This is a genomic window from Pacificibacter marinus (assembly GCF_018860505.1).
Taxonomy (GTDB): domain Bacteria; phylum Pseudomonadota; class Alphaproteobacteria; order Rhodobacterales; family Rhodobacteraceae; genus Celeribacter; species Celeribacter marinus_B.
In genome coordinates this window covers 1-88,589 of sequence record NZ_JAHKPU010000034.1, presented here as the reverse complement: position 1 = coordinate 88,589, position 88,589 = coordinate 1, and the positions used below count along the sequence as shown (strand labels likewise).

Genomic DNA, 88,589 nt, shown 5'->3' with positions numbered 1-88,589 from the left:
GGTCAAAACAACCCAGTCAACTGTTACTGCGCCGTCTTCGTCTGCTTGGAAGTTTTTGTAGAGTTTGAAAAATTTCATGTCGTTACCCTCCGGGGTATATCTGATGTCCACGTTCTAAGCGGTGTTAGCTGCGGTGTTTCCCGTACCGCGTCGTCTGCCTTGTCGCTTTCGATGTGACTATATGGCCCCCGAACTGGGGCAAGAGTGGGGCAGGAATAGTACGTTTTTGGTACAGTTAATTTTTGATCACTCAAAAGATGTAAGCGATTGAAATATAACAATTTAAAAATTAACCTTTTTGCAGTTTATCGTTTGTAGGGGGAATGCGTCGTTAACCAAACCGGTTATTGGTGCCAATTTTGCGCTAATTACTGGCCGAAACCCCTTATTTTTGCGAAGCTGACAAAAATGAGAAAAAGCAGGTTGGGCATATTCATGAGTGGAATCACTATTTGGGCCAAGATTAGGGCCAGGGTGCCACGTACAGGTGTTTCGAAACTTTGCCTTTGTGCAGGTCTCATATCGGGGGTCGCCAGCGCAGCACCGCTTGCGGTCTTGGCGCAAAGCAGTCCGACCGGTCCAACTGGCCCCACCGTTATAGGCCCCAAAACCGGAAGTTCTGTTAAAAAGGTTACTCCTTCGCTGACGCCAGCCCCTTGGCCAAAAGTGACACCGCGTCGCCTCACGCCACCCAAATCGGGCACGACCAATCGTATCACCGTTCAAATCCGGCCCTCATCACCCAGCGCGCCGCAAGGCCCTAGCGGCCCAACTGGCCCGCAGCCCGCTGGCACTGTCATGCCTTTGGCCGATGTGCCAAAAGCGCCTGCCGATCTGCAAGACTGGTATTGGACTGTTGTGCCCCATGATGTGGCAGGCGCGGGCCCTGAACGTTTTGCGCTGGCTTTGGCTGGGCTCGACAATGATCGTGCGGCAACCCTGTCTACCCCCAGTTTCCAACAGGTCACCGATCTGGCCAATAAATATGGAACAGATTTGCTGATCCATTCTATTGGTACAGATGTCAGCCCGGCTTTGGCCTTGGCGGTGATTTCAGTGGAATCTGCGGGCAAAACGAATGCGGTGAGCGGAGCAGGTGCGCAGGGCTTGATGCAATTGATCCCCGCCACAGCCGCGCGCTTTGGCGTCACTGATCCCATGGATCCCGCGCAAAACATTCGCGGTGGGATCACCTATCTGGATTGGTTAATTAAAGAGTTCAAAGGCGATGTGGTCTTGGCGCTGGCGGGTTACAATGCAGGCGAAAACGCTGTCAAAGACAATCGCGGCGTACCGCCCTTTGCTGAGACCCGCGCCTATGTGCCCAAAGTCCTCGCAGCATGGCAAGTGGCCCGCAGGCTCTGCGTCACCCAGCCCGAACTCTATTCTGATGGCTGCGTCTTTGCCACCAACGCGCTGCGCTCGTCGAATTAGGGGCGCACCGACTAACAAAGTTAGAACAGCCCCCTATGCAGGCGCAAAACATCAAAAAGGGACGCTCCATTTGGGCGTCCCTTTTGTGTGACATATATTTATGTGACATTTACATGTGCCGCAAAACGCGAGCTGTTAACCTTAACGGCGCAACGCTTTGGCGCGCTCCCTCAGATAGACATCTTTTTAAAGATAAACTCAGGGATATGGCAGATGATCAGCATGATGTAGCGCCAGAAGAACGGCGTGTAGATCACATTCTTTTTCTTGGTGACGGCTTTCATAATATCCGAGGCCACCTTTTCTGGGGCCGCAACCAAGAACATGCCTTCGACATCCCATGTCATCGCCGTGTCCACAAACCCCGGTTTCACAGTGACCACATGACCGCCTGCGCGGGTTAAACGGTTGCGCAGACCTGACAAATAGGTGGCAAAACCCGCTTTGGCCGATCCGTAAACATAATTGCCGATACGCCCTCGATCCCCCGCAACAGATCCGACACCCACGACCGTGCCATTGCCACGGCTTTCCAATTCTGGGGCCAGCATTTGCAAAAACGTGGCTGGGCCAGTGAAATTGTCTTGCACCGTGCCGTTGATCAGATCGGGCTCGGCATCAATCGTATTTTGCGTGGGCATAGAGCCGACAAACACAGCACAATTGATCACGCCGTCTTCTGCCGTTGCGCGGTCAATAATCGGGGCAAAGCTGGATGTGTCGCGCGCATCAAAAGCGCAAGGCTCTGCCGTTTTTGCGCCGCGTGCCAAGCAATCTTGCGCTGTGCTGATCAGATCATCCATGTCGCGTCCGCAGACCAACACGGTTGCGCCGCGTGCAGACACATCGCGTGCAAAAGCCCGCGCCATTGACGAGGTTGCGCCCAAAATGATCCATGTCTGGTTTTGTGAGGCTTTGCTCATGCGCTCTCTCCTTGGCTCATTTTGGATTGATCTTGAGAAGGCTGATCTGCCTCAGCAGGCGCACCGCGCAGCTGCAATCGGCGCACCAAATCGGTTTCCATTGCGCGCTCAGGGTCGGCTTTTGCCACCTCTTGCTGCCATGCCTCTTGCTCTGGGTACATGCCCGCGATCTGTTTGGCTTGGGCCAAGCCGTCTTTGGCAAAGTAAATCCGCCCGCCTGCCTCGCGCGCCAGATCGGTCAATTCACGCACCAAATATTCGGCGCTGCCGCGATTGGGAAAATCCACCGCCAAAGTGTAGCCTTCCATCGGAAATGACATATAGCCCGCGCGTCCCGCGCCCATCTTTTTCAACACTGCCAAAGGTGAAGCCAAACCTGACGCCGCAATCCGTTCCAGCATGATGCGCAAACAATTGGTGGCCTCAAGCGGTACAACGCATTGAAATTGGTTAAAGCCGTTTTTGCCATACAAGCGATTCCAATTGTGGATCGCATCCAGCGGGAAAAACGGGTCGGTAATCGGTTTGACGCTTGTGCGCCCAGAGGCGGGCACGCGGCGAAAATACATCTCGTTGAACAGACGCACGATTGGCGCGGACAAAGCCCAGCGGGGCGCGTTGAATGGCACCGATTTGCTTTTGCCGCTGCCAGGGTTCACGCCCGATGTGATTTCGCTTTCTTCCAAAACGCCACGGCCTAAATTGGCACCCTTGGCTGTGGCGTCGATCCAACCGACAGTGTAATCGGCAGAACTGTCATCAAAGGCCACGAAAAATTCGTCCAAATTGTCGATGCGTCGCTCGGTCAAAACCATCAGGTCGCCTTTGCAGGGGGCCATTTGCATCTTGGCCGAAGCAATTACGCCGGTTTGTCCCAATCCGCCGACAGTGGCTTGGAAGATACCAGTATTTTTCGGTGTGATCACGCGGGTCTTGTCGCCTTGGATCAGCGTGATTTCGGTCACATGCTGACCAAATGAGCCAACGACATGGTGGTTTTTGCCATGCACATCATTGGCGATACAGCCGCCGATGGTGGCAAAGCCTGTGCCGGGCATCACCGGTGGAATCCACCCCCTAGCGGCAAACATACGCCCCAGATCTCCGATCGGCAAACCCGCTTCTACATGCACCACGCCAGAGGTCTCATCAAAGGACAGCACCCGATCCAAACGCGTCATGTCCAAAGACGGCGCGTCAGATGTCAGGGCCGCGTCGCCGTAAGATCTGCGCATGCCAAAGGCGGGCACGGCAGATTTCTCCAACAAGCGTTTCAACTGCGATGCGCGTTCAGGGCGGGCCACGTCACCTGAGGCACGATGCGCGCGCCCCCAGCCTGTGGTGTCTAAAGTTTTCCAGCTCATGTTTGAATTCTCTTTGATATGCGTTCCGCGATGGGAAAAATGATCAGACCGATGACAATGGCGAACCAAAGTGTGGTCAAGCGAATGATGGCCGTGGCAGGCAGGGACAGCGCCAAAGGCACGCCCTCAAGGCTCAGCAGCGCGATCATCGCAGCTTCTGCGCCACCCACGCCACCCGGCGCGCCCGTTAGTCCGCCTGCCAAGGTTGAAAACAGGAATATCGCGATGGCGGTTGACGCAGTGACATCTGCGCCCATCCATGCCAGCAATAGGTAAAAAGCCAGCCCTTCGGCCAGCCAGCCCGCAAAGGCCAACACTGATCCTTGGAACAAGGTGCCGCCTTGCGAGAAAGGCGCAAGCGCGCTTGCCGCACGGCGGAGTTTCGCAAACAGGCGCGGGGCTTTGCCCGTGGTTCGATACCCCAAGCTTGCGCACCATGCCAAAAGCGCAGGGCGAGTGACAATAAAGGCGGCCAACAGCGCCAAAAGCGTGACAGGCACGCCACCTGCAATTTTTGACGTTGATAACAAAAGTGCACCCGCCAAAAGCACGGCCATCGCCGCCAAATCTGAGGCGCGATCGACCAAAACCAAAGGCGCAGTGCGTTCAAAAGCCCAACCTGTTTCGCGCCGTATCCAGCGCATTCGTACCAATTCGCCCACACGCCCTGGTGTGACCGTCATGGCAAAACCACCCAGAAAATGACGCATGTTGGTGGTGAGAGACAGGTCGAGCCCAAGACGTTTGGCAAACAGATGCCAACGCAATCCGCGCAGACCATAATTCATCAGCGACAGCGCCAGCAGGGCGCAGACCTGCCATAGAGTGAGTTTTTGGATTTGATGCAGTGTCTCAGACCAACCCGTCGCAGCCGCAGCGCCCAAAAGGCCGATGATGAGTAAGGCCAAAAGCCCCAGCAACACCACGCGATCGCGCAAGGCTTTGGACCCACCTGCGGTAGGTCTTATGGTCGAGGAAATGGTTTGCTCTTGCTGCATGTGATCAATTTTGCCTGTATTTCGTGCCGTTCTAGCGACAGATTGGGGCAAGAATATGATGCTGTTGCCTATATGGCGACAATAGAGAGGGGTTTGGTTAAATAAAAGGCCCCCCAAACTGGAGGCCTTTGTCAGTTCTATGGTGTTCAGTCCTACGGTGCTGGGCGCGGATCAGTCGACAATCGTCGCCAAAGTCGCCGCGCGCAGATCGGCCTCGGTCACGCCCTCGGCGGTCTCAACGATTTTCAATCCGCCCTCAACCACATCCAAAACGCCCAAGTTGGTGATCACGCGATCCACAACCGATTTGCCGGTCAAGGGCAGGGTGCATTCTTTCAAAAGTTTGCTGTCGCCGTGTTTGTTTGTGTGATCCATGACCACAACAACACGACCCACGCCCGCGACCAAATCCATAGCGCCGCCCATGCCTTTGACCAGTTTCCCGGGGATCATCCAGTTGGCCAGATCGCCTTTTTCATCCACTTCCATCGCGCCCAAAATCGCCATAGCGATCTTGCCGCCACGGATCATGCCGAACGAAAAAGCGGAATCGAAATAGGCGGTGTTTGGCAGCTCGGTGATGGTCTGCTTGCCCGCGTTGATCAGGTCGGCATCCTCGGTGCCCTCCACAGGGAAAGGCCCCATGCCCAACATGCCGTTTTCAGATTGCAGGGTGACTTCGACGCCATCAGGAATGAAATTTGGCACCAAAGTCGGGATGCCGATCCCGAGATTCACATAGGTCCCGTCTTCCAGTTCAAGCGCTGCACGCGCTGCCATTTGATTGCGATCCCACCCCTTTGGGGCTTGTGTGTCTGTGGCCATGATGTGCTCTCCCTAAATCCGCAACGCTGCGGTGTGATCTGGTGCTGGCGGCTTGCGCGCGCTGGCGATTATGACTGTGGTGCTGATGCGGGTTCCAGTGGGGCGAGGCCCAATTGGCTTTGTGCATAAGCTGCGAAAATCTCTTGCCCGTAGGCGGCATTAGTGTGTCTGTTGTCGACCTTGTCGCCGACATCTGTGACCGACGACTTGGGGCGTGCAAAGATGTCTTTGGTCGCGAAAATACCCTGACGCGTGTGGTTCGGTTGCGCGATAAACCGATAGCCAAAATCGGCCAAACTTGTCCCCATGGCGTGCTCATAGATCTGCGACCAATCGGCTGCTGTGTGACGTTTGTTCAGCCGCGACATGGTGCTCTCGAATCCCGGTCCGCGTTTTGCGCCACGCGCCAAAGGATAGGGGGCGGGCATAAACGTGATGCGTGGGTCGTCGTCAAACACATCGTGACGCGCCTCGACAAAATCATAGACCGCAGTGCCGATCAAGGCCCGCGCTGCACTCAGCGACATCACAGGGCGCAGGCTGCGTTCCTCATATTCCAAGATGTCGTAATCGGCCATCAAACGGGTGACTGCGCCCATAGCAAAGCGTTCACCCACGTGAAAAATTTGCGCGTAAGGGGCAAGATCAATCATCAAATTGCCGTTCCATTGCTGGCTCATTTTACAGCCGTAAGTATCGCTGGGCGTTGGGCCAAAAGTGCTGCCGATCATCAGTGATCTGGAATGCACGGCGCCGGGCAGGGAAAAATAATCGACTTCAAGGTCGGGGTAAGCGCGTTTGATCCAATCTGAGGCCATGCGCACGCTGGCCGAATGAGACGTGCCCAGAACCAAAACCTTCATGTCAGGCTCCTGTTCATGGCGTCCAAAAGTACCTCTTCGCATTGCACAGCGTTGTCGCCATCATCGGTCATGCCGCCAGTCAGGCTGGATGAAGTTCGGGGCTGGGGGGCGTTGACCTCTTCGCCGTGGGCTTGGAAAAACATGTTCATCGCCGCTTTGACGCCAGCGTTAGTCACGCTGCGCTGGTTGGCCTCGAAAAAGCGCCCGCGCGTGGCCGCATTGGTGATGACCTCAAAGGACGGGAAATAATCGACCGTATCATGGGTACGGGCAAATTCGCCCGCAGCTGCGCGTAGAACCGATTTGGAATAGGTCGTGGCGGGCAAGACATGCGTGCCCGATGCCGTTGCCGTCAATGGTACGGGCGAGACAGTGAGCAACAGCTTGAAATGCGGGTTCCGGCTTTTGCCAAAATCGTTCAAAGCACGTAAATCGGCCATAACAGCGCGATGCCCATCGTTGCGATAACTGATTTCTTGCGGTTGATCTGGCGCGGCGATCACGCCTGGGGCCGTTGGATAAACCGTGCCCGAGGCCTCATGACACCATGTTTCGGTCAGCCCAAGAGTGAAAACCAACAGCTCAGTCGATTCAAAAGTCTTGCGTAAAATGCGCAGATGGTGGGCGCGCGCGTCCCCTACCAATTCGGGGGTGTCATAGCCGTCTGGCTCAATCGCAGGACGCTGCGCATCGACATATTTCCCGTCAGGACGTTGCCACACTGGGGCGTGGGGCGTCTCAAACCCGTAAGCCTCGTGCAACAGTTGCACCATTTGACGCGCTGTATAGATATTGCCGTAGCGCGCCGAATACATGCCATAGCCAAAGCGTGTCATGACATCGCGACGAAAATTGTGCCTTGGGCTTTCAAAATCCAACACGGCCCAATCGCGCTCATGTAGATTGCGATGCACATGCTGCGCAAAACAACTGCCCGCTGTCATGATCGCCGTGTCTTTGGTGATTGCAAATTTAGGCAGGTAAAGTCCCTGAATTGCCGGAAGCGGCTCAACCGAATCTGGCACCTCAGCCACGACACCGCTGCGCCAAAAAGCGCGGGGCGGCAAGCTATCATAGGGGGACATCACGCGCGGGCCTGCTGTGCCGATTAGGCGGCTGGGCGCGTTGTGCGCTGCTCAATGCGTTTCTCGTGTTGGCCTTGAATGATACGGTGCACATAGACGCCGGGCAGGTGTATCGCGTCTGGATCAAGCGACCCTACAGGCACAATATCTTCGACTTCCATGATGCAGATTTTGCCGCACATCGCCGCTGGCGGGTTGAAATTGCGTGCTGTTTTGCGGAAAATCGCATTGCCTGTGGCATCAGCTTTCCATGCTTTCACGATGGAGATATCGGCAAAAATACCCTCTTCCAAAATGTAATCTTGGCCGTTCCATGATTTTACGTCTTTGCCCTCAGCGATCACCGTGCCGACACCTGTTTTGGTGTAAAAGCCCGGAATGCCCGCGCCGCCTGCGCGCATGCGTTCGGCCAATGTGCCTTGGGGGTTGAATTCCAATTCCAACTCACCGCTTAAATACTGACGCATGAATTCGGCGTTCTCACCCACGTAAGACGACATCATTTTCTTGATTTGGCGGGTGGCCAACAGCTTGCCTAGGCCGAAATCGTCAACGCCTGCGTTGTTTGAGGCCACGGTCAAATCCTTGACGCCGCTTTCGACCAAAGCCTCGATCAAAAGCTCAGGGATGCCACAGAGGCCAAAACCGCCTGCGGCAATCAACATGCCGTCATGCACTATGCCGTCTAAGGCCTCGGCTGCGGATCCGTAAACTTTTTTCATGACGCTCTCTCCCTAACAGTCAGATTTGCGCGATTGGACGCAATTGACGGGCGAGTGTCAATGGATTGCTGCACTGCAACATCGATTTATGATGCATGTCTGTGCGCAATATGTCGCACCTAAAAGCGTGACAGGCGCAACTATATATCGCGCCCGTATCGTTTGGTGCTTGTTTTGGTATGGGACTTAGCTGTCTTTTTTCGCGGCAGGCTTTTTGGCGGGTGCTTTTTTTGCGGCTGGTTTTTTGGCCGCGGCTTTTTTCGGCGCAGCTTTCTTTTTGGCAGGCGCTTTTTTCTTGGCCGGTTTTTTCGTCTCAATCAATTCCAGCGCTTGCGCAACGGTGATGTCCTCGGGCTTGATCTCTTTGGGCAGGGTCACATTGACCTTTTCCCATTTTACATAAGGCCCGAATTTGCCGTCCATCACTTTGATCGGACCACCATCAGGATGATCGCCCAATTCTTTCAGCGCCTTGGCCACTGTGCGTCCGCGACCAGGGTTTTCGCGCTTATGGGTGATCATTTCCATCGCCAAATTCATACCAATTTCAAACACTTCACTGGTTTCTTTGAGGTTGGCGTAGACAGGTTTTTCCTCGTCGGGCAATTGGTGGATCAAATAGGGACCAAAGCGACCCAAGTTGGCGGCAATCACGCCCCCATCAGGGTGCGGGCCAATCTCGCGTGGCAGATTCAGCAGCAAAAGCGCTTTTTCCAGATCAATGCTTTCGGGCGCCCAGCCTTTTGGTAAAGATGTCCGAGGTGGCTTTTTGTTCTCGGGCGTGGCTTCGCCGCGTTGCACATAAGGGCCGAACCGACCAGAACGCAGGGAGATTTCATCGCCGTTGTCTTCGCCCAGAACCTTTTCATAGCTTTCAGCGCCTTCGCCCGAAATCGGACGGGTGTAGCGGCATTCAGGATAGTTGGAACAGCCGACAAAACCGCCAGAGCGCGAGGTTTTCAGGTGCAGGCTGCCGACGCCACATTTGGGGCAGGCGCGCGGATCTGTGCCGTCTTCACGAGGTGGATACAGCGTTGGTGTCAGGGCTTCGTCCAATTTGTCGAGCACTTCCGAGATGCGCAGATCAGAGGTTTCCGAAATCGCGGCAGAGAAATCACGCCAGAACCGATTCAGCACGTCTTTATAATTCATCTCACCCGCAGAGACGGAATCCAGTTCGCCTTCCAGATCGGCGGTGAATTCATAGCCGACATATTTGCGAAAGAAGTTCATCAAAAAGATCGTAACGATTTTGCCTTTGTCCTCAGGGAACAGGCGGTTTTGTTCTTTTCGCACATATTCGCGTTCAACAATCGTTGTCAAAACAGAGGCATAGGTGGACGGGCGGCCGATGCCGAGCTCTTCCATGCGTTTGACAAGCGTTGCCTCGGTGTAGCGTGGCGGCGGGTTGGTGTGGTGCTGCATGCCGAGCACCGAATCGCTGCCCCCCAAAGCGGCCTCTTTGCCGTCCGCGTCAGATTTCAAAGCGCCCGCGACTTTTTTAGCGGGTTCATCTTTCATGATCTGGGGCAGGCGCGCGCTGTCTTCTTCGCCTTCCGCGTCATCTTTGCCCTCGGTGTAGGCCGCCATAAAGCCATCAAAGGCCACGACTTGACCCGTGGCGCGCAAAACGACCTCATGGTCAGCCGAGGCGATGTCGACCGTGGTGCGTTCCAGTCGAGCCGCTTCCATTTGCGACGCAATGGTGCGTTTCCAAATCAGATCATACAGTTTGGCTTGGTCGCTGTCGCTCAGCGCGGCCTCTTTGGGGCCTTTGTTCAATTCTGTCGGGCGGATACATTCGTGCGCTTCTTGCGCGTTTTTGGCTTTGTTTTTGTACACACGTGGAGAGGCGGGCACATATTTATCGCCGTAGCGCGCTTTGATCGCGTCGCGCGCCTCGGTGATGGCCTCGGGCGCCATATCGATGCCGTCGGTCCGCATATAGGTGATCAGACCCGCTTCATACAGGCGTTGGGCTGCGTTCATCGTTTGACGTGCGCCCATGCCGAATTTGCGGCTGGCCTCTTGTTGCAGGGTCGATGTCATAAAGGGCGCGGATGGATTGCGCGTGCCCGGTTTGGCCTCGACTGACGCGATTTTCAGATCGCGCGACGATACGGCTTGCACGGCCATCTCAGCCGATAGGCGATCGCCCAAGTCGAATTTATCAAGTTTTTTGCCTGAAAGATGCGTCAAACGTGCTTCAAACTGCTGCCCGCGTGGGGTCTCGAGCATGGCTTTGACGGTCCAGTATTCTTGCGGATTGAACGCTTCGATCTCGTCTTCACGTTCTACGATCAATCGCAGGCACACCGATTGCACACGACCAGCAGAGCGCGCGCCGGGCAATTTGCGCCACAACACAGGCGACAGGTTAAAGCCCACCAAATAGTCCAAAGCGCGACGGGCCAAATAGGCATCGACCAGCGGCACATCGACTTGGCGCGGGTTTTTCATCGCCTCAGTGACGGCCGTTTTGGTGATCGCGTTGAACACGACGCGCGACACTGCGGTGGATTTTTTAATCGCGCGACGTTTGGTCAGCGCCTGTTGCAGATGCCATGAAATCGCTTCGCCTTCGCGGTCGGGGTCGGTCGCGAGAATCAATACGTCGTCGTTTTTCAAAGCGTCCGCGATGGCTTTCACATGCGGGCGGCTTTGTGCGCCGATGTCCCAGATCATTTCGAAATCGTTGTCCGGATCGACCGATCCGTTTTTGGCTGGCAGGTCGCGCACGTGGCCGTAGGACGCCAGAACCGTGTAGTCACTTCCAAGGTATTTATTGATCGTTTTGGCCTTGGCAGGAGATTCGACGACGACAACTGGCATGATAGATCCTTTGATACGACTACGATGGCCTTATGGCGGGGCAAGATGGTTTGCGCAACTGCGGATTGTCAATGAAAGATCGTGATAAGACGTTAATATCTTTGCTGCACAATCAAATAGCGCCCGATTTTTGGCATGATTTTACAACAGAACAGCGGTGATGACGCTTTTCACTCTGTTCGCTTTTGCGCTCGTATCGCGCCTCATCGTCCCAAGGCCCATTGCTCCGCGCCTCAGTGCGGGGCAGGTATGATGTCAAAAGTGCCGACATTCACATAACGCGTGAATGCCGGAGTTATGTTCAGGTATATGCGCCGTTGGAATATGTCAGCTCATAGCTGTGACTGTAGAGTTCAAAGACAATTCCAAAAGGGTCTTCGACATAAACCATGCGATAGGGTTTCTCGTCTGGAAAATATTCACGTACAGGCATGCGTTGCTTGCCGCCTGCTGCGACGATCTTTGCCAATAGGTCTTCAAGGTTCGGGTCTTGAATAGCAAAATGGAACGTACCGTGTTGTCTGAAATTGAAGTTTTCTTTGGGGGCTTCGTGTCCTTCGAATTCGAACAGCTCAAACCCGATGCGATCAGCCGTTGCCAAATGCGCGATACGCATGCGGCCCCAGCCTGTGCCAAAAACATCGGAACACATCTGACCGATGTCACTGTCGTCTTCGACAATGATCGTGGGGTCCATGATGACATAAAAGCCAAGGACGTTGCTGTAGAATTCAATCGCCTTGTCCAAATCTGGAACAGATAGGCCGATATGAGAGAATGAGCGTGGCGTTGGTTGCATAGTGTTTCCTTTCGAGGGTGTCGAAAGAGATTTAGATGGACTGTGACTGTAATAAAAATTATCATTTTGCATGATTTTCATAATATTTTGAGTTGATAATGCTGAACGCCACGTGGTTAGAAACGTTTACGGCGCTTTGCGATGTGGGGCATTTCACGCGCACGGCAGACCTGTTGGGCATGACCCAGCCGGGTGTGTCGCAGCATTTGCACAAATTGGCATCACAAGTCGGTCAGCCACTGATTTTAAAGGATGGAAAATCTTTTACCCTCACGCAAGCTGGCGAAGCCGTGCTGGCAGTTGGCATTGCGCGGCGTCAGCAAGAGCGCGAGTTGAAAGACATAATCAATTTCGATGATCCAAACGTCGGTGAAGTCAGCATTGGGTGTTCCGGCAGTTTTGCCATGTGGCTTTATCCGCATCTTCTTGACCGGATGCGACTGGCCCCCGATCTTAGCATCAATGTGACGGCAGCGCCGCATACAAGTATCGTGTCGGCCGTTTTGAGTGGCGCATTTGATTTGGGGGTTATCGCCGAACCTATCAGCCATCCGCATCTCGAGGCACAAGAATTGACCCGTGAAGAGCTGTGTTTGGTGGTCCCGCAATCCTATGCCAAGCGAGATCTCGACCTAGCCCAATTGAATGAGCTGGGCTTCGTCGCGCACCCTGACGGATATGCATATGCGGATGACTTGTTTTCGCGGAACTTTCCACAGGACTACAAAGGCTCTGATCACCTTAAAGTTAGGACATTCGTCAACCAGATTGGACAAATCCCGCTGCCTGTTGCGCAGGGGCTTGGCTATACAATATTGCCCAAATCCGGCGTGGATGCTTTTCAAGGAAAACAACAACTGGCGATCTTTTCGCTGCCGACACGACGGTATCATGACTTGTGGATTATATCCCGTAAGAGGCGAACTGAAATCTCGCGTATCGCGGCTTTAAATGACTTCATTCTTCAGGCGTCAAAAGCTTTGCGCTAACTTTGCTTGGGGAAGTTGGATAAATTTAATTTAAATGGCGCGTTTCTGCCCCCAGCGTACGGGAGGCTTAGAATCTATTCATCAAGGTTAACCGCGAACTGGTCATCTCCCTCGGAAATTGACCTTTAAAACATGTAAACTGACAACAGGGGAAAGGTTTAAAAGCTTGCAAAGACGCGCCTAACTGTTGTGCAAATGTTTAAAACATCGCGTATCGCGCGATTAGGCACGGGCCAAAAGACCACCGGCTTTGCGCAGGATTTGGCCGTCGAGTTCCAGCGTCATAATCTGGGAACTCACCTCTTCGGCACGCGCCCCGATGTCGCGGATCAACTGGTCTTCGGCCACCGCAGCGCCGCCCAAACGGGACAGGATTTCACTGTGCAAGGTGGCATGGTCCTCAAAGCTGCGCATCTCGGGCTCAATTGGCACAAGCGCGTCCTCAGGCGTGTCCATCGCGGTGATCGCCAAGGGCGATGCACTGGCCAGTACATCTATTACATCACGCGATCCGCGAACCAAACTGGCCCCATCGCGCAACAGGTTATTGCACCCTGACGAGCGCCCATCAAACGGGTGGCCTGGAACGGCCATGACGTCACGGCCTTGTTCCATCGCATTGCCTGCGGTCAACAGCGAGCCGGATTTGGCAGCTGCTTCGATTACGACGGTGGCCAAGGCCATGCCAGAAACGATGCGATTGCGCATCGGGAAATGCCGCGCAAAGGGTTTCATGCCCATGGGTTGTTCGGACACGACAACACCGGTGTTGGCGATTTTGGCGTATAGTTCTTTGTTTTCAGCGGGATAGATCACATCCAACCCGCCACCCAGCACGGCGATGGTGCCTGTCTTCAAAGCAGCCTCATGTACGGCAGCATCAATGCCACGCGCCATGCCAGAGACGATGCCAAAGCCTTCGTCTCCCAAATCACGCGACAAAGCACGCGCCATACGCAGCCCCAAAGATGAGGCATTGCGTGCGCCCACAAGGGCAATCATCGGACGTTCAAACAAGGACAGATCGCCTTTGACCCACAGCAGCGGCGGGGCATCAGGGGTCAAGGCAAGGGCGGCTGGATAATCCGTGTCACCAATGGCCACCAGCCGCGCGCCCGCTTTGCGGCCCGCTTTGAGTTCTTTGTCGACGACAGCCATGGGGCAGGTTTGATAGCCGCTCACACCTGCTTCTCGCGCAATTTCGGGCAAAGCCGTCAACGCAGCTGCGGCACATCCGTGGTCATTCATGAGGCGATAAAAGGTTGATACGCCAACACGGCGTGATCGCAAGAGGCGGAGCCAGATGGCGCGATCTTCCGCAGTGTGGGGTGGGGTGAGGGGGTGGTGGGAAGGGATGAAATCCATATTGACCAGCTCTCTCCGTCTCTTGCAGTTACACCATCGCGCAAATTGGTTAATGAGCCGTTACCGTTACTCAACAATCCTCAAATTTATCGAATTTTTCTGTATCTTCCTGAATTCAAGCGATTTTGTCGCAAATATATCGTGACTAGAGCAGAACAATTGCAAAAAGACGGCCCGAAGACCGCCTTAAGTCTCAGATTTCTATAACGCGAGATTGCAAGCGTTAACCTTTGCGACTCAGGTAGCAGAGCCGCCAACGGTCAATTCGCCGATTAATGTCGTGGGCTGGCCGACCCCGACTGGCACCCATTGGCCCGCCTTGCCGCAGTTGCCCATACCGGGATCGAGTGCCATGTCATTGCCGAGGGCACGGATGTGCTTAAGGGATGTCGCGCCATCGCCGATCAAAGTGGCCCCTTTGACGGGGGCGCCAACCACGCCGTTTTTGACTTGGTAGGCTTCGGTGCAAGAGAACACGAATTTGCCATTGGTGATGTCGACCTGTCCACCGCCAAACCCGACCGCGTAAATACCGTCTTTGAGACTGGCAACAATGTCTTCAGGCGCAGAGTCACCACCCAACATATACGTGTTGGTCATGCGCGGCATGGGCGTGTGCGCGTAGCTTTCACGACGTCCGTTGCCTGTGGCCTCGACGCCCATAAGGCGGGCGTTTTGGCGGTCTTGCATATAGCCGACCAGAACGCCGTCTTCGATTAAGGTGTTCTTGGCGCTGGGCGTGCCTTCGTCATCGACAGAAATAGACCCACGGCGATCAGGAATGGTGCCATCGTCCAAAACTGTGACGCCTTTGGCTGCGATCTGTTTGCCCAAGAGGCCTGCGAAAGCGGATGTGCCTTTGCGATTGAAATCGCCCTCAAGCCCGTGACCAATGGCTTCGTGCAAAAGAATACCGGGCCAACCATTGCCAAGCACCACATCCATCACGCCAGCGGGGGCAGGGATGGCCTCTAGGTTGACGCAAGCGATCCTCAGGGCCTCGATGGCGACGGATTTCCAATGATCAGGAGCGAGCATGCCCAAAAGACCTGTGCGCCCACCACCGCCAGCTGAACCGCTTTCGCGACGGCCATCTTTGTCAACGATGACTGAAATATTGAGACGTGCCATTGGGCGTTGGTCGGACACGAGCGTACCATCGGGGCGCAAGATGAACACTTCTTGATGTGAGGCCGCCATCGAGGCCGAGACTTGCACCACACGCGGATCAAGGGCGCGCAAGAAATCGTCGATTTCTTTGAGCGTGTCGATTTTGACCTCGAAAGCCGCCCCGTCCATTGGGTTCTCGTCGGTGTAAAGCTTGACGTTGGTGGCGCGTGGGCCATCTGCCAGGGTGCCGCCCCCCGCGCCCACGGCCAGACGCGCGGTTTCAGCTGCGCGTATGAGCGACGATTCGGAAATTTCGGTGGAATGGGCGTAGCCTGCGGTCTCGCCACGCACTGCACGCAGACCGAATCCCTCAGATGCGTCATATGTGGCATTGCGGATTCGCCCGTCGTCTAGCACAATGCCCTCAGATGTGCGGCGCTCAAAGAAAAGCTCGCCATCATCTGCGCCTGCTGTGGCATTTTGCAAGATCGATAGGGCTGAGGCCTGATCCAACAGGGTTTCGAATGGGTCAAAACGTCTCGTTGTCATCTATTTTCTCCTTGGGGACTTGATCTAAATCAAAAAACACGGTCAATGGCGGCGCGGAAATCTTGTCCCACGCCGAGTAATATGGTTTTTGGGGGGCAAGACTCAAACGAAATTCGCCTGAACATCAGGCACTGCGGCGCACATATCACTGTTGCGCTTGCAAAATGGGAAAAGAACATGCGCACAGAACGCTTTTTGTCCGGCTTTGCCGCCACAGTTTTAGCCACCACCGTTTCAGGTGCCGCCATGGCGCAGCAAGCCGGTGAATTGCTGGGTGCGCCGGTGAACGGTAAAATGGGTTTCCAACCTGCCGCAACCGAGCTTGCACGCGATTTGCAAGGCTTGGACCACTTGCTTTTATGGATCACGGGCCTGATCACATTGTTCGTTTGTATTTTGTTGGTTTGGGTGATGGTGCGCTACAACCGCCGCGCCAACGCAAACCCTGCAAGCTTTACGCATAACACGACCATCGAGATTGCTTGGACATTGATCCCGATTCTGATCTTGGTCGGTATCGGCGCGTTCTCTTTGCCAGTTTTGTTCAAGCAGCAAGAAATTCCCGAAGGTGATCTTTACATCAAAGTGACGGGCTACCAGTGGTACTGGGGCTATGAATATGTTGACGAAGGTTTCGCATTTGATAGCTACAAACTTGAGCGCGATGAACTGGAAGCAGCAGGTTACGACCAAAGCCTCTACCTTTTGGCGACTGACACAGCTGTTGTTGTGCCTGTTGGCACCACGGTTGTTATGGGCGTCACTGGTGCGGACGTGATCCACTCTTGGGCGATGCCATCTTTTGGCGTGAAACAAGATGCGGTTCCTGGCCGTGTTGCTGAGCTTTGGTTTAACGCTGAGAAAACTGGTACCTTCTTTGGTCAGTGTTCTGAGTTGTGCGGCAAAGACCACGCCTACATGCCGATCACTGTGAAAGTTGTCTCACAAGAAGATTACGATGCATGGTTGGCGGGCGCTATTGAAGAATACGCCTCTTTGGATGCGGGCGAGCAGTCGATCCAACTGGCCTCTGCTGAGTAAGCTATCACTGCGACATCAGGGCGCGGGCGAAGATCATCGCCCCGCCCGCTGACTGTTCTATCTCATGCGAATTAGTGTCGCCGATACGGCGATGCAGGTCCGCAGGCACCAAAAGCAAGGCACCACATGACCGACGCAACCATAACACTTGACGACGATAAGGAAGCGAGCTTTGGCGATTTCTTTGCGCTGTTGAAGCCACGCGTGATGTCGCTTGTCGTGTTCACCGCGATGGTCGGGCTTATAGTCGCGCCCGGATCGGTGCATCCGTTTGTGGCGTTCTTTTCCGTGCTATGTATCGCGATTGGTGGCGGTGCCTCTGGTGCGTTGAATATGTGGTATGACGCAGACATCGACCGCGTGATGAAGCGCACCCAAGGTCGCCCCATTCCTGCCGGCAAAGTGACCGAAGGCGAAGCTTTGGCCATCGGCCTGACGTTGTCTGCATTTTCTGTGATCATGCTGGGGCTGGCGTCCAATTGGGTTGCTGCTGGGCTTTTGGCCTTTACGATCTTTTTCTACGTGGTGATTTACACCATGTGGCTGAAGCGCTCGACACCACAGAATATCGTGATTGGCGGGGCCGCTGGTGCTTTTCCTCCGATGATCGGTTGGGCTGTTGTCACCGGCGATATCACCATCGCGAGCACCTTGATGTTTGCTTTGACCTTTATGTGGACGCCGCCGCATTTTTGGGCTTTGGCCTTGTTCATGAACTCGGATTACGGCAAGGCAAAAGTGCCGATGCTACCTGTGACGCATGGCACACGCGTCACGCGTAATCATATTCTTGTCTACACGTTGCTTTTGGCTGTCACCGCGGGTGCGTTGCTGTTCACGTCAATCGCAGGCTGGGTCTATCTTGCCGCGTTTTTGGTCATGAACACCTTGTTCATCTTGGGGGCTGTAAAAATTTGGCGCCGTGATGATGCCGCGTCTAAAGCGGATAATTTCAAAGCAGAACGGTCTTTCTTTAAGCTGTCTTTGGCCTATCTTTTCGCGCATTTCACTGCGCTCATGTTCGACGGAATGCTCAGCGGTCTTTTTGACGGCATGGGCATTGGGGGAATTTTCTAAGATGGCGATCACCAAACTTCACGAAATTCACAAGCGGCGCAAGTCGCGCAATGTTGGCCTTGGGTTGGTGTTGGCTGCCTTCGTTGTGTTGATCCTTGGCTTGACCATGGTGAAAGTGACAACCACCCCGATCAGCAATATCGGCTCTGCAGAGGCGCACAACTAATGGCGATGGATGGTCCACAAAAAACGGTTCTTAAGCTCGTTGGTGTTGTGTTCACCATGGGCGCTTTGGCATGGGCATCGGTGCCGTTCTACAGCTGGTTTTGCGCCGTCACCGGTTTTGGGGGCACCACATTGGAAGCCGATGCTGGGTCTGACGTCATTTTAGACGAGACGATCAAAATCCGCTTTGACGCCAATACAGACCCCAGCATGGCGTGGTCTTTCAAGCCTGTTGAGCGCGAGATGAAAATTCGCATTGGTGAAACCGGTTTGGCATTCTATGAGGCGCACAACCCGACAGATCGTGTCATTGCTGGCACAGCGTCCTATAATGTCGCCCCCTACGAGGCAGGCGGATTTTTCACCAAGATCGATTGTTTTTGCTTCACAGAACAGGTGCTTCAGCCCGGCGAAACCGTGTTGATGCCCGTGACGTTCTACGTGGACCCCGAAATCACCACAGACCGTGATGCGAAATATGTACATCGCATCACTTTGTCTTATACATTCTACGAAACCGATCTGCCCGAGGAACTTGCCGCTTTGCAAAGCGACACGCCTAAGGTTACAGATCTTAACTGAACCCATTAGGGAAAATACCCCAAGGGAGAGGGACGCAAGACTATGGCTCATGTAAAGAACCACGATTATCACATTCTGCCACCATCAACGAAACCACTTATGGGTTCTGTTGCAGCCTTTATCATGTTCTTTGGCGCTGTCATGTGGATGGCCAAAGGCACGCCATTTATGTTCTTGGCTGGTCTTTTGGGCGTGCTCTATGTGATGTGGGCTTGGTGGCGTGAAACGATTTTGGAAAACAAAGCTGGCGATCACACGCCTGTTGTGCGTATCGGTCTGCGCTATGGTTTCATCATGTTTATCATGTCCGAAGTCATGTTTTTTGTGGCTTGGTTCTGGGCGTTTTTCAAAAGCGCGATTTACCCGATGTATGAATACGCGGGCACAGAATACGTCAAACCTGAAATCATTCCGGTCGACGCGTTCCACCTGCCATTGATCAACACATTGCTGTTGCTCTTGTCAGGCTGTGCAGTCACTTGGGCGCACCACGCGTTGGTGCACGGCAACGTGCGCAAAGACTTGGTGGCTGGACTGGCCATCGGTGTTGGATTTGGCGCTGTGTTCACTATGTTCCAAGCCTATGAGTACTATGAACTTTTGGTCCATGAGGGTTGGACATTCGGCGGCGACGTGTTCTTTGGTGGCTTCTTTATGGCCACAGGGTTCCACGGCTTCCACGTTCTTGTGGGGACAATCTTTCTGACCATCTGCCTCGTGCGCTCGATCAAAGGTGACTTTACACCAGACGATCACATCGGCTTTGAAGCTGCCGCTTGGTACTGGCACTTTGTGGATGTGGTTTGGCTCTTCCTGTTCGTAGCTGTCTACATCTGGGGCCAATAACCCTGCGCTGAGGCTTCGCCTTACGTAATAATCAGGTTACAAGGGCGCGGCACCAGCTGCGCCCTTTTGCATTCCAAAGGAACGTCTCATGATCAAACCTGTGATCAAACGCATGATCGGCCCTATATTGATGGGTGTGATTGGTATCGTTATTTTGCTTTGGCTTGGCATGTGGCAGGTGCAGCGATTGGCGTGGAAACAAGGTATTTTGGCCGAAATCACCGCCGAAATTGCAGCCGATCCCGTGCCTGTGCCAACACTGATTTCAACCGATATGAAATACCTGCCGGTCACAGCCACAGGCACCATCGGGCAAGACGAACTGCACGTGCTGGTGTCGCGTTTGGAAATCGGGGCAGGCTACCGCGTGATTGCGCCGTTTGAATTGGATGACGGGCGGCGGGTGTTGCTGGATCGTGGGTTTATCAAACCAGAGGCCAAAGATGTGTTTCGCGCCAGCGGTCCTGCGACCATTACTGGAAATCTGCATTGGCCGGATGATATGAACAGTTCAACCCCTGAACCTGATACGTCTGAAAACATCTGGTTCGGGCGCGATATCGCCGCCATGGCTCGCGCTTTGGGCACTGCCGAAGTTCTAATCGTCGCGCGTGCCGACACGGGGCAGGGCATTGAAGCCATGCCTGTGGGCATCACGGGTATCAAAAATGACCACCTTGGTTACGCAATTACATGGTTTTCTCTCGCTCTTGTCTGGTTGGGGATGACACTCTTCCTTCTGTGGCGTATCAAAACCCGAACTGTTTAACGCGATCCCAACTCTGATAGGGCCCCATGCGATATATCTCTACACGCGGCACCGCGCCCGCCTTGAATTTCGAAGACGCAATGCTCACTGGACTGGCCTCTGATGGCGGTCTCTATGTGCCTGAAACCATTCCGACCATGACTGCGGACGAAATCGCTGCTTTGGCAGGTCTGTCCTATGAAGAAATTGCGTTTCGAGTGATGAAGCCGTTCATCGGCGATACCTTCACTGATGCAGAATTCAAAGACATCATAGCGAAATCTTACGCTGGTTTTGGCCATGACGCCCGCGCGCCGCTTGTGCAGCTTGGGTCCAACCATTTCCTACTTGAGCTGTTCCACGGTCCGACACTGGCGTTCAAAGACTTCGCCATGCAACTCATCGGCCAGTTGTTCCAAGCGGCTTTGTTGCGCTCTGGCAAACGCGTGACCATCGTGGGCGCGACTTCTGGCGATACAGGCTCTGCCGCGATTGAAGCCTTTAAAGGCTTGTCCAATGTAGATGTGTTTATCATGTATCCGCATGGCGGTGTCTCTGATGTCCAGCGTCGTCAGATGACCACTCCTGTCGAAAGCAATGTCCACGCGCTGGCGGTTGAAGGCGATTTCGATGATTGCCAAGCGGCATTGAAAGAGATGTTCGCCGATATCGATTTCCGCGATGGGGTGAAACTCGCAGCGGTGAATTCGATCAACTGGGCCCGCGTTTTGGCGCAAGTTGTATACTATTTCTCATCTGCCGTGTCCTTGGGCGCGCCGCACCGCAAAGTGTCCTTCACCGTGCCGACAGGCAATTTCGGTGATATCTTTGCTGGTTACATCGCCAAGAAAATGGGCCTGCCGATTGAAAAACTGGTGATCGCCACCAACCAAAACGATATCCTGCACCGCACGATGAAAACCGGCGCCTACACCAAAGAAGGCGTGACACCGTCGATGTCACCGTCAATGGACATTCAAGTGTCGTCCAACTTTGAGCGTGCCTTGTTTGACGCGTATGGCCGCGATGGCGGTGCCGTTGCGCACCTGATGGATGAGTTGAAATCAGGCGAATTCAAAGTCTCGCAAGGGGCGATGGAATCTTTGCGTGATACGTTCACCTCTGGGCGCGCGTCCGAAGATGAGACCTCAGCAACCATCAAAGATATGCAGGTCCGTACGACCGAAGTCCTGTGCCCGCATTCTGCCGTTGGCGTGAAAGTCGCAGAAGAAAACCTATCCGACGTGCCAATGGTCACATTGGCCACAGCACATCCTGCGAAATTCCCTGCGGCCGTCAAAGCGGCCTGCGGTGTTCACCCCGATCTGCCCATGCATATGGCCGACCTTTTTGACCGTGATGAACGGTTCACAGTGGTGCCAAACGATCTGGCGGGTCTTAAATCTCTAGTGAAGGAGCGCATTTCTTGAGCCTCAAAACACACCGGCTCAGCAATGGCCTACGCATCGTGACCGAACATATGCCTTCAATGGAAAGCGCCTCAATTGGTGTTTGGGTCCAAGCGGGAGGGCGGCATGAGCGTCTAGAGCAAAATGGCATCGCGCATTTTTTGGAACATATGGCGTTCAAAGGCACTGCACGTCGCAGCCCTTTGGAAATCGCTGAGGTTCTTGAAAACGTGGGCGGATACCTGAATGCCTATACCTCGCGTGAAACCACAGCTTATTATGCGCGTGTGCTCAAAGAGGACGTGCCTTTGGCGCTGGATGTGATCGCTGATATCGTGTTGAACCCGATTTTTGATGCGCGGGAACTTGAGGTCGAACGTGGTGTGATTTTGCAAGAAATCGGCCAAGCTCTTGATACGCCTGACGATATTATTTTCGATTGGTTGCAAGGCGTGTCATACCCTGATCAGGCCGTTGGGCGGACCATTCTAGGACCTGAAGAGCGCGTGCGGGCCTTCACCCGTGACGACCTTGCGGGTTTTGTGCAAGAACACTACTCGCCCGAGCGCATGGTCTTGTCCGCCGCTGGCAATGTCGATCACGACAAAATTGTTGCTGAGGCTGAAATGCTGTTTGGCCATTTGACGGCCCATGGCAGCGATCACATCGATCCCGCTAGTTTTGTTGGCGGCGAACATCGCGTAAATAAGGATCTTGAGCAGGTCCATGTCGCCATCGCCTTTGAGGGACCAAGCTACCGCGACAAAGACATCTACATCGCACAGGCCGCGACCACGGCGCTTGGTGGCGGCATGTCCTCGCGTCTGTTCCAATCCGTGCGTGAACAAAAAGGCCTGTGTTATACGATTTACGCCCAAAGCGGTGCCTACTCTGACACCGGTGTGACTACTATTTATGCCGGCACCTCTGGCGAAGATGTGGCGCAGCTGACTGAATTGACCATGGACGAATTGAAACGCGCAGCAGACGATATGTCAGATGCCGAAGTCCAGCGCGCTTGCGCGCAGATCAAAGCGGGACTTTTGATGGGCTTGGAAAGCCCGGGGTCACGCGTTGAACGCAATGCACGGATGATCGGTATTTGGGATCGGGTGCCCAGCCTGTCTGAAACTGTAGCGAAAATTGATGCCGTCACCACCCAAGGCGTGCGCGATTTTATCGGTCAAATGGGGATGGGACGTGCAGCGATGGCCCTTTACGGACCCGCTGAAACCGCGCCATCTTTGGATGCTCTCAAGGCAAGGCTTATTGCATAATGTTTGCGCGTCGCCCCAAGGTTCGGATCGAAACAGAGCGCATGACGCTGCGTTTGCCCGTGCATGGGGATTATCGCGCTTGGTGCGAGCTGCGCGCCAATGGCGCACCTTTTTTGCAGCCTTGGGAACCAACATGGTCGTCAGATCATTTATCGCGCAAAGGTTTCACCAATCGCGTGTACTGGGCGCAGCGTTCTGTGGCATCTGAAACCGCTCTGCCGCTGTTTTTGACCCGCCGCGAAGATGGCGCATTGCTTGGTGCTTTGACGTTGGACAATATACGTCGTGGTCCTGCGCAAGCGGGCACCGTTGGCTATTGGATCGGCGCAGATTTTGCCCGCCAAGGCTATATGCGTGAGGCGCTCAGCGGCGTTGTGCACTATGCTTTTAGCAAACTGGACTTGAGCCGAGTTGAAGCTGCCTGCTTACCAGAAAACACCGCCTCGCGCGGGGTCTTGGAAAAGGCTGGCTTTAAATATGAAGGTGTGGCGCAGTCCTATTTGCAGATCAACGGCCGCTGGCGCAATCATGTGCTTTACGCCTTTTTGCGTAACGATCGTCGTGGGCCGACCCAAGTGGGATTGGCCTAACGCCACGGTGAGGACGGTCAGAAATCTCTATTTGTGTCGTCATCGCACGGCTTTGGCTCAAGCCTAAAAAAACAGCTTTTATCTCATAGGAGATTTCATATGACCTCCATCGCCACATCAGAGTTTCTGGATCACCTGTATGCCGCGTTGCCCAAAGGGACGTTTCGGGCGCAAAATGACGGCGAATTGGATGACCCGCGTGGGCGTCATCAAGGGCTAAGCGCAACTGTGGCGATGCCGCGTACTGTTTGTGAAGTCTCAAAAATCGTAAAATTATGTCATGCCGCCGGTGTCGGTATTGTCCCACTTGGCGGTGGTACAGGGTTGGTGTTGGGGCAGGTGGCTTATGACGGGCCCGCGCCAGTTGTCATGTCGCTGGAACGTATGACTGCCGTGCGTGAAATCTACCTATCAGAGAACGCGATGGTGGTCGAAGCGGGCGCGATTTTACACGATGTGCAGGCGGCGGCTGAATCTGTTGATCGGTTGTTCCCACTGTCTTTGGCATCCGAGGGCACCTGTCGCATTGGCGGAAATCTTGCGACCAATGCTGGCGGTTTGAATGTGCTACGCTATGGTAATACCCGCGATTTGTGTTTGGGGCTCGAAGTTGTCTTGGCCGATGGTACGATTTGGAATGGTCTCAAACGACTGCGCAAAGATAACACAGGGTATGATTTGAAAAACCTGATGATCGGCTCTGAAGGTACGCTTGGCATCATCACGGCCGCGACCCTGCGATTGTTTCCGCGCCCCCGACACGAGGCAGCTGCGATCTTGGTTGTGGATGATCCACAGGGCGCGATTGATCTGCTGGCATTGGCGCAGCAAACTTTGGGTGAGGGCATATCTGCTTTCGAAATGATCTCTGGCGTCGGTTTGGATTTTTTGGCCGAGACACTGCCCGATGTGCGTCAACCTTTTGAAAAAAGGCCTGATTGGTGCGTGTTGATCGATCTGGGGCTCTCTGGCGACAGCGATCCTAAGGATATGCTTTTGGGCTTGTTTGAGGCCGCATCTGAGGCGGGCTTGGTGTCCGATGGGGTGATTTCGCAAAACGAGGCGCAGCGCCAAGCGTTTTGGTCCGTGCGTGAAAATATCCCGACAGGCAATCGTCACATCGGGTCTATTTCGTCACATGATATTTCGATCCCTTTGTCGCGCATTCCCGACTTTATCCCTGAAGGCATCGCCAAGCTTCAGGCTTTAGGCGATGTGAGGGTCAATTGTTTCGGTCATTTGGGCGATGGAAACCTGCACTACAACGTCTTCCCCGCAAAAGGGCGGGACCGGGCAGAATTTGATGACATTCGCGGGGCTGTGAAAAAATGCGTGCATGATTTGACCCACGCATATGACGGTTCCGTCAGCGCAGAGCATGGCGTTGGGCGATTGAAAGTCGCAGATTTAGAGCGTTACCAAGACCCCGTAAAACTGGCTGCGATGCGGGCGATCAAGCAGGCGCTTGATCCAAAAGGCATTATGAACCCAGGGGCGGTACTCAGGCCCGCGTGATTTCGCAAACACTTTGCAAACACATAGGTAACCTGCAGCATAGGAAGATGCTGCCTTAGCTGCCTTCAAAGTCGCATAATGTTTTGACGTCATATCCCAAGGCTTCCAGTTTGTGACGCCCGCCAAGTTCGGGCAAATCCACGATAAAGGCACAGCTCAGAATTTCACCGCCCAGACGTTCGATCAGCTTTATCCCCGCTTCTGCCGTGCCACCTGTGGCCAAAAGATCGTCAACGACCAAGATTTTCTCGCCCGCTTCAATCGCATCTTCGTGCAACTCAACCGTCGCTTGGCCATATTCCAATTGATAGTCTTGCGAAATCACAGCGCCCGGCAATTTGCCAGCTTTGCGCACCGGCACAAACCCCACAGATAATTGATGCGCTACTGCGCCCCCCAAAATGAATCCACGCGCCTCAAGTCCCACAACCTTGTCAATCTGCATGCCGACATAAGGCGCAAGCATTTGATCGATGGTCAAACGCATTCCGCGCGGGTCGGCAAACAAGGTGGTGACATCGCGAAACATGATCCCTTCGTGCGGAAAGTCAGGGATAGTGCGGATGTAATCTTTGACGGTTTTCATTGAGAAGTCCTTCGGTCAATGATGCGTTTAGCTGCGTTTCAGGCTGACGGTTAAAGCGCTCATTGTAATCAAGGCAAGCCCGCCGCCACGTGTCAAATTACGTAAAACGCGCGGTGTTGCGATTGTGTTGCGCAAACTGCCCGCGAGCAAGGCGTAACACAGAGCATTCAAAAAACCGAGCGAGGCGAAGGTCGCGATCATCACTGTAAATTGTGGTGCTAATGCTGCCTCTGCTGTGATGAAATGCGGCACGAAAGCGATGAAAAAACCAATGCTTTTGGGGTTCAACGCAGTTACGATAAAAGCGTGGGAAAACACTTTGCGTTCACTCACGTTTTCAGTGCGCATCAAACTGCCCATTTGCGCTGATCCAGCCGAGCGCAACATATTGACCCCAAGGTATAAAAGATAGGCACCCCCGATCCATTTGATCACAGTAAAGGCAAGAGCAGAGGTCATGATCAGCACGCCAAGCCCCAGCAGTGACGCGGTCATGGCCAACACATCGCCCAGCCCAACCCCCACGGCACTGGCCACGGCCACGCGCCGCCCTTGCCCCAAAGCATATGACAGCACCAGCAATACTGTGGGGCCAGGAATGATAATCAAAGCAAGAGAGGCTGTGGCAAAGGCAATCCAAAGATCAAAGGGCATAGCTCTATCCTTTCAAAACACGGCCCGCGACCGCATCAAGTTTGGCAACAAGCGCAGGGTCGCGTTTGTGTGGCGCTGTCATCACGGCGTATTCCAATGCACGGTCGCAACCATGCACGCAGGGGGCGTACTCAGCGCCCAAAAGTTTTGGCATCGCCGCAACCAGAGATTTCGCAGTGGTTGAATTGGCCCCTAGCGTGGCGATAATCGCGTTGATGTCCACCGCACCATGATCTGGATGCCAGCTGTCAAAGTCGGTGATCATCGCCACAGATGCGTAACAAATCTCAGCTTCTCGGGCCAGTTTTGCCTCTGGCATATTGGTCATGCCGATCACGTCACAGCCCCAAGCGCGGTACATTTTGCTTTCTGCGATGCTGGAAAATTGCGGGCCTTCCATGGCCAAATAGGTGCCGCCTTTGTGCACGGTGACGCCTGTGGCGCGCGCAGCCTCGTATGCCAGCCCTGACAAGCGCTCGCACACTGGATGTGCGACGGATACATGCGCCACGCAGCCGGTGCCAAAGAATGATTTTTCGCGCGCGAATGTGCGGTCAATGAACTGATCAACAATGACAAAATCACCCGGTGCCATGTCTTCGCGGAACGATCCACAGGCAGAAACAGACAGCAAATCTGTCACGCCAAGTCGTTTAAGCGCATCGATATTCGCCCGATAAGGAACCGTCGTCGGCGTGTGAACATGTCCGCGGCCGTGACGTGGCAAAAAAGCCATTTTTACGCCATCCAACACGCCCGTCAAAATTTCATCGGATGGGGTGCCCCAAGGCGTCTCGACCTTTTGCCAAACCGCGTTTTCAAGCCCGTCGATTTCGTAGACGCCAGAGCCGCCTATCACACCAATCACGCGTTCCATTTTGACCCCTTATATTCGCATTTGATAAAAGCCTAAGCTCTTCTGCCTTTGGCGAAAAGGGACAATGCGCCCCGAGTCACGATATGTTTAAAGGCTGCGTGTTGCAGACTGGCGTAACCGATCAAAAAGCAATAGAAGCGCCCGTGAAACGAGCAGGTTTTGATGCGTATACAGTTCGACACAGGCCCTCTTGCGGGGGCAGCCTCGTCAGCGTCCAGTGCAAAGGCGGCGCAAGGTACGGTGTTTGATACACCGTCTTCGATCATCCGTGCCTATACGAAAGATGACCTACCCGCTGCGTTCAAAGCCGTTGCAAATGCCCAAGCCCAAGGCGCGTGGCTCGCGGGGTATATGTCGTATGAATTGGGCATGTTACTTGATCCTGCATTGCAGCGTTTTGCCCGAACAGGTGATCTGCTGCCATTGTTGGAATTTGGTGTCTATGATGCGCCAAAGCCTTTGAACGAAATTCAGAATGTCGCAAATGTGAAATCTGACCTGTCACCAGCTTGGACGTTGGAACGCTACACAACCGCTTTCGATCGTGCCAAAGCTTATATTGAGGCTGGCGATTGTTATCAGGTGAATCTGACCTTTCCGATGGCTGTGCATTGCGACGGGTCAGCGCGTCAGTTGTATGATGCTTTGCGCGCGCGCCAACCTGTGCCGTTTGGCGCTTTTATCGAAACTGATCACCATACGCTTTTGTCACGTTCGCCAGAGCTGTTCTTTAAGACTGACGCTTCTGGCCGCATCACCGTGCGTCCGATGAAGGGCACCGTGGCGCGAGGGGCAGATGTCGTGCAAGACGCGGCTGCCAAAGCTTGGCTTATGGGGTCCCAAAAAGATCAGGCTGAAAACCTGATGATTGTTGATTTGTTGCGCAATGACCTGTCGCGCGTCTCTGAAGTGGGCAGTGTCAAAGTGCCAAACTTGTTTGACATCGAGGCCTATAAGACCGTCTATCAAATGACTTCGACCGTCACGGCGCAGCTGTTGGCGGGCACTGATTTTTACGACTTATGCAAAGCCTTGTTCCCTTGCGGGTCGATCACTGGCGCGCCGAAAATTCGCGCAATGGAAATCATCGAAGAGTTGGAACAAGCGCCGCGTGGGGCCTATTGCGGTGCGATTGGCTGGATAGCGCCTGATGGGGCGTCTGAATTCAACGTCGCCATTCGCACGCTTGTGTTCGAGACCGGATCGAACATCGGCCACCTGAATGTGGGCGGTGGGTTGGTCTATGATAGCCAAGCGGAGTCGGAATATAACGAGGCTTTGTTGAAAGCGGAGTTTGCGCGGTTATGAGCCTTTCCCAAACAAACACCCCCCAAGAGTTTCGCGTGATTGAAACGCTGGGATGGTCTGCGCAAACGGGGGCGCAGCGGTTGGATCGTCACCTTACACGCATGGCTGGCACCTGCGCGGCTTTGGGGATTCCCTTTCCGAAAGAACAGCTTTTATTTCTGATCAATGATGTGTCGTCGGATCATGATTTGCGCATTCGCCTGACTGTAGACCGTGACGGGCAGGGCGCTTTGGAGCAATGGCCCTTGGCAAAAACTGCGGATCACTGGACCGTCGCGATTGCCGATCAACGCGTTGACAGTGCGGATCTCTGGTTGGGACATAAAACCACTATGCGCGCACTTTATGATACTGCGCGGGGCAATCTGCCTGCGGGCATTGATGAGTGGATATTCTTGAATGAACGCGGTGAGGTCTGCGAAGGCACGATCACCAATGTGTTTGTGCAAAAGGGCGACAGATTGCTGACGCCGCCGCTCACCTCAGGCTTGTTGCCCGGTGTCTTGCGGGCGGATCTGTTGGATTCGGGCCGCGCTGTTGAGGCTGTGCTGACCTTGCCGGATTTGGAACGTGCCGAGGCTATATTTTGCGGCAATGCATTGCGTGGATTGATTAAATCCACCCTTATTCGCGCCGAATAACCCCCGTGATCGCCGCCGCGCCCAAGGCAGAAATGATCCAGCCCGCAGCGGTGAAAAGCCAACGCGCCCACCAAAGCGTCGCGCCCCAAGGGCCGCGATTTGTTGACGGTGCCCATGCTTGGGTTTGGCTAAAATCAACAATAGGGATCACGACATCGGCTGCATAAGCGAAGCTGTTGAAACTTTCCCAATCTTTGCCAACGACAGTTTCACCCCATGCTTGGGCTTGATGTGGCGCATTGCTCAGCGCGCGCCAATCATCTGAATTGAGAATCAGCGCAGAATTGGGGGCAAAGTCACCTGCTTTCCAAGCCTGATCTGCCGCTCCCCACGCGAAAAGGATGAGTGTCAGCAGAACCGCAATGGCATTTTCAGGTTTATATCCATGACCGATGAAGCGCAGCGACGTCACATGCCATATCCAAAGTGCAGCGTTGCTTAAGTCACGCCATGCGCTTGCAACGCCGACGCCCCAATTGCCATTTGGCTTGATAACTCGTTCTTTGCGGTCTTGCGTTTTGAGCTTGCCTGCCAGAACGACTTTGATCTCACGCGCGTCGCGTTCATGTCCCATTTCGCGCAAGACTTTGGCAAGCTGATTGTAGGGTTGGGGGCGGAATTTAGCGGTGGAGTTGTCGCTGGTTTTAAGCCAGCGCAGTCGCGTTTTATAATCTGTAGAGCTTTGGCTGCCGGAAATTCGATCATAGGTGAACCCGTCTAGAATCAAATTCGTTACCTTGTCCCAACTGGCGGGGTCATCGACAAGATTGCCAACATGGGCTGAGCTCAGATCAATTGATCCCACTACAGATTTGATATCGATAAAAAAGAAGCCAGATTCGATTTTCACTCCTTCTAGGTCAAGCGCTAGTCCTGCTTTGACTGATAATGTCATGCCTCGGAGGCCGAGCTGCCCGCCAATTATTGCGCCGTTTAAGTCCACGGAAGCATTCGCTGAGGCTCCAGTCAAAAACACATCATGTTCAACCGCAATCCCTTGCAAGTCGAGTGCACTACCATGTTTGGCTGTAAATATAGTTCCTCGACAAATCAATTGCCCGTTAACGTATGCGGTAGGTGCGAGTAATGCTGGAAGATGACTGCCCGTAAGATTCACGTTCTTCATGAAACGCGCGCGGTCGGCAAATAACATTTTCTGAAAGCGGCACTGCCGTAGGGAAGCGTTGCCATGGATTGTACAATCTATCAGGTCAAGCTCACCAGAAATCGCTGCGCCGTAGAGTGAAACACCAAATTCCGTTGCGTCATCTGCACCAAATGGACGTGTTAGAGCGTAGCGCAGGACATCTGCGCGGATATGGCGGGTTGGGTCTGGTTTGCTCCAGTCAACGGGTTTATTTGGTAAATCGCCTAGAGTGCAGGGTGCACCCGTGGCCAAAGCTATTTTCAGCTTTTGCTCAGCGAGGGTCAAACCACCCTGATAGTACGCGTCAATCTCGTCCCAGCTTTCAAATCTTTGCATAAAACCCCAACCTCTCAGTCTGGCAACTATGCTGTGTGTCGGCGACACTGTCTAGTTTTCGTGCAACAGATGTTAGCGCGCACATCTGTGCCTCAAACGGAATGTGTGACAGTCGCAAAAGCCCGTGCTATATGGCGCGCAAACGTACAATCAGACATTTGGGGAACTCCCGTGACACAATCGACACTCGCCGCTTTTGCGGAGAAATTATCATTGCCGAATAGTGGCAATACGCGGCTGACGCCGATGCAGGCCAAGACGGATGTTTTGTCTGGCTTGACCGTGGCTTTGGCTTTGGTGCCCGAGGCTGTGGCCTTTGCTTTTGTGGCGGGGGTGAACCCGCTTGTCGGTCTTTACGCGGCCTTTATGGTCGGGCTTGTGACCTCGCTCATCGGCGGGCGTCCAGGGATGATTTCAGGGGCCACGGGCGCGCTGGCGGTTGTGATGGTGGCTTTGGTCGCGGATCACGGCGTTGAATATCTGTTTGCCACTGTGGTGTTGATGGGGATTTTGCAGATTTTGGCGGGAGTGTTCCGCTTGGGTAAATTCATTCGTCTTGTGCCGCATCCTGTGATGCTGGGCTTTGTGAATGGTTTGGCGATTGTGATTTTCTTGGCGCAGATGACGCAGTTTAAGATGCCGGATGCAGCGGGCACTATGCAGTGGATGCCAGCGGGGACATTGGCGATGATGCTGGGTCTTGTGGCGTTGACCATGGCTGTTGTCTGGGGCTTGCCCAAATTTACCAGTGTGATCCCAGCGCCTTTGGCAGGCATTTTGGTCACGGCAGTGGTTGTGATCGTGTTCGATATTCCAGTGCCACGCGTGGGCGATTTGGCGTCTATCGAGGGTGGTTTCCCGAAATTCCACATTCCAATGGTGCCGATGTTTGACAGTATGCCACAGTTCTTTGATGTGATGCATGTGATCTTTCCCTACGCGTTAATTTTGGCGGCAATCGGTTTGATCGAGAGCCTCTTGACGCTGAACCTTGTGGGCGAGATCAAGGGCGAACGCGGCGGCGTGTCTCAAGAATGTGTGGCACAGGGCGTGGCTAATGTTGTGACCGGTTTCTTTGGCGGCATGGGCGGTTGTGCGATGATCGGGCAATCGATGATCAACGTGAAATCGGGCGGACGCACACGTTTGTCCGGCTTTTCAGCGGCGATCTTTTTGTTGGCGTTTATCATGATCGCGTCACCACTGATCGAGGTTATTCCATTGGCCGCGCTGGTGGGCGTGATGTTCATGGTGGTGATCGGGACCTTTGCGTGGAATTCGTTTAAAGTGATGCGCAAGGTGCCACGTATCGACGCCTTTGTGATCGTGCTTGTGACCGTGGTGACGGTGTTCGAAGACCTTGCGATTGCTGTGGTTGTGGGCGTCGTTGTATCGGCTTTGGCCTATGCTTGGCAGAATGCGTCACGGATTCACGCCAAGACATATGAGACACCTGAGGGTGCGAAAGTGTATCAGATTCAGGGGCCTTTGTTCTTTGGCTCAGCTGAAGGGTTTCAAGAGCTGTTTGATCCAGCGAATGACCCAAAAACGGTGATCGTTGATTTCTCTGACAGTCGCGTTGCGGATCAGTCTGCCTTGAACGCGATTGAAAGCGTTGCTGCAAAATTTGAAGCAGCAGACAAGGAAATTCAGTTGCGTCACTTGAGCCACGACTGTCATCGTTTGCTGACCAATGCAGGGCATTTGATGGTCGATAGTGATGATGATCCTGATTACGAGATCGCTACGGATTACACTGTGCGCACAGGAATTCTATCCGGCGGTCACTAAGCCACATGAGATAGATTGAGATGAAAAGCCCTCCGGTTTCGGGGGGCTTTTTCGTTGGGGCCGTGCTGTCTATCGCGGTTGGCGCGATGAGCCTTTCGAACACACCTGATGAGTAGGGGGCTCAGACGGCGTGAGTGCTAAAGGCAACGTCAACGTAAGGGGCCGTTGTTTGTTCTCTCGGTCTTGGTGCGCAAGGACACGAGGTGTCGTCTGGGTCTGAAGGGGCGGAAATCACTTTGCCGGTTGGGGGCATCGGGCCTCTTGCCTCGTGTCCCGTATGTCATTTGGAGCTATGTCAACCAAAAGACGGCGATCAGAGTTGGCTGTCGTTACATACAAAAATGCCACCGCCCTATGTCTAAGGCGATGGCATAATGTTTTCAAAGTCTCGTTTGATTATTCGTAAAGTGACGGCAACCAAAGAGAAACAGCAGGGATGTATGTGACTAAGATCAGAGCAAACAAGATGGCCAAGTAGAATGGCCAGATGGATTTGAGCGCTTGTTCAATTTTAACTCTACCTACGGCGCAGCCAACGAACAGACAGGTCCCAACAGGAGGCGTGCATAGGCCAAGTCCGAGGTTGATCAACATCATGATGCCGAATTGTACAGGATCCATGCCCAAGCCGACTGCGATGGGCAGGAAGATCGGTGTACAGATCAGGATCAAAGCGGCCATGTCCATGATCATGCCGAGGCACAACAGGATAAGGTTGATCATGATCAAAATTACGATGGGGTTGTCCGAGATAGACACCAGCAAGTCGCTGAGTTTTCCTGGCACTTGGTACAGGGCCAAAAGGTAAGCAAAGGAGCTTGCGAAGGCGATCAAAATCATCACCATGGCCGTTGTACGCACAGCGCCAACCACAGAGACTTTGAAGGCGTCCCAGCTGAGGCTGCGGTAGTAGAACTTGGTCAACAATACAGCGTATACTGCACCGAAGGCACCAGATTCAGTCACAGTGAAGATACCAGACAATGTGCCACCTACGATGATCACAGCTGTCATGAAGCCAGGAAGCGCATCAATAGACGCATTCAAAATTGCGCGCCATCCAGGGAAAGGCTCAGAGGGGTAGTTGTGCTTGATCGACAAGATGTAGGCCGCAATCGCCAAGCAGACACACATCAACATGCCGGGGATCACGCCAGCGAGGAACAGTTTGGACACAGAAATCCCGCCACCTGCCGCAACCGCAAAGATGATCATGTTGTGGCTTGGTGGAATGACAATACCGGCGATGGAGGAGGTCACCGTCACGTTCACCGCGAAATCTGGGCGGTAGCCGCGTTCTTTCATCACGGGGATCAAAAGTGACCCAAGCGCTGAAATATCTGCAACAGCAGAACCTGAGATGCCGCCGAACAGCATACTTGAAAATATGTTCACCATCGCCAGACCACCTTTGAGGTGGCCAACCAAGGCGGATGCCAACTTAACCAAGCGCGAGGCGATACCACCGTGCAGCATGATTTCGCCTGCAAAGATAAAGAAGGGAATGGCAAGAAGAGAGAACACAGTCACACCCGCTGTCGCACGTTGGAACGTGATCAACATAGGGAAGCCTTCGAACCAGAAGGCGGACGCAGCGGCGATGCCCATGGCGAATGCAACAGGAAAACCGATAACAACAGTGACGCCAAAGACGCCTAATAGAATGGCTAAACCCATGGTCAGTGTTCCTTGTAATCGTCTGTGAGCGACCATGCTCGAAACGTTAAAATGCGCATGAGTGCGCGGGTGCCCGCAAAGAGAAGGATCAATGCGCCACACGATGTAATGGCCAATGTGCGAAAGCTTTCTGGGATATTGAGCATCGGCAGTTTCGAGGACCAGCCGAACTTCATCAGCGTGATGCCAGCAATCAACATAATCGCACCAAAGATGGCCAAAGTGATGTCGATTGCGATAATCGCGACCTTTTGTGAGCTGACCGGCAGCATGTCGCGAAAGAGTGTCACCCCGATATGCGTGTCCTCTTTGACGCCTGCTGCGGCACCCAAAAAGGCGATGTAACAGATCAAGAGAAGAGCGAGCTGTTCAACCCATGTGGGGGTCGAGTTTAAGACGTAGCGCCCAAAGACGAGCCACCCGAAGGTGGAAATCAAAACGACGAGAGACACAGCAGAGACGCCGAGACAAAGGGTGCTAATACGATCAAGCGCCCGATCAAGAAATCTAAGCAAGGGGGTTGGATGTGACAATGTAGCCTCCGTATCACAAATGGACGAGCCTACAGGAGCGCAAAAGGCCCGCTTGCACCATGTCAAACGGGCCTTTCAATCCTGTGTGGATCGTTATCAGTCCGCGTTGCGGATCATGTTAACCAAGTCAGCAAGGTCTGGGTTGTCTGCAAGGAAGCCCTCGTAGACAGGTGTCATCGCAGCTTGGAACGGTGCTTTGTCAGCAATCGTGTTCACGACTGTGCCGCCAGCTTTAACAGTTTCCATGCTTGCCGCTTCGCGCTCTTGCCACAGTTCACGCTGAAGATTAGCACTGTTGCGGCCTGCGGTCATAACGATATCTTGCTGCTCAGGAGTCAGTTTTTCCCAAGTTTTGAGGCTCATACAGAGACATTCTGGAATGATCAGGTGCTCTGTCAATGAGTAGTAAGATGCAACCTCATAGTGGTTTGTTGACTCGTAGGATGGTGGGTTGTTTTCCGCACCGTCAACAACGCCAGTCTTGATAGACTGGTACACTTCTGCGAAGGCCATTGGTGTGGCGTTGCCATCCATTGCTGCAACCATGTCAACGAACAAGTCGTTGTTCATGACGCGCATTTTTAGACCTTCAACATCAGCTGGTGTGTTGATTGGGCGCACAGAGTTATAGAAAGAACGCGCGCCAGCGTCGTACCAACCCAAAGGAACGATACCTTTGGCAATCATGCCCGCGCCGATTGCCTCACCAACTTCACCATCCATCATTTCATACATCGCAGGGATGCTTGGGAAGATGAACGGCAAAGACACAACATTGGTCTCTGGGATAGATTGACCCATCGGCCCAAGGCTGAATTCACCAAAGTCGATGACGCCGAGACGAATTTGCTCGATCGCGTCAGGCTGGCTGCCCAAAACGCCGTTGTGGTATGTTTCGGCAGTCACTGCGCCGTCAGTTTTTTCGGCGATTTCATCTGCGAATGAATCCATCGCGAGAGACACAGGGTAGTCTTCTACGTGGATGTTCCAGCCGCGCATGTCGAGAGCATTCGCCATGGATGCGGTTGTGCCAACAAGTACAGCACCGAGTGCCAGTTTTTTAAAGCCACTTACAAATTTCATTGTGATCCTCCCTGATCAATTTGAATTCGGGCGCGAGCCGCCTTGTCGCGAAATGGTATTGCGAGAAGACTTATACGCCATGTTCAATACTAGTATTCTAGAAAGTAACGGCTGTCAAAATATGTTTGCCCTTGATAGTCGTCTTCGAGAAAAAAACATGTAACATGTTGAAGTTAAACGTTACTTAATGATTTCTATTTTACCTCCATGTGTCACCTTGCTTTGTTCGGCTTAAACTTTATGCAGAATCTTGGTTCGAATGCATAAAAAATAGCCCTAGCGCGAGGTGTGTGTTACTAGTATACCAGAATCCGTAGGCAGTGTCGAAAACTCAATGAACGTACCGTTTGAAATGCGGCTCAGACTTGGTTTTTGTCATTACTCCATTCTGGTCAATCGCCTGTTGCTCGGCTGAGCATAGGTGCTTGGCCGACATAAGCATTGGCGTGCAATGCTATCGCCAAGTCAATGATAGATCCGCATGAGGACATATATATGCCAAACCCCAAACCCGCTTCCGAGCTGCCTTTGAACAGCGATACTATTGAACTTCTGAAAGGGGTCAGTACGGCCACAGTGGCGACGCTGCTTTACAAGAAAGGGTTTAAATCCTGTTTTATTCAGGGTGTTGGGCCACTTCAGGCAGACACAAAGCGCATGGTCGGTCCTGCATTCACATTGCGTTATATCGCGGCGCGCGAAGACACTGATCCGATTGAGGCCTTTCGCGAAAGAGACCACCCACAACGTGTTGCGATTGAAACCTGCCCAGAGGGGTCTGTTCTGGTTATGGATTGTCGGCAAGATTCGACTGCTGCCTCTGCCGGCTCCATCTTGTTGACCCGCCTTGAGGGGCGTGGCGGTGCAGGTGTTGTGACAGACGGGGGAATTCGCGATGCAGCGGGGGCTGCCAAATTGGACATGCCCGTCTTTGCAGCCAAAGCCTCTGCGCCAACGAATCTGACCAAACACCACGCCATCGACATTGATGTGCCCATCAGCTGTGGCGGCGCTGCGGTCTATCCTGGCGACATTATTCTAGGCGACGGCGACGGTATCATGGTGATTCCGCGTCACCTCGCGAATGAAATCGCAGCAGAAGGTGCACCTATGGAGCTGTTTGAGGATTTCGTTCTTGAAGAAGTGAAGCGCGGTGTTTCGATCATTGGACTGTATCCGCCGACCGATCCCGATACTTTGGAACGGTTTGAGGCTTGGAAAGCGAAGGACTGATCAGCAATCTGCATGCGATAAGAGTGTAATAAGGCGCACCCGAGTGATTTGGGTGCGCCTTTTGTGTGATCTTATGTCGTTTGGTGCGAAGCGTCGACTTTACAAAAAGTCGTCACGGCGTGGCGTGAAGCTGTCGATCAATGTGCCGGGCTCCAAGCAAACGCAGCCATGAAGCTGACCAGAGGGGACGACGAAACTGTCGCCAGGGCCAACTTCGTGTTGTTCATCACCCAATGTAAACGTGAAGCGCCCACTTTCAACATAGGTGGACTGCACATGTGGGTGGTTGTGAAGCGCGCCAGTGGCGCCCTCCGCCGCAAAGCGGAAGGCGACCACCATTAGGTGAGGGTGATCGGATAACACTTGTCGTGTGACGCATTCGCCTGTCGTAACAACCGGATACTGTGACATATCACTCAATCCCTCATCTCTGATTTAGCTGAACAGCATGCCGCCGTTGATGTCGACGTTTGTCCCTGTGATGAACGAGCTGTCGTCACATGCGAGGAACAGAACCAAGTTGGCAACATCTTCGATTGTACCTTGGCGTTTCACAGGTGCAGCCGCTTCATAGCCGCGACGACCCGCGTCAGGTGTGTGGATGTTGTGGAAATCCGTGTCGATCATGCCTGGGCACAAAGCATTGACGCGGATTTTTGGACCCAATTCTTTGGCCAAACCACGTGTCATTGTCATGACAGCGCCTTTTGATGTTGCATATGCAACAGCACCGCCGCCGCCACCGTCACGTGCAGCTTGGCTTGCAAGGTTAACGATTGTGCCTGTGTCCATGTGCGCAAGGCACGCTTTGGTCATCAAGAACGTGCTGGTCAAGTTCAGGTCCATTACTGCCTGCCAGTGCTCAAGAGGCATTTCGGCGATGGTTTTGCGTGCGATCAAGCCGCCAGCGTTGTTGACTAAAACGTCAACTGAACCGAAATCTGCAACAGTTTTGGCAACAAGCGCCTCAACATCTGCAACTTTGGTCAAGTCGCCTTTCAATGCGAAAGCTTTGCCACCGTTTGCGATGATTGTCGCAACAGTTTTTTCAGCGCTTTCGCTGCTTGCGAAATAGTTGATCGCAACATTTGCACCCTCGGATGCCAATTTAAGTGCCGCTGCCATGCCGATGTCGCGTCCGCCACCGGTGACGATTGCTGTTTTACCCTGAAGTTTCATTCGTTTAGCTTCCTTTTCGTTGTAAATAAGATGCGGCAGTTGAGAGCCGTCGAATCATGAGGTGCAAAAGCAACTCTTGTGCTGTAAGGCTGCCCTTCAAAAATGCGCATTCGGTAGGGGTGTCCTCCCTTGGTCGCATGTTTGGTCGAGCCATTTGATGTTGAGCTACATCTCAGCCCCGATCTTTGCAGACAAGGGTGCAGTATTGGGTGTGTTTTGGGCGTCCAAGCGGTGAACGGCAAGAAACGTGCTCGCGGCCTTTATGTACTTGGGACGTCTAAAACCTAACATATGTGCCTCACATGCATTCTAATTGTGCGCTTTGCGCGTGCAATGGGCGACTCTTGCGTCACCCTCTGTTCTGGGATACTAGTAATCAATGCAATGTTCCAGTGAAATTTATCAAAGATTGGTTGCGCAAATCTGCAAACCCACCTTCGGTAAATCGTAAAGCTCAGGAATCGAGCCTCTTGGAGTTTGGTGCGAAGGCGAATACAACCGAGTTTCGAAGGCAGACGATAAGAACGAATAGGGAGGTGGCGTTGTGCCGCGAGTGATACAGGACGGTGTAAGGCGGACAAGTGTTGATAATATCTTCGATTATATACAAGAAGAGATTTTAACGCTGAGGTTGCGCCCTGGAGATAAAATTTCCGAAGCCGATATTGCGGCGCGTTTTGGCGTGTCACGCCAGCCTGTTCGGGATGCCTTCAGTCGTCTGTCTAACCTTGATCTGTTGCTTATCCGTCCGCAGCGTGCCACCGAGGTAAAGCGCTTTTCCATGCGCGAGATCGTGAAATCCCGTTTTGTGCGTGCCGCTGTAGAAACCGAAGTGCTGCGCCGCGCCGCACTTCAGTGTGATGCGGCCAGTGCGGCCAAATTGGATGCTGCATTGAAAGACCAAGAACGCGCCATTGCCGACCGCGATGTCGATGGTTTCGGTAAGTTGGATTATGCCTTTCACGAAATGCTATGCGGGATCGCGCGGGCTGAATTCGCCTTTGATGTGATCATGGCAGAAAAATCCAAAGTGGATCGTTTGTGTATGCTTGGCCTGTCCAAAGAGGATCGCATGCCAGAACTCGTTGCAGACCACCATGCGATTGCAGATGGCGTCAAAGCAAACGACCCTCTCAAGGCGATTGAGGCAGGGATGCTGCATTTGTCTCGATTGGATGAAACGATCGAACAGATTTCGTCCACGAATGCCAATTATTTCGAACCCTTTGAACGTTAACCGTTTTTAGTTAACTGTCGGGACGCACCAGCTCGAATAAATCTGTCACCTGCGCGTAATCTCGGTAGCCTAGGCGTGACAAAAGCTGTGCAGAGATCACGTCAAAACGCCCGTCAACAATGCAATCATCTCGCATGTGCACACCAGTGACTTCGCCAAAAATGGCGTGATTATCTGCACCCTCAAGCCGAATAATCTGTGTGACTTTGCATTCCAAAGTGGCCGGTGCATTTACAACGCGTGCGCAAGAAATCGTATCGCATTCGGTTTTAGTGAGGCCGGCATGTACGAATTCATCCACGTCTGCGTTGAGAACTTGCGATGACAGGTTCATAGCTTGTGCCATAGGTGCGCCGACCAAATTGACTGCAAATACACCCGTGGCCTCAATGTTATTCAGGCTGTCTTTGCGTCCTGCGCTTGAAAACATCACTTGCGGCGGTACATAGGCGACAGCATTGAAAAATGAATAGGGGGCAAGATTATCGATGCCGTCTTTCGAGCGCGAAGAAATCCAGCCAATTGGACGCGGTGACACGATGGCATTGAACGGATTGTGCGGCAGGTCGTGGCCGTCTTCGGGGCGATAAAACATTGTTGGGTCTCTCTGTCCAAAAAAGGCGCGTGAAATGCAGCGCGTGATGCGTTGCCCCTTACCTAGTGCCATGATAGCAGAATTTCGAGCGAAATATCGCGCGACAGATTGGGTCGCTTGATGTGAAAGATGTGAACAGGGGGCTGGGGTGTACAAACTCGAAGTCGAAAATGCAGATGACATGTGGGAGGTCGAAAGCCTTTATGACACATGTTTTGCCCCTGGGCGCGAAGCTTTGTCCTCGTATCGGCTGCGCGATGGTGTCCTCAAAGTTACCGATCTATGTCTTGTCGCACGCGATGAACTTGGGATTGTATCGGCGGCTATTCGCTATTGGCCCATTCACATTGGTCCGCAAAAAACCGTGGCTTTGCTGCTTGGTCCCATCGCCGTGCATCCAACACGTCAAGGTGAGGGCTTGGGCGGGTTGTTGATGCAAGACAGCATGGAGCGCGCGCGCGTTTTGGGGTGGGAACGGGTGATGTTGGTGGGCGATGAACCCTATTATCGTCGTTTTGGATTCACGCTGCTCAAAGACGTGCGTATGCCGCCACCGACAAACCCTGAGCGGGTTTTGGGTGTGGCTTTGACGGAAGGCGCTTGGGACGGTGTCTCTGGTTTGGTCGAACGGGTGATGTGAGGCGCTAATTGGCACTTGGCAAAGTTGAAACCAGTCCCCACATTGTTTCCATGAAACAGAAAATACCCAGCCTATATGACGGAGAGGCCGCTGTTTTGCAGGCCCCCACACCCGAAGCCATCCGCGCATTGGCCACACGATTGCGCCGCGCCAATAATCCGGGGATGCAGGTGCTCAATATGGTGGGGGGCACGGCAGACGGTTTGTTCAGTAAACTGCCCACGCCTGTGCGCAGTCAGTTGGAAACCGTCACCATGTCGGCACTAGAATTGGCCTTTGATGGTGCGTCGCGGTCCCGTAAAAACGGTTTTGAGGGCGGCGGTTGGTTGTCGAAAGCGGTGTCGTCTGGCCTTGGGGCTGTGGGCGGGGCAGGTGGGTTACCCACTGCTTTGGCCGAGCTGCCGGTGACCACAACAATTTTGCTGCACGCGATCCAAGCCGTCGCAAAAGAACATGGGTTTGACCCCGAACGTGAGGACGTGCGCAAGGCTTGCATCACGGTCTTTGCCGCCGCTGGGCCGCTTGAAGATGATGACGGTGCGGATCTTGGGTTTCTTACCACCCGCACCACGCTGACGGGAGCGACACTGCACGGCATCATTGCCCGTGTCGCGCCGCGTTTGTCTGTTGTCTTAGGGCAAAAACTTGCGGCGCAAACCGTGCCTATACTCGGTGCCGTTGCTGGTGCCGCGACCAACTATGCCTATACCACCTATTACCAAGACATGGCGCATGTGACATTCGGAATGCTGCGCCTCAGTGAGGATTCCGGCGAAAGTTTCGAGGCTCTCAAAGACATGTTGCGCGCAGAAGTCGCATCTCAATAACAGGGTTAAGCTGTGATGCCTTGGTCGGCCAAATAGGCTGCCACATCCGTCCTTACGGTCTGTTCGCCGCGCGTGGCCGCGGCATCAATCAATTGCGCCACGGCATCCAAGTTCACTTGACGCAAGGCGTGTTTGATCGGGCCGATTGAGGCTGGGCGCATAGAAAGGGATTTCAATCCCATTGCCGCAAAACAGATCGCCTCGAGTGGTCGTCCTGCATCTTCGCCACAGAATGACACAGGCGTTCCATGGGTCTCGCAGCGATCCACGATTTGACGAATGAAACTTAAAAACGACACATTCAACGTGTCATAGCGCCGCCGAACCCGTTCGTTTTCGCGGTCCGCCGCAAAGAAGAACTGTTTTAGGTCGTTACCGCCGATTGATATAAAATCAGTCTCGATAAAGAATTGATTAGGCGCAAAGGCCAAGGAAGGCGTTTCCAGCATTGCGCCCACTTCGACGGATGTGGGCAGCACGTGCCCCAAGCGTTCCTCATTAGCAAGCTCGGCATCGAGCATTGCACGCGCAGCACGAAATTCTTCGAACTGGGCCACAAAGGGGAACATGATCGTCAGCGGGCGTCCCGCGCAGGCGCGGATAAGGGCCTGCAACTGCATCCGCATCACGCCACGTTTATCAAGCCCAACACGGATCGCGCGCCACCCCATTGCGGGATTCGGTTCGTCTTGGGGTTTCATATAGGGCAGGACTTTGTCTGACCCGATATCGAGCGTGCGAAAGGCCACTCGTTTGCCGCGCGCGGCGTCCATCACGTGACTGTAGAGTGTGGCAAGCTCGCCGCGTTTGGGCACGGAGTTGCGGATCAAAAATTGCAGCTCTGTGCGAAACAACCCAACGCCTTCAGCGCCGGATGAGGCGAGCGACGGGAGATCCGCCATCAGACCTGCATTCATGTGTAGAGCAATGGTTTTACCGCATGGCGTTGTCGCTTTTTTATCGACGAGATCGATGTAGGCCTTGCTGGCTTCGGTTTGCATGGCAATTTTGTCGCGAAAGGCTGCGGCAACGCTGTCTTCGGGGCGCAAATGCACCACGCCCTGATCGCCATCGACCAAAACGGCATCCCCATTGAGCGCCTTTGTAGTGATTTTTGCGGCATGAATGACCAAAGGAATGGCCAAAGCTCGCGCAACGATCGCTGCGTGAGACCCGACCGAGCCTTGTTCTAAAACAATGCCGCGCAAGGATTTTCCGTATTCCAGCAATTCGCCAGGGCCGATGTTGCGGGCGATCAAAATAGGGTCGTCGGGCATTTCTGCACCAGTGTCCGATCCTTGCCCCGTCAAAATGCGCAACATGCGGTTGGACAGATCATCAAGATCATGCAAACGCTCGCGCAAATAGGCGTCAGGCACATTGGACAAACGGGTGCGCGCCAAGGATTGTTCTTTTTCAACGGCGGCTTCCGCAGAAAGACCACGGCTGATGTCCGTTTCCATGCGGCGCAACCAGCTGCTGGAATTGGCGAACATGCGATAGGCTTCTAGCACCTCGCGCTGATCTTTTTCTTTTGTGTCTACGCCAGATAGCATTTCATCAACCGAAATGCGCAGGGTGCTGACCGCATCGCGCAATCGCTCCAGTTCGACGTCTGGATCGTCAGCCACAGGATTTGTGACAACCACGCGCGGCTCATGCAAATAGACGTGGCCTTCTGCGACACCTTCTTGGCCGGTTGCTCCGCGAAACATCACTGGATTTTGGTGCAGTGCACCAAGCGCGGATTCTTCGCCGATAAAGGCACCAAGTTCGGTCATTTCTGCCAAAACCATCGCCACAACTTCGAGGGCGTAGAGTTCGTCATCTGAAAACTGGCGCGCTTCTTTGGATTGGACAACCAGAACGCCAAGAGTGTCGCCAAGGCGTTGAATGGGCAGGCCTAAGAAAGACGAATAAATCTCTTCGCCGGTCTCAGGCATGTAGCGAAAGCCTTTGGACGAGGGGGCATCCGCAGTGTTGACGATGCGTTTGGATTTGGCAACTCTGCCGACCAAACCTTCGCCGATGCGCATACGCGTCTGGTGAACCGCTTCGGCTTTTAAGCCTTCGGTGGCACAAAGCTCTAAGGTTTCACTGTCGCGAAACAGGTAGATCGAACACACCTCGGTGTGCATCGAATCCGCGATCAAGTGGGTGATACGATTAAGGCGCTCTTGACCCGCGCCATCTTCGGCCAAGGTGTCCCTTAGACGACCAAGCAGCTTTCGGCTTTCACTTTCAAGACTTTGCGACATTATATAATGCTCGTTCCCAGTTGGCCTGTTCTAGGCTCTCTTTTACTAGAGCATAGATGGCCCCCTTGCCCATAGAAAATCAAGGACAAGAGGTCGCGTTTTTGGAGATATTAAAAAATAAGCGCATATTTTCCAAAACTTACGCTGCGCCTGCATGGTTTTTCTGCGCGTGCATTGTTGTTTCTGGGTGTGTGTTTCCAACGAATAACATTTGTTTTGAATTTTTTTGGCACTGACTCGTCTATTTGATATGCTAAATTAAAGTTTGTTTGGGCAGGCTTAGGTCCGTGGTTACGCGACTTTCGCAACACAATCGGTCACAGAACGCGGTGAATTTGTACCTTTGTGTCGCTCCGTGGTTTTACATCAACGTAACATGTCGCGAATTTTTGCCGCTTTCTCGAAATGATCCAACTTATGGGTTTCTATCCACCATGTGGCGGCTTCCATTAGCAGGGCGGGGTCATCGTTTTTGTTTTTGAAAAACGCATAAAAGGACAAACCAACGCCGTCGCCTTTCGCTGCGATCTTGGCGTCGCAAACCGCGATGATTTTTTGCCGCAAGCTGTCACGCATTGAGAAGACCTTTCCAAGTAAAAGCCCCCACTCAGAGGTCTGGGCGGGGGCTGATTATGACGACAGTCGGAGGGCTGTTAAGCTTTTTCAAGTTCAAAGGCATCGTGCAGCGCTTGCACCGCCAATTCAGTGTACTTGCGATCCACCAGCACAGAGACCTTGATCTCGGATGTGGCGATGACTTTGATGTTGATGCCCTCATCTGACAGCGTTTTGAACATTTTTGCAGCCACGCCAGATTGTGACCGCATACCAATGCCAACCAGTGAAATCTTGGCAACATTGGTGTCAGACACCAAGGCTTCATAATTCACATCACTGCGGTCTTTTGTGGCGGCCATAGCGGCCTCAGCGCGGGCCACTTGATCGACGGGACAAGAAAAGGTCATGTCGGTGCGGCCGTCTTCCGAGATGTTTTGAATGATCATATCGACATTCACGCCAGCCTCGGCCAAGGGACCAAAGATAGCAGCGGCAATGCCGGGGCGATCGGCCACAGACACAAGGGTCATTTTGGCTTCTTCACGGCTTGCGGCAACGCCGGAGACTACATTGTTTTCCACGATATCCTCCTCAGCACAGATCAGCGTGCCAGCATTGGGGTCATATTCTTCAAAAGACGATAGCACACGCAGCTTAACCTTAAAGCGCATGGCCAATTCAACAGAGCGGGTTTGCAGAACCTTCGCGCCAAGTGACGCCAGTTCCAACATTTCCTCAAAGGACACCTTTTCCATCTTACGCGCTTTATCGGTGATGCGCGGATCGGTGGTGTAGACGCCGTCCACATCAGTGTAGATGTCACAGCGGATCGCGTCAAAAGCAGCTGCAAAAGCCACAGCCGTGGTGTCAGACCCACCGCGCCCCAGCGTGGTGATGCGGCCCTCGTTCGAGATACCTTGGAAACCGGCCACAACAGCCACTTTCATGCCTTCACCAAATTTTTCGTTGATGTTGTCCGTCGGGATGTCTTCGATCCGTGCAGCACCATGCGCGGATGTGGTTTTCAGCGGCACTTGCCACCCTTGCCAGCTGCGCGCAGGGATATCCATTTCTTGCAACGTCAGCGCCATCAGGCCTGCCGTCACGTTCTCGCCTGACGATACAATGGCGTCATATTCACGCGCATCGAACATCGGAGAGGTTTCATTGACATAGCCAACAAGCTTATTGGTCTCGCCGGACATGGCGGACACAACAACAATCACGTCGTTGCCATTGGCAACTTCGCGGCTAACACGTTTGGCCGCACGTTTGATGCGGTCGAGCGTGGCGACAGATGTGCCGCCGAATTTCATTACGAGAACTGGCATTTTTTGGCCCTTCTCCCCCGTCTAGAATGATCAGGCTGTCCTAGGGTGCATTTGGGCAAAGTGCAAGAGAGGCGGGCATGTCTTTGGCAATTGGGTTGTAATAACATGCGCAAACCGAGGCGCGGGGGCTATTTCGCCCGGAACCTGTTCAGTTCAGCTTACGTTTGGGCAAAAAGGGCAGAGGCACAATGGGCAGGCCGTCTTCGATCATCGCTTTGGCGTCCTCAAATTTGGCCTCACCATAGATCGAGCGTTCAGGGGCTTCGCCGTCGTTCATCGCGCGCGCTTGCGTGGTAAAGTCTGTCCCAACATAATCTGCGTTTTTTTCGATATGATCTCGCATCGCTGTTAGAGTTGCCTCGGCGTCTTTCGCGGTGGGTTGCTCTGACGGCATTTGAGCGTCTTTGTGACGCTGCGGGGACGTTTGCACGGTGGATGCCTGTGTTTCATCGCTTTCAGGTGAGGCCGCGCTTTTACGGGCTGTACTGACGCGTGGTGTCATCAACGATTTTGTAACGTGATCAGAACCACAGTGCGGACAGGACAATTGCCCCGCGGCCTGCAACGTCTCAAACGCCGTGGCAGAAGCGAACCAACTTTCAAAACTGTGATCTTCGCTGCATTTGAGCGTGTATCGGATCATATCTGTCTACTGTTGTTGGAGTTTTATGCGTTGCATCAGAATAGCGCGCGCTTGCGCGCAATGTAAACGATTAGTCCTTTGATGGGGCTTTCCAAAGGGGAAAATTACCGCTTAAAGGCGCATCAGTCTTGGGTCGAAGTGCCGCAAGATTTGTGCCAGCTCTGGTTCGCCTGCCATTTCGGCGGCTTTTTTTGTCGACACCCATTTGCGCTTGCGTTGGCCTTTTTCGGGGTAGTCTTTCAGTATTTTACTGGCTTTCATCGGAAAGACCGCCACCATGCAAGGCAGCGGATCAGTGCCCGCGCGCGGGTATTTGGTGTAGCTGTAAAGGCCAATGCAAATCGGTGCGACTTTTCCTAAAATGCCAGCTTCTTCATAGGCTTCAGTCGCGGCGGCTTTGGCGGGGGTTTGGCCTTCCATTGGCCAACCTTTGGGAATGATCCACCGTTTGCGGCGTCGTGTTTGAACCAGCAAGACTTCGACGCGATCTTTGCGCACACGCCAACACAACGCGCCAAATTGGGTTCTTACACCCGTTTTTGTTGCGCCAAGCAGGCGCACAGGACGTTGTTTGGTTCGAACTGCGTTCACTGCGTGTGCTCCGCTATTGTGTCGATAGGTCTTTTCGAAAAGGTAACAAAAAGAATGGCTTTAGCAAACGACTTTCGCGTTTTTGCACTGTATTTAGACATTTTTCCCACTTGATCCATAGTCTTAGAGACGGGCGCGTATCCGAGATGGTGTCTCTTTGCGCACCTGAATAGCATCGTCTACAGCGCTCCAAAATGCGGCCGTTGCTGTGATAGATGTGCGTAGTTTTGCCAGAGCTTGAGTGCCCGATTGCGCCAATTGTGCCGCCTCATTCGGTGCCACAAGAAGCGCGTCCAAAGTGGTTTCAAGATCTGCCGCGTTTTTCACTTTAAGTGCGCCTCCGGCCTGCGCCAGTGCTTCAAATGCCTGCGCATGATTGGACACAAAAGGCCCATGGACCACAATCGAGCCGAACTGGACGGGTTCAAACGGGGTGTGCCCGCCGTTGTCCACCAATGACCCGCCCACGAATGTGATGCCTGCCAGCGCGTACCATAGGGCCATTTCGCCCAATGTGTCTGCTAAATAGACAGATGCGACATCTGGGGCTTCATGGGCACTGCGTCGAGAAACATCCAACCCAAAGGTCAATGCAAGTGCTTGAATTTTATCTGCGCGTGCGGGGTGGCGTGGGGCCAATATCAGCCGAAGATCGGGATGCGATTTCCGTAAATGCGCAAAACTTTCAAGGATAATCTCATCTTCGCCGTCATGAGTCGAAGCCGCCAGAATTGTTTTGTCTTTGTGAAACGACGTCCGCAATTGTGCGGCGTCCTCGGGCAGTGCGACCGTCGCATCAACACCACTTTTAAGATTGAACAGGGGCAACACGCGCTCAGCGTCCAACCCCAACGCGACGAGTCGGTCTTGCGAGTCCGTGTCTTGCGGGGCAAGCGCGGTAATGGCGCCCAGAGTCAGGCGTGTCATGTTGCGCAATACAGGCGCGTATTTTTGCCAACCCTCTAGGGTTTTTTGTGACATACGCGCGCCAACAACGATCACCGGAATGTCGTGTGCGGCGCAATGGGTGAAACGATTGGGCCAAATTTCGTTTTCGATTGTGATCAAGGCGTCTGGCTGTGTGCAGGCGATAAAATGATGCACCGTGCGTTTGAAATCCAGTGGGGCGAGGCGTACCTTGACGCGATCAAGCCCCCAGTTTTGCACCAGTTGGCGCGCGGTGACGCTGTTGACGGTGACAATGATGTGCCGCGATCCGTCGCGTGCAAGGGCGTCTTCGATCAAGGCACGTCCTGCGGTCAATTCGCCGTTTGAAGCTCCGTGAAACCAAAGGGTAGACCCTGGTAACATTGGCGCAGATGCCAGCCCCGCGCCAAATCGTTCTTTGATGTCCGACAGGCTTTCTGTGCCGCGCAGTACTTGGCGCAACGCAATGAGCGCAGCCAGAGGCGCCAGAAGAGTCAAAAGTAGACGGTATAAAAACACAATTCAGTCCGCACAGATTAGGTGCTATTGCTCTACGCGGGACAATACGAGTTTGGCAAGAGGGGGCAGGGGCGCGCGCCGCTGTTTTGCTGTTCAAATTGGCCTGAGCAGGATATCAGGTTGCAGGCTAAAATTTCCCTGATTCGTAAAATTCTGAACGTAGCGCCCATAGTAGGGATACGATGCTTTGCCTGTATGTTGTAGGTAAGTTCCTTCGCCCTACCTTATGTTGACAAGGCTACATCCTTTTGATCTAACTCTTCGCGGGGATTCTCTGTCGTTTCCCCTGCGTAAAGTGCCATGGGGGGTACGGTCATGAGTGTCTCAAAAGACGTTAGAGTCAAAGAATATAACGGTGCGCGGTCTGCCAGCAGCGCGTTGAAAATTGAAAAAGTAGAAACGCAGGCGAACATTAAAGTTCAAGAAAATATCGCGTCCGTGGGAAAAGAACAGCCGCAGCCGACATCTGTTGGATCAATGGATAAAAATGTCGTCGATCTAAAAATGGACGGCAAGGCGTTGAATGATTTTGGTGTTGAATTGACATCTGGGCAAGAACCGGTGGATACATCTCAAACCGCACAAAAACCCACACAAGACGCTCCGCTCAAAGCTCTACAGGCCGAAACAAGCGGCCCATCTTATAAATTTCTGATCGGCATCGCCGCAGGTCTGGTTGTTGTGATTGCTGGGCTGACCATCTGGTCTGGCGGTTTAGGGCGCGAAGAAATCGCGGCCGAGGTGAGTGCTTCAAACGTTGTCGAGACTGAGACGCTTGCGACAATAGCTGCGCAAGTTGTTGAACCGACGACGCCTGCTTACTCTGTCGATGAAAATGAATTTGTGGCGCAAATGACAGCAGGCACCATCGCAGCATTGCGCACATCTTCGACTACGGCTGCAACAGCGGATGCGGTTGGAGATGCCAAATTGGCGGCGGCGACCTTGTTCAGCATGGTTTTGGATGCAACTGCGCAAGATCTGAGCCAGCCTGAGATCGATCACATGCTCAACATGGCGTATGAAAACGGGACCATCAAAGTTCCTGAGCCATTTTTGCTAAGTTCTGGCCGTGTGAACACGAACGCCATTATGACCACTTTCGTCGGTCAATAAATCAAAGCGCAGCCGGGGAGGGCTGCGTTTTTCTCATAACATCACGTGTCTGAGCTTTGTGTCATTTTGAGACAGAGTTTTTGATGCACAGCTTTTTTGCTGCGCAGGCCAAAGGGTGTCTGTTGCAGTGCTATGAATAGGACAAATACGATGAAAAAGACGATTGCTGCGTTTGCAACGGGGCTATTAGGATTCGCTGCGGCGCCCGCTATGGCCGAAACATGCGGTGGTGTTTATGTGGTTCAACGTGGCGATAGCCTGTCGTTGATCGCGGATGAGCACTACAAAGACGTTGGGCGTTGGACGTTGATCCACAGCCAGAACATTTCTAGCATTGGCCCGCGCCCAAGCAATCTGGGTGTCGGCATGCGTCTTGATATGCCCTGTATCGATGGGCTGCCGACGGGTCTGCCCGGTGGTCGTGAAGTGGTTGCTGACGCGGAACCTGTCAAGACACAAGCCGTAGTCGTGCCCCGTGGCGATGCGTCTGTACGCACAAAAATTAACATTTTAACCGGCAATGGTCGCGAACCTTATTCCGATCAAAACTCGCATAACGGTGGTTTGATCACAGATATCGTCGATGCAGCGATGACCAAAGCGGCACCTGAGCAAGGTCACGCGATTCACTTTATCACCGACTGGGGCGCACATTTCGATCCGATGTTGTCCAATGCTTTGTTGGATATGGGTTTTCCTTGGTACAAGCCAAACTGTGACCGCGATCCTGAGAACTATCGTTGCACCAGCTTTTTATTCTCTGATCCGATGTTCGAGATGCTCGAATTGGTCTTTGCGAGCAAAGCCAGTGGTCTTCAGTTCAACACGGACGACGACATCATCGGCCATTCTATCTGTCGCCAAGACAACACGCTTGCATGGGACATGGATGAAAACGGACGCAACTGGTTGAAAGACGGCAAGGTTGAATTGAAACGCGCCCCCACCATCCAAGACTGTTTCGCGATGATGTTGGCGGGCGATGTCGATTTTGTTGGCGGCAATGAATTCCAAGGTCGTGAAGTGATGAAGACCATGGACATCAAAGACCAAGTCAACGTGATGAACCACCCGATGTCTTTGCAAGCGCTCTATGTCTTGGTGCACCAATCGCATCCACAGGCGCAAGAGATGCTTGATGTCATCAACGCAGGCCTTGCAGGCATTCGCGAAGATGGATCTTACCAAAAGATCGTCGAAGATCACATGACGCTCATTTGGTCCAACTTCTAGGAGATAGCAGATGACAAAACGTCACTTACTAAAGTCTCTGCCCATGTATGCGGCTGCCAGTGTGCTTGCCGTTTTGGGGGCAGGTGCTGCCTCTGCGGCGTGCGATGTCAATTACACTGTGACAGAGAATGACACTTTGTTTCAGGTGGCAGTGCGCGAATACGGCAATGCGCAGGCTTGGACGCTGATTTACTACGCGAACCAAGGCAAATTGAACGGCACCGCTTTGGTGCCGGGCTCAGAGATCTACATTCCCTGTGCTGCAGGTCAAACCGCAGCCGATCCAACCCCTTTGTTGGATGACAATGCTGATCTTAAGTTCTTGACCGGTTCTAATTATGCACCGTTCACCGACAAAGATCTGCCTGGTGGTGGGATGGTCACAGAAATCGTCAACGCGGCTATGGAATTGGCGCCATCCCCTGTGACCTATTCCGTCACGTGGAATGATGACTGGAGCGAGCATCTTGATCCTTTGCTAAAGGAAAAAGACTTCGACATGGGCTTCCCTTGGGGCCACGGTAATTGCGACGCAAAGCCTGAAGAGTTCCGGTGTCAGAATTTCCTGTACTCTGACTCCTTGATCACAGTGCCGATTATGCTGTTTGTCAAAAACGACAATGCCTTTGAATTCAAAACGGATGAAGACCTTGCTGGCAAAAGCATTTGTCGCCCTGATGGCTATTTTACCTATGACTTGGAACGCGAAGGCCGTGACTGGCTTAATAACGGCGTAGTGACGATTGTGCGTGCTGCAGACGCGAACGCATGTATGCAAAAAGTTATGGACGGAGAAGCTGACGCGGCTTCCGTCAATCTGTTCTTGGGGGCAAACCTGATTGTGGAAATGGGCCTGCGGGATATTATTTTGCCGCTTGAACGGCCTATATCTGAGGGGGGCTTACATGTTGTGGTGTCCAAAACACATTGGCGTGCCACCGCGCATTTGTACCGCGTAAACGAGGGCTTGCGCGCACTCAAAGCGGATGGGCGTTATCAAGAAATCGTCGGGCGTCATCTCGAAGCGTTCTGGGCACAACTCCAGTGACACTTTGGAACTAAAGTTTAAAAAAGGGCCGCGGAGATGTTCTCGCGGCCCTTTTTTCTGAGTGAAATCTCAAGACCAAGCACCAAAACCTAATCGTAAACCTAGCTCATGCGTACCCTAGTCAGAGCGGCCTCATGGAAAACAACCCAAGTCGCCTATGGCATGTATTGCCTGCATCACCAGTCATATAGTGCAAGTTTAGCAGTCGTTTATGCGTTGGAATTCTGATCCCAAACCCTGCTGGGTACGCTTTGCCGCAATGGTGTTTGCGGCAAAGCCATTCGATTTAAGGTGCCTTTTACAGGTATCTGTTGACCAAGTTTTCAAGGCGTTCTTGACGACCTGACTGTGGTTTTGGATCTGTGTTATTGGCAACGACTTGATCAAAGATAGATGACAAATCGCTCTGTAACAGGTTCGCCCCGTCGACTGTGGCCCAGCCCGCATAGCGCGCATTACGTGCCGCCTCTAATTTGCCATCCTCTAACATCGCGGCAGCCGCTTTCAGGCCAGATGCACAGGCATCCATGCCGCCGACATGTGCAAGGATAAGGTCTTCTGCGTCCAAGGATTGACGGCGCAGTTTCGCGTCAAAGTTTGTGCCACCGGTTTTAAAGCCGCCCGCACGCAATACCTCGTAATAGGCCAGCGCCATTTCAGGGACATTGTTGGGGAACTGATCTGTATCCCAACCAGATTGGTAGTCGTTGCGATTCATGTCGATGGAGCCAAAGATTCCCAATTCGCGTGCCATTGCCAGCTCGTGTTCAAAGGAATGCCCTGCAAGGATCGCGTGACCTTGTTCGATATTGACTTGCACTTCGCCCTCTAGGCCAAAGTCCTTGAGGAAGCCATAAACCGTGGCAACATCGTAATCATATTGGTGCTTTGTCGGTTCTTGTGGCTTGGGTTCGATCAAGATCGCGCCCTTGAAGCCCATCTTGTATTTGTAATCGACCACCATCTGCAACATGCGACCCGCTTGTTCACGTTCGCGCCCCATGTCGGTGTTGAGCAAAGTCTCATAACCTTCGCGCCCACCCCAAAGCACATAGTTTTCACCACCAAGTTTCATTGTGGCGTCCATACAGGTTTTGATGGTCGCCGCAGAAAAGGCAAACACGTCAGGATCAGGGTTGGTGGCTGCACCCGACATGAAGCGGACATGCGAAAACAGGTTTGCTGTGCCCCACAAAAGCTTCACGCCCGTTTCGTCCATCTTTTCGCCAAAGTAATCGACGATGGTCTCTAGGTTTTTCGTGTTCTCCGCAAAGGTTTTGCCTTCAGGGCGCACATCTACGTCGTGGAAACAAAAGTAAGGCACATCCAAGATCGAGAACATCTCGAACGCCACATCTGCTTTGAGTTTCGCGTGTTCGATGGTGTTGCCAAACCAAGGGCGATCAAAGGTTTGTCCGCCAAAGGGATCGCCACCCTCCCAAGCAAAAGAATGCCAATAGGCCGCAGCAAAGCGCAGATGATCCTTCATCGGCTTGCCCATGATCATTTCATCAGGGTTGTAATGACGAAACGCGAAATCGTTGTCGCTGTCAGGGCCCTCATATTTGATTGCGGGGATATTTTTGAAAAAGTCGGTCATGTTATAGGCCCTTTAGTGCAGAGTAAGCGCGCTTGTAACGATCATGCGCGTCGGTAAATGCAGGTTGAAGTTGTGTGTTCGGAAGGATTGTTTTTGCAATCGGCGGCAAGGTCGCGATCTCGACGCCAGCATCTGTCGCGGCCATCATGGCAAGACGTGCAGCACCCAGTGCTGCCCCAAAATCACCGGATTGTGGCACCAGCAATGACACGCCAAGCGCGGTAGAAATCGCGTCCAGCCAATAGTCAGATTTAGCCCCGCCCCCCATGGCGATAGCGCGTTCAATCACTGTGCCGGTTGACAGCAGCGCTTCGTGGCAATCGGCAAAGGCGAAAGCGACACCTTCTAAAACAGCACGCGTCATGCTTTCCACATCTGTGCTGTGATCCAAGTGCAAGAACTGACCACGAATATCTGTGTTGTTATGCGGGGTGCGTTCGCCCCCCAAGTAAGGCAAAAACAACGTCCGCCCTGGGGCTTGCAGCGTGCCCAAGTTTTGGGTCAATTCAGGCGCTGATTTCCCCGTGATTTTGCATAGCCATTGCAACGCATCCGTCGCGGCCAAAATCACACCCATCTGGTGCCACATGTTTGGAACCGCGTGACAGAATGTGTGCACAGCACTGGCCGCATCGGGTTGATAGGCATCTGAGGCGGCGAATAAAACACCAGAGGTGCCAAGCGATACAAAGGCATCGCCTTTGTTTACAACACCTGCGCCAATCGCGCTTGCCGCATTGTCGCCACCGCCACCGGCCACGACGACATTCTGGGGTAGGCCCCATTCGGTTGCCAAAGTATCACGCAGGGTACCAGACACCTCTGAGCCCTCGACCAGTCGAGGCATATGCTGACGCGTGAGGTCTGTCGCCGCCAGCAAAGCGTCACTCCAATCGCGTTTGTCGACATCAAGCCAGCTTGTGCCTGCAGCATCTGACATTTCAGCGACGTGATCCCCGATCAAGAACAGACGCAAATAGTCTTTCGGCAACAAAACTTTCGCAATTTTATCAAAGATATCAGGCTCATTGTTTTTCACCCATGCCACCTTGGGGGCGGTGAAGCCTGCAAAAACGATATTGCCAGATATGTCACGAAACTGCGGGTCTGCATCCAGCGTTGCGGCTTCATGGAAAGACCGTGTGTCGTTCCACAAAATACAAGGCCTGAGCACCTGATCTGCGCTGTCCAATAATGTGGCGCCGTGCATATGACCGGACAACCCAATCCCGCGCACGCCTGACAGATCGGCCTGTGCAGCAAGGGCTTTCATGGCCGTGCCTGTGGCGTCGATCCATGACTTTGGGTCTTGCTCAGACCATCCGTCATGGGGCCGAGAGACGTTGAGCGCGACAGCGTGTTCAGCGATTACAGATTGATTTTCGTCGATCAAAATCGCTTTGAGCGATGATGTTCCGAGGTCCAGTCCGATATATGTCATGCTGCCGCCTTTGGGTTTTTACCCAGAATGATCATTGAAAGAATGTCATCTTCTGTGACGTCCTCAACGCGTTCTGAGCCGATCAATTGACCGTTTTTCATAACTGCAACGCGGTCGCATAGCTCCATCATTTCGCGTGTGTCGTGACTGATCAAAAAGATGCCCAGACCTTGCTTTTTCAACTCGCCGATCAATTCCGCGACCATGGCCGTTTCATGCACACCAAGCGCGGCAGTCGGTTCGTCCATGATCAAGATTTTCGCGTTGAAATACACCGCGCGGGCAATGGCGACAGATTGGCGTTGCCCGCCAGATAGGGCCGACACAGGTTCTTTGAGTTTCTTAAAGTTGGGGTTCAGCCGCGCCATGATTTTGCGGGTTTCAGATTCCATCCGACTGTCATCGACAAACCCGAAAGGCGTTGTCAGTTCGCGGCCCAGAAACAGGTTTGAGGCCGCGTCCAGATTATCCGCCAGCGCAAGTGTCTGATAAATCGTTTCGATATTATAGTCACGGCTGTCACGCGGGGAATTGATCGTGGCTTTGTTGCCTTCGATCCAGATTTCGCCGGAATCCATTTTATAGGCTCCAGACAACATCTTGATTAACGTCGATTTGCCCGCGCCATTGTGCCCCAAAAGACCAACAACTTCGCCGGCATGCAAATCGATGCTCACATCATCAACTGCGCGTACGCCACCAAACGAGATAGAGACGTTCTTCATTTCTACTAAGGGCGTGCTCATGACTTACCTCCCAGACGTTTGCGGTATTGGATGTCGATCCAGACGGCCAAGACAAGGACCGCACCGACGACGATGTTTTGGTAAGGGGCATCGACGCCGACCATGGCCATGCCCGATTGCAAAGACTGCATGATCAACGCGCCGATGATCGCGCCATAAATCGTCCCGACACCACCAGACAATGCCGTGCCACCAATCACAGCCGCCGCAATCACGCGCAGCTCATCAAGTGTGCCGATATCGTTTGTGTGATACCCAAGGCGCGCTGAGGCGATGATGCCAGCAAGGGCGCAAAGCACGCCGACCATCGCAAAGATTTTTACAGTCAAAAAGCGCGTATTGATGCCAGAAAGCTCAGCCGCATCAGGGTTGCCGCCTGTCGCGAAGATATAGCGGCCCAAACGTGTGCGCAGGGCAATCACGGTCATGACGATGGCAACAGCGATCAACACCAAAACCGAATAGGGGATGCCGTAAGCGGCCACACAGCCTTCACCTGTTTCACAGCCAAACAGGGCAGGGTTGCGGGCAATCACACGTGTCGGAACCGTATAGGCGTTCAACGTTGCGACGAAGCCCAAGATCGCTCCTGCGATAAGGGCCATCACGGTGAATTCGGCCCACATAGGTTTGACCGGAAATCCGTGTCGTATTTTCGTTTTGCGACCCGACCAGATGAAAAACAATGAAATGGCAGCGGCAACTATGCCAACAATCCAGCTCCACGTTGCGCCAAGCGTGCCGTTGATGCCGCCAAAAAGGATAAAGGTTTTGTCAAGTGGACCGATTGTGGCCCCATCTGTGAGATACCAACCAACGTTGCGCCAAACCAACAATCCCCCGAGTGTGACGATAAACGCAGGAATGCCGTGATACCCAATCAACCAGCCTTGTGCTGCGCCGATCAGAGCCCCGATCAAAAGCCCTGCGACAATCGTAATCCAGGGAATCAAAGGATGCCCAAGCTCAAGCCCCACGATATCCGGTAACCATGTCGTCTGCATCATGCCCATGACCGCAGTACAAGTCGCCAAAAGCGCGCCCACAGACAGATCGATATGCCGCGTGACGATGACGAAAACCATGCCTGTGGCCATAATGGCGACCGAAACCGTTTGGATCGATAGGTTAAAAATGTTGCGCGGGGTCAAAAATCGACCATCGGTCAACAGGTTAAAAACAATGCAAACGGCGAGAAAAGCACCAATCATGCCAAGAAGGCGCAGATCGATTTCGAGAGATTGCAAGAAACTGCGTTTTGGGGGCGCCTTGGCGCTTGATTGGTCAGACATTATGTCTCCATTGAACGGTCGAGGATGTTGGCAGTCAATTGCGCTCAGCAGGCGGGCCGACCTCTTGCGTGTACAATTGATGCAAAAATGAGAGAAGTTCACGTGTCGGACCCCGTCGCTAGGGCGGGATCCAGACGTCGTTTAACTGATCAGAAAGTCTGGGTCAGTTATGTCTTAGTTGCAGGGCGCTGGGCCCGCAGTGACGCCTTGGCACAGGGCCTCGATTGTGATCCAGCCCGCATCTGTGACAACAGACAGGTTTTCTGCAGTGACAGGGATCGGTGCGAGGAACATAGAGGTCATCTCGGTGCCAGATGGGGATGTCCAGCTTGCGCTGCCTTCGATTTTCATCATGTCATCTGCGGCCAATTCCGCTGCGATAGTACCCGCCGCTTTGCCAAGCTCACGCGCGTCTTTCCAAACGGAAACAGTTTGCGTACCAAGAGCAACACGGTTCAAAGCAGCGTGATCGCCGTCTTGACCTGACACGGGAAGGCCTTCCATGCCTTGTGCTGTCAAAGCCGCAACAACACCGCCTGCTGTGCCATCATTAGAGGCCACAACCGCATCAACTGCGTTATCGTTTGCTGTCAAGATTTGTTCCATGTTGCGCTGCGCATTCGCGGGCAACCAACCGTCTGTGTAGGCTTCGTCAACGATTGTGATCGCGCCGCTGTCGATGGCCGCTTGCAAGATTTCTTGCTGGCCACCGCGCAGAAAATCCGCGTTCGGATCGGTGGGGGAGCCTTTGATCATCACGTAGTTGCCAGTGGGCTGTGCTGCAAAAACGGCGCGGGCTTGCATGCGGCCAACTTCGACGTTGTCGAATGTCAGGTAAAAAGCGCGGCTGTCTTCGATCAGGCGATCATAAGCAACAACGGGAATGCCTTCTGCGTCTGCTGCATCTACGGCTGGGCCGATGGCTGCGGAATCTTGCGCGAGGATGATCAAGGCGTCAGCGCCTTGCGCGATCAGGCTTTCAACATCGGACAATTGTTTGGCAGATGATGATTGCGCGTCAGCTGAAATATATGTGGCGCCAGCGGCTTCCAACGCGCTTTTGATTGCAGCTTCGTCTGTTTTCCAGCGCTCTTCTTGAAAGTTGGACCAGCTTACGCCGACGGTTAGGTCTTCTGCCAAAGCTGTCGTGGCGATACCAGAGGCCGCAACAGCAGCCGCGATGATAAATTTATTCATGACGTTCCTCCCTAAGGTTCCCTCGAATGCGTTCGAGGACGAGTCACACGACTCGCGTGAGGTGACATTGCCGCAATTAACTTCAGCGAGTAAAGTAAAAATGTAAAAGTCTGCCCTTACGTGATCGAATTATTAACGACAACTCACCTGTTTCGGGTTGAGTGCGTATGTTTTTGTGGTATTTATTTTATATGGTGAATTATATGTATCCCTCTGCGATTGGTGCAGGTTGTGGCCCATTGCTCCAGTCTGGCACCGCTAAGGTCGCGTCCTTGCGGCAGCAGTTTTTTCAACACGTGCGTGCAAACGGGCGTGCCGCACGCGCTGATGTGGCGCGGGCGCTAAAAATCAGTGCGGGCAGTGCGACAGCGGTGACCTCGGATCTGATTGCCGCTGGTTTGCTGCGCGAGGTGCGTGAGCCAACGCGTGAAACAGGGCGGGGGCGTCCATCTGTAGCGTTGGAGGTGGTGCCAAGCGCCGCTTACGTTGTGGGGATAAAATTGTCTTCAAGGCGACATTCAGCGGTCTTATCGGATTTTGTTGGAAATGTGCTTGCGGGTGTGACCTTGCCCTCAAGCAGTCAACGGCGCACGTCTACACAACTGTTAGATCAAATTACCACCCTGATCGAGATGTTGGCGCAAAAAAGCGAGATCTCGGTTGAAAGCATCGGTGCTGTTGGCGTTGGGCTGCCCGGGATCGTTGATATGGAAAGTGGCGTGGTGCGGTGGTGTTCATTGCTACAAGGCGACGATGTCGATTTTGCACCAGCCTTTGCTGCGCGGTTCGATATGCCACTGTTTATCGACAACGACACGAATATGTTGACCCTTGCTGAACTTTGGTTCGGAGAAGGGCGCGATAAGACCGACTTTGCTGTGGTGACGATTGAGAACGGCGTTGGCATGGGGCTTGTTGTCAACAATACCTTGTATCGTGGCAGTCACGGTGTTGGACTGGAATTGGGGCATACAAAGGTACAAATGGACGGGGCGCTGTGTCGCTGCGGTCAGCGTGGGTGCCTTGAAGCCTATCTTGGGGATTACGCGCTCACTCGTGAGGTGGGCGTGGCCTTGGATTTGGGGGAAATGCGCAATCGCACCCCCGAAGATTTGTTAGACTTGTTGTTTGAAGAGGCAAAAGCGGGAAATGCCGCAGCCGCCACGATTTTTCGGCGTGCGGGACGGTATTTGGCTGTCGGTTTGTCCAATGTTGTCCAGCTTTTCGATCCGCCGCTGATCATCATTTCGGGTGAGCGCACGCGCTATGATTACCTTTTTGCTGACGAGGTTTTAGCCGAAATGAAAACGATGACGTTGTCAGATATGCGCAAACCCTGTGCCATCGCCATACGGCCTTGGGATGATATGGTCTGGGCGCATGGGGCGACAGTGCCAGCGATCAGTGCTTTGTCAGATCAATTTGTGACCGCTTGCGAAGCGAGCACCGCATGAAGGTGCTGGGTGGCATGTTGCTGTCGTTGGTCATGGTCTCGCCTTTGCGGGCCGAGCCTATGTTCGAAGATATGTCATCACGCTTGCCCACACATGTTTACAGCGGCGGATGGGAACATTTTGTCGGCGGCGGCGTCGCAGTGTTTGATTGCAACGGCGATGCGCTGCCTGATGTGTTTGCCGCTGGTGGTGAGACGCACGCAAAGCTGTTGCGCAACATGGGTGATTTCACCTTTGCCGATGCACCAATTCCAAGCCTCACCCAGACAACCGGCGCCTATCCCATCGATATGGATGCTGACGGTCACGTCGATCTGTTTGTTCTGCGTGCTGGCAGCAATGTTGTCTTGAAAGGCGATGGCAACTGCGGTTTCGTTGATGCGACACAGGTGCTGGGCATCAAACCCGACACACGTTGGAGTACGGCTTTCACAGCATGGTGGGAGGAGGGTGACGTCCGCCCCACACTTGCGATTGGCAATTATGTGGATCGTGATGATCCAGACGGGCCTTTTGAAGCCTGCGATGTGAACACGATTTTACGGCCCGTGGGGCAGAGATATGAAGCCGAAGTCTTAAGCCCCGGATATTGCGCTCTGTCGATCTTGGCGAGCAAAGATGCACGGGGGCGCACAAGTCTGCGGTTGTCCAATGATCGACATTATTATGTCAAACAGGGCCATGAGCAAATGTGGGACATTAAGGATCGGCGTTTTCTAGATGCCGCAGATGGCTGGCAAAACGTGTCTTTGTGGGGCATGGGAATCGCCAGTCGCGATTTGAATGCGGATGGATTTGACGATGTAATGTTGACCTCGATGGGTGATCAACTTTTACAATTATCCCAGCCTGATGGCACTTATGTGGCGGCCGATTATAGCATTGGCACCTATGCGCAGCGCCCGCATATCGGTGACGATGGACGCCCCTCGACAGGGTGGCATGCAGAGTTTGGCGATATCGATAATGATGGTCGTGCAGACCTGTTTATCGCCAAAGGTAATGTCGATCAGATGCCAGGTATGGCTATGGATGATCCGAACAACCTATTGATGCAAAGAGAAAACGGGACGTTCACGGAAGCCGCAGCCACAGCTGGCATCGCCACGACAGCGCGATCCCGTGGGGCCGCTTTGGCCGATTTTGACAATGATGGTCGTTTGGATTTGATCGTTGTCAATCGACGTGCGCCACTTGAGCTTTATCGCAATGTTACCCCCCAGACGGGCCATTGGATCAATCTGTCTTTACGGCAAGATGACGGTAATCGTGATGCGATTGGCGCGTCGATTATTGTGCAAACGCCGCAAGGCAGGCAGGTGATTCAAAACACCATTGGCGGCGGTCACGCGGGCGGACAATTGCTGCCACATCATTTTGGTCTTGGAGATCAGACTGAGGCGCTTGTCACCGTCACTTGGCCTGACGGCACGACGTCTTCTGCTCAATATAGGGCAGGGCAGTCCGTTGAGATGATCAAGCCTTAGTTGGGATTTGGGTCAGGATTGGGAATGTCCAATCCGCTGGGCACTGCATCGGGAACCCCCAGTCGCCCTTGCAAGCTGGCGGTGTCGGTCAGTGTGGCAAGAAAGGCCACCAAAGCTGCCACATCTGCATCTGACAAAGACACAGGCGGCGTGCGCACAGCGGCAGCAATGGCGCTGACCTGTTTAGGGTCATTCATCACGCTAAAGTCGATGTCTGATTGATCTGTTTTGCCAAGACTGGGCAAGATTGCCTGTGTGGGATCGTATTCAAAGATCGACGTTGCGGGGTCTGCATGACTGGCGATAAACGCAGCCAAATCCGAATGCGCGCCTGCATGCCCATAGGGGCCCGTCAGTTCAATGTTGCGCAGCGATGGCGTGCGAAAGGCGTAACGATCTTCAAGCCGACCCGTGACGCGAAAGCGCCCGTCGTCGCGGTGATGATCTTCAAATGTTGCGGACTTTCCTGGCCCTATTTGCGGCGCTCCCATCGCGTGATATTTGTGATCGGTCAAAAATGGGCCCGTGTGACAGGATGCACAGTTTCCCTCGCCATAGAACAGATCCATTCCTGTTTGAGCTTGGCCTGAGATCTGTCCCGTGCCCGCCAATACCGCGTCAAATGGTGATGTGTCAGATCGCCATTCAAATTCGATAAAGCGCGCAATCGCGTTTGAGATATCGGTGAAAGCGATCTGGTTTGCCTCAGATACATGCGGATAGACTTCGATGAAGCGGGTCGCGTACTCAGGGAGGCCGGCCACACGTTTTGCCAACACATCCCACGCCCCGTCATCGCCAGTGATGATGCCTTGGCGGATCAATCGGCCAATGTCGTTCTCATCATAAGACCCTGCCATTTCATCGCGGCTGAGCACAGGAAACATGGCTTGGGCAGATAAGATCGAGGCAAAACCGTTTTCCATGTCTTCGCCCATATCTGTGCGCATACCACTGGCGCGATTGCGATCGACTTCAAGGCGACCATCATGGAACATGGCCGTAAATTCATGCGCACCCAAATTGAACAAAGCGGGCGAATTTCTGGGGATGCGTTCCTCTGGCAGGTTGTCGTTGTCGACCTCACGATGGGGCCCCAAGCCGATGCCGCCATCGCCAATTCCAAGGGAAAGACCATCCGATGTCCCAAAGGCAGGATGATGACAACTGGCACAGGCCACTTCGGAATTTCCAGACAAAATAGGATCGTAAAACAACAGTTGCCCAAGAGCAGCTTCGTCAAGGTTAACAGGTCTAAAGTCGTCATCTTGCAGCGGCGCAGGCAAAGGCTCGGCACTGGCAAATGAAGTGGATAAAACGAAGACGGTTATAAAAGGACTGATGCGCATGTGGTCACGCTAAGGGAGGCAGGATCGTATCGCAACATCACAAGACAGTCCTTGTGGCGTATATTGCGCCGTCGTCAGGTGCATCTTTAGAAAAATGCAAAACAGCTTGCCGTGCCCAATGGTCTAAACGCGGATTATCTGACGAGGCTTGTCTTGTGTGGTGCATTCAAGTCTGAGGTTTCACAGATTCGCACGAGAACTTCTTTGGCAAGATCAACGAAGGCCTGCGCGGGGGCAGAAATGTCTTGCCGTGCATGGGTGACAAGTTTTAATTCACAAGGGATTGAGGGTCTGAACCGCTTGATTGTGATGTCTTGATAGGCATTTGACGCCGCCGTGAGATGATCGATAATCGAGACACCCATGTTCTGTCCAACAAGACTGCAAATCGGACCAGTATAGGTCGAGTCGACGATGACGTTGGGCCGGATGCTCGCCTCTTGGAAGGCTTGCAACAACCGCTTGCGCATCAGGCTGTCTTCGGAAATCAACAACAGGGGCGTGTCTTTTAGGTCGATGGGCTCGATAAAGTCTTTGGTCTCAAGCGGGTGGTTCTTTGGCACAACGCAGACCAATTCCACTTCAGGCATCGTCTCTGTGATGACGCCATGAGACTCAGGTGGCAAAAGCGCGAATCCGATGTCGCTTTGCCCTTTTTCTATTAAATCGACAACTTCTGGCGATGGTCCGCTGCGCAATGAAATTGTCACGTCGGGATAGATTTCATGGAAGGCGTGAATCACCTCGGGCAATAAAAAATATGAATGACCAACCGTGGCCGCGATTCGCAATCGTTGACGACGCGATACGCCCAGTTCACCGGCGAATTTCACGAATTGCTCCAAGCCCCCCAAGCAGCGTTCGACCTCTGCAAACAAGAGCTGCGCATCTTTCGTTGGTTCGACTCGTCCTGCGCGACGTAGAAAAAGGTTGATGCCAAACCTTTGTTCTAACTCTCGAATTTGACGGCTGATCGCAGGCTGAGAGACGTTTAAAAGCTTTCCTGCCTCAGTCATGCTGCCTGTTTCGATGACCGCACGAAAGGCTTCGATCTGGCGCAGGGGCATATGCATGGGCTATCCTTTTACTATAACAAGAATGCATGAAGAGATAATTATTTATCATTTGCTTTATAGACTCACAGGTCTGATTATCAACCTTACACATGTTCGAGACAGGGAAATCGACCACAGGCCTTTGCGTGCTGGCAAGTCAAAACTTGTCAGCCCCAGCGGTACAGGGCGTTAGGATCTTGGACATTGTTAAGGGAGGATAAAATTTGAAACATCTACAACTGGCACTCGCTGGAGCCCTCGTGGCGTCGCTTGCTGTGCCTGCATTTGCAGGTAAATCAGACGATACGCTGAACTGGGCAACCGACAAAGAAATCGCAGTTATTGATCCGTATTTCAGTGTGACACGCGAATTGGTGATCATGGGACAAATGGGGTGGGACGGCCTTGTCTTGTTCAACTCTGAAACGGGTGAATTCGATCCGCTGCTTGCGAAAAGCTGGACATGGGACGGCAATATGGCCGTTGAATTCAAGCTGCGCGAAGATGTCGTGTTTCACGATGGCAGCACATTCGACGCGGATGACGTGGTCTACACCGTCAATTTTTTGTTGAACGAAGAAAACGGTGTTCCGGCAGCCTCTATCTATAACTGGATGAAGTCTGCAGAAAAAATCGATGACTATACTGTGCGTATCGAATTGAACGACCCAAGCCCGCTGGCCTTTTCCTATTTGTCCAACGAAATTTCGATCATGCCAGCTGGGCATTATGACAATGCGCCGACGGGCGCAGATGGCAGCAAAGATTATAGCTCTGTGGCGCCTGTGGGGACGGGGCCTTATATGGTTGCCGACTCGCAAACAGGTAAATCCATTCTTTGGAAACGCAATGACGCTTATTTTGAAGGTGGCCCTAAAGGCACGCCTGAAATTGGGAATATCCGCTACCGGACGATTTCTGAATCCAACACCCAACTTGCTGAATTGCTAACAGGCGGTCTGGATTGGATTTGGGATGTCCCTAAAGAGCAGGCTCTGCGGATGGAAGAGAGTGGGCAGGTTTCTGTCGTTAACGAGAAAACCCTACGCATTTCCTATATGGCTTTTGATGTCGATGGGGATTCTGGTCAGGATTTCTTCACCGACAAGCGCGTGCGTCAGGCCGTGTCACACGCGATTAACCGCGAAGCCATCGCGACTGAATTGGTTGGTCCTGCGTCCACTGTGATCCATTCTGCCTGTCACCCCGATCAGTTCGGTTGCACGCAAGATGTTAAGCAATACGATTATGACCCAGACAAGGCGCGCGCGCTATTGGCAGAAGCCGGTTATCCTGCTGGATTTGAGTTTGATCTGTATGGTTACCGCCAGCGTGAATTCACCGAAGCGGTTATCGGTGATCTTGCCGCTGTTGGCATTCGTGCCAATTTGAACTGGATGCAATACGGAAGCCTTCTTGATCTGACGCATAAGGGTAAGACGCCGATCAACCACATGACTTGGGGCTCTGGGTCTGTTCCTGATGTGGGCGCGATCACGCCGCATTTCTTCTCTGGCGGTGCTGATGATCCAGCCAAAGATCCGCGCACGGCCGAAGCTTTGGCGCGCGGTGATACATCTGTTGATAGTGCCGTCCGCAAGGAAGCCTATGCTGAGGCCTTGGGTATTATCGCCGAAGAAGCCTATTGGTTGCCGATGTTTACATACGCAAAATACTACGCGTTTTCGAAAGACCTGAATTTCACACCGACGTCGGATGAAATTCCACGCTTCTTCGAAGCCACCTGGAACTAGGCAAAACACACTAGAACCAAGTCGATGATTCTTCCCCGATGCCCTTGGGCCATTGGGGGAGTGTCACCTCACTTTTCTCAAACAAAACGGGCTTGATACTGTGATAGCTTTTTTCATTAAACGACTGGTGACGGCTTTATTGGTTGTCCTAACGGTGTCTGCGATGACGTTTTCCATGACGTTCTTGACGGGCGATCCTGCCATTGCTGTGGCCGGTGAAAACGCAACACAGGCTGATATCGTACGTATTCGAGAATACTACGGGTATGACAGACCGATCCCCGTGCAGTTCATGTCGTGGCTCGGACGTGCGGCGCAGGGGGATTTTGGTCAATCGCTGTACCTGAACCAACCTGTGTCGATTGAAATTTTCGCACGATTGAAAACAACAATGACGCTGGGGTTATCTGCGTTGATATTCGCACTGGTGCTTGCCATTCCCTTGGGCGTTGTGGCCGCGATCCGTCCCAATAGTCTGCTTGATCGGTTCGCTTTGACTGTGGCCGTTGTCGGGCAAGCGATGCCAAGTTTTTGGTTCGCGCTGACGATGATGCTTTGGTTCGGGATCAATTGGCGCATTTTGCCTGTGTCAGGCACTGACACTTGGGCACATTTTGTGATGCCGTCGATTGCCCTTGGGTACTTCATTACCCCCGGCGTGATGCGTCTGACCCGTGCAGGTATGCTTGAAGTGCTGCGCTCGGATTACATCAGAACCGCACGGGCCAAAGGTGCCAGCGGCTTTTCGATCTTGTTTAAACATGCGCTGCGCAATGCGATCATTCCTGTGGTGTCATTGGCCGCTGTGCAATTCGGTTTCATGCTGGGCGGTTCCATCGTGATCGAGACAATCTTTGCGGTCAACGGACTGGGCTTTCTCGCCTGGGAGTCGATCCAACGTGCGGATCTACCGATGATGCAAGCCATCGTCCTCGTTTTAAGCGTGTTCTACATTATGCTGACTTTCTTGGCAGATGTTCTGAACGCTTGGCTGGACCCTCGGATTAGGATTTCTTGATCATGACCACTCCCGTTTCCACTTCCGCACATACATCGCCCACCAAGCAGGTCCTGCGACAGGCCCTTAATCATCGTGGGGTTATGTTCGGCGCTTTTGTTGTGCTGGCGATTATCTTTATCGCGATTTTTGCACCGATGTTGGCGCCGCATGATCCTTACGAGCAAATTCTATCTCGCAAACTCATTCCGCCAGTTTGGTTTGATAGTCCTAAAACGACTTGGGATCACATTCTGGGCACGGATCATTTGGGTCGTGACTATCTATCGCGCTTGATTTACGGCGCACGGATTTCGCTGATGATCGGGTTCTCGGCTATGCTTATTTCCGGTGTGATCGGCACGACTTTAGGTGTCTGCGCAGGCTACTTCGGCGGTCGCATCGATAACGTGATCAACTTTGTGATCACCACACGCCTGTCCATGCCGGTTGTCTTGGTGGCCTTGGCGGTGGTGAGCTTGATGGGATCATCGCTGACTGTCGTCATCTGGGTGCTGGGTTTGCTGATTTGGGATCGCTTCGCCGTTGTGATGCGCAGTGCCACACAGCAAGTGCGTGGACTTGATTTCGTCGCCTCAGCAGAAGCCTTGGGCAGCACGACACCTCGTATTCTATTCGTCGAAGTTTTGCCCAATATCCTCAACCACTTCATCGTTATTGCGACGCTTGAAATGGCGCATGCGATCTTGCTTGAAGCAGCTTTGTCCTTCCTTGGTCTTGGTGTTCAACCGCCAGATCCCAGCTGGGGGCTGATGATTTCTGAGGCCAAAGGCCTGATGTTTTTCGACGGTTGGCTGATCGCCATTCCAGGGACAGCGCTCTTTTTGTTGATCCTAGCAATTAACCTTTTGGGTGACGGCATCCGTGATGTCACAGCCCCTGAGAACAGGAATTGATGACATGGCTGATCCCGTCCTTTCTATTCGTAACCTCACCGTAGGTCTGCCGGTCAAACTGGACCGAAAAAACGCGGTCACCGGCATTTCCTTTGACGTGCGCCCCCGTGAAATCCTTTGCGTTGTGGGGGAATCCGGCTCTGGAAAATCCATTACCTCCTTGGCGACGATGGGCTTGTTGTCGCCTGGCTTGAAAGTCACCAGCGGATCGATTGACTTCGATGGTCGTGATGTTTTGAAGCTGAGCAACAAAGAACGCAACGCCATGCGCGGTGACCAAATGGCGATGATTTTTCAAGAGCCGATGACGGCCCTTAATCCTGCTTACACTGTTGGCGCGCAGATCGAAGAAGTGTTCCGCATTCACCGTACTCTCAGCGCCGCAGATCGCCGTGCTGAGGTCATGCGCCTGCTCGAAGAAGTGCGCTTGCCAGAGCCAAAGCGTTTGTATGACGCCTTTCCGCACCAACTGTCTGGCGGGCAACGTCAACGTATCATGATTGCGATGGCGCTGGCGCTGGACCCAAAATTGTTGATCGCGGACGAGCCGACAACGGCGTTGGATGTGACAACGCAGGCGCAAATTTTGGTGCTGTTGAAGCAGCTGAATGAACGCCATGACGCGGGTATCATGTTCATCACCCATGACTTTGGCGTGGTCGCAGAAATCGCGGATCGCGTTGTGGTGATGCGTCACGGCGAAATCGTAGAGCAAGGCACGGCAGAAGAGGTGTTGAACAATCCGCAGCACCCCTACACCCGCGCGTTGATCGATGCGGTGCCGCGTCCGATGACCGAAGACACCACGCCTGAGGCAAATGAAAACCCTGTGGTGATTGATGTACAAGGTTTGAACAAAACCTTCACCACCAGCACAGGCATGTTCAAACCGGCGCGCACTGTGACGGCGGTGAACAATGTGTCTTTCCAAGTTAAACGCGGTGAAACACTTGGGATCGTTGGCGAATCTGGGTCAGGGAAAACCACGCTTGTTCGCTGTTTGATGCGATTGATCGAACCTGACAATGGCGCGATCAATATCTCTGGTGTCGATTTTGCTGCCAAGTCGCGGTCCGAATTGCGCAGCCATCGCAAAGATATCCAGATCGTGTTTCAGGATCCTTACGGCTCGCTCAACCCGCGTCGCACCATTGGCAGTCAGCTGATTCAAGGAGCGATTAACTTTGGGATCCCGCGCAAAGAAGCTTGGGACCGTGTCTATAAGTTGCTCGATATTGTACGCATGCCGCATGACTCTGTGAACCGGTTCCCAAGCCAGTTTTCAGGTGGGCAACGCCAACGGTTGTGTATCGCGCGTGCGCTGGTCGTTCAGCCCAAAGTTTTGATCGCGGATGAAGCTGTATCGGCGCTTGATGTGTCGATCCAACGCGAGGTTTTGCACCTGTTGAACGACATTAGGGATCGTCTTGGCCTGACGGTGATCTTCATCACCCATGACCTTCGTGTCGCGGCGCAAATCTGTAATGAAGTTCTTGTGATGCAATATGGTTCGGTCGTTGAGCGAGGCGGCGTGTCGCAGATTTTCAACGCGCCTAGCCACGATTACACGAAGGCGCTTTTGTCAGCTCAGCCGGGTCAAAACTGGGACATGCCAGTCTTTGACGAAGGGGATACCCTTGCAAAAATTTGATGCAGAATATGATTACGTGGTGGTCGGTGCAGGCTCTGCGGGATGCGTGATTGCCAACCGTCTGTCGGCGCGCGCGGATATCCGTGTCTTGCTGCTTGAGGCGGGGCCAAAAGACAGCAACCCGTGGATTCACATCCCGATTGGATATTACAAATCGATGTACAATCCGCGGATCAACTGGGGCTACAAAACCCAACCTGATCTTGATGGGCGTGTGTTCGATTGGCATCGCGGCAAGGTTCTGGGCGGGTGCAGTTCGATCAACGGATTGGTCTATGCACGCGGTCAAAGTCAAGATTTCGATCACTGGCGTCAGCTTGGCTGTACAGGCTGGGGCTATGACGATGTGCTGCCCTATTTCCGCCGCGCAGAAGGCGCCACGATGGATGATCTTGATGATGGGTTTCATGGCACGGATGGCCCGCTCGGCGTGAGCCGTGCCAGTGGGCATCCTTTGTGTGATGCCTATATCGAAGCTGCAACTCAGGCAGGTATTCCGGCAAATCCAGACTATAATGGACGCGACCAAGAAGGTGCTGGCTACTTTCACGTTACCACCCACAAGGGCTTGCGCAGTTCTGCGGCGACGGCCTATCTGCGCCCCGCCAAGGGACGGAAAAACTTGGATATTCAAACTGATAGCCTTGTGCGTCGATTGATCATTGAGGATCGTCGTGTGATAGGCGTCGAGGTCGATCAAAACGGTGTGACTCGCAGCTTTAGGGCACGTCACGAGGTGATTTTGTCTGCTGGTGCAATCAATTCACCACAGATTTTACAACTGTCCGGCATCGGCAATGGTGAATTGTTGCAAGAGCACGGCATCAAGGTGCAGCACGATCTGCCGGACGTGGGTGAAAATCTGCAAGACCATTACACCTGTTCCAGCAAATACCTGTGCAGCCAGCCTGTCACCGTCAATGACGAAGCGGGATCAATGGTTGGCCAAGTGCGCTCTGCGCTGCGTTGGTTGAAAGATCGCGGTGGGCCTTTGTCTTTGTCCGCAGGCCAAGTCGGCGTGTTCGCGAAAACCAACCAAGACGCCGCCACACCAGACGTGCAGTTCCATTTCATGCGCTTTTCCTCGGCCACACGCGGGCGTAAGCTCGACGACTTTTCGGGCTTCACAGTGACCATGTGTCAATTGCGCCCTGAAAGCCGTGGCCATGTGCGGATCATGTCGCCAGATCACCGTGCCAAGCCCGCGATCCAACCCAATTACTTAGCGGCTGCAAAAGACCGCGACGTGATGGTGGCGGGGATGAAATTGGTGCGCACCGTGGCGGAGCAACCGGCGCTTAGTGACTATATCGCCAACGAGATTGTGCCTGGTGATGCCGTGCAAAGCGATGCCGAGATCCTCGATTATGTGCGCGCCAATGGGTCAACCATTTTCCACCCCAGTTCAACCTGCCGCATGGGCGCGGATGCAGGCGCGGTTGTCGCCCCTGATTTGCGGGTGAATGGCATCACGGGGCTGCGGGTTGCCGATGCTTCAATCATGCCGACCCTCGTGTCGGCCAATACCAACGCGGGCTGCATCATGATTGGTGAAAAAGCCGCGGACTTAATTCTGAAGGAACGTATCGCATGAAGATCAAAGACATCAAAACCTTTGTTGTCGCCAATCCGTCCATCCATCGGGGCGGGCCTTACTGGGTCTTTGTTCGGGTCACAACCGACACTGGCATCAAAGGCTATGGCGAAATTTACGGCGTGCCGTTTCACCCCAAAGCTTTGGTCGAAATGGTTGACGATATGTTCGAGCGCCATTTCGTGGGCGCCAACCCATTCAATATCGAACGTCATTTCCGTCATGTCTATTCTGCTGGGTTTTCTCAGCGCCCCGATCCGACTGTTATGGGCATTTTCAGCGGCATTGAAATCGCCCTTTGGGACATCATAGGTAAGGCACTTGATAAACCAGTCTATGACTTACTCGGTGGTAAGGTGCAGGATCGTTTGCGCAGTTACACCTATTTGAATGCGCCGATTGATGCGGCGTCAAATCAGATGGTTTACGACAACGCAGATGCCGCAGCAGAGCGCGCGCTTGAATATGTCGAACAGGGTTTCACTGCGCTTAAATTTGATCCTGCGCGGCCCTATACGGCTTTTGATCCGCGTCAGTTGTCGATGGAAACGCTTGATTTTGCAGAGCATTACACAGCGCGCATCCGCGAAGCTGTTGGGCATCGCTGCGATATTTTGATCGGCACCCACGGCGAATTGACACCTGCTGGTGCCATTCGTCTGGCCAAGCGGTTGGAAAAATCTGATCCGCTTTGGTTCGAAGAACCCACGCCGCCAGATTACATTTCCGGCACGGCGCGTGTTGCGGCGAACACCTCGATTCCTGTGTCCACCGGCGAACGCCTGTGTACGAAATACGAATTTGCCGAGCTTTTGCGCCAAGACGCTGCTGCGATTTTACAGCCGAACTTGGGCCGCGTTGGTGGCATTTTGGAGGCCAAGAAAATCGCCTCAATGGCCGAAGCTTTTCATGCGCAAATCGCACCGCATTTGTTCTGTGGTCCCATCGTGGGGGCAGCCAATATCCAAGTGTCTGCTTGTTCGCCCAACTTCCTGATCATGGAAGGCATCGAGCAATGGGGCGGTTTCCACGCTGAAATTCTTAAATCCCCTATCCGTTGGGAAGACGGCCATGTCATCGTTCCAGACGCCCCCGGTATCGGCGTCGAGTTGGACGAAGACGTCGCCGAAGCCCACCCCTATACCGGCGCGCGTTTGCAATTGCGTATGGGCGATGAGCCTGCCGAAATTCGAAAGGAAGCCCGTAAATGACCCTGCCATATTCTCTTGCTGGAAAAGTCGCGATTGTGACCGGAGGCTCTAAGGGCATCGGCACATCGATTGTCCATCACCTTGCCGCGCTTGGCGCAAAAGTCGTCATCGCCAGCCGCAAGATTGAAGCCTGCGAAGTCGTTGTTGCCGAAGTTGAAGCCAAAGGCGGTGAAGCGCTGGCTGTGGCCTGTAATATCTCAAAGAAAGACGATTGCATGGCGCTGGTCCAAGCGGCCAAAGACAAATGGGGACGCGTTGATATTTTCGTGGCCAACGCCGCTGTGAATCCAGTCTACGGACCTTTGGCGGATCTTGAAGATTCAGCCTTTGAAAAGGTCATGACCTCAAACGTGCACAGCCTTTTGTGGTTTGCCAAAGCGGCGATGCCATTGATGGCAGAACAGGGCGGGGGTAGCTTTATCGTTGTGTCCTCCATCGGGGGCTTGCGCGGCTCACCGACACTTGGCGCTTACGGCATTTCCAAAACGGCTGATCTGGGCGTTGTGCGCTCGCTGGCTGTGGAATGGGGCCCCAAGAACATCACCGTCAATTGCATCATGCCCGGATTGGTGAAAACCGATTTTGCCCGCGCGCTTTGGGAAAACCCCGAAGTCTCTGCTGACCGCATCAAACGCACACCCGTGCGCCGTATCGGTGAGCCCGATGACATTGGTGGCATCGCGGCTTTCCTCGCTGGGCCATGGTCACGCTTTATCACTGGCGAAGTCATCGTCGCTGACGGCGGAACAACAATCGTCGGGCCGTAAGCGGACCCGCGTAGATTTACAAAGAATTTGAATAGGAGACCCGGTATGGATTTCGAAATGAGCCCGAAAGCCCGCGATTTATGTGATCGTCTTGAGGCATTCATGGACGCGCATGTTTACCCGAACGAGCCTGTCTATCAGCAACAGTTGAAAGACATGGGCGCCAGTGTTGAAGACTGGGAAAATTGGGGCGGTGTTCCGATTATCGAAGAATTGAAAGTAAAAGCCCGCGCTGAGGGGCTTTGGAATTTGTTCTTGCCTGAAAGCCGTCGTGGCGGTGGTTTGACCAATTTGGAATACGCGCCTTTGTGCGAAATCATGGGCCGCGCGCCTTGGTCGGCTGAGATTTTCAACTGTTCCGCGCCTGATACTGGCAATATGGAAACGCTTGAACGCTACGGCACCGAGGCGCAGAAAAAAGAATGGATGGAGCCTCTCTTGGCTGGTGAGATTCGCTCATGTTTCTCAATGACCGAACCTGACGTGGCCTCATCAGATGCACGCAATATCAGCCTGACGATCATCCGTGATGGCGATGAATATGTGATCAATGGCCGTAAATGGTGGACCTCTGGGTCTGGCGACTCGCGATGTAAGCTGTTCATTGTTATGGGTAAAAGCGACCCTGATGGCGCTGATCCCTACCGTCAACAATCGATGATCCTTGTGCCTCGTGACACGCCTGGTTTGACAATCAAGCGCATGATCCCTGTTTTTGGGTTTTCGGATGCCCCACACGGCCACGGCGAAATTATTTATGACAACGTGCGCGTGCCTGCCAGCAATATGTTGCTTGGCGAAGGCTGTGGGTTTGAAATCGCCCAAGGTCGGCTTGGACCTGGACGCATTCACCACTGCATGCGGATGATCGGTCAAGCGGAAGTTGCGCTTGAAAAAATGTGCAAACGTGTTGTGGATCGCCACCCCTTTGGCAAGCCGTTGTCGGATCAAGGCGTTGTGCGTGACTGGATCGCGCAGTCGCGGATCATGATCGATCAGGCACGTTTGTTGACGCTGAATGCTGCGGATCGGATGGACAAGGTTGGCAATAAAGAAGCCCGCAAAGAAATCGGTATGATCAAAGTGGTTGCTCCGAATATGGCGGCTCAAGTGATCGACTGGGCCATCCAAGCCCATGGCGCTGCTGGTATCTCAAGCGACTTTGGTCTGTCTTACGCTTACGCCCGTGCGCGTGCCATTCGTCTGGCTGATGGCCCTGACGAAGTTCACGCCAACCAGATCGCGCGTCTGGAACTTAAAAAATACCTCAACCGATAGGACCATAATATGACCACTCCAAAAACCATCGGCTTTATCGGTCTTGGCCAAATGGGCGAACCTATGGCCGCCTTTATCGCCAAGGGTCCAACGCCTATGATCTGCTTTGACATGGTATCAGGTTTGGCCCCTGCTGGGTCCACCGAAATGGACAGCCTTGAAGCAGTGATTAAAGGCGCTGATACGATTTTTACGTCGCTTCCAGATGGCAAAATCGTCAACGCGGTTGCGGCGCAAATTGCGGCTGTGCCTGATGTGGCTGGCAAAGTCTTGATCGAGATGTCCACAATCGGGCCGGCAGCAGCCAAACAAGCGGCCGCGACATTGAACGCTGTGGGGATGACATATGTTGACGCCCCTGTCAGCGGCGGTCGTCAAGGCGCGTTGAAGGCAGCAATCACGCTGATTTGGTCCGGTTCGGAAGACGAATTCAAACGCCATCGTCCGATCATTGATCTGTTCTGTGCCAATGCGTTTCACGTTGGTTCCGAACCTGGTCAGGGGCAGGCGGTGAAATTGCTTAACAACTTCTTGTCTGCCACAGCCATGGCGGCTTCATCCGAGGCGGTTCTGTTCGGGCTATCGCATGGGGTCGAAATGAAAACCATTATCGACGTTGTGAAAGTCTCGACAGGTAACAACACAGCGATTGCCGACAAATTCCCCAACCGCGTGCTTCCGGGCACATTCGATGCGGGGTTCTTTGCGGAGCTGCTTAACAAAGATGTGCGCCTGTACAACGAGTTCGTCAAAGAGGCAGGTACATCCAACCTGATGGGCGAACGCGTGGCAGAGGTTTGGAACCTTGTCGAGGAAACTTTGCCACCGAAATCTGATTTCACCCGCGTGTACCAAGTCCTTGATGAAAGGGCGAAATCATGAGCTTTGAGCGCCCCTATGAGGGTCTAAAGGTTGTCGATCTGTCTCAAGGTCTTGCGGGCCCATACTGCGGTATGTTGATGGCTCAACAGGGTGCGGATGTGATCAAAATCGAACCTCAGGGTGGCGATTGGGCGCGGTTGATCGGCGGCGTTTTCGGCGATCACACGGCCTATTCCATCGTCGCCAATATGGGCAAACGGGCGATCAGTCTGAATCTGAAACAAGACGATGCCAAAGCGATCACCGATAAATTGATCGCGGAGGCAGATGTCTTTATCGAAGGGTATCGTCCCGGTGTGGCCGAACGTCTTGGCTTTGGCTACGAGCGCCTGTCAGCGATGAACCCCAGCTTGATCTATGTGTCGATTTCGGGTTTTGGCAACTCTGGTCCCTTGCGCGACAAACCTGCGATGGATCCGATGCTGCAAGCATTCAGCGGATTCGTGCATGAAAACACCGGCATGGACGGCATCGCGCACCACACACCCGTGAGCTATTTCGACATGGCCACAGGGCTGTACGCAAGCCAGTCTTTGGCGGGGGCGCTTTATGCGCGTCGTGACCACGCAAAGGGTCGTAAGATCGAGATCAGTCTGATGGAAGGGGCAGGGGCCATTCAAGCCGTGCGTCTTTTGTCCGGTTTTCGTGGTGGCGCGCGCAAAGCGTCGACGGCCCCCTCTGGTACGTTCCAAACGCAAGATGGCTACATTCAGATCAACATCGTGCGCGATCCCGAATTCGCGACCTTCTGTGATGTTTTGAAGCTTGATGATTTATGGGCTGAGACCAAATTCCACACCATCGCTGGACGGTTGGAAAATATCGATTACCTCAACGATTATGTGCGCGCGATCACCAAGACATGGGACGCGGATGCTTTGTCAGAGGTTTTGACCAAAGTGGGCCTGCAAAACATTGTGGTGCAATCTTACCGCGATTTTGTCGAACACCCGCAGGCCAAAGAAATCGGTGTGTTTTCTTGGCTGGACCAAGCAGGCAGCGACGATCCTTGGCCAGTGCCAAATATCCCTGGAATGCCGGAATTCACCGTTGGTGATGTCTTGGCGCAATCCCCCGAGATCGGCCAGCACACCCGCGCTGTTTTGACCGAGCTGAATTATACTGACCCTGAAATTGACCGTCTCATCGCAGACGGAATTGTCGCCTAATTGGAGAAAACTCATGGACGAAAAACTATTTGAAGAAGGCCTGAAAAACCGTAAGGCCGTTGTGGGCGCAGAATATGTCGAGAAAAATCTGGCTGCTGCTGATGATTTCTCACTGCCATTCCAAGAGGCGATGACCGCTTGGTGCTGGGGCTTTGGCTGGGGCGATGAAGCGATCGACCACAAGACCCGCTCGATGATGAACCTGACGATGTTGGCAGCACTTGGCAAAATGACCGAATGGGAAATCCATTGTCGTGGAGCCATTAAAAACGGCGTCACCAAAGACGAAATCCGCGCGATTTTGCACATCATCGGCATTTACTGTGGTGTGCCTCAAGGTCTGGAATGTTTCCGCCACGCGCGCAACGTGCTCGAAGAGCACGACATGCTGTAGGTATAAGGTAATGAAAACGCTAGATAAACAATACATCAACGGCGCTTGGGTTTCCTCGTCTGATGGGCGCGATTTTCCCATCATTAACCCTGCGACCGAGGCACAGATCGGCACAGTGACTTTGGGCTCTGCGGCTGATGTGGATGATGCCGTTGCGGCAGCGTCTAAGGCTTTTGAGACGTATTCAAAGACCACCAAAGCCGAGCGCATCGCGTTGTTTCGTGCCTTGCAAAAGGTGATGATTGATCGAAACGAGGAAATGGCACAGGCCATTTCGTCCGAAATGGGGGCGCCGATCACCTTGTCGCGCAATGCCCAAGCAGGCAGCGCATCCCGTCATGTCGATCAATTCATCGCAGCTTTGGAAGAGCTTGAAAGCACTGAAACCCTGTCCAACGGCGACATCATGCACAAAGAGCCGATTGGTGTTTGTGGTCTGATCACGCCTTGGAACTGGCCGATCTTTCAGATTGTGCCCAAGGTTCTGCCTGCGCTTGCAGCGGGGTCGACTTGTGTATTGAAACCGTCCGAATTGACGCCAATATCGGCGGCTTTGTTTGCGGACTTCATGCATGAGGCAGGCTTTCCGGCTGGCGTTTTCAACCTAGTCTTTGGTGATGGTCCGACTGTTGGCTCGGCCATGTCGTGCCATCCAGACATTGCGATGTTGTCTTTTACCGGTTCAACCCGCGCTGGTGCTATGGTGACCCGTGATGCTGCCGAGACGATCAAACGTGTGACGCTTGAACTGGGTGGAAAATCCCCGAACATCGTGTTTGCTGATGCAGATTTACAGACCTGTGTGTCCGCGTCCACCACGCGGTGTTTTATGAACACGGGTCAGGGCTGTAACGCGCCGACACGGATGTTGGTTGAACGCAGCATTTATGATCAAGTGGTAGACATGGTGGCCAAACAAGCCAGCGCACAGCCGATTGATGATCCTGCCAAAGAGGGTTCACATATCGGTCCGCTTGCCAACAAAGCACAATTCGAACGGGTACAGTCGCTCATTCAAGTGGGCATCGATGATGGCGCACGTTTGGTGGCTGGGGGGCTTGGTCGCCCTGATGGTTTCGATACGGGCTATTTCGCGCGTCCAACTGTTTTCGCAGATGTCAGCAACGATATGACCATCGCGCGTGAAGAGGTTTTCGGGCCTGTGCTGTGCATTATTCCGTTCGACACGGAAGAAGAGGCCATCACGATTGCCAATGACACCGACTATGGCCTTGCCGCCTATATCCAAACCGGCAGCGCCAGCCGTGCGGCGCGTGTTGCCGCGCAAATTCGCGCTGGCAATATCGGGATCAACGGGCAGGGCACCAGTTTTGGCGCACCGCTTGGGGGTTACAAACGGTCTGGAAATGGCCGCGAAGGTGGCCTCATCGGACTGGAAGAGTTTCTTGAGATCAAATCTATGCCCTCCATCGCAAATATGCAGGCCGCTGGAAAATTCTCAGCGCCATAAAGGACTTACAGCATGCTTGATGCATATATTTACGACGGGCTGCGCAGTCCCTTTGGGCGTCACGGCGGTGCCTTGGCGGGGATTCGCCCTGACGATTTGATGGCGGAAGTCATTCGGGCCTTGCTGGCGCGAGGGAACTTTCCGATGGATCAATTCGAAGATGTGATTTTAGGCAATGTCAGCCAATCTGGCGAAGACAGCCGCAACATGGCGCGGTTCTCGGCGCTGTTGGCGGGGCTGCCTGACACCGTTGGCGGGCAAACGGTCAATCGCTTGTGCGGATCAAGCCTGTCTGCGGCGCTCGACGCGGCGCGTGCTGTCACTGTTGGCGATGGTGCTTTGTTTGTCGCAGGTGGTGTTGAAAGTATGACACGTGCGCCATTGGTGATGTCAAAATCTGGCACTGCTTGGGCGCGACAGGTGGAGGTTCATGACGCCACAGCTGGCAAACCTTTCCCGAATGCGACCTTTGGTGCCGCCTTTGGCACTGACACGATGCCACAAACGGCAGACAATCTGGCCGTTGATTTCGACATCAGCCGTGCGGCTTGTGACGCCTTCGCCTTGGCGAGCCAAGCCAAATATGAAGCGGCGCGTGTTGACGGGTTTTTCAAAGATGAAATCACGCCAATTGAGGTCAAAGGCCCCAAGCGCAGCGTGACCACGGTTGAGGTTGATGAACACCCACGGCCCGGTGGGAATTTAGAAAAACTTTCCAGTATGCGCAGTCTGTTTGATGGCGGGGTTGTGACGGCTGCTAATGCGTCGGGCATCAATGACGGGGCTGCTGCTCTGGTCATTGGCTCGCGTGGGTTTGGCGTGCCTCGTGCCCGCATTTTGGCGGGCGCTGTGTCGGGCGTTGCCCCCCGCGTGATGGGCATCGGGCCAGCTTTTGCCATCCCCAAAGCTTTGACGCGTGCGGGGCTGACACTGGCAGATATGGACGTGATCGAAGTGAACGAGGCCTTCGCCTCGCAGGTGTTGGCCTGCAACGCTGCGCTTGGTTTGGCGGATGACGACAGCCGGATAAATCCCAATGGCGGGGCCATCGCGATTGGTCATCCGCTGGGCGCTTCGGGGGCGAGATTGATCCTGACAGGACTACGCCAGTTGGAAAGAACGCAAGGGCGTTATGCTTGTTTGTCCATGTGTATCGGGTTTGGTCAAGGGATCGCGATGATTATTGAACGGATGGACGGAGTTGACCAATGAGTGACATCGTACGCGTAGAACGAGACGGCGATATCGGATTGATTTGCCTGACAAAACCACCGGTGAACGCGCTCGGCGTGGCTTTGCGGTCTGCTGTGTTTGACGCGCTGGCTGAACTTGTTGCTGACACTTCAGTGCGCGCGATTGTGCTGTACGGCGAGGGCCGATTGTTTTCGGCTGGCGCGGATATCAAAGATTTCGCGCGCGCAGCCGAAACGCCGACCCTGCCGGATCTGTTGAAGGCGCTCAATGACAGCGCGAAACCTGTTGTGTCTGTGCTGCATGGGGTGGCCTTTGGTGGCGCGCTGGAACTGGCGCTTGCGACCCATCTGCGGGTGGGGATCAAAGGCGTCAAAGTGGGCCTGCCCGAAGTGACGCTTGGCCTGTTGCCAGGTGCTGGTGGCACGCAGCGTCTGACACGTTTGACTGGAATTGCGCCCGCGACAGATATCATCTGCAAAGGCCGTCATGTGGCGGATAGCGAGGCTTTGGAACTGGGTATAATAACCCGACTTGAGGACGGCGATGCTCGCGACGCAGGTCTGCGCGCGGCGCGTGATGTTCTTGCTGGGACACTTACCGCACAGCCCACCGATGATTTGATGGTCGCGGCAGATGACGCCGCACTTGCTGCGGCACGGATTAAATATGCCAAGGGATTGATCGCGCCCCAACGTGCGATTGATGCGATTGAAGCCGCGACCTTGCCCATCGAGCAAGGGTTGAAACGCGAACGCGCTTTGTTCATGGAATTGATGCAAGGCGAAGAGCGTGCTGGATTGGTCCATGCGTTTTTTGCTGAACGTGCAACGACCAAAATCCCAGAACGCGGGACGCAGACACGGACTGTTGAGACAGTCGGTGTTGTCGGCGGCGGCACCATGGGCGTCGGCATTGCCACGGCTATTTTGATAGCTGGGCGTCCTGTGACGTTGATCGAGACCCAAGATGAGGCAGCAGCACGGGCGCAAAAGGCGATTGAGGCCAACCTGTCTGGGGCGCTCAAACGTGGCAAGCTGACGGTTGACAGTCATGCCGCTGCCGTGAGTGCATTGTCTTGCGTGACTGATATTACGGCGCTGTCTGACGTTGATCTGGTGATCGAGGCAATTTTTGAAGACATGGCGACCAAGACCGGCATTTTTGCCAAACTTGATGCGGTGTGCAAACGGGGCTGTATTTTGGCGACCAACACATCCTATTTGGACGTGAATGAAATCGCTGAGGCCACCAAGCGTCCGCAAGATGTCATCGGGCTGCATTTCTTTTCACCCGCACATATCATGCGTTTGCTTGAGGTCGTGGTGGGGGCAAAAACCGCGCCTGAAGTGACCGCAACGGTGTTTGATGTGGCGCGGATGATCCGCAAAGTACCTGTGCGCGCTGAGGTTTGCGACGGGTTCATCGGCAACCGTATTTTGACCACTTATCGTAAGGCTTGCGAATATCTGGTGCTGGATGGAGCTGATTTTGCCGCTGTGGATCAAGCCCTTGAAGGCTTTGGTTTTGCCATGGGGCCGTTTGCTGTTGGCGACTTGGCTGGGTTGGATGTGGCCAAGGCCACACGCGACCGCAAGGCGGCAACGCGCCCGCCCGAGGAACGCTATTCGCCGATTGCGGACCGGATCGTGGATCAAGGTTGGTTCGGACGCAAAACCGAGCTGGGCTATTATGTTTACGATGGCACCAAAAAGACGGGGACGAATGCTGGCGCAGTAGACATCATGCATGCTGAGCGCAAAGCGCTTGGGCTTACGCAGCAAGAGTTTAGCCATCAAGACATCGTTGACCGTTGTCTTACAGCGATGATCATGGAAGCCACTGGTGTGGTCCAAGAGGGGGTCGCGCTGCGCCCTGTTGATATCGATGCGGTGCAATTGTTTGGCTATGGTTTCCCGCGTCACAAAGGTGGTCCGATGCATTTAGCTGATCAGATCGGTGCGCAGGCGCTGATTGATCGTATCGAAGCCTATGCCCTCCAAGATCCGTATTTTTGGCGCGTGCCTGAGCTTTTGCGCGACATGGTCGCCACAGGCCGCACATTTGCAGACCTTAACGTAGAAAGGGCAGAGCCATGAGTTCGCCGCAAACAGATTTCGACACACAGGCGTTGCATCGCTACTTGACTGAAAACGTTGAAGGGTTTTCGGGGGATATGGTTCTAAACCAATTCACCGCGGGGCAAAGCAACCCGACCTATCAAATTACCGCAGGGGGCAAAGACTATGTTTTGCGCAAGAAACCTGCAGGGACTTTGTTGCCCTCTGCCCATGCCGTTGATCGCGAACATCGCGTGATGGCGGCGCTGGCCGATACACCTGTGCCTGTGCCGAAAATGTTGGCGTTGTGCATGGACCGCGATGTAATCGGCACAGAGTTTTATGTGATGGATATGGTCAAAGGTCCGATTTACCAAGACCCGTCTTTGCCAGGGATGACGCCAGATCAGCGCTGTGTGTTCTATGATGATTTTATCCGCTCACTGGCAGCGCTTCATGCGGTGGATGTGAACGCTGTTGGCCTATCTGATTTCGGTCGCCCAGAAGGATTTCTGACACGTCAAATTTCGCGCTGGACCAAGCAGTACAAGGCCACAGAAACCGAAACGATTTCGGCGATGGACAATCTAATGGCATGGTTGCCTGAAAACGTTGTTGAAGACGGCGAAGCGGCGCTTGTTCATGGTGATTTTCGTCCGGGCAATGTGATTGCGGGCGAAGAGGATCCTAAGATTTTAGCCTTGCTCGATTGGGAACTGTGCACCTTGGGTCACCCGCTGGCGGATCTGGGCTATGTCTGTGCGTTGTACCACGCTGATGTTTTGCCAACAGGACGCCTGAAAGGCTTGGATCACGCGGCACTTGGCATTCCGACGGAACAGGAATTCTTGGATCGTTACTGCGAATATGCGGGACGCGCACCTGTGACCAACCACCTGTTTTTCGTGGTCTTTTCACTGTTTCGCAGCGCTGCCATCATCCAAGGTGTGTATAAGCGCGGGTTGGACGGAAACGCGGCCTCTGAAAAGGCGCTTAAGCTTGGGCATCTGGCGCGTCTGCGGGCAGAAACTGCATGGAATATTGTTGAGACAAAGCTGTAAAGCGCGAGGCATGACGCCTTGATACATTTACTTATGAACGGAGTAAGACGATGAATGACATCGCGAAAACAACGACGCACAAAGGTGCTTCTTTCAATTGGCAAGACCCGTTTTTGCTGGATGATCAGCTTACCGATGATGAACGCATGTTCAGTGAATCTGTACGCGCTTTTGCCGACGAAGAAATGGCTCCACGGGTCACAGAAGCCTATCTGAATGAGGCCACTGATCCCGAGATTTTCCAACGCATGGGCGAGGCGGGGCTTTTGGGCGTCACGGTCCCCGAAGAATACGGCGGGCTTGGTGCTGGGTATGTGTCTTACGGGCTTGTTGCGCGCGAAGTGGAACGTGTGGATTCGGGCTACCGGTCGATGATGTCGGTGCAATCGTCTTTGGTGATGTATCCGATCCTTGCCTATGGCTCTGAGGCGCAAAAGAAAAAATACTTGCCTAAACTTGCAGCGGGCGAATGGATCGGCTGTTTCGGTTTGACCGAACCAGACGCAGGATCAGATCCAGGTGGCATGCGCACCCGTGCGATTAAAACCGACGGCGGTTACCGTTTGGTTGGGTCTAAAACGTGGATTTCCAATGCGCCCATCGCGGATGTGTTCGTCGTTTGGGCCAAATCCGAAGCGCACGGCGGCAAAGTGCGCGGCTTTGTTCTTGAAAAAGGCATGGCGGGTTTGAGCGCGCCGAAAATCGAAGGCAAGTTGAGCCTGCGCACATCTATCACAGGCGAAATCGTGATGCAGGATGTCGAGGTGTCTGAAGACGCAATCTTGCCCAATGTTGAAGGCATGAGCGGGCCATTTGGCTGTTTGAACCGCGCACGTTATGGCATCAGCTGGGGCGTTTTGGGCGCTGCTGAGGATTGCTGGTTCCGCTCGCATCAATACGGCATGGATCGCATTCAGTTTGGTCGCCCGCTGGCCGCCACACAGTTGTTCCAGAAAAAACTGGCCGATATGCAAACCGAAATTGCGCTGGGTTTGCAAGCCAGCCTGCGCGTGGGGCGTTTGATGGACGAGGGCAAATTTGCCCCTGAAATGATTTCGATGATCAAGCGTAACAACTGTGGCAAGTCCTTAGACATTGCGCGCTTGGCGCGTGATATGCACGGCGGCAACGGCATTCAGGCCGAATACCACGTGATCCGTCACGCGCAAAATCTTGAAACTGTGAACACCTACGAGGGGACACATGACGTTCATGCGCTGATCTTGGGACGCGCACAAACGGGGTTGCAAGCCTTTGGATGAGACACCTTTAAAAGGCCTTAAGGTCGTTGAATTGGCTCGCATTTTGGCGGGCCCTTGGATCGGTCAAACCTTGGCCGATCTGGGGGCTGAGGTTATAAAAATCGAAAGCCCAAGCGGTGATGATACCCGTCAATGGGGGCCTCCGTTCATTGAACGGGCGCGCGCGGATGGTGGCACAGAACGGGTGTCGGCCTATTTTCAATGCGCAAATCGCGGCAAGGCATCGGTCATTTGCGATTTTCAAAATGCTGGCGATCTGGAAAACCTAAAAGCCTTGATAGCAGAGGCAGATGTGCTGATTGAGAATTTCAAAGTCGGCGGGCTTGATAAATATGGACTTGATTATGCCAGCATGTCCGCGCTCAATCCGCGTCTGGTCTATGCGTCTATCACGGGATTTGGCCAAACGGGGCCGCGTGCTTTGCAGCCCGGTTATGATTTCTTGATCCAGGGTATGTCGGGCATCATGGATTTGACGGGGGAACCTGATGGTGACCCGCAAAAGGTTGGTGTCGCATGGATCGATATTTTTACCGGTCTTTACGGTGTGATCGGTGTGCAGGCCGCATTGGCAGAACGGGAGCGGTCAGGCAAAGGACAGCATGTTGACCTGTCGTTGTTTGACACAGGCATTTCCGTTCTGGCCAATCAGGCATCGAACTTTTTGATCGGCGGGGTCGAGCCAAAACGCCTTGGCAACGCTCATCCGAATATTGCGCCCTATCAGGTGTTTCCCGCCAGCGATGGCCATCTGATCGTGACCTGCGGCAATGATCGCCAATTCGCGTCATTTTGCGATGTGCTTGGGCTGAACGATATGGCTGTCTCGCCTAAGTTCGCGACCAATGCAGACCGCGTGGCGAACCGAACTGAGCTGACGGATGTGATCACCGCGAAAACATTGACGCGGACACGCAGCGATTTGATTGACGCTTTAGAACAGGCCAAAGTGCCCGCTGGGCCGATCAACCGCGTGTCCGAAGCCTTGGCCGACCCGCAAGCTATCGCGCGCGGTCTTCAGGTCGAGGCAGACGGGATTTCAGGGCTTGGCACGCCAATTAAATTTTCGCGTAGCCCCAAATCAGAGGACCGTTCGGCCCCTCTTTTGGGGCAAGGCGACAAGTAACGTGAGCCTCGCGAGCATCCCCTTCGGACCGCTCGCGAGGCTTTGTTGATTTTACGACACGCAACAGCGTAGCTTTGGGTCAAGAAAGCGAACACGATTGGGAGGTGTATCAGCCCTCTTAAGTGTTATTCAATATCGGGTAGAAATATCGTCAAAAACCCAAGACAGAGAAGTATGGCTAAATAGCCAAAAACCTGTTGCATGCCGATGTGGTCTGCCAGTGCCCCAAGGGCGGCAGCGCCAAGCGCTCCTATGCCGAATGCAAAACCAAAGACGAAACCAGCAACCATGCCGACCTTTTGGGGCATCAATTCTTGCGCATAGACCACAATGGCTGAGAAGGCTGATGATAAGACCAAGCCAACAATAACGCTAAGGCAGACGGCACCCCATAGCGGGGCGTAGGGCAATACAGCTGCAAAAGGTAGGGCTCCGGCAATTGACCCCCAGATGACTTTTTTGCGGCCAATGCGATCCCCGACTGGGCCGCCAAAAAACGTGCCAAAAGCAACCGCAGCAAGAAAGACAAATAGCAGACCTTGCGCATGGGGAATGTCGAGACCGAATTTTTCTATCAGGAAAAAGACGTAATAGGCCTTAAAGGTTTCGATATAAACAAATTTGCTGAGCAGCAACGCCCCAAGCACCGCGAAAGCAATAATAAGACGTTTGCGCGGCAAGGCTGGTCCTGTTGCGGGGGCTCCGGCGGCCTGCATCATGCGCTGGTGCTGTGTAAACCATCGTGCGACCCACAAAAGAATCATAATGCCACAAACCGCAAGCAGGCCGAACCAGATTGTGCTGAACTGGCCAAGGGGCAATACGATCAGCGCCGCCGCTAAGGGGCCAAGGGCTGTGCCTGTATTACCACCCACCTGAAAGCTGGATTGGGCAAATCCAAGACGGCCGCCAGATGCCATGCGGCACACACGCGATGCTTCTGGGTGAAACAGCGCAGAGCCAAGCCCAAGCACGGTAGAGGCCAGCAATAACCCTGGGAACGACCCCGCAGTCGCTAACATAACAATGCCGATTGCGACGATTGCGAGAGAGACGGCAAGGGAATAGGGCTTGGGCCGTAGATCGCCATAAAGCCCCAGAATAGGCTGCAAAATGCAGGCCGTGATTTGCTGTGCCAGCGTCAATAAGCCGAGTTGGAAATAGCTGAGCGCATATTCTGATTTCAGCAACGGATAGAGCGCAGGCAATAAAAACTGGATCAAATCATTGATGAGATGCGTACTGCTGACCGCGAGGATCACAGAATAAGATGTCGGTAGAATTGCGGCGCGTTGCGTCATCGTCTTTATCCTTAATAATGGAACATCACCGAATATTCGGGCGGTCATGAGCTGCATCATCAATGACTGATAATTACGGGGGTTTCGCGTCAAATCGGAACGCTATAGGCTGTAGAAAATCTATAGGCTTATTATGCGCGACACCCGAAAAAAACTTCCACCGATGAACGCCCTACGTGCCTTTGCTGCTGCTGGGCGACGCCTGAATTTTCGTGCGGCGTCAGAAGACCTTGGCGTGTCGCAAGGCGCAGTGGCGCAGCAGATTCGTTTGTTAGAAGACCATCTGGGGCAGGCCCTATTTATACGGCTACCTCGGGGCGTTGCCTTGACATCGCGTGGGGCCGCTTACCACGCAGAGGTTAAACGCGCCTTCGATATTTTGCTGGACGCGACGGATCAGATTAGCGATGCCGATGACAGTTTGACTATCAGCGTGACGCCAACCTTCGCGACGAGGCTCTTGATCCAGAGCCTGCCATCCTTGAACGCCCTTCTTCCCGATGTAAATATTCGCACAATCGCGACGGTTGCAATTACGGATTTTGACCGAGATCAAGTTGACATTTCTGTTCGCGAAACCTGCCCACCCTTTTCACCAGAGCATGAGGCGCAACTGTTGTTCCGACAAGATTTCATCATAGTCGGCAGTCCGCATCTGTTAAAGAATGAGGCAAGCGCTCTGACGCCGGACAGTCTGCGGTCTATGCCACTTCTGCACGATTCCTATGGTCATTGGCAAAAATACTTCGACATTGAGAATCGATTGTTGGGCCCAGTATTTAACCAAATTTCTCTGGCGATTGATGCCGCTTTGGCAGGGCAAGGTTTGGCGATTGTCAGCCGCGCGTTTGTTCAAGCGGATTTAAAGGCTGGGCGATTGATTGATGTCGGCCCTGCAGGAGAGGTGCCGGAGCGGAATTATTACCTTGTGAGAAAAAAATCCCAGCGACCTCGTGCAATGTCGGATACCGTATGGTCATGGTGTCTTAAAACATTTTCCCAATGAAATGATAGGCCTGTCTCACCCTCGGATCTTTTAAAATCGCAGCAATCACACTTGTTTTTAAAAAAGCCCTCGGGCGATCGAGCGATGTTCAGATTAGATTGACCTTAAGTAAAGGTATTGCCAATTTGCTTAAGTTTTGAAAAAGAAGAGCCTGCCGATCGCTGAAAGGTTTTATTGTGTTTCATCTTGGTTCATTTGGTCCTGCCATTGCGAAAAGCTCGCCTATCGAGGCGTTGCGTGCGGGGCTTGGGGCCTTCATCGGGCTTGCTTTGGCCGGAGCTTTTATTCTGGCACCGACAGTTGATTTAAAGCTCGGTTTATATCTGGTCGCGCCATTCGGGGCGAGTTCGGTTCTTCTTTTTGCCGTTCCGAATAGCCCTTTAGCGCAGCCGTGGTCGGCAATCGTCGGCAACGTTGTCGCCGCCTTGGTGGGGGTTGCTGTCTGTTTGATCGTACAAGACCCCGTTCTGCGAATTGCTTTGGCCGTGGGGTTGGCAATTGCTGCGATTATACTGTGTCGGGCGTTGCATCCCCCTGCAGGTGCCGTCGCCATGACCGTCGCTATGAGCCCTGACACGGTGCAAGAACTGGGGTTCTATTTTGCTTTGATGCCAATAGGGATCGGCACGGCCATATTGGTACTCATTGCCATAGCTTACGGGCGTATGACGGGGCGACATTATCCATTTCGCCAATTCGATGATCCGAACAGTTATGGCACACAAGACCCTGAGCCAATGGAACGTCTTGGATTGTCAGAGGCAGAGCTGACCGACATTCTGGACCGTTACAGGCAATCCTTTAACCTTGGTGTCGAGGATCTAGCGAGATTGATTGGCGCTGCGGAATTGCAGGTCGCGGCCAACAGGTCGGGGCCAACAGTTGCCGCTGATATCATGTCGCGCAATCTGATTGCCGTCGCGCCAGACACTCCTTTAACAGAAATCGCTGATTTATTTCGGCGTCACCGATTTACGGCACTGCCGGTCGTCGGGGACAATAGCCGATTTTTTGGTGTCATCTTTCAAATTCATCTTATCGACAGGGCGCGTGAAGACAGTCTTCGCCTGAACCGCGGTTTTGGCAAGGCGATGAAACGGCTTCTTGACCGAGGTCGAGAAATGCCTGTGCGGGCAACAGACATAATGAGCGTTGGCGGACCGCGTGCCACGGCGGACACCCCCTTGTCCGCGCTACTGCCCCAGATGGCTGACGGGGCCGTTGATGCCGTGCCCGTCTTGGAGCGTGGTCAACTTATAGGGATCGTCACACGCACTGATCTTATCAGCGCTTTGGCACGGAAAAGTCTGGATAAATGAGTAATAAACTTGGAAAAATCTGACGTGCTTGCTCACGCTTGCAGGGCAACAGGTCCACATCCGATCTTGGTCACAAAGTTGCTTCGATGCCCCGCCTTGTACTCGCTTCGCTCAACAGCTGATCCCAAAGCATTCTTTTCTCGGCAGCCGGTTTTGCGTGCATGACCTGAAGCGAAAAACTCGCGCACTTGATCGCCATTATTCCTGATGCGACGGAGTACCTGCCGCAGGGGCTGCCCCAGATTTTGAACATGATGAGGGGAAAACGTGATCAGTGATCTTTGATACGTAGGGTAAAAGGCATTCCGCGTTCGATGAAAGTTTGTCCTCGATCCAAGCCATGATCTTGATGTCTATTGCAGGATCGCCAGCCATCTTGAAATAGACATCCGGGGCGCCGATTAAATTAACCGCCTCACTGGATGGGATGAGTTTACTTTGCCGCCCAATTTGAGCGTCCTCCAAAACGTCGACTGCGTGAACGGCATTATGGTGGTGAAAATTTTAAGCTAACGCATAACAAAACTGGCGTAACGCTTCAATTGCCCTGCATTTCGAATTTGAAACTCGAACGTTTGCAGGCCAAAATAGGGGCGTAGTAGACTTGGCTTGGGCCGAATGCGATGACGACCAGATAATGAGCTACAGTGGCCACAAAACCAAGAAAATGATAATTAGTATGCAGGAATTGTGCACCAGATCCTGTGCGCGAAAACGGCTGCAGAAAAAAGAAGGCTTTGGGATCAGCTGTTGAGCGAAACGAGCACAAAATATGAAACTGATATTCAATGAACGGGGAAATTCATAACCCATTAATTGCATTGGAGGCGAGTACCGGAATCGAACCGGTGTTCACGAATTTGGTCTTGTCCCGCTTACGT

78 protein-coding genes are annotated in these 88,589 nt (G+C 53.4%); 43 read left to right on the top strand and 35 right to left on the bottom strand.

The features are described 5' to 3' along the window. Window positions 1–435: 435 nt before the first annotated feature. The gene (locus tag KO503_RS13525) at window positions 436–1,434 is read left to right on the top strand and encodes a lytic transglycosylase domain-containing protein (RefSeq protein ID WP_215992082.1); all 999 of its coding nucleotides are present in this window, start codon (window positions 436–438) and stop codon (window positions 1,432–1,434) included. Window positions 1,435–1,604: 170 nt separating this feature from the next. Here KO503_RS13525 and KO503_RS13520 read toward each other — a convergent pair whose 3' ends face one another. The 9 genes from KO503_RS13520 to KO503_RS13480 form a co-directional block, all read right to left on the bottom strand. Next, complete coding sequence (locus tag KO503_RS13520; protein WP_215992081.1) at window positions 1,605–2,357, bottom strand: SDR family NAD(P)-dependent oxidoreductase; 753 nt, start codon at window positions 2,355–2,357, stop codon at window positions 1,605–1,607. Further along, window positions 2,354–3,721, bottom strand: a complete 1,368-nt coding sequence (locus tag KO503_RS13515) for an FAD-binding protein (protein WP_215992080.1) — start codon at window positions 3,719–3,721, stop codon at window positions 2,354–2,356. The genes KO503_RS13520 and KO503_RS13515 overlap by 4 nt, the downstream gene beginning before the upstream one ends. Next, on the bottom strand, window positions 3,718–4,719 hold the full coding sequence (locus KO503_RS13510) for a lysylphosphatidylglycerol synthase transmembrane domain-containing protein (RefSeq protein WP_215992079.1): 1,002 nt from the start codon (window positions 4,717–4,719) through the stop codon (window positions 3,718–3,720). Before KO503_RS13510 ends, KO503_RS13515 begins: the two co-directional genes overlap by 4 nt. Before the next feature lie 171 nt (window positions 4,720–4,890). Then, on the bottom strand, window positions 4,891–5,544 hold the full coding sequence (locus KO503_RS13505) for a 3-oxoacid CoA-transferase subunit B (protein WP_215992078.1): 654 nt from the start codon (window positions 5,542–5,544) through the stop codon (window positions 4,891–4,893). A gap of 68 nt (window positions 5,545–5,612) precedes the next feature. After that, on the bottom strand, window positions 5,613–6,407 hold the full coding sequence (locus KO503_RS13500; RefSeq protein ID WP_215992077.1) for a hypothetical protein: 795 nt from the start codon (window positions 6,405–6,407) through the stop codon (window positions 5,613–5,615). Further along, window positions 6,404–7,492: a GSCFA domain-containing protein gene (locus KO503_RS13495; RefSeq protein ID WP_215992076.1), complete on the bottom strand. Its 1,089-nt coding sequence runs from the start codon at window positions 7,490–7,492 to the stop codon at window positions 6,404–6,406. The genes KO503_RS13500 and KO503_RS13495 overlap by 4 nt, the downstream gene beginning before the upstream one ends. A gap of 23 nt (window positions 7,493–7,515) precedes the next feature. After that, complete coding sequence (locus tag KO503_RS13490; RefSeq protein WP_215992075.1) at window positions 7,516–8,214, bottom strand: CoA transferase subunit A; 699 nt, start codon at window positions 8,212–8,214, stop codon at window positions 7,516–7,518. A 186-nt stretch (window positions 8,215–8,400) separates the two neighbouring features. Then, window positions 8,401–11,046 (bottom strand): type I DNA topoisomerase, encoded by a 2,646-nt coding sequence (topA, locus tag KO503_RS13485; protein ID WP_215992074.1) that lies wholly within the window; start codon window positions 11,044–11,046, stop codon window positions 8,401–8,403. Window positions 11,047–11,347: 301 nt separating this feature from the next. Continuing rightward, window positions 11,348–11,845, bottom strand: a complete 498-nt coding sequence (locus KO503_RS13480) for a lactoylglutathione lyase family protein (RefSeq protein WP_215992073.1) — start codon at window positions 11,843–11,845, stop codon at window positions 11,348–11,350. Between the two features lie 98 nt (window positions 11,846–11,943). Here KO503_RS13480 and KO503_RS13475 point away from each other — a divergent pair, with 98 nt between their 5' ends. Beyond that, window positions 11,944–12,834: a LysR family transcriptional regulator gene (locus tag KO503_RS13475; RefSeq protein WP_215992072.1), complete on the top strand. Its 891-nt coding sequence runs from the start codon at window positions 11,944–11,946 to the stop codon at window positions 12,832–12,834. A gap of 222 nt (window positions 12,835–13,056) precedes the next feature. Here KO503_RS13475 and dprA read toward each other — a convergent pair whose 3' ends face one another. Both dprA and tldD read right to left on the bottom strand, forming a co-directional pair. Beyond that, complete coding sequence (dprA, locus tag KO503_RS13470) at window positions 13,057–14,199, bottom strand: DNA-processing protein DprA (RefSeq protein WP_215992071.1); 1,143 nt, start codon at window positions 14,197–14,199, stop codon at window positions 13,057–13,059. 237 nt (window positions 14,200–14,436) lie between these two features. Then, window positions 14,437–15,858: a metalloprotease TldD gene (tldD, locus tag KO503_RS13465; protein ID WP_215992070.1), complete on the bottom strand. Its 1,422-nt coding sequence runs from the start codon at window positions 15,856–15,858 to the stop codon at window positions 14,437–14,439. A gap of 177 nt (window positions 15,859–16,035) precedes the next feature. Here tldD and coxB point away from each other — a divergent pair, with 177 nt between their 5' ends. The 10 genes from coxB (at window position 16,036) to KO503_RS13415 (ending at window position 25,108) form a co-directional block, all read left to right on the top strand. Continuing rightward, on the top strand, window positions 16,036–16,899 hold the full coding sequence (gene coxB / locus KO503_RS13460; RefSeq protein ID WP_215992069.1) for a cytochrome c oxidase subunit II: 864 nt from the start codon (window positions 16,036–16,038) through the stop codon (window positions 16,897–16,899). Between the two features lie 126 nt (window positions 16,900–17,025). After that, window positions 17,026–17,976, top strand: a complete 951-nt coding sequence (gene cyoE, locus KO503_RS13455; protein WP_215992068.1) for a heme o synthase — start codon at window positions 17,026–17,028, stop codon at window positions 17,974–17,976. Window position 17,977: 1 nt separating this feature from the next. Then, window positions 17,978–18,142, top strand: coding sequence for a cytochrome C oxidase assembly protein (locus KO503_RS13450; protein WP_215992067.1), 165 nt, complete (start codon window positions 17,978–17,980; stop codon window positions 18,140–18,142). Then, a complete protein-coding gene (locus KO503_RS13445) occupies window positions 18,142–18,723 on the top strand; it encodes a cytochrome c oxidase assembly protein (RefSeq protein WP_215992066.1) in 582 nt (193 codons plus the stop codon). Before KO503_RS13450 ends, KO503_RS13445 begins: the two co-directional genes overlap by 1 nt. Window positions 18,724–18,765: 42 nt before the next feature. After that, window positions 18,766–19,569: a cytochrome c oxidase subunit 3 gene (locus KO503_RS13440; RefSeq protein ID WP_215942105.1), complete on the top strand. Its 804-nt coding sequence runs from the start codon at window positions 18,766–18,768 to the stop codon at window positions 19,567–19,569. 88 nt (window positions 19,570–19,657) lie between these two features. Then, window positions 19,658–20,338: an SURF1 family protein gene (locus KO503_RS13435; RefSeq protein ID WP_252731086.1), complete on the top strand. Its 681-nt coding sequence runs from the start codon at window positions 19,658–19,660 to the stop codon at window positions 20,336–20,338. A gap of 26 nt (window positions 20,339–20,364) precedes the next feature. Continuing rightward, on the top strand, window positions 20,365–21,747 hold the full coding sequence (gene thrC, locus KO503_RS13430; RefSeq protein ID WP_215992065.1) for a threonine synthase: 1,383 nt from the start codon (window positions 20,365–20,367) through the stop codon (window positions 21,745–21,747). Continuing rightward, window positions 21,744–23,003, top strand: a complete 1,260-nt coding sequence (locus KO503_RS13425) for a M16 family metallopeptidase (protein WP_215992064.1) — start codon at window positions 21,744–21,746, stop codon at window positions 23,001–23,003. The genes thrC and KO503_RS13425 overlap by 4 nt, the downstream gene beginning before the upstream one ends. Then, window positions 23,003–23,593, top strand: coding sequence for a GNAT family N-acetyltransferase (locus KO503_RS13420; RefSeq protein WP_215992063.1), 591 nt, complete (start codon window positions 23,003–23,005; stop codon window positions 23,591–23,593). The genes KO503_RS13425 and KO503_RS13420 overlap by 1 nt, the downstream gene beginning before the upstream one ends. Window positions 23,594–23,692: 99 nt before the next feature. After that, window positions 23,693–25,108 carry an FAD-binding oxidoreductase gene (locus KO503_RS13415; protein WP_215992062.1) on the top strand — a complete coding sequence of 472 codons (1,416 nt, stop codon included), beginning with the start codon at window positions 23,693–23,695 and terminating at the stop codon, window positions 25,106–25,108. 55 nt (window positions 25,109–25,163) lie between these two features. Here the strand turns inward: KO503_RS13415 and KO503_RS13410 are convergent, their stop codons facing one another. The 3 genes from KO503_RS13410 to KO503_RS13400 are packed head-to-tail and all read right to left on the bottom strand — an operon-like array spanning window position 25,164 to window position 27,225. Further along, complete coding sequence (locus tag KO503_RS13410) at window positions 25,164–25,694, bottom strand: adenine phosphoribosyltransferase (protein WP_215992061.1); 531 nt, start codon at window positions 25,692–25,694, stop codon at window positions 25,164–25,166. Between the two features lie 27 nt (window positions 25,695–25,721). After that, complete coding sequence (locus KO503_RS13405) at window positions 25,722–26,348, bottom strand: LysE family translocator (RefSeq protein WP_215992060.1); 627 nt, start codon at window positions 26,346–26,348, stop codon at window positions 25,722–25,724. 4 nt (window positions 26,349–26,352) lie between these two features. After that, window positions 26,353–27,225 (bottom strand): S-methyl-5'-thioadenosine phosphorylase, encoded by an 873-nt coding sequence (locus KO503_RS13400; RefSeq protein ID WP_215992059.1) that lies wholly within the window; start codon window positions 27,223–27,225, stop codon window positions 26,353–26,355. Window positions 27,226–27,387: 162 nt separating this feature from the next. Here KO503_RS13400 and KO503_RS13395 point away from each other — a divergent pair, with 162 nt between their 5' ends. Both KO503_RS13395 and KO503_RS13390 read left to right on the top strand, forming a co-directional pair. Next, window positions 27,388–28,533 (top strand): aminodeoxychorismate synthase component I, encoded by a 1,146-nt coding sequence (locus tag KO503_RS13395; protein ID WP_215992058.1) that lies wholly within the window; start codon window positions 27,388–27,390, stop codon window positions 28,531–28,533. Continuing rightward, window positions 28,530–29,174, top strand: a complete 645-nt coding sequence (locus KO503_RS13390; protein ID WP_215992057.1) for an aminotransferase class IV family protein — start codon at window positions 28,530–28,532, stop codon at window positions 29,172–29,174. Before KO503_RS13395 ends, KO503_RS13390 begins: the two co-directional genes overlap by 4 nt. Here KO503_RS13390 and KO503_RS13385 read toward each other — a convergent pair. Next, complete coding sequence (locus KO503_RS13385) at window positions 29,158–30,657, bottom strand: pentapeptide repeat-containing protein (protein WP_215992056.1); 1,500 nt, start codon at window positions 30,655–30,657, stop codon at window positions 29,158–29,160. The two genes, KO503_RS13390 and KO503_RS13385, sit on opposite strands and share 17 nt — an antisense overlap. Before the next feature lie 246 nt (window positions 30,658–30,903). Here KO503_RS13385 and KO503_RS13380 point away from each other — a divergent pair, with 246 nt between their 5' ends. Continuing rightward, window positions 30,904–32,448 (top strand): SulP family inorganic anion transporter, encoded by a 1,545-nt coding sequence (locus KO503_RS13380; protein WP_215992085.1) that lies wholly within the window; start codon window positions 30,904–30,906, stop codon window positions 32,446–32,448. 396 nt (window positions 32,449–32,844) lie between these two features. Here KO503_RS13380 and KO503_RS13375 read toward each other — a convergent pair whose 3' ends face one another. The 3 genes from KO503_RS13375 to KO503_RS13365 all read right to left on the bottom strand — a co-directional run bounded on the left by KO503_RS13375 (window position 32,845) and on the right by KO503_RS13365 (window position 35,741). Then, window positions 32,845–34,125, bottom strand: a complete 1,281-nt coding sequence (locus KO503_RS13375) for a TRAP transporter large permease (RefSeq protein WP_215992055.1) — start codon at window positions 34,123–34,125, stop codon at window positions 32,845–32,847. Window positions 34,126–34,127: 2 nt separating this feature from the next. After that, a complete protein-coding gene (locus KO503_RS13370; RefSeq protein WP_252731085.1) occupies window positions 34,128–34,658 on the bottom strand; it encodes a TRAP transporter small permease in 531 nt (176 codons plus the stop codon). A 96-nt stretch (window positions 34,659–34,754) separates the two neighbouring features. Continuing rightward, the gene (locus tag KO503_RS13365; RefSeq protein ID WP_215992054.1) at window positions 34,755–35,741 is read right to left on the bottom strand and encodes a TRAP transporter substrate-binding protein; all 987 of its coding nucleotides are present in this window, start codon (window positions 35,739–35,741) and stop codon (window positions 34,755–34,757) included. A 495-nt stretch (window positions 35,742–36,236) separates the two neighbouring features. On the opposite strand from KO503_RS13365, the gene KO503_RS13360 reads away from it, so the two are divergent. After that, on the top strand, window positions 36,237–36,974 hold the full coding sequence (locus KO503_RS13360) for a ribonuclease activity regulator RraA (protein ID WP_215992053.1): 738 nt from the start codon (window positions 36,237–36,239) through the stop codon (window positions 36,972–36,974). Window positions 36,975–37,073: 99 nt separating this feature from the next. On the opposite strand, the gene KO503_RS13355 is transcribed toward KO503_RS13360, so the two are convergent. Beyond that, complete coding sequence (locus KO503_RS13355; RefSeq protein ID WP_215942091.1) at window positions 37,074–37,385, bottom strand: cupin domain-containing protein; 312 nt, start codon at window positions 37,383–37,385, stop codon at window positions 37,074–37,076. A gap of 24 nt (window positions 37,386–37,409) precedes the next feature. Continuing rightward, complete coding sequence (locus KO503_RS13350) at window positions 37,410–38,153, bottom strand: SDR family NAD(P)-dependent oxidoreductase (RefSeq protein WP_215992052.1); 744 nt, start codon at window positions 38,151–38,153, stop codon at window positions 37,410–37,412. 544 nt (window positions 38,154–38,697) lie between these two features. Between KO503_RS13350 and KO503_RS13345 the strand changes: the two genes are divergently transcribed. Then, window positions 38,698–39,390 carry a GntR family transcriptional regulator gene (locus tag KO503_RS13345; RefSeq protein ID WP_215992051.1) on the top strand — a complete coding sequence of 231 codons (693 nt, stop codon included), beginning with the start codon at window positions 38,698–38,700 and terminating at the stop codon, window positions 39,388–39,390. Window positions 39,391–39,400: 10 nt separating this feature from the next. Here KO503_RS13345 and KO503_RS13340 read toward each other — a convergent pair whose 3' ends face one another. Next, on the bottom strand, window positions 39,401–39,985 hold the full coding sequence (locus KO503_RS13340) for a flavin reductase family protein (RefSeq protein ID WP_215992050.1): 585 nt from the start codon (window positions 39,983–39,985) through the stop codon (window positions 39,401–39,403). 148 nt (window positions 39,986–40,133) lie between these two features. On the opposite strand from KO503_RS13340, the gene KO503_RS13335 reads away from it, so the two are divergent. Next, window positions 40,134–40,625 (top strand): GNAT family N-acetyltransferase, encoded by a 492-nt coding sequence (locus tag KO503_RS13335; protein ID WP_215992049.1) that lies wholly within the window; start codon window positions 40,134–40,136, stop codon window positions 40,623–40,625. A 50-nt stretch (window positions 40,626–40,675) separates the two neighbouring features. Further along, window positions 40,676–41,452, top strand: coding sequence for an EcsC family protein (locus tag KO503_RS13330; protein WP_215992048.1), 777 nt, complete (start codon window positions 40,676–40,678; stop codon window positions 41,450–41,452). Between the two features lie 5 nt (window positions 41,453–41,457). On the opposite strand, the gene ptsP is transcribed toward KO503_RS13330, so the two are convergent. The 6 genes from ptsP to KO503_RS13300 form a co-directional block, all read right to left on the bottom strand. Next, window positions 41,458–43,710 carry a phosphoenolpyruvate--protein phosphotransferase gene (gene ptsP / locus KO503_RS13325; protein WP_215992047.1) on the bottom strand — a complete coding sequence of 751 codons (2,253 nt, stop codon included), beginning with the start codon at window positions 43,708–43,710 and terminating at the stop codon, window positions 41,458–41,460. Between the two features lie 366 nt (window positions 43,711–44,076). Next, window positions 44,077–44,286, bottom strand: coding sequence for a DUF6500 family protein (locus KO503_RS13320; RefSeq protein ID WP_215992046.1), 210 nt, complete (start codon window positions 44,284–44,286; stop codon window positions 44,077–44,079). 77 nt (window positions 44,287–44,363) lie between these two features. Beyond that, window positions 44,364–45,599, bottom strand: coding sequence for an aspartate kinase (locus KO503_RS13315; protein WP_215992045.1), 1,236 nt, complete (start codon window positions 45,597–45,599; stop codon window positions 44,364–44,366). Window positions 45,600–45,747: 148 nt separating this feature from the next. Further along, window positions 45,748–46,242 carry a DUF1178 family protein gene (locus KO503_RS13310; protein WP_215992044.1) on the bottom strand — a complete coding sequence of 165 codons (495 nt, stop codon included), beginning with the start codon at window positions 46,240–46,242 and terminating at the stop codon, window positions 45,748–45,750. 111 nt (window positions 46,243–46,353) lie between these two features. Further along, window positions 46,354–46,833, bottom strand: a complete 480-nt coding sequence (locus tag KO503_RS13305) for an NUDIX hydrolase (protein WP_215992043.1) — start codon at window positions 46,831–46,833, stop codon at window positions 46,354–46,356. 123 nt (window positions 46,834–46,956) lie between these two features. Then, entirely contained in the window at window positions 46,957–48,279 is a 1,323-nt protein-coding gene (locus KO503_RS13300) for a 3-deoxy-D-manno-octulosonic acid transferase (protein ID WP_215992042.1), read from the bottom strand. Between the two features lie 315 nt (window positions 48,280–48,594). On the opposite strand from KO503_RS13300, the gene KO503_RS13295 reads away from it, so the two are divergent. The 3 genes from KO503_RS13295 (at window position 48,595) to KO503_RS13285 (ending at window position 51,676) form a co-directional block, all read left to right on the top strand. After that, complete coding sequence (locus KO503_RS13295; RefSeq protein WP_215992041.1) at window positions 48,595–49,395, top strand: hypothetical protein; 801 nt, start codon at window positions 48,595–48,597, stop codon at window positions 49,393–49,395. 150 nt (window positions 49,396–49,545) lie between these two features. Continuing rightward, window positions 49,546–50,628: a transporter substrate-binding domain-containing protein gene (locus tag KO503_RS13290; RefSeq protein ID WP_215992040.1), complete on the top strand. Its 1,083-nt coding sequence runs from the start codon at window positions 49,546–49,548 to the stop codon at window positions 50,626–50,628. 10 nt (window positions 50,629–50,638) lie between these two features. Beyond that, window positions 50,639–51,676 carry a transporter substrate-binding domain-containing protein gene (locus KO503_RS13285; protein WP_215992039.1) on the top strand — a complete coding sequence of 346 codons (1,038 nt, stop codon included), beginning with the start codon at window positions 50,639–50,641 and terminating at the stop codon, window positions 51,674–51,676. Window positions 51,677–51,974: 298 nt separating this feature from the next. Here the strand turns inward: KO503_RS13285 and xylA are convergent, their stop codons facing one another. The 5 genes from xylA to xylF all read right to left on the bottom strand — a co-directional run bounded on the left by xylA (window position 51,975) and on the right by xylF (window position 57,952). Then, window positions 51,975–53,276: a xylose isomerase gene (gene xylA, locus KO503_RS13280; protein WP_215992038.1), complete on the bottom strand. Its 1,302-nt coding sequence runs from the start codon at window positions 53,274–53,276 to the stop codon at window positions 51,975–51,977. A gap of 1 nt (window position 53,277) precedes the next feature. Further along, on the bottom strand, window positions 53,278–54,717 hold the full coding sequence (gene xylB / locus KO503_RS13275) for a xylulokinase (protein WP_215992037.1): 1,440 nt from the start codon (window positions 54,715–54,717) through the stop codon (window positions 53,278–53,280). Then, window positions 54,714–55,463 carry an ATP-binding cassette domain-containing protein gene (locus KO503_RS13270; RefSeq protein WP_215992036.1) on the bottom strand — a complete coding sequence of 250 codons (750 nt, stop codon included), beginning with the start codon at window positions 55,461–55,463 and terminating at the stop codon, window positions 54,714–54,716. The genes xylB and KO503_RS13270 overlap by 4 nt, the downstream gene beginning before the upstream one ends. After that, window positions 55,460–56,755, bottom strand: a complete 1,296-nt coding sequence (locus KO503_RS13265; RefSeq protein WP_215992035.1) for a sugar ABC transporter permease — start codon at window positions 56,753–56,755, stop codon at window positions 55,460–55,462. Before KO503_RS13265 ends, KO503_RS13270 begins: the two co-directional genes overlap by 4 nt. 174 nt (window positions 56,756–56,929) lie before the next feature. Next, complete coding sequence (gene xylF / locus KO503_RS13260) at window positions 56,930–57,952, bottom strand: D-xylose ABC transporter substrate-binding protein (RefSeq protein WP_215992034.1); 1,023 nt, start codon at window positions 57,950–57,952, stop codon at window positions 56,930–56,932. Window positions 57,953–58,155: 203 nt separating this feature from the next. Between xylF and KO503_RS13255 the strand changes: the two genes are divergently transcribed. Continuing rightward, window positions 58,156–59,406 (top strand): ROK family protein, encoded by a 1,251-nt coding sequence (locus tag KO503_RS13255; RefSeq protein WP_252731084.1) that lies wholly within the window; start codon window positions 58,156–58,158, stop codon window positions 59,404–59,406. After that, entirely contained in the window at window positions 59,403–60,893 is a 1,491-nt protein-coding gene (locus tag KO503_RS13250; protein ID WP_252731083.1) for a CRTAC1 family protein, read from the top strand. Before KO503_RS13255 ends, KO503_RS13250 begins: the two co-directional genes overlap by 4 nt. On the opposite strand, the gene KO503_RS13245 is transcribed toward KO503_RS13250, so the two are convergent. Together KO503_RS13245 and KO503_RS13240 are read right to left on the bottom strand one after the other, a co-directional pair. Beyond that, window positions 60,890–62,242, bottom strand: a complete 1,353-nt coding sequence (locus KO503_RS13245) for a cytochrome-c peroxidase (protein ID WP_215992032.1) — start codon at window positions 62,240–62,242, stop codon at window positions 60,890–60,892. The genes KO503_RS13250 and KO503_RS13245 overlap by 4 nt on opposite strands. Before the next feature lie 134 nt (window positions 62,243–62,376). Beyond that, window positions 62,377–63,315: a LysR family transcriptional regulator gene (locus KO503_RS13240; protein ID WP_215992031.1), complete on the bottom strand. Its 939-nt coding sequence runs from the start codon at window positions 63,313–63,315 to the stop codon at window positions 62,377–62,379. Window positions 63,316–63,521: 206 nt separating this feature from the next. On the opposite strand from KO503_RS13240, the gene KO503_RS13235 reads away from it, so the two are divergent. From KO503_RS13235 to KO503_RS13155, 17 genes are all read left to right on the top strand, one after another. Then, window positions 63,522–65,051, top strand: a complete 1,530-nt coding sequence (locus KO503_RS13235; protein WP_215992030.1) for an ABC transporter substrate-binding protein — start codon at window positions 63,522–63,524, stop codon at window positions 65,049–65,051. Window positions 65,052–65,151: 100 nt separating this feature from the next. Continuing rightward, entirely contained in the window at window positions 65,152–66,069 is a 918-nt protein-coding gene (locus KO503_RS13230) for an ABC transporter permease (RefSeq protein WP_215942066.1), read from the top strand. A 2-nt stretch (window positions 66,070–66,071) separates the two neighbouring features. Beyond that, complete coding sequence (locus tag KO503_RS13225; protein ID WP_215992029.1) at window positions 66,072–66,965, top strand: ABC transporter permease; 894 nt, start codon at window positions 66,072–66,074, stop codon at window positions 66,963–66,965. Between the two features lie 4 nt (window positions 66,966–66,969). After that, on the top strand, window positions 66,970–68,616 hold the full coding sequence (locus tag KO503_RS13220) for an ABC transporter ATP-binding protein (RefSeq protein ID WP_215992028.1): 1,647 nt from the start codon (window positions 66,970–66,972) through the stop codon (window positions 68,614–68,616). After that, window positions 68,603–70,210 (top strand): GMC family oxidoreductase, encoded by a 1,608-nt coding sequence (locus tag KO503_RS13215; RefSeq protein ID WP_215992087.1) that lies wholly within the window; start codon window positions 68,603–68,605, stop codon window positions 70,208–70,210. The genes KO503_RS13220 and KO503_RS13215 overlap by 14 nt, the downstream gene beginning before the upstream one ends. After that, a complete protein-coding gene (locus KO503_RS13210) occupies window positions 70,207–71,421 on the top strand; it encodes a mandelate racemase/muconate lactonizing enzyme family protein (protein WP_215992027.1) in 1,215 nt (404 codons plus the stop codon). Before KO503_RS13215 ends, KO503_RS13210 begins: the two co-directional genes overlap by 4 nt. After that, a complete protein-coding gene (locus KO503_RS13205) occupies window positions 71,418–72,188 on the top strand; it encodes an SDR family NAD(P)-dependent oxidoreductase (protein WP_215992026.1) in 771 nt (256 codons plus the stop codon). The genes KO503_RS13210 and KO503_RS13205 overlap by 4 nt, the downstream gene beginning before the upstream one ends. A 45-nt stretch (window positions 72,189–72,233) precedes the next feature. Continuing rightward, window positions 72,234–73,466 (top strand): acyl-CoA dehydrogenase family protein, encoded by a 1,233-nt coding sequence (locus KO503_RS13200; protein ID WP_215992025.1) that lies wholly within the window; start codon window positions 72,234–72,236, stop codon window positions 73,464–73,466. 9 nt (window positions 73,467–73,475) lie between these two features. Further along, window positions 73,476–74,348 (top strand): NAD(P)-dependent oxidoreductase, encoded by an 873-nt coding sequence (locus tag KO503_RS13195; RefSeq protein ID WP_215992024.1) that lies wholly within the window; start codon window positions 73,476–73,478, stop codon window positions 74,346–74,348. Then, on the top strand, window positions 74,345–75,517 hold the full coding sequence (locus KO503_RS13190; RefSeq protein ID WP_215992023.1) for a CaiB/BaiF CoA transferase family protein: 1,173 nt from the start codon (window positions 74,345–74,347) through the stop codon (window positions 75,515–75,517). Before KO503_RS13195 ends, KO503_RS13190 begins: the two co-directional genes overlap by 4 nt. A gap of 13 nt (window positions 75,518–75,530) precedes the next feature. Beyond that, window positions 75,531–75,911, top strand: coding sequence for a carboxymuconolactone decarboxylase family protein (locus KO503_RS13185; RefSeq protein WP_215992022.1), 381 nt, complete (start codon window positions 75,531–75,533; stop codon window positions 75,909–75,911). Window positions 75,912–75,921: 10 nt separating this feature from the next. Next, a complete protein-coding gene (locus KO503_RS13180) occupies window positions 75,922–77,382 on the top strand; it encodes an aldehyde dehydrogenase family protein (RefSeq protein WP_215992021.1) in 1,461 nt (486 codons plus the stop codon). Between the two features lie 12 nt (window positions 77,383–77,394). Then, complete coding sequence (locus tag KO503_RS13175; RefSeq protein ID WP_215992020.1) at window positions 77,395–78,594, top strand: acetyl-CoA C-acyltransferase; 1,200 nt, start codon at window positions 77,395–77,397, stop codon at window positions 78,592–78,594. Continuing rightward, window positions 78,591–80,672 (top strand): 3-hydroxyacyl-CoA dehydrogenase NAD-binding domain-containing protein, encoded by a 2,082-nt coding sequence (locus KO503_RS13170; protein ID WP_215992019.1) that lies wholly within the window; start codon window positions 78,591–78,593, stop codon window positions 80,670–80,672. Before KO503_RS13175 ends, KO503_RS13170 begins: the two co-directional genes overlap by 4 nt. Beyond that, window positions 80,669–81,694, top strand: a complete 1,026-nt coding sequence (locus KO503_RS13165; protein ID WP_215992018.1) for a phosphotransferase family protein — start codon at window positions 80,669–80,671, stop codon at window positions 81,692–81,694. Before KO503_RS13170 ends, KO503_RS13165 begins: the two co-directional genes overlap by 4 nt. 50 nt (window positions 81,695–81,744) lie before the next feature. Continuing rightward, window positions 81,745–82,956 (top strand): acyl-CoA dehydrogenase, encoded by a 1,212-nt coding sequence (locus KO503_RS13160; RefSeq protein ID WP_215992017.1) that lies wholly within the window; start codon window positions 81,745–81,747, stop codon window positions 82,954–82,956. After that, window positions 82,949–84,082, top strand: coding sequence for a CaiB/BaiF CoA transferase family protein (locus KO503_RS13155; protein ID WP_215992016.1), 1,134 nt, complete (start codon window positions 82,949–82,951; stop codon window positions 84,080–84,082). The genes KO503_RS13160 and KO503_RS13155 overlap by 8 nt, the downstream gene beginning before the upstream one ends. Window positions 84,083–84,207: 125 nt before the next feature. On the opposite strand, the gene KO503_RS13150 is transcribed toward KO503_RS13155, so the two are convergent. Next, entirely contained in the window at window positions 84,208–85,383 is a 1,176-nt protein-coding gene (locus KO503_RS13150; protein WP_215992015.1) for an MFS transporter, read from the bottom strand. Window positions 85,384–85,516: 133 nt separating this feature from the next. Here KO503_RS13150 and KO503_RS13145 point away from each other — a divergent pair, with 133 nt between their 5' ends. Continuing rightward, complete coding sequence (locus KO503_RS13145) at window positions 85,517–86,389, top strand: LysR substrate-binding domain-containing protein (protein WP_215992014.1); 873 nt, start codon at window positions 85,517–85,519, stop codon at window positions 86,387–86,389. 176 nt (window positions 86,390–86,565) lie between these two features. Continuing rightward, window positions 86,566–87,708, top strand: coding sequence for an HPP family protein (locus tag KO503_RS13140; protein WP_215992013.1), 1,143 nt, complete (start codon window positions 86,566–86,568; stop codon window positions 87,706–87,708). The last annotated feature ends 881 nt before the right edge of the window (window positions 87,709–88,589 follow it).

Bases quoted from the DNA above. Each gene is read 5' to 3' on its own strand.
- KO503_RS13240 (WP_215992031.1), bottom strand. From the start codon at position 63,315: ATGCATATGCCCCTGCGCCAGATCGAAGCCTTTCGTGCGGTCATCGAA.
- xylB (WP_215992037.1), bottom strand. From the start codon at position 54,717: ATGACATATATCGGACTGGACCTCGGAACATCATCGCTCAAAGCGATT.
- KO503_RS13440 (WP_215942105.1), top strand. From the start codon at position 18,766: ATGGCTCATGTAAAGAACCACGATTATCACATTCTGCCACCATCAACG.
- KO503_RS13250 (WP_252731083.1), top strand. From the start codon at position 59,403: ATGAAGGTGCTGGGTGGCATGTTGCTGTCGTTGGTCATGGTCTCGCCT.
- cyoE (WP_215992068.1), top strand. From the start codon at position 17,026: ATGACCGACGCAACCATAACACTTGACGACGATAAGGAAGCGAGCTTT.
- KO503_RS13195 (WP_215992024.1), top strand. From the start codon at position 73,476: ATGACCACTCCAAAAACCATCGGCTTTATCGGTCTTGGCCAAATGGGC.
- KO503_RS13310 (WP_215992044.1), bottom strand. From the start codon at position 46,242: ATGATCCGATACACGCTCAAATGCAGCGAAGATCACAGTTTTGAAAGT.
- thrC (WP_215992065.1), top strand. From the start codon at position 20,365: ATGCGATATATCTCTACACGCGGCACCGCGCCCGCCTTGAATTTCGAA.
- KO503_RS13525 (WP_215992082.1), top strand. From the start codon at position 436: ATGAGTGGAATCACTATTTGGGCCAAGATTAGGGCCAGGGTGCCACGT.
- KO503_RS13225 (WP_215992029.1), top strand. From the start codon at position 66,072: ATGACCACTCCCGTTTCCACTTCCGCACATACATCGCCCACCAAGCAG.
- KO503_RS13210 (WP_215992027.1), top strand. From the start codon at position 70,207: ATGAAGATCAAAGACATCAAAACCTTTGTTGTCGCCAATCCGTCCATC.
- KO503_RS13480 (WP_215992073.1), bottom strand. From the start codon at position 11,845: ATGCAACCAACGCCACGCTCATTCTCTCATATCGGCCTATCTGTTCCA.
- KO503_RS13350 (WP_215992052.1), bottom strand. From the start codon at position 38,153: ATGAAACTTCAGGGTAAAACAGCAATCGTCACCGGTGGCGGACGCGAC.
- KO503_RS13320 (WP_215992046.1), bottom strand. From the start codon at position 44,286: ATGCGTGACAGCTTGCGGCAAAAAATCATCGCGGTTTGCGACGCCAAG.
- KO503_RS13420 (WP_215992063.1), top strand. From the start codon at position 23,003: ATGTTTGCGCGTCGCCCCAAGGTTCGGATCGAAACAGAGCGCATGACG.
- topA (WP_215992074.1), bottom strand. From the start codon at position 11,046: ATGCCAGTTGTCGTCGTCGAATCTCCTGCCAAGGCCAAAACGATCAAT.
- KO503_RS13445 (WP_215992066.1), top strand. From the start codon at position 18,142: ATGGCGATGGATGGTCCACAAAAAACGGTTCTTAAGCTCGTTGGTGTT.
- KO503_RS13495 (WP_215992076.1), bottom strand. From the start codon at position 7,492: ATGTCCCCCTATGATAGCTTGCCGCCCCGCGCTTTTTGGCGCAGCGGT.
- KO503_RS13435 (WP_252731086.1), top strand. From the start codon at position 19,658: ATGATCAAACCTGTGATCAAACGCATGATCGGCCCTATATTGATGGGT.
- KO503_RS13330 (WP_215992048.1), top strand. From the start codon at position 40,676: ATGAAACAGAAAATACCCAGCCTATATGACGGAGAGGCCGCTGTTTTG.
- KO503_RS13270 (WP_215992036.1), bottom strand. From the start codon at position 55,463: ATGAGCACGCCCTTAGTAGAAATGAAGAACGTCTCTATCTCGTTTGGT.
- KO503_RS13265 (WP_215992035.1), bottom strand. From the start codon at position 56,755: ATGTCTGACCAATCAAGCGCCAAGGCGCCCCCAAAACGCAGTTTCTTG.
- KO503_RS13375 (WP_215992055.1), bottom strand. From the start codon at position 34,125: ATGGGTTTAGCCATTCTATTAGGCGTCTTTGGCGTCACTGTTGTTATC.
- KO503_RS13365 (WP_215992054.1), bottom strand. From the start codon at position 35,741: ATGAAATTTGTAAGTGGCTTTAAAAAACTGGCACTCGGTGCTGTACTT.
- KO503_RS13290 (WP_215992040.1), top strand. From the start codon at position 49,546: ATGAAAAAGACGATTGCTGCGTTTGCAACGGGGCTATTAGGATTCGCT.
- xylF (WP_215992034.1), bottom strand. From the start codon at position 57,952: ATGAATAAATTTATCATCGCGGCTGCTGTTGCGGCCTCTGGTATCGCC.
- KO503_RS13175 (WP_215992020.1), top strand. From the start codon at position 77,395: ATGCTTGATGCATATATTTACGACGGGCTGCGCAGTCCCTTTGGGCGT.
- KO503_RS13180 (WP_215992021.1), top strand. From the start codon at position 75,922: ATGAAAACGCTAGATAAACAATACATCAACGGCGCTTGGGTTTCCTCG.
- KO503_RS13385 (WP_215992056.1), bottom strand. From the start codon at position 30,657: ATGCAAAGATTTGAAAGCTGGGACGAGATTGACGCGTACTATCAGGGT.
- KO503_RS13500 (WP_215992077.1), bottom strand. From the start codon at position 6,407: ATGAAGGTTTTGGTTCTGGGCACGTCTCATTCGGCCAGCGTGCGCATG.
- KO503_RS13160 (WP_215992017.1), top strand. From the start codon at position 81,745: ATGAATGACATCGCGAAAACAACGACGCACAAAGGTGCTTCTTTCAAT.
- KO503_RS13255 (WP_252731084.1), top strand. From the start codon at position 58,156: ATGTATCCCTCTGCGATTGGTGCAGGTTGTGGCCCATTGCTCCAGTCT.
- KO503_RS13380 (WP_215992085.1), top strand. From the start codon at position 30,904: ATGCAGGCCAAGACGGATGTTTTGTCTGGCTTGACCGTGGCTTTGGCT.
- KO503_RS13520 (WP_215992081.1), bottom strand. From the start codon at position 2,357: ATGAGCAAAGCCTCACAAAACCAGACATGGATCATTTTGGGCGCAACC.
- KO503_RS13390 (WP_215992057.1), top strand. From the start codon at position 28,530: ATGAGCCTTTCCCAAACAAACACCCCCCAAGAGTTTCGCGTGATTGAA.
- KO503_RS13355 (WP_215942091.1), bottom strand. From the start codon at position 37,385: ATGTCACAGTATCCGGTTGTTACGACAGGCGAATGCGTCACACGACAA.
- KO503_RS13295 (WP_215992041.1), top strand. From the start codon at position 48,595: ATGAGTGTCTCAAAAGACGTTAGAGTCAAAGAATATAACGGTGCGCGG.
- KO503_RS13410 (WP_215992061.1), bottom strand. From the start codon at position 25,694: ATGAAAACCGTCAAAGATTACATCCGCACTATCCCTGACTTTCCGCAC.
- xylA (WP_215992038.1), bottom strand. From the start codon at position 53,276: ATGACCGACTTTTTCAAAAATATCCCCGCAATCAAATATGAGGGCCCT.
- tldD (WP_215992070.1), bottom strand. From the start codon at position 15,858: ATGACAACGAGACGTTTTGACCCATTCGAAACCCTGTTGGATCAGGCC.
- ptsP (WP_215992047.1), bottom strand. From the start codon at position 43,710: ATGTCGCAAAGTCTTGAAAGTGAAAGCCGAAAGCTGCTTGGTCGTCTA.
- KO503_RS13150 (WP_215992015.1), bottom strand. From the start codon at position 85,383: ATGACGCAACGCGCCGCAATTCTACCGACATCTTATTCTGTGATCCTC.
- KO503_RS13360 (WP_215992053.1), top strand. From the start codon at position 36,237: ATGCCAAACCCCAAACCCGCTTCCGAGCTGCCTTTGAACAGCGATACT.
- KO503_RS13450 (WP_215992067.1), top strand. From the start codon at position 17,978: ATGGCGATCACCAAACTTCACGAAATTCACAAGCGGCGCAAGTCGCGC.
- KO503_RS13220 (WP_215992028.1), top strand. From the start codon at position 66,970: ATGGCTGATCCCGTCCTTTCTATTCGTAACCTCACCGTAGGTCTGCCG.
- dprA (WP_215992071.1), bottom strand. From the start codon at position 14,199: ATGGATTTCATCCCTTCCCACCACCCCCTCACCCCACCCCACACTGCG.
- KO503_RS13475 (WP_215992072.1), top strand. From the start codon at position 11,944: ATGCTGAACGCCACGTGGTTAGAAACGTTTACGGCGCTTTGCGATGTG.
- KO503_RS13515 (WP_215992080.1), bottom strand. From the start codon at position 3,721: ATGAGCTGGAAAACTTTAGACACCACAGGCTGGGGGCGCGCGCATCGT.
- KO503_RS13165 (WP_215992018.1), top strand. From the start codon at position 80,669: ATGAGTTCGCCGCAAACAGATTTCGACACACAGGCGTTGCATCGCTAC.
- KO503_RS13510 (WP_215992079.1), bottom strand. From the start codon at position 4,719: ATGCAGCAAGAGCAAACCATTTCCTCGACCATAAGACCTACCGCAGGT.
- coxB (WP_215992069.1), top strand. From the start codon at position 16,036: ATGCGCACAGAACGCTTTTTGTCCGGCTTTGCCGCCACAGTTTTAGCC.
- KO503_RS13395 (WP_215992058.1), top strand. From the start codon at position 27,388: ATGCGTATACAGTTCGACACAGGCCCTCTTGCGGGGGCAGCCTCGTCA.
- KO503_RS13315 (WP_215992045.1), bottom strand. From the start codon at position 45,599: ATGCCAGTTCTCGTAATGAAATTCGGCGGCACATCTGTCGCCACGCTC.
- KO503_RS13405 (WP_215992060.1), bottom strand. From the start codon at position 26,348: ATGCCCTTTGATCTTTGGATTGCCTTTGCCACAGCCTCTCTTGCTTTG.
- KO503_RS13190 (WP_215992023.1), top strand. From the start codon at position 74,345: ATGAGCTTTGAGCGCCCCTATGAGGGTCTAAAGGTTGTCGATCTGTCT.
- KO503_RS13185 (WP_215992022.1), top strand. From the start codon at position 75,531: ATGGACGAAAAACTATTTGAAGAAGGCCTGAAAAACCGTAAGGCCGTT.
- KO503_RS13205 (WP_215992026.1), top strand. From the start codon at position 71,418: ATGACCCTGCCATATTCTCTTGCTGGAAAAGTCGCGATTGTGACCGGA.
- KO503_RS13200 (WP_215992025.1), top strand. From the start codon at position 72,234: ATGGATTTCGAAATGAGCCCGAAAGCCCGCGATTTATGTGATCGTCTT.
- KO503_RS13340 (WP_215992050.1), bottom strand. From the start codon at position 39,985: ATGTTTTATCGCCCCGAAGACGGCCACGACCTGCCGCACAATCCGTTC.
- KO503_RS13490 (WP_215992075.1), bottom strand. From the start codon at position 8,214: ATGAAAAAAGTTTACGGATCCGCAGCCGAGGCCTTAGACGGCATAGTG.
- KO503_RS13505 (WP_215992078.1), bottom strand. From the start codon at position 5,544: ATGGCCACAGACACACAAGCCCCAAAGGGGTGGGATCGCAATCAAATG.
- KO503_RS13170 (WP_215992019.1), top strand. From the start codon at position 78,591: ATGAGTGACATCGTACGCGTAGAACGAGACGGCGATATCGGATTGATT.
- KO503_RS13415 (WP_215992062.1), top strand. From the start codon at position 23,693: ATGACCTCCATCGCCACATCAGAGTTTCTGGATCACCTGTATGCCGCG.
- KO503_RS13285 (WP_215992039.1), top strand. From the start codon at position 50,639: ATGACAAAACGTCACTTACTAAAGTCTCTGCCCATGTATGCGGCTGCC.
- KO503_RS13145 (WP_215992014.1), top strand. From the start codon at position 85,517: ATGCGCGACACCCGAAAAAAACTTCCACCGATGAACGCCCTACGTGCC.
- KO503_RS13400 (WP_215992059.1), bottom strand. From the start codon at position 27,225: ATGGAACGCGTGATTGGTGTGATAGGCGGCTCTGGCGTCTACGAAATC.
- KO503_RS13245 (WP_215992032.1), bottom strand. From the start codon at position 62,242: ATGCGCATCAGTCCTTTTATAACCGTCTTCGTTTTATCCACTTCATTT.